At 37.3% G+C, this 115,343-nt stretch carries 94 protein-coding genes, 3 riboswitches and 1 other annotated feature (1 of these 98 running past the window's edge); of the genes, 26 read left to right on the forward strand and 68 right to left on the reverse strand.

The genetic code is table 11. The annotated features are described in order from the left end of the window. Together tsaD and AC6IWN_RS15100 are read right to left on the reverse strand one after the other, a co-directional pair. Nucleotides 1-113: the start of a tRNA (adenosine(37)-N6)-threonylcarbamoyltransferase complex transferase subunit TsaD gene (gene tsaD, locus AC6IWN_RS15095; protein WP_497988352.1), read on the reverse strand. Its footprint begins 910 nt before the window's first position; only the first 113 of its 1,023 coding nucleotides appear in the window; the start codon lies at nucleotides 111-113; its stop codon lies beyond the left edge, outside the window. 15 nt (nucleotides 114-128) lie between these two features. Next, entirely contained in the window at nucleotides 129-1,043 is a 915-nt protein-coding gene (locus AC6IWN_RS15100) for a ribonuclease Z (protein ID WP_497988354.1), read from the reverse strand. Nucleotides 1,044-1,277: 234 nt separating this feature from the next. Here AC6IWN_RS15100 and AC6IWN_RS15105 point away from each other — a divergent pair, with 234 nt between their 5' ends. Continuing rightward, nucleotides 1,278-2,303, forward strand: coding sequence for a threonine aldolase family protein (locus tag AC6IWN_RS15105; protein WP_497988356.1), 1,026 nt, complete (start codon nucleotides 1,278-1,280; stop codon nucleotides 2,301-2,303). A 98-nt stretch (nucleotides 2,304-2,401) separates the two neighbouring features. Here the strand turns inward: AC6IWN_RS15105 and AC6IWN_RS15110 are convergent, their stop codons facing one another. The 25 genes from AC6IWN_RS15110 to trxB all read right to left on the reverse strand — a co-directional run bounded on the left by AC6IWN_RS15110 (nucleotide 2,402) and on the right by trxB (nucleotide 30,851). Then, the gene (locus AC6IWN_RS15110; RefSeq protein WP_497988358.1) at nucleotides 2,402-2,650 is read right to left on the reverse strand and encodes a hypothetical protein; all 249 of its coding nucleotides are present in this window, start codon (nucleotides 2,648-2,650) and stop codon (nucleotides 2,402-2,404) included. Nucleotides 2,651-2,727: 77 nt separating this feature from the next. Continuing rightward, nucleotides 2,728-3,168, reverse strand: a complete 441-nt coding sequence (gene rimI / locus AC6IWN_RS15115; RefSeq protein WP_497988360.1) for a ribosomal protein S18-alanine N-acetyltransferase — start codon at nucleotides 3,166-3,168, stop codon at nucleotides 2,728-2,730. Next, nucleotides 3,155-3,868 (reverse strand): tRNA (adenosine(37)-N6)-threonylcarbamoyltransferase complex dimerization subunit type 1 TsaB, encoded by a 714-nt coding sequence (tsaB, locus tag AC6IWN_RS15120; RefSeq protein ID WP_497988362.1) that lies wholly within the window; start codon nucleotides 3,866-3,868, stop codon nucleotides 3,155-3,157. The genes rimI and tsaB overlap by 14 nt, the downstream gene beginning before the upstream one ends. 15 nt (nucleotides 3,869-3,883) lie before the next feature. Continuing rightward, nucleotides 3,884-4,321 (reverse strand): tRNA (adenosine(37)-N6)-threonylcarbamoyltransferase complex ATPase subunit type 1 TsaE, encoded by a 438-nt coding sequence (tsaE, locus tag AC6IWN_RS15125; RefSeq protein WP_497992214.1) that lies wholly within the window; start codon nucleotides 4,319-4,321, stop codon nucleotides 3,884-3,886. A gap of 168 nt (nucleotides 4,322-4,489) precedes the next feature. Then, the gene (locus AC6IWN_RS15130) at nucleotides 4,490-5,137 is read right to left on the reverse strand and encodes an ECF transporter S component (protein WP_497988364.1); all 648 of its coding nucleotides are present in this window, start codon (nucleotides 5,135-5,137) and stop codon (nucleotides 4,490-4,492) included. Nucleotides 5,138-5,243: 106 nt separating this feature from the next. Further along, nucleotides 5,244-5,377, reverse strand: a riboswitch (FMN riboswitch). Between the two features lie 73 nt (nucleotides 5,378-5,450). Next, the gene (locus AC6IWN_RS15135) at nucleotides 5,451-6,203 is read right to left on the reverse strand and encodes a YdcF family protein (protein WP_497988366.1); all 753 of its coding nucleotides are present in this window, start codon (nucleotides 6,201-6,203) and stop codon (nucleotides 5,451-5,453) included. Between the two features lie 247 nt (nucleotides 6,204-6,450). After that, nucleotides 6,451-8,811 (reverse strand): Tex family protein, encoded by a 2,361-nt coding sequence (locus tag AC6IWN_RS15140; protein WP_497988368.1) that lies wholly within the window; start codon nucleotides 8,809-8,811, stop codon nucleotides 6,451-6,453. A gap of 642 nt (nucleotides 8,812-9,453) precedes the next feature. Further along, nucleotides 9,454-10,233, reverse strand: a complete 780-nt coding sequence (thiD, locus tag AC6IWN_RS15145) for a bifunctional hydroxymethylpyrimidine kinase/phosphomethylpyrimidine kinase (RefSeq protein ID WP_497988369.1) — start codon at nucleotides 10,231-10,233, stop codon at nucleotides 9,454-9,456. A gap of 629 nt (nucleotides 10,234-10,862) precedes the next feature. Further along, entirely contained in the window at nucleotides 10,863-11,507 is a 645-nt protein-coding gene (gene thiE, locus AC6IWN_RS15150; protein WP_497988371.1) for a thiamine phosphate synthase, read from the reverse strand. Further along, nucleotides 11,494-12,318: a hydroxyethylthiazole kinase gene (gene thiM / locus AC6IWN_RS15155; RefSeq protein ID WP_497988373.1), complete on the reverse strand. Its 825-nt coding sequence runs from the start codon at nucleotides 12,316-12,318 to the stop codon at nucleotides 11,494-11,496. Before thiM ends, thiE begins: the two co-directional genes overlap by 14 nt. Before the next feature lie 4 nt (nucleotides 12,319-12,322). Continuing rightward, a complete protein-coding gene (gene cytX, locus AC6IWN_RS15160; protein WP_497988375.1) occupies nucleotides 12,323-13,522 on the reverse strand; it encodes a putative hydroxymethylpyrimidine transporter CytX in 1,200 nt (399 codons plus the stop codon). Nucleotides 13,523-13,681: 159 nt separating this feature from the next. Then, a riboswitch (TPP riboswitch) is annotated at nucleotides 13,682-13,789 on the reverse strand. Between the two features lie 133 nt (nucleotides 13,790-13,922). Continuing rightward, nucleotides 13,923-15,146 (reverse strand): cofactor-independent phosphoglycerate mutase, encoded by a 1,224-nt coding sequence (locus AC6IWN_RS15165; RefSeq protein WP_497988376.1) that lies wholly within the window; start codon nucleotides 15,144-15,146, stop codon nucleotides 13,923-13,925. 68 nt (nucleotides 15,147-15,214) lie between these two features. Beyond that, entirely contained in the window at nucleotides 15,215-16,432 is a 1,218-nt protein-coding gene (locus AC6IWN_RS15170) for a homoserine dehydrogenase (protein WP_497988378.1), read from the reverse strand. Between the two features lie 81 nt (nucleotides 16,433-16,513). Beyond that, complete coding sequence (locus tag AC6IWN_RS15175) at nucleotides 16,514-16,954, reverse strand: ACT domain-containing protein (RefSeq protein WP_497988380.1); 441 nt, start codon at nucleotides 16,952-16,954, stop codon at nucleotides 16,514-16,516. Nucleotides 16,955-17,162: 208 nt separating this feature from the next. Continuing rightward, nucleotides 17,163-17,885 carry an amino acid ABC transporter ATP-binding protein gene (locus AC6IWN_RS15180; protein ID WP_497988382.1) on the reverse strand — a complete coding sequence of 241 codons (723 nt, stop codon included), beginning with the start codon at nucleotides 17,883-17,885 and terminating at the stop codon, nucleotides 17,163-17,165. Continuing rightward, nucleotides 17,872-18,588, reverse strand: coding sequence for an amino acid ABC transporter permease (locus AC6IWN_RS15185; RefSeq protein ID WP_497988384.1), 717 nt, complete (start codon nucleotides 18,586-18,588; stop codon nucleotides 17,872-17,874). The genes AC6IWN_RS15180 and AC6IWN_RS15185 overlap by 14 nt, the downstream gene beginning before the upstream one ends. 214 nt (nucleotides 18,589-18,802) lie before the next feature. Continuing rightward, entirely contained in the window at nucleotides 18,803-19,585 is a 783-nt protein-coding gene (locus AC6IWN_RS15190; RefSeq protein WP_497988386.1) for a transporter substrate-binding domain-containing protein, read from the reverse strand. A 255-nt stretch (nucleotides 19,586-19,840) separates the two neighbouring features. Beyond that, nucleotides 19,841-20,305: a chemotaxis protein CheW gene (locus AC6IWN_RS15195; protein ID WP_497988388.1), complete on the reverse strand. Its 465-nt coding sequence runs from the start codon at nucleotides 20,303-20,305 to the stop codon at nucleotides 19,841-19,843. A gap of 30 nt (nucleotides 20,306-20,335) precedes the next feature. Next, a protein-coding gene (gene prfB / locus AC6IWN_RS15200) for a peptide chain release factor 2 (protein WP_497988390.1) occupies nucleotides 20,336-21,446 on the reverse strand; the annotation gives its coding sequence in 2 pieces (ribosomal slippage) (nucleotides 20,336-21,370 and nucleotides 21,372-21,446; 1,110 coding nt in all). Nucleotides 21,447-21,507: 61 nt separating this feature from the next. Beyond that, nucleotides 21,508-24,081, reverse strand: a complete 2,574-nt coding sequence (gene secA, locus AC6IWN_RS15205) for a preprotein translocase subunit SecA (protein WP_497988392.1) — start codon at nucleotides 24,079-24,081, stop codon at nucleotides 21,508-21,510. A gap of 276 nt (nucleotides 24,082-24,357) precedes the next feature. Next, nucleotides 24,358-24,888 (reverse strand): ribosome hibernation-promoting factor, HPF/YfiA family, encoded by a 531-nt coding sequence (gene hpf / locus AC6IWN_RS15210; RefSeq protein WP_497988393.1) that lies wholly within the window; start codon nucleotides 24,886-24,888, stop codon nucleotides 24,358-24,360. A gap of 785 nt (nucleotides 24,889-25,673) precedes the next feature. Then, a complete protein-coding gene (locus AC6IWN_RS15215) occupies nucleotides 25,674-26,807 on the reverse strand; it encodes a GDSL-type esterase/lipase family protein (protein WP_497988395.1) in 1,134 nt (377 codons plus the stop codon). Nucleotides 26,808-26,818: 11 nt separating this feature from the next. Continuing rightward, on the reverse strand, nucleotides 26,819-28,042 hold the full coding sequence (locus tag AC6IWN_RS15220; protein WP_497988397.1) for an MBOAT family O-acyltransferase: 1,224 nt from the start codon (nucleotides 28,040-28,042) through the stop codon (nucleotides 26,819-26,821). 465 nt (nucleotides 28,043-28,507) lie between these two features. Further along, on the reverse strand, nucleotides 28,508-29,731 hold the full coding sequence (locus AC6IWN_RS15225) for a C40 family peptidase (protein ID WP_497988399.1): 1,224 nt from the start codon (nucleotides 29,729-29,731) through the stop codon (nucleotides 28,508-28,510). A gap of 196 nt (nucleotides 29,732-29,927) precedes the next feature. Next, nucleotides 29,928-30,851 carry a thioredoxin-disulfide reductase gene (gene trxB, locus AC6IWN_RS15230; RefSeq protein WP_497988401.1) on the reverse strand — a complete coding sequence of 308 codons (924 nt, stop codon included), beginning with the start codon at nucleotides 30,849-30,851 and terminating at the stop codon, nucleotides 29,928-29,930. Between the two features lie 133 nt (nucleotides 30,852-30,984). Here trxB and AC6IWN_RS15235 point away from each other — a divergent pair, with 133 nt between their 5' ends. Beyond that, nucleotides 30,985-31,161 carry a YjfB family protein gene (locus AC6IWN_RS15235; protein WP_497988403.1) on the forward strand — a complete coding sequence of 59 codons (177 nt, stop codon included), beginning with the start codon at nucleotides 30,985-30,987 and terminating at the stop codon, nucleotides 31,159-31,161. A 62-nt stretch (nucleotides 31,162-31,223) separates the two neighbouring features. Here AC6IWN_RS15235 and AC6IWN_RS15240 read toward each other — a convergent pair whose 3' ends face one another. Continuing rightward, complete coding sequence (locus AC6IWN_RS15240; protein ID WP_497988405.1) at nucleotides 31,224-31,814, reverse strand: class I SAM-dependent methyltransferase; 591 nt, start codon at nucleotides 31,812-31,814, stop codon at nucleotides 31,224-31,226. A gap of 286 nt (nucleotides 31,815-32,100) precedes the next feature. On the opposite strand from AC6IWN_RS15240, the gene AC6IWN_RS15245 reads away from it, so the two are divergent. Together AC6IWN_RS15245 and AC6IWN_RS15250 are read left to right on the forward strand one after the other, a co-directional pair. Then, a complete protein-coding gene (locus AC6IWN_RS15245; RefSeq protein ID WP_497988407.1) occupies nucleotides 32,101-32,814 on the forward strand; it encodes an acyl-[acyl-carrier-protein] thioesterase in 714 nt (237 codons plus the stop codon). Between the two features lie 21 nt (nucleotides 32,815-32,835). Beyond that, entirely contained in the window at nucleotides 32,836-33,675 is an 840-nt protein-coding gene (locus AC6IWN_RS15250; RefSeq protein WP_497988409.1) for a CvfB family protein, read from the forward strand. Between the two features lie 16 nt (nucleotides 33,676-33,691). Here the strand turns inward: AC6IWN_RS15250 and AC6IWN_RS15255 are convergent, their stop codons facing one another. The 3 genes from AC6IWN_RS15255 to AC6IWN_RS15265 are packed head-to-tail and all read right to left on the reverse strand — an operon-like array spanning nucleotide 33,692 to nucleotide 35,787. Beyond that, nucleotides 33,692-34,117: a flagellar protein gene (locus tag AC6IWN_RS15255; protein WP_497988411.1), complete on the reverse strand. Its 426-nt coding sequence runs from the start codon at nucleotides 34,115-34,117 to the stop codon at nucleotides 33,692-33,694. Nucleotides 34,118-34,129: 12 nt separating this feature from the next. Then, a complete protein-coding gene (locus tag AC6IWN_RS15260) occupies nucleotides 34,130-34,852 on the reverse strand; it encodes a ComF family protein (RefSeq protein ID WP_497988413.1) in 723 nt (240 codons plus the stop codon). Nucleotides 34,853-34,875: 23 nt separating this feature from the next. Continuing rightward, nucleotides 34,876-35,787 (reverse strand): nucleotidyltransferase family protein, encoded by a 912-nt coding sequence (locus AC6IWN_RS15265; protein WP_497988415.1) that lies wholly within the window; start codon nucleotides 35,785-35,787, stop codon nucleotides 34,876-34,878. 238 nt (nucleotides 35,788-36,025) lie between these two features. On the opposite strand from AC6IWN_RS15265, the gene AC6IWN_RS15270 reads away from it, so the two are divergent. Beyond that, nucleotides 36,026-36,913, forward strand: coding sequence for a polysaccharide deacetylase family protein (locus tag AC6IWN_RS15270; RefSeq protein WP_497988417.1), 888 nt, complete (start codon nucleotides 36,026-36,028; stop codon nucleotides 36,911-36,913). Between the two features lie 6 nt (nucleotides 36,914-36,919). On the opposite strand, the gene recD2 is transcribed toward AC6IWN_RS15270, so the two are convergent. The 5 genes from recD2 to AC6IWN_RS15295 form a co-directional block, all read right to left on the reverse strand. Beyond that, complete coding sequence (gene recD2 / locus AC6IWN_RS15275) at nucleotides 36,920-39,166, reverse strand: SF1B family DNA helicase RecD2 (protein ID WP_497988419.1); 2,247 nt, start codon at nucleotides 39,164-39,166, stop codon at nucleotides 36,920-36,922. A gap of 75 nt (nucleotides 39,167-39,241) precedes the next feature. Then, entirely contained in the window at nucleotides 39,242-39,571 is a 330-nt protein-coding gene (locus tag AC6IWN_RS15280; RefSeq protein ID WP_497988421.1) for a rod-binding protein, read from the reverse strand. Between the two features lie 38 nt (nucleotides 39,572-39,609). Continuing rightward, the gene (gene flgG / locus AC6IWN_RS15285) at nucleotides 39,610-40,422 is read right to left on the reverse strand and encodes a flagellar basal-body rod protein FlgG (RefSeq protein ID WP_497988423.1); all 813 of its coding nucleotides are present in this window, start codon (nucleotides 40,420-40,422) and stop codon (nucleotides 39,610-39,612) included. Nucleotides 40,423-40,442: 20 nt separating this feature from the next. After that, entirely contained in the window at nucleotides 40,443-41,216 is a 774-nt protein-coding gene (locus AC6IWN_RS15290; protein WP_497988425.1) for a flagellar hook-basal body protein, read from the reverse strand. A gap of 71 nt (nucleotides 41,217-41,287) precedes the next feature. Then, a complete protein-coding gene (locus AC6IWN_RS15295; RefSeq protein WP_497988427.1) occupies nucleotides 41,288-42,277 on the reverse strand; it encodes a rod shape-determining protein in 990 nt (329 codons plus the stop codon). 739 nt (nucleotides 42,278-43,016) lie between these two features. On the opposite strand from AC6IWN_RS15295, the gene AC6IWN_RS15300 reads away from it, so the two are divergent. Continuing rightward, nucleotides 43,017-43,733 (forward strand): DUF4352 domain-containing protein, encoded by a 717-nt coding sequence (locus tag AC6IWN_RS15300; RefSeq protein ID WP_497988429.1) that lies wholly within the window; start codon nucleotides 43,017-43,019, stop codon nucleotides 43,731-43,733. Nucleotides 43,734-43,897: 164 nt separating this feature from the next. On the opposite strand, the gene AC6IWN_RS15305 is transcribed toward AC6IWN_RS15300, so the two are convergent. The 4 genes from AC6IWN_RS15305 to AC6IWN_RS15320 all read right to left on the reverse strand — a co-directional run bounded on the left by AC6IWN_RS15305 (nucleotide 43,898) and on the right by AC6IWN_RS15320 (nucleotide 48,784). Continuing rightward, nucleotides 43,898-44,344, reverse strand: coding sequence for an RDD family protein (locus AC6IWN_RS15305; RefSeq protein WP_497988431.1), 447 nt, complete (start codon nucleotides 44,342-44,344; stop codon nucleotides 43,898-43,900). 213 nt (nucleotides 44,345-44,557) lie between these two features. Next, entirely contained in the window at nucleotides 44,558-45,916 is a 1,359-nt protein-coding gene (locus tag AC6IWN_RS15310) for a DUF5050 domain-containing protein (RefSeq protein WP_497988433.1), read from the reverse strand. A 113-nt stretch (nucleotides 45,917-46,029) separates the two neighbouring features. Beyond that, nucleotides 46,030-46,959, reverse strand: a complete 930-nt coding sequence (locus AC6IWN_RS15315) for a DUF1444 domain-containing protein (RefSeq protein ID WP_497988435.1) — start codon at nucleotides 46,957-46,959, stop codon at nucleotides 46,030-46,032. A gap of 901 nt (nucleotides 46,960-47,860) precedes the next feature. Then, nucleotides 47,861-48,784 carry an Abi family protein gene (locus tag AC6IWN_RS15320; RefSeq protein ID WP_497988437.1) on the reverse strand — a complete coding sequence of 308 codons (924 nt, stop codon included), beginning with the start codon at nucleotides 48,782-48,784 and terminating at the stop codon, nucleotides 47,861-47,863. 373 nt (nucleotides 48,785-49,157) lie between these two features. Between AC6IWN_RS15320 and AC6IWN_RS15325 the strand changes: the two genes are divergently transcribed. Next, nucleotides 49,158-49,529 (forward strand): BlaI/MecI/CopY family transcriptional regulator, encoded by a 372-nt coding sequence (locus AC6IWN_RS15325; protein ID WP_497988439.1) that lies wholly within the window; start codon nucleotides 49,158-49,160, stop codon nucleotides 49,527-49,529. Next, on the forward strand, nucleotides 49,522-51,261 hold the full coding sequence (locus tag AC6IWN_RS15330) for a M56 family metallopeptidase (RefSeq protein ID WP_497988441.1): 1,740 nt from the start codon (nucleotides 49,522-49,524) through the stop codon (nucleotides 51,259-51,261). Before AC6IWN_RS15325 ends, AC6IWN_RS15330 begins: the two co-directional genes overlap by 8 nt. A 783-nt stretch (nucleotides 51,262-52,044) precedes the next feature. On the opposite strand, the gene AC6IWN_RS15335 is transcribed toward AC6IWN_RS15330, so the two are convergent. Both AC6IWN_RS15335 and AC6IWN_RS15340 read right to left on the reverse strand, forming a co-directional pair. Continuing rightward, nucleotides 52,045-53,160, reverse strand: a complete 1,116-nt coding sequence (locus tag AC6IWN_RS15335) for a site-specific integrase (protein WP_497988443.1) — start codon at nucleotides 53,158-53,160, stop codon at nucleotides 52,045-52,047. Nucleotides 53,161-53,262: 102 nt separating this feature from the next. Further along, nucleotides 53,263-53,457, reverse strand: coding sequence for a DNA-binding protein (locus AC6IWN_RS15340; protein ID WP_497988445.1), 195 nt, complete (start codon nucleotides 53,455-53,457; stop codon nucleotides 53,263-53,265). A gap of 331 nt (nucleotides 53,458-53,788) precedes the next feature. Between AC6IWN_RS15340 and AC6IWN_RS15345 the strand changes: the two genes are divergently transcribed. Beyond that, nucleotides 53,789-54,229 carry a helix-turn-helix domain-containing protein gene (locus AC6IWN_RS15345; protein ID WP_497988447.1) on the forward strand — a complete coding sequence of 147 codons (441 nt, stop codon included), beginning with the start codon at nucleotides 53,789-53,791 and terminating at the stop codon, nucleotides 54,227-54,229. 154 nt (nucleotides 54,230-54,383) lie between these two features. Here the strand turns inward: AC6IWN_RS15345 and tuf are convergent, their stop codons facing one another. From tuf to rpsL, 4 genes are all read right to left on the reverse strand, one after another. Continuing rightward, nucleotides 54,384-55,577: an elongation factor Tu gene (tuf, locus tag AC6IWN_RS15350; protein WP_497988449.1), complete on the reverse strand. Its 1,194-nt coding sequence runs from the start codon at nucleotides 55,575-55,577 to the stop codon at nucleotides 54,384-54,386. A gap of 190 nt (nucleotides 55,578-55,767) precedes the next feature. Continuing rightward, nucleotides 55,768-57,885, reverse strand: coding sequence for an elongation factor G (gene fusA / locus AC6IWN_RS15355; protein ID WP_497988451.1), 2,118 nt, complete (start codon nucleotides 57,883-57,885; stop codon nucleotides 55,768-55,770). 172 nt (nucleotides 57,886-58,057) lie between these two features. Further along, nucleotides 58,058-58,528, reverse strand: a complete 471-nt coding sequence (gene rpsG / locus AC6IWN_RS15360) for a 30S ribosomal protein S7 (RefSeq protein ID WP_497988453.1) — start codon at nucleotides 58,526-58,528, stop codon at nucleotides 58,058-58,060. A gap of 298 nt (nucleotides 58,529-58,826) precedes the next feature. Beyond that, nucleotides 58,827-59,249, reverse strand: a complete 423-nt coding sequence (gene rpsL, locus AC6IWN_RS15365) for a 30S ribosomal protein S12 (RefSeq protein WP_497988455.1) — start codon at nucleotides 59,247-59,249, stop codon at nucleotides 58,827-58,829. 285 nt (nucleotides 59,250-59,534) lie between these two features. On the opposite strand from rpsL, the gene AC6IWN_RS15370 reads away from it, so the two are divergent. From AC6IWN_RS15370 to AC6IWN_RS15385, 4 genes are all read left to right on the forward strand, one after another. Then, nucleotides 59,535-60,515, forward strand: a complete 981-nt coding sequence (locus AC6IWN_RS15370) for a helix-turn-helix transcriptional regulator (protein ID WP_497988457.1) — start codon at nucleotides 59,535-59,537, stop codon at nucleotides 60,513-60,515. Between the two features lie 178 nt (nucleotides 60,516-60,693). Further along, nucleotides 60,694-60,948 (forward strand) — a binding site (T-box leader). An 83-nt stretch (nucleotides 60,949-61,031) separates the two neighbouring features. Next, the gene (locus AC6IWN_RS15375; protein ID WP_497992215.1) at nucleotides 61,032-62,405 is read left to right on the forward strand and encodes a TrpB-like pyridoxal phosphate-dependent enzyme; all 1,374 of its coding nucleotides are present in this window, start codon (nucleotides 61,032-61,034) and stop codon (nucleotides 62,403-62,405) included. 340 nt (nucleotides 62,406-62,745) lie between these two features. Continuing rightward, nucleotides 62,746-63,870: an RNA polymerase sigma factor RpoD gene (rpoD, locus tag AC6IWN_RS15380; protein WP_497988459.1), complete on the forward strand. Its 1,125-nt coding sequence runs from the start codon at nucleotides 62,746-62,748 to the stop codon at nucleotides 63,868-63,870. Between the two features lie 66 nt (nucleotides 63,871-63,936). Further along, complete coding sequence (locus tag AC6IWN_RS15385) at nucleotides 63,937-64,653, forward strand: lysophospholipid acyltransferase family protein (protein WP_497988461.1); 717 nt, start codon at nucleotides 63,937-63,939, stop codon at nucleotides 64,651-64,653. Nucleotides 64,654-64,750: 97 nt separating this feature from the next. On the opposite strand, the gene AC6IWN_RS15390 is transcribed toward AC6IWN_RS15385, so the two are convergent. Beyond that, nucleotides 64,751-65,971: a 6-phosphofructokinase gene (locus AC6IWN_RS15390; RefSeq protein WP_497988462.1), complete on the reverse strand. Its 1,221-nt coding sequence runs from the start codon at nucleotides 65,969-65,971 to the stop codon at nucleotides 64,751-64,753. A 410-nt stretch (nucleotides 65,972-66,381) separates the two neighbouring features. Between AC6IWN_RS15390 and AC6IWN_RS15395 the strand changes: the two genes are divergently transcribed. The 8 genes from AC6IWN_RS15395 to AC6IWN_RS15430 all read left to right on the forward strand — a co-directional run bounded on the left by AC6IWN_RS15395 (nucleotide 66,382) and on the right by AC6IWN_RS15430 (nucleotide 83,815). After that, the gene (locus AC6IWN_RS15395; protein ID WP_497988464.1) at nucleotides 66,382-67,605 is read left to right on the forward strand and encodes an SH3 domain-containing protein; all 1,224 of its coding nucleotides are present in this window, start codon (nucleotides 66,382-66,384) and stop codon (nucleotides 67,603-67,605) included. A 122-nt stretch (nucleotides 67,606-67,727) separates the two neighbouring features. Beyond that, nucleotides 67,728-70,160, forward strand: coding sequence for a leucine-rich repeat domain-containing protein (locus AC6IWN_RS15400; protein ID WP_497988466.1), 2,433 nt, complete (start codon nucleotides 67,728-67,730; stop codon nucleotides 70,158-70,160). Nucleotides 70,161-70,280: 120 nt separating this feature from the next. Then, a complete protein-coding gene (locus AC6IWN_RS15405) occupies nucleotides 70,281-72,083 on the forward strand; it encodes a leucine-rich repeat domain-containing protein (RefSeq protein WP_497988467.1) in 1,803 nt (600 codons plus the stop codon). Nucleotides 72,084-72,141: 58 nt separating this feature from the next. Beyond that, nucleotides 72,142-74,559 carry a leucine-rich repeat domain-containing protein gene (locus tag AC6IWN_RS15410; protein WP_497988469.1) on the forward strand — a complete coding sequence of 806 codons (2,418 nt, stop codon included), beginning with the start codon at nucleotides 72,142-72,144 and terminating at the stop codon, nucleotides 74,557-74,559. Nucleotides 74,560-74,681: 122 nt separating this feature from the next. Continuing rightward, nucleotides 74,682-76,496 (forward strand): leucine-rich repeat domain-containing protein, encoded by a 1,815-nt coding sequence (locus AC6IWN_RS15415; protein WP_497988471.1) that lies wholly within the window; start codon nucleotides 74,682-74,684, stop codon nucleotides 76,494-76,496. Nucleotides 76,497-76,683: 187 nt separating this feature from the next. Beyond that, complete coding sequence (locus AC6IWN_RS15420) at nucleotides 76,684-77,583, forward strand: leucine-rich repeat domain-containing protein (RefSeq protein WP_497988473.1); 900 nt, start codon at nucleotides 76,684-76,686, stop codon at nucleotides 77,581-77,583. 108 nt (nucleotides 77,584-77,691) lie between these two features. Then, nucleotides 77,692-80,751 (forward strand): leucine-rich repeat domain-containing protein, encoded by a 3,060-nt coding sequence (locus tag AC6IWN_RS15425; RefSeq protein ID WP_497988475.1) that lies wholly within the window; start codon nucleotides 77,692-77,694, stop codon nucleotides 80,749-80,751. Nucleotides 80,752-80,767: 16 nt separating this feature from the next. Further along, on the forward strand, nucleotides 80,768-83,815 hold the full coding sequence (locus AC6IWN_RS15430; RefSeq protein WP_497988477.1) for a leucine-rich repeat domain-containing protein: 3,048 nt from the start codon (nucleotides 80,768-80,770) through the stop codon (nucleotides 83,813-83,815). Between the two features lie 146 nt (nucleotides 83,816-83,961). Here AC6IWN_RS15430 and AC6IWN_RS15435 read toward each other — a convergent pair whose 3' ends face one another. From AC6IWN_RS15435 to AC6IWN_RS15450, 4 genes are all read right to left on the reverse strand, one after another. Next, entirely contained in the window at nucleotides 83,962-84,528 is a 567-nt protein-coding gene (locus AC6IWN_RS15435) for a folate family ECF transporter S component (protein ID WP_497988478.1), read from the reverse strand. A gap of 78 nt (nucleotides 84,529-84,606) precedes the next feature. After that, nucleotides 84,607-84,703, reverse strand: a riboswitch (THF riboswitch). A gap of 354 nt (nucleotides 84,704-85,057) precedes the next feature. Continuing rightward, the gene (locus AC6IWN_RS15440; RefSeq protein WP_497988480.1) at nucleotides 85,058-85,666 is read right to left on the reverse strand and encodes a manganese catalase family protein; all 609 of its coding nucleotides are present in this window, start codon (nucleotides 85,664-85,666) and stop codon (nucleotides 85,058-85,060) included. Between the two features lie 3 nt (nucleotides 85,667-85,669). Further along, complete coding sequence (locus AC6IWN_RS15445) at nucleotides 85,670-85,930, reverse strand: spore coat protein CotJB (RefSeq protein ID WP_497988482.1); 261 nt, start codon at nucleotides 85,928-85,930, stop codon at nucleotides 85,670-85,672. Then, complete coding sequence (locus tag AC6IWN_RS15450) at nucleotides 85,927-86,208, reverse strand: spore coat associated protein CotJA (protein ID WP_497988484.1); 282 nt, start codon at nucleotides 86,206-86,208, stop codon at nucleotides 85,927-85,929. The genes AC6IWN_RS15445 and AC6IWN_RS15450 overlap by 4 nt, the downstream gene beginning before the upstream one ends. Nucleotides 86,209-86,450: 242 nt before the next feature. Here AC6IWN_RS15450 and AC6IWN_RS15455 point away from each other — a divergent pair, with 242 nt between their 5' ends. Both AC6IWN_RS15455 and AC6IWN_RS15460 read left to right on the forward strand, forming a co-directional pair. Beyond that, nucleotides 86,451-87,377 (forward strand): diacylglycerol/lipid kinase family protein, encoded by a 927-nt coding sequence (locus AC6IWN_RS15455; protein WP_497988486.1) that lies wholly within the window; start codon nucleotides 86,451-86,453, stop codon nucleotides 87,375-87,377. Between the two features lie 19 nt (nucleotides 87,378-87,396). Further along, nucleotides 87,397-88,278 (forward strand): VanZ family protein, encoded by an 882-nt coding sequence (locus tag AC6IWN_RS15460; protein WP_497988488.1) that lies wholly within the window; start codon nucleotides 87,397-87,399, stop codon nucleotides 88,276-88,278. 38 nt (nucleotides 88,279-88,316) lie between these two features. Here AC6IWN_RS15460 and AC6IWN_RS15465 read toward each other — a convergent pair whose 3' ends face one another. Then, on the reverse strand, nucleotides 88,317-90,722 hold the full coding sequence (locus tag AC6IWN_RS15465) for an ATP-dependent DNA helicase (RefSeq protein ID WP_497988490.1): 2,406 nt from the start codon (nucleotides 90,720-90,722) through the stop codon (nucleotides 88,317-88,319). Nucleotides 90,723-91,161: 439 nt separating this feature from the next. Here AC6IWN_RS15465 and AC6IWN_RS15470 point away from each other — a divergent pair, with 439 nt between their 5' ends. Further along, on the forward strand, nucleotides 91,162-91,503 hold the full coding sequence (locus AC6IWN_RS15470; protein WP_497988492.1) for a DUF1292 domain-containing protein: 342 nt from the start codon (nucleotides 91,162-91,164) through the stop codon (nucleotides 91,501-91,503). Between the two features lie 107 nt (nucleotides 91,504-91,610). Here the strand turns inward: AC6IWN_RS15470 and AC6IWN_RS15475 are convergent, their stop codons facing one another. The 7 genes from AC6IWN_RS15475 to AC6IWN_RS15505 all read right to left on the reverse strand — a co-directional run bounded on the left by AC6IWN_RS15475 (nucleotide 91,611) and on the right by AC6IWN_RS15505 (nucleotide 102,502). Then, nucleotides 91,611-93,443 (reverse strand): ATP-dependent helicase, encoded by a 1,833-nt coding sequence (locus AC6IWN_RS15475; RefSeq protein WP_497988494.1) that lies wholly within the window; start codon nucleotides 93,441-93,443, stop codon nucleotides 91,611-91,613. A gap of 506 nt (nucleotides 93,444-93,949) precedes the next feature. Continuing rightward, nucleotides 93,950-95,428: a glutamate--tRNA ligase gene (gene gltX / locus AC6IWN_RS15480; protein ID WP_497988496.1), complete on the reverse strand. Its 1,479-nt coding sequence runs from the start codon at nucleotides 95,426-95,428 to the stop codon at nucleotides 93,950-93,952. Nucleotides 95,429-95,727: 299 nt separating this feature from the next. Further along, nucleotides 95,728-96,936, reverse strand: coding sequence for an AI-2E family transporter (locus tag AC6IWN_RS15485; RefSeq protein WP_497988498.1), 1,209 nt, complete (start codon nucleotides 96,934-96,936; stop codon nucleotides 95,728-95,730). 7 nt (nucleotides 96,937-96,943) lie between these two features. Then, a complete protein-coding gene (locus AC6IWN_RS15490; protein ID WP_497988500.1) occupies nucleotides 96,944-97,567 on the reverse strand; it encodes a cytidylate kinase-like family protein in 624 nt (207 codons plus the stop codon). Nucleotides 97,568-97,732: 165 nt separating this feature from the next. Continuing rightward, on the reverse strand, nucleotides 97,733-100,297 hold the full coding sequence (locus AC6IWN_RS15495; protein ID WP_497988502.1) for a transglutaminase domain-containing protein: 2,565 nt from the start codon (nucleotides 100,295-100,297) through the stop codon (nucleotides 97,733-97,735). 13 nt (nucleotides 100,298-100,310) lie between these two features. After that, nucleotides 100,311-101,462 (reverse strand): DUF58 domain-containing protein, encoded by a 1,152-nt coding sequence (locus tag AC6IWN_RS15500; RefSeq protein ID WP_497988504.1) that lies wholly within the window; start codon nucleotides 101,460-101,462, stop codon nucleotides 100,311-100,313. 77 nt (nucleotides 101,463-101,539) lie between these two features. Next, the gene (locus tag AC6IWN_RS15505) at nucleotides 101,540-102,502 is read right to left on the reverse strand and encodes an AAA family ATPase (protein ID WP_497988506.1); all 963 of its coding nucleotides are present in this window, start codon (nucleotides 102,500-102,502) and stop codon (nucleotides 101,540-101,542) included. A 419-nt stretch (nucleotides 102,503-102,921) separates the two neighbouring features. On the opposite strand from AC6IWN_RS15505, the gene AC6IWN_RS15510 reads away from it, so the two are divergent. After that, nucleotides 102,922-104,046 (forward strand): peptidyl-prolyl cis-trans isomerase, encoded by a 1,125-nt coding sequence (locus tag AC6IWN_RS15510; RefSeq protein WP_497988508.1) that lies wholly within the window; start codon nucleotides 102,922-102,924, stop codon nucleotides 104,044-104,046. 97 nt (nucleotides 104,047-104,143) lie between these two features. Continuing rightward, complete coding sequence (locus AC6IWN_RS15515) at nucleotides 104,144-104,290, forward strand: hypothetical protein (protein WP_497988510.1); 147 nt, start codon at nucleotides 104,144-104,146, stop codon at nucleotides 104,288-104,290. A gap of 119 nt (nucleotides 104,291-104,409) precedes the next feature. On the opposite strand, the gene AC6IWN_RS15520 is transcribed toward AC6IWN_RS15515, so the two are convergent. From AC6IWN_RS15520 to AC6IWN_RS15560, 9 genes are all read right to left on the reverse strand, one after another. Beyond that, on the reverse strand, nucleotides 104,410-105,090 hold the full coding sequence (locus AC6IWN_RS15520) for a DUF3298 and DUF4163 domain-containing protein (RefSeq protein WP_497988511.1): 681 nt from the start codon (nucleotides 105,088-105,090) through the stop codon (nucleotides 104,410-104,412). Nucleotides 105,091-105,155: 65 nt separating this feature from the next. Then, complete coding sequence (locus AC6IWN_RS15525; RefSeq protein ID WP_497988513.1) at nucleotides 105,156-105,962, reverse strand: hydroxymethylglutaryl-CoA lyase-like TIM-barrel protein; 807 nt, start codon at nucleotides 105,960-105,962, stop codon at nucleotides 105,156-105,158. Beyond that, nucleotides 105,937-106,923: a homocitrate synthase/isopropylmalate synthase family protein gene (locus AC6IWN_RS15530; protein ID WP_497988515.1), complete on the reverse strand. Its 987-nt coding sequence runs from the start codon at nucleotides 106,921-106,923 to the stop codon at nucleotides 105,937-105,939. The genes AC6IWN_RS15525 and AC6IWN_RS15530 overlap by 26 nt, the downstream gene beginning before the upstream one ends. 90 nt (nucleotides 106,924-107,013) lie before the next feature. After that, the gene (locus tag AC6IWN_RS15535; RefSeq protein WP_497988517.1) at nucleotides 107,014-107,394 is read right to left on the reverse strand and encodes a 2Fe-2S ferredoxin; all 381 of its coding nucleotides are present in this window, start codon (nucleotides 107,392-107,394) and stop codon (nucleotides 107,014-107,016) included. Beyond that, nucleotides 107,355-110,063, reverse strand: a complete 2,709-nt coding sequence (gene nifB / locus AC6IWN_RS15540) for a nitrogenase cofactor biosynthesis protein NifB (protein ID WP_497988519.1) — start codon at nucleotides 110,061-110,063, stop codon at nucleotides 107,355-107,357. The genes AC6IWN_RS15535 and nifB overlap by 40 nt, the downstream gene beginning before the upstream one ends. Then, nucleotides 110,060-111,457 carry a nitrogenase iron-molybdenum cofactor biosynthesis protein NifE gene (gene nifE / locus AC6IWN_RS15545; RefSeq protein ID WP_497988520.1) on the reverse strand — a complete coding sequence of 466 codons (1,398 nt, stop codon included), beginning with the start codon at nucleotides 111,455-111,457 and terminating at the stop codon, nucleotides 110,060-110,062. The genes nifB and nifE overlap by 4 nt, the downstream gene beginning before the upstream one ends. Before the next feature lie 449 nt (nucleotides 111,458-111,906). Further along, nucleotides 111,907-113,271: a nitrogenase component 1 gene (locus AC6IWN_RS15550; RefSeq protein ID WP_497988522.1), complete on the reverse strand. Its 1,365-nt coding sequence runs from the start codon at nucleotides 113,269-113,271 to the stop codon at nucleotides 111,907-111,909. Next, the gene (gene nifD / locus AC6IWN_RS15555) at nucleotides 113,265-114,863 is read right to left on the reverse strand and encodes a nitrogenase molybdenum-iron protein alpha chain (RefSeq protein WP_497988524.1); all 1,599 of its coding nucleotides are present in this window, start codon (nucleotides 114,861-114,863) and stop codon (nucleotides 113,265-113,267) included. The genes AC6IWN_RS15550 and nifD overlap by 7 nt, the downstream gene beginning before the upstream one ends. Before the next feature lie 46 nt (nucleotides 114,864-114,909). After that, nucleotides 114,910-115,293: a P-II family nitrogen regulator gene (locus AC6IWN_RS15560; RefSeq protein WP_497988526.1), complete on the reverse strand. Its 384-nt coding sequence runs from the start codon at nucleotides 115,291-115,293 to the stop codon at nucleotides 114,910-114,912. Nucleotides 115,294-115,343: the final 50 nt, after the last annotated feature.

The raw sequence follows: 115,343 nt of genomic DNA on the forward strand, positions 1-115,343 counted from the left end.
TCAATCTGTGAGGATATTATATTAGACAACACCTCTCTACCGTTTTTCACCACTGCTGCTGCAGTCTCATCACAGGAGGTTTCTATCGCCAATATCAAAGTATCTTTATCCATAATACACGTGCCTTTCTATTCATCCTTATCAAATTCAAGGGTTATGCTTTTTTTATCCTTACCAACTTTGCTATGAGGGAATATCTTTCTTGCTTCTCCAATAAAATCCTCCGGTCGAATCAGGGACGGGCTATAATGTGTCAACCACATCTGCTTTACCTTCGCTGCCTTAGCCAACTTTGCCGCTTCACAAAATGTCATGTGTTTGTATTCCTTCGCCTTATTATCCTTCTCATTCTCTCCATACATTCCCTCGCAGATAAACAAATCTGATTCAAAGGCGTGATCAGAGATTGTACTGATTGGCCTGGTATCCGTACAATAGGTTAACTTAATTCCTCTGCGTTCTGCACCGATTACCATATCCGGAGTATATAATAGATCACCGTCCTGTATGGTATCTCCCTTTTGCAAACGGTTCCAATACTTCTGAGGTACATTATTCTCGACCGCTTTTTCTGTAAAGAATCTTCCCCCTCTTTTAATATAGACACTGTATCCGTAGCAGATGATATTATGCTTTACTTGAAATGCAGTGATTTGGTATCCATTTATCTCAATCACTTCTTCTGCTTCGGACAACTCAATAAACTTTAATGGAAACGGAAGTTCCGGTGCAATCACACGCAATGCATTCACCACTCGCTCTAAACCTCTTGGCCCAATTAAAGTTACAGGCTCAGTACGATCCGCATTTCCCATGGATAGCAAAAGTCCAGGTAACCCACTGATGTGATCCCCATGATAATGAGTAAAGCAAATCACATCGATGGAATGAAAGCTCCATCCCTTTTCTCTGATTGCAATCTGCGTTCCTTCTCCGCAATCTATTAATAAACTGCTGCCGTTGAATCTCGTCATCATTGAAGTTAACCATCTTCCCGGCAGCGGCATCATACCGCTGGTTCCCAGCAAACAAACATCTAACATTATTAAACCATGCCTTTCTTACTTCGTTCTTATCATTTTACCACATTTTACACCTTCATATAAGCATGCCAACCAATATTTTAGCAGTAATTTCTATTATTTGTCCAGATATATGTTAGAAAATGCGAAAATCCTGCTCTCAAGACAAAAGAAGTTTGATATTTTTCAATATATTGATATAATGAACATCAGCTTTTTATTAATAATGCGATAGGCGCAAGGAGGCAATATTAGATGTACAGTTTTAAAAATGATTATAGTGAAGGTGCTCATCCCAGATTATTAAACGCATTAATGGAATCTAATTTGGAGCAGGCAGCCGGATACGGCGAAGACTATGATACCTTAAAGGCAGTTAAGGTATTAAAAAATAAAATAGGACGTAATGATATCGATATCCATCTGCTTACGGGTGGTACCCAAACTAATCTGATCGCCATTTCTGCTTTTTTAAGACCTCATGAAGCAGTCATTGCTGCTGATACCGGTCATGTATTTACACATGAAACAGGTGCAATTGAAGCAACCGGTCATAAAGTTCTCACCACTCACGTGAATGATGGTAAGTTAACTTCGGAACATATCCTCTCCTTATTGAAAGCACATACGGATGAGCACATGGTAAAACCCAAATTGGTTTATATCTCAAATCCTACCGAGGTAGGAACCATCTATAACAAAACAGAACTTGAGGAGCTCTTCCATCTATGCAATGAGCATCACTTATACCTCTACGTAGACGGCGCACGTCTGTGTTCTGCTTTAACCTCAAAACAAAATGATCTGGAGCTTTCCGATTACGGTCGTTTCACTGATGCTTTCTATGTTGGAGGTACCAAAAACGGGGCACTTTTTGGCGAGGCACTTATTATATGTACTCCTGCTTTAAAGGAAGATTTCCGTTTTCATATGAAACAAAAAGGTGCATTGCTTGCCAAAGGTAGAGTATTAGGTATTCAGTTTTATGAATTATTTAAGGATACCTTGTACCTTGATCTTGCAGATCATGCAAATAAAATGGCTGATCGTTTGAGACTAGGAATATCTCAGGCTGAGCTTCCATTCTTTGTTGAATCACCTACCAATCAGTTATTTCCGATCCTCCCAATAACCGTAGTTGAGAAACTCGAAGAAAAATACTCCTTCCATCGCTGGGAGGAAATCGATGAGGATCACAGCGCAATCCGACTCGTAACTTCCTGGGCAACCAAGGAAGAGATGGTGGAAGAATTTATTAAGGATTTAAATGATTTGATTTAAATAATACTAAAACAAAGGGGTTGCAACCGGACGATATTAAACCGTCGGGTGGCAACCCCTTACTATTACTACATTCTATCGAAGTTCTTCTCTATACATTATAAAGCTTCTATCTTTTTCTTGATCTCGACAGGTATCTTAAATTGTGATATCAACTTATCATAACATTCCTCGCAAAGATTGAAATGATGCACCTCTAAGTCGCGCTCTGAAAAATATCCCCATTCCTTCGTTGCTTCAAATGCATCCTCCATCATTATTCCATTTTCAATCTTAAAGCTCTTCCCGCAGCAATTGCAATAATGCGGAGCATCGTTATTCATATTTACGCCATTTGTCTTGTTCACAACTTTACCCTCCATTGTGTAAATGCCTCGCTGATAGAACTATTATAATTCAAAACGACGAATTTTGACAATGGGAATTACTGTATGTCATGCAGCCACATAATTATTGCATCTTCTTTGGGCTTCGTATAGAAATCCTTACGAATGGCTGTTTGCTCAAAACCCAAGGAGCGGTACAATCGGATCGCCGACTCATTGGAGCTCCTCACCTCAAGAGTGAGCGAGGTAATCCCCCTACTTTTTGCAATATTTAAGAGCTCACTTAACATTAGGTGCCCGATTTTTTTTCCTCTATAATCCTGTTTGACCGCTACGTTATAGATATCACCTTCACCGGCAACTCCCCAATAACCGCAATAGCCAATTACATAACCTTCTGATAAAGCAACCAGATATTCATTATTCTTATCCTTTAGCACACTTTGAAAATCTTCTTTGCTCCAAGGATCAGAAAATGTATCTCGCTCTATTGCATACACTTCCTCCAGATCGGATTCATTCATACTACGAATCTGCATCCTTATTCCTTTCTGCACGCTCCCTCTCTGCCTGGGATAATCGCAGATAAACCGGCTCGTGCTCCGTCGCGGATACAACCTGATTATTAAAATAATACTTCATTCCAAGTGTGCCGATGGCACCTGCCCTTTGTCGATTCATATGTTGTGGGGCAAACTCATACTTCACCTTTGTTTGTTCCCTGATTATGTCCATATAAACCGGGACCCCATCTCCTAAGAATATCACATCCTTACCAAGCCTATTCACTTCCTCCAGTATCTCCTCCACACCAAGAGCGACTTGCTCCTTTACTACATGAAATTCTTCACCATCAAATTCATACAGACCAGTATAAACCTGATTTCTTCTGGCATCCATCATCGGACAGATTAACTTATTCGTACCGTACAGGTTATATGCGAGACCATCCAGAGTAGGAACACCGATAATCGGTTTATTTAATGCAAGTCCCAACCCCTTCGCGGTTGCTGAACCGATTCTAAGTCCCGTAAACGATCCTGGCCCCGCTGCAACTGCTATCGCATCCACCTCGGATAAATCCATCTCCACCATCTTCACAATCTCATCAAGCATCGGTAATAAGGTTTGAGAATGTGTCTTCTTATAATTTACTGTATATTCCGCGAGCATTGCCTCTTCCGACACAATTGCCACGGTTGCAACCAAGCCCGAGCTATCTATCGCCAATAACTTCATATCTGTACTTCCTCTCTATCCTTTAATCTCATTCTCTTCCACCGTAATAACACGATAATCAAAACCTTTCTCAAGTTCCTTCTTTATCGTAATTTCTGTTCTATTCTTTGGCAGGATTTCTTCAATTAACCCAGCCCATTCAATTAGACAAACCCCATCACCATAAAAATAATCCTCATAACCGATTTCATCCATCTCATCGATATCTGCGATTCGATACACATCAAAATGATAAAACGGCATTCGCTCCCCTTCATATTCCTGGACAATTGTAAAAGTAGGGCTATTTACCGCCTCTTCTATTCCAAGTCCCTTGGCAAATCCTTGGGTAAATACCGTCTTCCCTACGCCTAAATCTCCACTCAGGCAAAATACATCTCCCTGTTTAGCCTTAAGTCCTAATTGATATCCGATCTCAAATGTATCTTTTGCACTGAAGCTCTCTATTAACATCATATTTCCTCAACTTCTATTCTACTGTTTTACCAGTTATCTGCGTAACCTCTTGTCCCAATTTATAGCAACAAGATTAATCGCAACCATTATATCAGAAGTATATAAAAAAAGATAGAGCTTCTTTGATTTGCACCCTAAGAAGCTCTATCTCGATTCGTTCATCTATTAATTTCTATGAAATCCTTTTATGACCGGACTAACTCTTTTATACAATAACCCTGTCAGTACCGAAGCTATAACTCCCTTTAGTAAATTAAACGGTGCAACCGCAAACAGTATAAATGTATTCAAATTCGTGATGCTCGGATTTACTGCGGTTCCCATACCAACTAACTTATCTAACGGCATACCATAAATATTTGCGTAGGTTGGTAAAAGTACATAAGCATTCAGTAAACTTCCTACTATCACAAAGCAGATGGTTCCGACAACCATACCTACGATTGCCGACTTTATATTTTTACCTCTGTGGTAGATTACAGCACTTGGAATGACCAAGGAACACCCCAGTATAAAGTTAGCGATTTCACCCACAAATGCAGTATCCGTCCCCTTAAGAAACAGATTCAACAATATCTTGATAAATTCAATAACAATTCCTGCAATCGGCCCAAGTGTAAATGCTCCGATTAATATCGGCACTTCGCTTAAATCAATTTTATAAAAATTCGGTGCAAACCAAAGTGGTATAGAAAACATCATTAATACTACCGCGATTGCTGAAAGCACCGATATCACCGTTAACCCTCTTGGTGATAATAACTTTACCTTATCATTCTTTTGATCTTTTTGTGAATACGTTGTGTTGCTCATATGCTTCTCTCCTTTTCATTGCAAAGGGAAAACTTTGGGTCGTGGCAGAAAAAAATCCCCGATTTTAAATACTTAAAATCGGGGCATTGAATTTATCATTTATCTCTGCTTTCTTCTCTCATCCAGACTTTACTGTCGGTTTTGGAATTTCACCAAATCAATCATCAATGATTTATCAATCATATCTGAGTCGCGGACTATACCGCCGGTAGGGAATTACACCCTGCCCCGAAGAATTACCTTTATTCATTTTTACGAATTGATATTACAACAGAATCAATGTATTGTCAAGGTGTTCACAAAATAATTTTTCTTATATGTTCCCAATCATCTTGTCCTTAAGGACTCCAAGCACTTCTCTCATATAATAATTCACGGCAAGAATTTTATCCGTTGGTGCTGCTATTCCATATACTTCACCCAGCTCCTGCTTTTTCGCCAGTTTCATGGAGCGATATAAATGAAATCCATTTGTTACTATCCCGACAGAAGAATCCGGCTTTACAAGTGGTTTGCTATAAAGAATATTTTCAAAGGTATTGCGGGAACGTTCTTCTTTCAATATTCTATTTTTTAATATCCCATGCTCACACAAATATTCCATCATTGCCTCTGCTTCACATATCGCTTCATTTTTACCCTGTCCGCCTGATGCGATCACAACTGTATTTGGATTTTCTCGTAGATAGTTAAGTGCTGTATCCACTCTCCTTTTCAGTGATTTACTGATTTTGGTTCCTCGTACCTGTGCCCCCAATATGATAATGTAATCCAAATCTTTCTTCCCGGTATTTTTTGCATGAGAAAGCAGGATCATCTCTAACACAAAAATCACAACAAATCCAAGAGCAACCACCGCTATGACCAGTAAGCGGAATGCCCGTATTAAAGTGATCTCATGTTCTATCATAAATAATAAGCCGTCACTAATTGCTAGTCCAATCACTCCCATGATAAGCCAAAAGAGCGAAAAGGAGGTTCCTAAACCAGCATACACAATTATGATGCCATAATACAAGATACTTAATAAGCTCAACGTCACTACTAATAACAAAAGAAAGTTCATTATGTATCTTCCTTCCTTACCCATTTGAATAATTGCGATCCTGATATAACAACTTTAATATACAAAGAATAAATTAAGTTAATTCCCTTTATTTATATAATATCTTCATAGCAGTAATCGCTTATATATTCCGTTAACAATTGCCGCCCTGAAGATATTATACCAGTTTCCTGTTTTTAATTAAATTGCATTTATTAAACTAACTCACAGAGTCATTAATTACACAATAGAGCAAATGAGATTTTAGTTACAGCCTCATAGTAAGCTGGATTCTCTTTTTCGCTAAATCCACACTCATAACCTTTACTTCAACGATATCGCCAACGCTCACCACATCCAGCGGATGCTTTACGAACTTTTTATCAGAAAGTTGAGAGATATGAACCAAACCATCCTGGTGAACACCAATATCCACAAATGCACCAAAATCAATAACATTACGAACCGTTCCCTTAAGAATCATGCCCTCTGTTAAATCCTTCATATCAAGGACATCGGTACGTAAAATTGGCTTTGGCATCTCATCACGCGGATCTCGACCTGGCTTTTCTAGCTCCTTGATGATATCAGTCAATGTAATTTCACCAATTCCCAATTCAGAAGCCAGTTTATTCTTATCCTTAATATGCTTGCCGATCGTTATGATATCATCCCCGGTAGATACCGCTGTAGTTTGAGCACTCACCTGCTTTGGCTGTTCCTCTTGAGCTACAACCCCGCCTTGGCCTACTGCTGCTGCAAGAGCCTTTGCAAATGCAGTATTCTGATTCTTCACAGTAATCATCTTCTTGTCCGGCTTCTTCGGTGCTTTTGGTTCTGCCTTTTTCACCTCTTGCTGACCCTTTTGCTTTAACGCTTTTGCTTGAATCTCTTTTACATCCTCAAGGGATAGATCTAATTTTTGAAGGAGTGCCTGGGTTGCTTCATAGGATTCCGGATGAACGCCGGTTGCATCAAGCGGATTAACTCCACCTTGAATTCTCATAAAACCTGCGCACTGTTCAAATGCCTTGGGCCCAAGCTTTGGCACCTTCAACAATTCGTTACGTGTTTTAAATCTTCCATTTGCTTCTCGATATGCAACGATATTCTTTGCGATCACCTTACTTACACCGGATACATGTTCAAGCAGTGAGACAGATGCAGTGTTTAGATCCACTCCGACCTTATTTACACAATCTTCTACCACACCGGATAGAACTTCTCCAAGTTTCTTCTGATTCATATCATGCTGATATTGTCCCACACCAATTGACTGCGGATCAATTTTAACTAATTCTGCAAGAGGATCCTGAAGTCTTCTTGCTATAGAAGCGGCACTTCTTTGACCTACATCAAAATTAGGAAACTCTTCCGTTGCAAGTTTACTTGCAGAATAAACAGAGGCACCTGCTTCATTTACTATAATATATTTTAACGGACGATGCAGTTCCTTTAACATATCAACAATTATCTGCTCGGATTCTCTGGAGGCGGTACCGTTACCCACCGAAATCAAAGTGATATTATACTTGTCTATTAATTTCTTTAATACTGCCTTCGCTTCCTCCACTTTATTCTGAGGGGCAGTTGGATAAATCACTACCGTATCAAGTACTTTACCGGTACTATCTACAACTGCAAGCTTACAGCCAGTACGGAATGCCGGATCCCAACCAAGAACAACCTGGTCTGCAATTGGAGGCTGCATCAAAAGCTGTACCAAATTCTTACCAAACACTTTAATCGCGCCGTCCTCAGCCTTTTCCGTCAAATCATTACGGATTTCACGCTCGATTGCCGGTGCGATCAATCTCTTATAGCTATCCTCAATCGTTGATCTTAAGATATCGGCTGTAAATTCATTTTCCTTGGTTATAACCTTCTTTTCAAGATATCGTAGAACTCTTTCTTCGGGCGCAACAATCTTTATCGTAAGAATCTTCTCATTCTCACCACGATTGATTGCAAGAATTCTATGTCCTGCCACTTTTTCAATGCCTTCTTCATAGTTATAATACATCTCGTAAACAGACTCTAGTTTCTCATTCTTAGCAACAGAAGTAAGGACTCCCTCCTTCATTGTAACCTCACGAATATAGCTTCTATGATCTGCATTATCCGAAATATCTTCGGCTATGATATCCTTCGCTCCAGCGATGGCCTCTTCTACGGTTTGAACCTCTTTCTCCTCGGAGATATATGCCTGAGCAGCATGTTCCACTGGTTCATTAATCTCCTGTGCAAGAATAATAGAAGCAAGCCCTTCCAGGCCTTTTTCCTTCGCAATCGTTGCTCTTGTTCTTCTCTTTGGTCGATATGGACGATACAAATCCTCAACAACTACTAAAGTTGTCGCTGCTATAATCTGCGACTTTAATTCTTCTGTTAATTTTCCCTGTTCCTCTATGCTGTTTAATACTTGAGTTTTTTTGTCTTCGAGATTTCTTAAATACTGTAATCTTTCATGCAGATTTCTTAATTGCTCATCATCTAATGATCCCGTTACTTCTTTTCGGTATCTCGCAATAAATGGAATGGTATTACCCTCATCAATCAGCTTTACAGTTGCCTCAACCTGCTCTAAGCGAATCCCTAATTCTTCTTTAATCTGCTTTAAAATGTCCATCATACTCTCCTTAAATCTTTTATTACTATAAACAAAACGTTCATAATAGGATAACCTTGCATGACTTACTATAATCAAACACATTTACCGATTCTATCGGAAATTATTTTCATTATTACCAATTATAAGTGAAGGAATCCTTAAATATAATACCATTCAGGGAATTGAAAAGCAACTCGAACGTGAAAAGCCGACTGCATATGAATGTTGTAATAAAAACGGATTCAATAGGGATGGATTCAGGTGAGGTTTCGATAAAAATGAATAGCGCTCTCATAATCTTCATTAAGTTGAGAATATAGTTAAGGTTCAGGAAGAACATAATACGCTTCATATGTCATTGTAACTGCATCAGAGGAATTTCCAATCATTAAAAAGTCGTTTGAACACCTTAAGAATTGTTATTATCGCAGAATCAGACTATTTTTTCTCTGATTATAAATAGTTCGAAATCACAGATTCCTAATTCTTATACAAATTTAAAATAAAAAGTGAAACAACCTTATATCTGCAATCATTCTAGTTGTTATCCTTGTCACAAAATCATTACAATATTGTGCCTTTTACAACTATTTCTCAAATGAGATGACATTGCAGATAAAATTATGTTTCACTTTAAACACTTTCCGTAACTATTCGCTATTATATATTATAACAATGATTCAGTGGTCCGCTACCCTGACCAAGATCAAGACCATCCTTAAGTGCCCCTGTTATATATGCCTTTGCATTTTTAACGCTCTGTTCTACCGAGAAGCCATTTGCAAGGCTGCAAGCAATAGCAGAAGATAGTGTACATCCGGTTCCATGGGTATTCGGATTGTTAATTCGCTCCCCCTTCACCCAGTATGGCTGGCCATTCGTATATAATAAATCATCCGCGGTATCAGTAAGGTGACCACCCTTAATTAAGATGCTTCCTTTAAGCAATGATGAAATTTTCTCTGCTGCCACTAGCATATCCCGTGTTGTTTCAACTTTGATATCGGTAAGCGCTTCTGCCTCAGGGATATTCGGGGTGATGATATCCGCAATAGGAATCAGCTTGGTAATAACAGCATTCATAGCCTCATCATTCAGTAATTTACTTCCGCTTGTAGACACCATCACGGGATCTACTACGATATTCTTTGCATTATATTGCTTTAGCTTTTCAACAATTACTTCAATAATCTTACTGTTTGAAACCATGCCAATCTTCACTGCGTCCGGAAAAATATCAGTAAAAATACAATCAAGCTGCTGCGCTACAAATTCCGGCGATGCTTCAAAAACTCCGTATACACCAGTTGTGTTTTGAGCAGTAAGTGCTGTGATCGCACTCATTGCATAGATTCGATGTGCAGTCATCGTCTTTATATCTGCTTGAATTCCGGCTCCACCACTACAGTCTGAACCAGCTATTGTTAATACCTTTCTCATAGATACACCTCATATTCTTCGTAAACTACATATATTATATAATCCTCATGTTTCATTTCATCCATGCAAAAGTATGTATGTTGCAGATGACTCTTCAAACGTCCCACTCCCCAGGTAGGTTTTATCTTCCTAGGTATTTCGGCGGAGGCATTTGCTTATTCTATCTGTGTTTAGCTTTCTTGTCATACGAAACATATCATCATTTGCAACTGTATGAAGTCGTTGGTACTTAGGTCATGTCTTTTATGACCTTATGTACCACTACGTACTTCATTCAAGCGGAAGCGTGTTGCAGATGAGATATGTTTCGCATGGCAAGAAATACAACACACTTCACATAAGCAAATGACTCCTCAAATGTCCAGCTCCCAGATAGGTTTATCTTTATCGTAAAACTTGGCGGAGTTATTTGCTTATCACCTTGTAAATCTTTCTTGTCATGCCTAACATATCATCAGCTGCAACTGTATGAAGTCGTTGGTACTTAGGTCATGTCTTTTATGACCTTATGTACCACTACGTACTTCATTCAAGCGGAAGCGTGTTGCAGATGAGATATGTTTCGCATGGCAAGAAATACAACACACTTCACATAAGCAAATGACCCCACAACGTCTTATAAGCAAAACCTATCCCTGTGTAATCATTTGTGAAGAAAGTTCATGCAATTCATTTGTTGCCTTTTCGATATCAGGTTTGGCAAGTATTGCGGAGATAACCGCAACACCGTCAACGCCACAGCCCTTCAGCTGCAATATATTATGTTCATTGATGCCACCAATAGCAACAACCGGTATGGTAACAGCTTCACAAATCGCTTTAACTTCTTCAAAGCTTACATCATCTGCATCATTTTTGGTTGTAGTGGAGAACACAGCGCCGACACCAATATAATCTGCACCCTGACTTTGCGCTAGTATTGCTTGCTCCACAGTTCTTGCCGATACGCCAAGGATCTTATCTGGTCCGAGCAAGGAACGAACATCCTTGGCATTCATATCGCTTTGTCCAACATGAACACCATCCGCATCAATCGCCAAAGCCACTTCAATATTGTCATTGATGACAAAAGGAACCTGATAGCGATCAGTAATCTCTTTTATCTTAATTCCCTCATTCACAAAGTGATCAAAGTCTAGATCTTTTTCTCTTAATTGTACAAAAGTAGCGCCAGCTTTTACACTTTGTTCTACCTGATCTTTCAACTTATTATTTCCAAGCCAGGTACGATCAGTAACTAAATAAAGCAACATTGTACTCTTATCTAATTTCAACTTTTCCACCATCCTTTAATATCTCTGCATTCATTTTACTCATCATATCAATGATGTACATACGATAGGAATTTGTTCCGCCATCAACCTCAGTTACCTTCTGGTATGCAAGTTCTCCGCTTAGTCCCATTGCGGTTACGGCAGCTGCAGTTGCCTCTAAGATATTATCCGAGTTTGCTCCGATGTAACTTCCGATTACAGCAGTTAACATACAACCGGTACCGGTTACACGGCTCATCATACGGTTTCCGTTGTAAACCACATATGCTTTTTCACTATCAGCCACAATATCTGTAACACCGGTAATCGCTATCACTGATCCGGTTGATCCTGCAAGTGCCTTTGCAAAGTTGATTACACTGTCTAGATTATCGGTGGTCACAGCATCTGCTGCCGCTGCATCTACGCCCTGAGTATTAGCACTTCCGGTGGCAAGGAATTTTATTTCTGAAATATTACCACGAATCACTGAGAATTTTACTTCTTTCAAAAGTGTTAGCGCAGTTTCATTTCTTAGAGTGGAGGCACCGGCTCCAACCGGATCAAGCACAACCGGATGACCCAGTTCATTTGCTCTTTTACCTGCTGCAATCATCGAAGCGATGGTTCTCTCATTCAGTGTACCAATATTAATTACTAACGAAGAGCAGATGGAAGTGATTTCGCTTACTTCTGCGATATCGTCCGCCATGATTGGAGAACCTCCGCTTGCTAAGATTATGTTCGCACAATCATTTACCGTTACGTAATTTGTAATGGAATGCACCAGTGGAGTTTTTGAAAATACATTATCTAATACTGAAGAAAACATAGTTTTACCTGCCTTTTTTTAATTTTGTTAAGATAAATATAACTAAATTGATCACCATACTTAGTACAAAAACAATTACAATAACCGGTATCGTACTTCCGATCTCTAGTTCCTTATCAATAAACACTCGGTAAACTACAAAACCAATCACCCATAAAATAGCATTGATTATGCTTTGAGCCTTTGTATTTGTACGTCTGCGTAAGATGAAATAATCCGTAATTAATATTGTCGCCATCGGTACAAAGAAGGATCCAATTAGATATAAAAAGTTTTGATACTGTTCAATCGGCGTAAACATAGCAATCACTGTTCCTAATAGACATACTCCAATACCTATCATCTTTTTATTCCACTTTGAGTATATATTGTGAACACTCTCTGCTGCAGAATACACATCAAGATAACTTGTTGTAACGGTAGAAAGTAGTATGATTAACATCGCAGCAACACCGAGTCCTGCACTCTTAAGTATCTGCACCACATCAGAATTTCCCGCATAGAATGCTGCTCCTAAACCGATAGCATACATAAATGAACTTCCGATAAAATAACTTACCGTACTAATCAGCGTAAATCGAACCGGATTGTCCGTATTCTTCGTATAGTCTGATATCAAAGGAAGCCATGAGATTGGCATAGCAATCGATAACTCCAGTGCAAGACCAAAACTCATTATTTCACTACTCTTCACAGGTGCGCCACCATGGAATACGGTAAACCCAAGAACCACCGTTAAAATTAACAGAGCAGCAACTGCTATATTATTGATTTTACCGATGTTTTTTAAATCAACAATAATCCAAATCACATTCAGTGCTCCAATTAACAAGCACCACACAAGATTGTTTGATATATTCAACGGTCCATTTACTACCGTTCCAAAAGCATTGGCACCGCTGATAATCATCACGGCAGTCCATCCAACCAATTGTAGCACATTGATGACCGAGAAAAACACTGACCCGCGTCTACCAAAAGATATTCCCACGCTTTCCATGGCAGTCATTTTACTCTTTGCACCAATTAATCCAGCAAAATAAAATAGAACACATCCGATTAAATGTCCCAATATAATTGCCAACATACCTTTGCCGAATCCAAGCGGCGCCAAAAAGGTACCCGTGATAATCTCTGCAATCGAGATTGCCGCTCCGAACCACAACAATGATCCGCTTAAAAATGATAACTTATTTTCCTTCATGCCAATCCTCCAAGTTTTATTCTACTCATTATCTATGAGTTTCTCTTTACTCAACCTGCCCGTTTATGCTAATCGTACTTCATGCAATTGTAAGTTCCCATTGTTCTCTTTTCAAAACATTACAAAAATGGGATATGCTTACATAAAGCATATCCCACTTACAATCAAAAGTGTACATCCCTACGTTGGCATTATCCAAATCAGGTTTAAGGGTCGAATCTTTTGATTCCTCTCAGCCTGCGCACACAAGCTCCCCCGTATTTACAGATTGTAGTATATATTCTTTCATATCACTTGTCAACTGAAACAAGAAAGGACTGTTATCGACATGTATAATAATGGGTCACATCCATTATATAATTCGTTCGATAACAGTCTTTATTATATTAATAACAACTTATTATTTTATACTTTCCGCAAGGGATTTCTCAAACAACCTCTCTATTACCTTATATCCTTCTGTAACAACATGGCCGGTTAATGCCGCTTCTGCTTCATTATAATGCCAATCGTTATTCTGTTCAGAGGTGCTGTCATAAAGCAAGTATGGAACGGGATCACTGGTATGAGTTCTGCAACAGATTGGTGTCGGATGATCCGGCATAACAAGCATTCTGTATTCTGCTCCAGCTTTCTTCATCTCATCCATCACAATTTTGATTACTCTTTGATCCAGATATTCAATTGCCTGGATTTTATTCTTAATACTACCCTGATGTCCCATCTCATCCGGTGCCTCTACATGAATGTATACAAAATCATAATTCTCCTTTGTAAGCACATCCACAGCAGCCATTGCTTTCCCTTCATAATTCGTATGAAGCGTACCATTCGCTCCGGGAACCTCAATTACCTTCATATTAGCGCCAACTGCAATTCCCTTCAGCAAATCTACAGCAGAAATCATAGCACCTTTTACATGATTCTTCTCTTCAAAGGAAGATAAAGCAGGTCTTGTACCTGCTCCCCAGAACCAGATAGAGTTTGCTTTATTCAGACCCTTTGCTTTTCTCTCTTCATTTAACGGATGATGATTCAAGATATCATAGCTCTTTTTCATCATCTCTTTTAATACAACATCCTTTGGTAAATACTCACCGATTACTCTTTCTAGAATATCATGAGGCTGTGCCAAATCTACGACTTCACCCTTATCCCAGATAGTTAGATGTCGGTAGCTAGTGCCAACATAGAATTTATAGATATCGGTCTCCAATTCCTTGCGAACTGCTTCAATCAGCACCGCTGCATCCTCTGTTGAGATTTCACTGGAACTGTGATCGATGATTGTTAATTCTTCATACGGTTTATCTTCTTCCGTGAGTGTTACGATATTACAACGAAGTGCAATATCAGTAGCCTTCATATCTACTCCAATGCTTAACGCTTCCAGTGGAGAACGTCCAGAATAATAGACTTTAGGATTATATCCGAGGACAGCTAGATTAGCCGTGTCGCTACCGGGCTTCATTCCCTCCGGAATTGTATGTGCAAGTCCTAATTCGGACTTCTTTGCCAGCAGGTCCATCTGAGGTGTATCAGCTGCCATCAAAGGTGTCTTATTACTAAGTTCAGCCAACGGTTCGTCAGCCATACCGTCACCAAGAACGACGATGTATTTCATGTAATCAGGTCCTTTCTCTTTTAAGTATATAGCACAAGGACTTATCGAAATAAGCCCTCCTGTAACATTTAAAATCTTACTCTTATTTTATTCAAAACACCATCTAAACTTTCGATTTTGTTCTTTAATTCTTGTTCTTCTAAGCTTGAAGTAAGGAATGCATATTCTCCTGTTACGCCTTCAGCTGTTACCACTTCAACCTCACCGAATAGCTTTCTTACTTTCTCTTTTACCGCTTCCCCTTCTCCACTAACTCGAATAAAGAAGCGATTCTTAACCTGATTTACATCAGTAAGCTCTAATTTCTTGCTGCTCCAAATAGTCCAGATATTCGTTCCAAGATGCTTTGCTGCATCTACGATATCAGCAACAACAGCGCTTGCTGTCGGAAGTTTACCCGCACCGCTACCATAGAACATAACTTCTCCTATAACATTACCTTTTACATAGATTCCATTAAATACATCATTCACACTATATAACGGATGGCCTGAATTAATCATGACCGGTGCAACCATCGCATAAACATGATCATTCTCACGAATACTGGAAGCAAATAATTTAATTTTTGCGCATAAGGTTTTTGCATAGCGAATATCAACATCGGTAATCTTAGCGATTCCCTCTGTATGTATATCCTCATAATCTACCTGCATACCAAAGGCAAGTGAGGAAAGTATCGCAATCTTTCTGCAAGCATCATGACCTTCCACGTCCGCTGCAGGATTTCGTTCTGCGTAACCCAAATCTTGAGCCGTGGATAAAGCGGATTCAAAGGTAGAGCCTTCATCACTCATTTTTGATAAAATATAGTTGGTGGTACCATTAAGGATACCTGTGATTTCAACAATCTCATCCGCTGTCAAGGATTGATTTAACGGTCTGATGATCGGAATACCGCCACCAACACTTGCTTCAAACAAGAAGTTCAAATCATTCTCCTTAGCAATATCAAGTAGCTCCGCGCCATGCTTAGCGACTAACTCCTTGTTCGAACTTATGACACTTTTTCCTCTTAAAAGCGCAGTCTTAACAAACGTATAAGCAGGCTCAACGCCGCCCATCACTTCACATATTATCTTAACCTCAGGGTCATCCATGATGATATTTACATCGTGAACTAATTTGTCCATAATCGGATCCCCCGGGAATTCTCTTAGATCCAATACATATTTGATATTGATTTGATCTCCGGCTCTTTTTGCAATGCTGTCACCATTGGTATTTAGTACTTCAACTACACCGGAACCAATTGTGCCGTATCCTAAGACTGCGATATTAATCATTACTTATCCTCCATTCCTGCATTTACCATAAATCTAATGTCGTTTAAATCATATGTCATCACTTACATAAAAATTAATCGATTATTCTCTCGAAACCATTTTAACATAGTGAATACCGTCCATTGATTCAATTGTCTCAATAAATACCGATGTACTATCGGTTTGCGGCAATATCTCGATACTTAAAGTCAGTAAAGCAATTCCGTTAACAGGTATACTTTGGTGGATGGTAAGAATGTTGGCTTCACATTTTGCAACCTGGTTTAGTACTTTTGATAATAACCCCGGTTTATCATCCATTTGAAGCATAAATGTAATAGTCTTTCCTCTGGTGTTTTCGTAAAACGGAAATATGTCATCACGATATTTATAAAATGAACTTCTACTGATATCTACAGCGTCCGTGGCTTCCTGAACTGTCATTACACGCTCCGAATCCAAAAGTCTTTTGGCCTCAACAACCTTCAATAAGACCTCTGGAACGGCCTTTTTCTTTACAATAAAATACTTATCACTACTCATTATTAAGCACCTCCTGCATTTTTATGGCAAGTTTATGTACTCTATTTCGACCTTTGTATGTACAACAGATACAATTGTCTTTCTAAGAAAGATATACTAACATATATCTATTCAAATAGCAATACCAATTTGCCAACTTTAGGGCAAAAAAATAATATTTGTCACTTATGCTTTAAAGGCTTGTGATAAATATCATTTTTTTGTATATTTATAAAATTTTAGATAGGAATTCTTTCAATCTAGGGTGAGTTGGATTATCAAAAAACTCATCCGGTGTATTCTGTTCTACGATCTTTCCTTCATCGATGAACAGAACTCTGGTTGCAACCTTTCTTGCAAACCTCATCTCATGAGTTACCACAACCATCGTCATTCCTTCATCCGCAAGCTGCTCCATTAAATCAAGAACTTCACCAACCATCTCTGGATCTAGCGCAGAGGTAGGTTCATCGAACAACATCACATCAGGGTTCATCGCTAATGCACGGATAATAGCAATACGCTGCTTTTGTCCACCGGATAACTGATTTGGATAAGAAGTTGCCTTCTCAGTTAATCCGATACGTAGCAATAGTTCCATCGCTTTCTGCTCAGCTTCTTCCTTACTCATAATACCTAATTTAATCGGAGCAAGCGTGATATTTTCAAGAACAGATAAATGTGGAAACAAATTAAACTGTTGAAATACCATACCCATTTTACGACGTAATTTATTGATATCGTTTTTCTTGTCTGTGATATTATTTCCTTCAAACCAGATCTCTCCGCCTGTTGGAACTTCTAGCAAATTCAAGCATCTTAAAAAGGTTGACTTGCCGGAACCGGAGGGGCCGATTACTACCACCTTTTCTCCTTTATTAATTGTTTCATCGATTCCATTGAGAACAACATGATCTCCAAAAGCTTTTTGCAAATTCTTAGTGACGATCACCTTTAGCCAACCTCCTTTCAAATATGGATAATAATTTGGTTAAAACAATTGTCATGATTAAGTAACAGATTGCAGCAATAACGAGTGGCGGAAGAATAACCCATGTCCTTGACCCAATGTATTGTGCCGCTTTTAACAAATCTGTGACTGCAATAATACCAGCAACTGATGTTTCCTTCGTTAATACAATAAATTCATTACCAAGTGCAGGCAATATATTCTTAATAGCTTGTGGCAATACTATCAATCTCATTGTTGAGATATGGTTCAGACCCAAAGAGCGCCCTGCCTCCATTTGCCCCTTATCGATTGATTCAATACCAGCTCTGATAATCTCTGCCACATATGCACCGGAATTAATACCAAAACATACTGCTCCAACAATAATTCCGTTCGTATTTTTTGAAGTAAAAATCAGATTATAAATTATTAATAATTGAACCATTACCGGCGTTCCTCTGATAACGGTTATATAGAAATTACATATCCATCCAAGCCACTTCATCTTAGAGTTACTAGCAGATACTTTTACGGCTGCTACTAATACACCTATAACCGTACCTAGAAGAATTGCTAATAGCGATATTAAAATTGTAGTTTTTACACCATTTATATATGCCATATATCGGTGTTCAGGTATAAGAGCATCATAAAACATTTGCCCTACGTGCGTGAACCACGTTATGAGTTTATCCAATTTCATTCCTCCTATCTATAACGTCCCTCTAGGTACGTCATTCTCTCAAAAACCATTCTTATAGTGTTATATACAATAAAAGGCTCCAAATTATTTCTTCCGAACCAACGCTTACTCGAAGTATATAACCTCTCAATAATACTTGAACTATGTTCGCATTCACATAAATAGGAGCTGTAAGAACTACAGCCCCTTATATTAAAAGTAAAATAGTTCCTAACTATTTTCCGGTATGCTTAGCAGTAAATTCTTCGATTTTGCCTTTTGTTTTTAAATCTTTAATTACTTCATTAATTTTGTTCAATAATTCTGCATTACCCTTTTTTACGGCGATTGCGTATTTATCTTCAAATAATGTACCATCAAGAAGTTTTAAATCCGGATTAGCTGCAACCAAATCTTGTGCAGGATATTTATCCATAACTATACTGTCAATTTTACCATTCTTTAAATCTTCTGCAGCTTGTGCAAATTTTGTATAACGTTTAATCTCTTTCGCCTTAACACTATCCTCTATATAAAAATCGGCGATATTACCTTGTTGAACGCCCACAACTGTACCCTTTAACGCATCAACAGTAGCTTCAGAAACTGCTGGGTTGGACTTATTCACTACTACAACTTCTGTTGAGTTAACATATTCTTCAGAAAAATCCATTACTTTTTTACGCTCATCACTTACTGATACGCCTGCAGCAACTAAATCAACTGTGCCATTCTGAACTGCCATTAATGCTCCATCAAAATCCATATTTTTAATTACGAGTTTTTTACCCATACTATCAGCAATAGCCTGAGCAATATCCATGTCGATTCCGACAACTTTATCACCTTCCATATACTCATAGGGTGCAAAACCTGCTTCAGTACCGACGATTAATGATCCTCCCTCATTAGATTTTGTGTCACCATCTGACGGATTGCTCTCTTTTGTTCCACAACCTGCGAACATCGCTGTTACCATTGCAGTGATAACAAGCATACTTACTAATCTTTTCTTCATTTAAAAATCCTCCTTATTGTATTGTGGAGGATTACTCCTCCTGATTTCCGTATGAGAATTTATTCTCATACTATTATTAGAAAGAAAACGGTTTTTTAGTAGCATAATCCTTATCTCTCTCATATACAGGCTTCCTATACCTGTATTTTCATGCATACTCAACTTGCTAGTTTGCATATTTTTTGGGAGGCAACACTCGGTGTTTCTGAGGTTGTTCCTCCCATAATTTCAGGAATCTAAAATTCCTAATTATATTTATACTTCCTGGCTTAACATTGTTCTTACTTCTTCTTTTTCTTCCTCTGATAATATACCGTCATAATTCAAAAGAACAATCAAACGATTATCTACTTTCGTAATTGCTTTGATATATGATGTAGAAGCATTCTTGATTAAAGCAGGTGTTTCATAGACCTGATCTTCTTCCAATTGAAGTATCTCTTTCATTCGATCCACTTCATAAGCAACTAGAAATCCATTCGATTTTAATACGATGAATCTGGTATCATCGTCAGACGGTATCTCATCCATACCGAATTTTTTTCTCAAACTATATACCGGGACAATGGAGCCTCTTAAATTAATAATTCCCTTCAGACATTTTGTAAATCCTTCCATTGGTCTGATTGGTATTACTTTTTCAACAGTATTAATATCCATGATATCAAAACTGTACTCTTCTTCACCCAGCATAAAAACAGCCTGTTTCGTACCTTGCATACATATCCCTCCTATAGGATTGACGTTATGTTATTTGTTTTGTGTACTCCATTTTAAATATGCATTTATAAACGGATCAAGATTACCATCGAGGACGCTGGTACAATTACCAACCTCTTCATTGGTTCGATGATCTTTAACCAATGTATACGGTTGCATTACATAAGATCGTATCTGACTTCCCCAGCCGATTTCTTTCGTCTCACCACGTATACCGGATAATTTATCCATATTCTCTTGTTGCTTTAAAAGGTAAAGCTTTGCCTTCAGCATCTTCATAGCCTTGTCTTTATTCTGAAGCTGTGAGCGTTCATTCTGACATTGTACCACAGTATTCGTTGGAATATGCGTGATACGGATGGCGGAAGATGTTTTATTAACATGCTGCCCACCTGCTCCACTCGAGCGATAGGTATCAACACGAAGGTCTTCGTCATTAATCTCAATATCAACATCATCTTCAATATCCGGCATAACATCACAAGATACAAAGGAAGTCTGTCTCTTTCCTGCTGCATTAAATGGGGATATTCGTACCAAACGATGAACACCCTTTTCCGACTTTAAATAACCGTATGCATTTTCGCCGTTTATTTGTAGGGTTACTGACTTTAGCCCGGCTTCATCACCGTCCAGGAAATCAATCATCTCTGTGGTAAATCCTTTTTTATCTGCATAACGCTGATACATACGACATAGCATATTTGCCCAGTCGCAACTTTCTGTTCCGCCAGCACCTGCATGAAGTGTTAATATTGCATTATATTTATCATATTCACCGGATAACAATGTACTAAGCTTCAAGGTTTCCAAATCTTCGATAAACAGATTTAAAGCCTCCTCGATCTCCGGAATCAGACTATTATCATTCTCTTCATAACCCATTTGTATTAAGGTTTGAACATCCTCATAAAGTCCCTTCAGATGCTGATAATCCTCTAAAGTAGCTTTGAGATTCTTTAGCTCTCTCATTACAACCTGCGTTCTATCTGCGTCATCCCAAAATCCGGGTTCTTCCATTGTTTGTTCAAGTTCTGCTACTCGATCACTCTTCCTAGCAAGGTCAAAGTGAATCCCCCACTTCAACTAATGGTTTTTCATATGTGCTCAGAGTATATTTGAACTGATCTAATTCTACCACCTAATCACCTCTTTTTGTTATTATATATTACTATTTTTAAAAATACAATACTTTTTTATTTTTATGCATTTCTTCCACAACAGAATTTGTACTTCTTACCACTTCCGCATGGACATGGATCATTTGGCTGAATCTTCTTGTTTGCTCTCTTTATTGGAGCATTTGCTACGCTATCATCTCGATTTGTTCCAGTAACCTTAGCAACTTGCTCTCTTTCTACCTTTTGCTCAATGCGAACATGCATTAATGCTTTAACGGTATCCTCACGAATCGAATCAATCATCGCTTCAAACATGTCAAATCCTTGGAATTTATATTCAACTACAGGCTGACGTTGACCGTATGCCTGAAGACCAATTCCTTGGCGAAGTTGATCCATATCATCGATGTGATCCATCCACTTGTGATCGATAACTTTTAATAAAATAACACGTTCTACTTCACGAATTTGCTCTGTTTCTGTGAATTCAAGCTCTTTTTCTTCATAAAGCTTAACAGCATCTTCCTTTAACTGCTGGATCAAATCATTCTTCTTCATACCTCGAAGCTGATCTTTGTTAAAATCTAATTTCGGCAGAGGAATGATAGGAAGAAGCATATCCTCCAGTTCCTTCATATCCCATTGCTCCGGTGTTTGATCCTCACTGATGCTGGTATTTACGCAGTCCTCAACGGTATCGGTAATCATGCGGTAAATTGTATCTCTCATGCTTTCGCCCTCGAGTACTCTTTTTCTCTCCGCATAAATGATTTCTCTTTGCTCGTTGTTTACCTGGTCATATTCCAATAAGTTCTTTCTGATGCCATAGTTATTATTTTCAATTCTCTTCTGCGCTTTTTCAATTGCATTAGTAAGCATCTTATGTTCAATCTGCTCATCTTCTGCAATACCGAGAGAATTAAATATTCCCATCAATCGCTCAGAGCCGAACAAACGCATAACATCATCTTCTAAGGAGATGAAGAAACGAGATTCACCCGGATCACCTTGACGACCGGAACGTCCACGCAGCTGATTATCAATACGACGTGATTCATGACGCTCTGTACCGATGATCTTAAGACCGCCAGCTTCTTTTACCCCTTCTCCTAGCTTAATATCAGTACCACGGCCAGCCATATTTGTTGCAATTGTTACCACACCATATTGTCCTGCATCTGCTACGATTTCCGCTTCTAATTCATGGAACTTTGCATTCAATACTTTATGTGGGATATTCAATTTTTTCAACAAACTACTGATTTCCTCTGAGGATTCAATGGTAATTGTACCAACAAGTACCGGTTGTCCTTTTTTATATGAGGTAACAATTTCATTGATAATAGCACGAAGTTTCTCTTTTTTTGTTTTATATACAGCATCCTGTTGATCTATACGAGCTACCGTAAGATTTGTTGGAACCTCAATAACGTCCATTCCATAAATCTCTCTAAACTCTTTTTCTTCCGTAAGAGCGGTACCGGTCATACCGCATTTCTTCTTATACTTATTAAAGAAGTTCTGGAAGGTAATGGTTGCGAGTGTCTTGCTCTCTCTTTTTACCTTAACATTTTCTTTTGCTTCGATTGCTTGATGTAGACCATCGCTATAACGTCTACCCGGCATGATACGTCCTGTGAACTCATCAACGATCAGAACCTCATCATCCTTAACAACATAGTCCTGGTCACGGAACATTAAGTTGTGTGCTCTTAACGCTAAGATCGTATTATGTTGAATCTCCAGGTTCTCAGGATCGGAAAGATTCTCTATATTAAAGAAACGCTCCACCTTCTTAATACCATCCTCGGTAAGATGAATATTCTTTTCCTTCTCATTAACGATAAAGTCACCAGTCTCTTCGATATCTTCCTTCATTAATGCAGCCATCTTAGTAAGTTCTCCGCTAGATGTACCCTTGGTTAACTGTCTCGCCAAGATATCACACACACGATAAAGTTCAGTAGATTTACCACTTTGTCCGGATATGATAAGTGGAGTTCTAGCCTCATCGATTAATACAGAATCCACCTCATCGATGATTGCAAAATGCAAATCTCTCTGAACAAGCTGCTCTTTGTAGATAACCATATTATCTCTCAGATAATCAAATCCTAATTCATTATTTGTAGCATATGTGATATCACATGCATAAGCTTCTGTACGCTCTTCTTTCTCCATACTGTTTAAGATTACGCCAACAGTAAGACCTAAGAATTCATGAATTTGTCCCATCCATTCCGCATCACGTTTTGCAAGATAATCATTAACAGTTACTATATGAACACCTTTACCCTCTAACGCGTTCAAATATGCAGGTAATGTTGATGTTAATGTTTTACCTTCACCGGTTCTCATCTCTGTAATACGACCCTGATGAAGAATAATACCACCGATCAGCTGAACACGATAATGTCTTTGTCCTAAGACTCTTTTTGCAGCCTCTCTTACAGTAGCGTATGCTTCTATTAGAATATCATCCACTGTTTCCCCATTTTTCAGTCTATTTTTAAACTCTGCAGTTTTAGCTTTCAATTCATCGTCTGTCAACTGTATAAATTCAGGTTCCAAAGCGTCAATTTTATCAACCAATGGTATAATTCTTTTTACCTCACGCTCACTATGTGTACCAAAAACGCGTTCCACTAATCCCATAGTATGTTCACTCCTGTATCCATCCATTTTCTTGGAAATTATTCAAATAGTATTGTAACATTATGCTTGTTACTATTCAACTTATTTATCTTACAATATACTATTCCGGCATAAACTTCAATAAAGATACCGTTAACAAATAGTAAATTAAATATGAATATTCCCTGTTTGGTATAACTTTATATTATTTTACTACTTTTCAAACTATCCTTAGAGAAAAAAGCTGCCCCGGTCCAATGTCCGGGCGCAGCTCCACGTTCCTTGATTTAATAATGATTAGAATTCCGGTTCAATTAAACCGTATGTGTTGTTACCTTTTCTTTTATATACAACATTCACTTCATCAGTCTGTGAATTACGGAACACATAAAAATTATGTCCTAGTAACTCCATCTGTACACATGCTTCTTCCGCATCCATAGGCTTAATCGCAAATCGTTTGGTTTTAACAATTTTAACTGAATCATCTTCAAAGTAATCATCTTGAATAAAGGTTTGATTAAAGTTTGATGATGCCTGTTTATGATCTATTAATTTATTCTTATACTTACGCAACTGGCGTTCAATAATCTCTTCAACCAGGTCAATTGAAACATACATGTCATTACTTACTTGCTCTGCCCTGATAATATTACCTTTTACAGGGATGGTAATTTCGATCTTTTGTCTTTCTTTTTCAACACTGAGTGTTACATGAATCTCAGTATCAGAAGTAAAGTATCTCTCAAGTTTACCTATCTTTTCATATACAGCTGTTTTCAAACCTTCTGTCACATCAATATTCTTTCCGCTGATAATATAACGCATAATGTCCAACTCCTTTTTAGCTTTCTTGTTAGCATTAAGACTTCTTATGCTGACTTAATTATACCACACTGCCAGATGAGTGACAAGCTTCTTTGATTACATTTGCCATATATTGCAATTTCAGACAAGCCACTACCCATAATGCAACATATAATTACACATAAATTCAAAATTTCCACATAATTTACTTATTTTGTAACAATACCTGCTAGTTAACACTCAAATCCTTTTTCTCTTTTATTATTATCCGACAATAGCAATGTCAAGCAAAAAAATCAATATTTTTACCTTAAAACAACGATTTATCATAATCTACAAAACGAATATTCGATATTCACATAAAAAAACATGTGCGACACTAGTAGATTATTATTGTGGATAATGTGGATAAACCTGTGTATAACTTTAATATGTCCTAAATTAGGGGTTCCCGATTGTGGATAACTTTTTGATAACTTATACACATTTCCAATGCAATACCCATATATTCCCATCTACAAAGCCATGTTTGTGCAGAATCAACAAATCCTTGATTGTCAATAGGTCTTTCTTAGAATTTTTCAAAAAAATATTGTGTAGAAATAGTACCTCATTTTAAATCAATTTTACATCTATTTTATCCTTTATTTAATAATTTTATGCCGATTGTTTTACTGATTTAGGAAGCAGTTTACTATGATTACTAGCATACTAACAATATATCTTATACACAATTTAAAACACAGACCAATCTTTTGATTAGTCTGTGTTTTAAATTGATTTATTATTTCTAAATTCTACAAATATTATGGAGCTATTGCCACTCCATGCTCTTCTAAGTATTTCGTCCAAATCTTATAATATGCAGCCTTAAGATGAATACTGTCGAATGTATATTTCTGCGGAATGTTCCCATACTGATCTACTAAGGCTTCATTAACATCTATATAGAATACATTCATATTATCAGCAAGTTGCGCTATTCCATTGTTTCTATTTTTAATATTCTTATTATTAAATATCGGATCATTATCCGACTTATTCTTTGCCACATCCATAATCCCTTGTATAAATATGATTGCATTCGGTTGTAACTTTCTTATCTGAGATATCACTTCGCTATATTTATTAACAAATCTTTTTGTATTACCCGTTCCTAATTCATTAATCCCAAGCATAATATATATCTTTTTGAATTGTTTTACTTTTAATGCCTCCGGTATCGTAACATTTTTTCCGTTTACATTTGCAATCTTTCTGCTAAATGCATCATAGATGGTCATCCCTTCATCCGCATAGAAGGCCGGTTTTTTCCAACCTGAATATTCAGATAAACCCACTGTTCTGGAATCACCAATAAATAGTGCATCTCCAAAATAATCTTCATTCACCACTTCAAATTGAGCTTTCGGTTCATTTGATGGCTCCGGTGTTATCTCTTCACCATTCTCACTCTTCGGTATAGATGGCTTATCTACTATCCCGTCATCTTTGCCACCGTTTTCACTTCCCTCAGGGTCAAATTCATGGTCAGATTCCTGTTCAGATTCTGGCTCCGAATTAGGTGTTATCGGTTTTTTACCAACTTCGGGCTTATTCGGTTCTTTCTGCCCGCCATCCGATTTACCTCCATCCTTGATATGTGATGGCTTTTTTATATCATGAATCGCTTTCACAATCTGATTTGAACCACCGGTACTCGCGCTAATTGCACCATGTCCGTTCCCATTACCACTCAGACTTCCACCTAACATCCATGGGTACTTTCCCGCTACTGCTCCTTCAAAGACAGCAACCAGTTGTGGAGTACTAAGCGTTTTTACTTTATATTCTGAGTAAATATTATCCTTACCTGCATATCCGATTACAGTAAGAATAATGGTACTTATAACTAACATTATTAAATAAAGATATTTCCTTACGAACTTAATGAATGACATATCTGCTCCCCCTAAAATTTAAAATATAAGAACGGATTATTCAAACCATTTGCCAACTGGTATATCGCGTACCAAAAGATACAAAACAGTATCGCGGAACAAACAAAAGTTCTTTCATACTTTTTGTAACATCTCCATGCAAATGGCATGCAGAGAAAAATCCCCAAAAGAAGATATACTTTGTACAGGCTAATGTACTTTATAAAATCATGCGAATTTACTGCTACGCCAGGCACCAAAGCAAACATTCTTCCGAAATAAACTTGAATGTCTGTAAGCGAGGGGATTGCAAATAGCATCCAAGACATCGGCATAATCAGTAACATATATATTCGAGAGAGTACTTTAGATCGATCAAGATATTTTTTTAAAAACATCTTTTCTATATAAATAAGTAAAAACAATATAATTCCCCATAAAACAAAATTCCAGTTCGCTCCGTGCCATATGCCGGTAAACATCCATACTATCAAAAGATTCAGTGCCAGCCTTGCCTTACCCCTACGGTTACCCCCTAGCGGAATATATATGTAATCTTTAAACCATCTTCCCAATGAGATATGCCATCTGCGCCAGAATTCTGAAACAGATTTCGCTATGTAAGGATGATCGAAGTTATCAATAAGCTTGAACCCAAGCATCCTTCCCACCCCAATTGCCATAAGTGAATATCCAAAAAAGTCAAAATATAATTGAATACTGTATCCGACAGCACCCAGCCAGGCTAGAGGGGTGGATATACTTTCAAACCCGATAGTTTGTATATCACTCCACAAAATTCCGATGCGATTCGCCAAAAGTACCTTAACCCCAAGACCTATGGTAAATAACTTCAGACCCGTCTCTAGGTTTGTTAATGTGTTCTTTCGATGAAGAAGCTGACTCTTAATTTCAGAGTATTTCATAATTGGGCCAGATATCAACTGTGGAAACATTCCTATGTAAAGGCTAAAATGGAAGATTGATTTTTCCGCCTTAATATCTCTTCGATATACATCAATGATGTAAGAAGTAATCTGAAAAGTAAAAAAACTAATCCCCAAAGGTAACCCAACCGATATGGAAGAGATGGATTGCTTTATTCCCATTCCGCTCATAATATAATTTAAATTTTCAATTGTAAAGTTGATGTATTTAAAGAAAAATAAGATACCAAAATTATAGATTAATGCTGCAACGAACCAAACCTTCTTTTGAATTGGATGGGATGAACTAATCTCGATTAGCCAAGCCAATTTGAAGTTGATTCCTATAGATATCAGAATTAACAATAGATATCTAGGCTCCCCATATGCATAAAAGCAAAAACTACCCAACAATAACACGATATTTTTAAATCGGGGTGGGACAAGATAATAAATAAATAAAAATATAGGTAAAAATCGAAAAATAAAAATCAAACTACTAAAAACCATGTCATGTCCCCCTGCGCCGCATTATGCTTTTATATAAATCCCATAATTCAAATTATAGCGTAGAAATACATGGAAATGCTATTAATTAACCATTAAATAGTTTTACTTTTTAGTTGAGAATTCATTACGTAAGGTCACACAAAGTTAATTCTTAAGTAATAGTTATTACATAATTGTTATGCCCAAGCTTTCTCATCGATCACATTCTGCCATTGTCCTTTCCTATACAAAAAAAGAGCTTTTGTTATTTTCATAACAAAAGCTCCTATTATTATGTTTTATATGTTAGTCTACAATTCTTCTCACACAATATACATCACGGTATTTGTATTGGGAAACTATGATGCCCTGCCTTTTATTCGCAGCATGTACGATTTTTCCACCGCCTATGTACATGGCCACATGATTTACTCTGCCGTTATTCGCGTAGAAAATTAAATCTCCAGGCTGAAGATCACTTTCACTGACCTTTCTACCCGCACTCGCCGCTTGATCACGTGAGGTTCTCGGTAAGCTATACCCGAAATCTGCATATACTGCTCGAACAAAACCGGAACAATCCGCTCCATTTGTTAAGCTTGTTCCGCCCCATACATACGGATTTCCAACAAACTTTAATGCATAATTCACAACTTCAGAACCCTTAGCGGATCCATGACTTGTAGGCTTGTCCACCTTATCTTCATTCTTGTTGCCATTCTTAATATGGTGCTTACCAGTGTTTTTACCGGTATTATGCTTTGTATTATTTTTATCACGATCCGCTGCTAACTGTGCTTTTCTTTCCTGCTCTGCACGTTCTGCATCTGCCTGTGCTTTCTTAATCTTGTTCTCTTCTTCAATCGACACTGCATATTTGAATTCTACATCAATTTTAACATAATCCTTACTTACATATCCAGTATAATCATCGCCGGTATCATCATCACTACCCAGTAAAATCTGTACCCAATCCTTCGTTCTCTTGGTAACAACATACTTTTCACCTTTTGGTATCATGGTCAATTTACGTGAATCCAAAGAAGGCTTCTCTCGAACAAATAACGTCTGTGTATCTACTGTGGCATAAATGGTAGCGTAATCATCAACCATCTTCTCAGCATCCTCACCAATCGCAAGGAATTGAGAAGCAATATAACCTTCTACCTTACCGGATTTAATCTTTACCCATCCGTCATCTAACGATTGTAATATATCTGCTGCACAACCTTTATATAATTTTCCCACTACTTCACTGTCAGTGGTCGGTTTCTTTCTTATGTTAACAAATTCACTAGCAGTAGAAACGCCTAAATTAGCATAAGGTGATTTTTCAACTTCTTCTACCGAGGCATCATATGCATCCTGAATCTCTTTGTCTGTTTTATTATCAAGAATAGCTGAAATACCCGCAACACCTTGTTCTGCAGGAGTAAAGCTATCTGCGCGAGCAATCGATGTTGGTATTGAAAAAAACAACGCTGTTGACATAATCCCAATCGTCAACTTTAATGCTTTACCTTTAGTCATTTGTTAACCCCCCAAATATTAATTATTTCTAACATTATACAATTTAGCAGCGCTAAATTATTACGAAATTATTACATCTCTGGAAGTTATTATAACAAATACGTTACATTGTGTCAACAGAATCGTACTAATTCTGTAGAATTTTTTTGACATTAGTTGGCAATTTATTTTAGAATTCTACACACTATCTATGAGATTAATTTGTAAGTGTGTTTAAATATTTTTCAATTGATGTTATGGCATTTGCACCATCTGCTGCAGCCGTGATAATTTGTCTCAACTCCTTCGTTCTGACATCTCCTGCGGCATAGATTCCATTTACATTTGTTTCACAATTTTCAGTGGCAATAATATATCCACTATCATCCGTGGCAACCACATCCTTATATTTGTCCGAGTTAGGTAGGTATCCAACTGCAACAAAAACTCCGGCCACCTCATAAGAATTTTGTTCCCCATTCTTAATATTCTTTACATCAATAGTCTCAACCTTGTCTTCCCCATTGATCTTCTCTACAACACTATCCCACAGAATAGTTACATTCTCAAGGGCAAGCAATCTTGACGATATACTTTTGGATGCTCGAAATTGATCTCGTCGATGGATTACATATACCTGTTTACAGATTCTAGCTAAGAAGATTGCATCCTCCACAGCTACATCACCGCCGCCTACTACAGCAACTGTTTTATTTTTAAAGAAAGCACCGTCACAGGTAGCACAATAGGACACACCCATACCCGACAGCTTCTCTTCTCCCTCCACGCCAAGATGTCTGGGGGCACCGCCGGTTGCAATTACCACACTTTTCGCCTTATACTGATTTTCACCGTCCACTGTAACAATCTTTAAGTCTTCCTCAAGAACGAAATTAGTTACCTCTCCGTTTACAAAATCAGCACCAAGCTTATCAGCATGCTCTCTGAATTTTATACTTAATTCAAATCCGCCTACCCCTGGAATTCCCGGGTAATTATCAACCTCATAAGTATTGATAACCTGACCTCCACTGATTCCTGCTTTTTCTATTACCATTACACTCAGTTCTGCTCTTTTTGCATAAATTGCTGCTGACAGACCTGCAGGTCCGGAACCTATAATTATTACGTCGTAAATCATTGTTCATCCTCCAATGCTGTTATTTATATGAATGTTTCCGTTTGACATAATTATTTAAAATGATATAATCAAACTATAGTTACAAGCTGTTATTTAATTGTGTTTCAACTACGGATATATGAAAGGAGTCCTTATGATAATCTCTTCTTTACCTATTATACCAAATCCTACAATTGATAATACAGCAATTGGTATGGCTGTTCTTGCAAAAAGTTTGGACACCATTGATGTTACTGGTCAAAACATGATAAAGATGATGGAGCAATCCGTTAACCCGAATCTTGGAGCAAACATTGATACCAGAGTATAATATATAATATTTAAAAATATGACAATGATTATATTCAATCATTGTCATTTTTATTCTGTCATTTAGTTGTTTTCTATCTTTCGTGCAAGCACACAAATCCATGGATAATCATTGTCCGGTCTGGAATCGTCTTCCTTCCATATCTCAATCAGATCCAACTCATCATGTTTTGCAATTAACTCTTTTAATGCTTTGGTGCGATAATCTGTATAGTAACGACCGTTTCGCTCTCCCTCATAGTCCCCGTAACAGAACGACATGAATAAAACACCATGTTCTTTTAAGCTTTTTACCACTTTATTTAGAATGTCATCCATCTTCTTGCTCGGTACATGTAGTAAAGAGGCACATGCCCATATTCCGTCAAAAACTTCATCAAAGTCTATTTCATCAAATGTTAAATGTAAGATGTCTTGTCCTATATGTATGCTGGCTAAATCACACATTTCTTCAGATGCATCCATTGCAGTTACATCAAAACCACGGGATAAAAAAAACTCACTGTCCCTTCCCGAACCACAGCCCAGATCTAAGATGCTGCCTCCTTCAGGCAAAAGCTCAGTAAAGCGATTCCAATTATCCTGCATGTCAATATCCACCGTTTGTTCAAAATACTCCGATGCATTCTGACTATAATACTCTATCGAGTCCAATTAAGTATCCCTCCTCTTTTAATCAAGCCTATTATAACAAATCTATCTCAATAATTCCAGTATTTTTCGGTAAATACGTAAAATCATGAAATCTATAATATGACAAATTAATTATCTGCTTTCACAGACATATCATCCATGTGCAATGAGCATTACGATAATTTGTCTGCTCTTCATCAAAAAACACTATATAAAGTATCAAATAAATGATATACTTCATGTATACGTTAGGTAGAGCGATGAATTAATGCAAGGTACCTATCAAGAAAGAAAGGTCAGTGAAATTATGTTTAGCTTTAACACCAGAATTCGATACAGCGAGTTGGATCACCGCAGTGGAACACTCCCATGCTCTTCCATTATAAATTACTTTCAGGATTGCAGCACCTTCCAATCCGAGGATTTAAACAGAGGCATCGCTTACCTAGAAAAGCATCATCAGGTATGGTTGCTTAATGGATGGCAGATCGAACTTATGAAGCCCATTAAACTCGGAGATATCGTAACCGTTGGAACTTGGCCTTACGATTTTAAAGGTTTTTATGGATACCGTAATTTTATTATGAAGGATTTTGATGGCGCTGTCCTCGCAATTGCTAATTCAGTTTGGGTTCATCTGGATACACAGACCGGCCGACCTACCAAGGTACCAAAGGATAACGGATATACCCTTGAACCACCTTATCCGATGGAATATGTTGACAGAAAAGTGGACACTCCAAAGAAATGCATCCTTCACGATGCATTTCAGGTTAAAAAATCTAATATCGATTCGTATAACCATGTTAATAATGGGCAATACATTAAAATGGCTGAGGAATTTCTGCCGGATCAATTTTTACCAAAATCAATGCGGGTAGAATATAAGGCACAGGCTAAATTAGGTGATATGATTCTTCCATTTGTGTCAGAAGAGGAAGATTGCTTCACCATTATGCTTGCAAATGAATCCGAAAAGCCATTTGCTACAGTTGAATTTAAAGGTCAACTAATTAATTAGAGAACGGAAAGGAACAATACCATGATAGAATTAGGAAGATACCAAAGTCTTGAAGCAGTTAAGAAAACCGATTTTGGTTTTTATTTTGTTGATCCTAAGGGAGACAAAAACGATACCGTATTACTTCCCATCAGAGAAGTGCCCGAGGGAACAAGTACCGGAGATATATTAGAACTATTTATTTATAAAGATTCAGAGGATCGAATTATTGCTACTACTGCGAAAGTTCCTGTTACAATCGGAGAATTAGCTGTGCTGACTGTAAAAGAAGTAAGTCCCATCGGTGCTTTCCTAGATTGGGGATTGATGAAGGATCTGCTGCTACCTTATAAAGAACAGACCACTCAGGTCGAAGAGGGTGAACGCATCTTGATCACTCTGTACATTGACAAAAGCAGTCGCTTATGTGCAACGATGAAGGTTTATGACGCTCTCTCCACTGATTCAGCTTATAAGAAAGATGACACCGTATCCGGAATAGTATATGATGAAATCGAGGCATTCGGAGTGTTTGTCGCGGTAGATAATAAATATTCTGCTATGATACCAAAGAACGAGTTGTTTTCCTCCTTCAAAATCGGTGACACCGTGAATGCCCGTGTCATTAATGTTAGACCCGATGGAAAGTTAACTCTGAGTCTACGCGATAAATCTTATCTTCAGATGGATTCCGATACTGATATGATTATAAACAAACTAAAGGCTTGTGGTGGATTCTTACCGTATAACGATGGTTCTGATCCGGAATCCATAAAAAAAGAATTCAAGATTAGTAAGAATGCGTTTAAACGTGCAATCGGAAGATTATATAAGGCAGGTACCATTACAATCACCGATGATGGTATCCGGATCAAGCAATAACCCCTGCCTTAAAATACTATAATTCTTTTTTATATTCTTTACTTACAAAGTTAATTTTGGGACCCTGTTTTGGGTCCTTTTCTTTTTGTAAGGTCTGTGGAGACGCCTCATATAGATTATTAAACCCTTTCGCCAGCTTATCCTTACAGCTCTTGCAATAACGTCCGGTCTTGATTGTCACGCCACAGCCTTCACATTCCAATCCAATCATAGAATCCTCAGCAAACGCTAATCTCTCTTCCCTGATCCATTGTCTAATCTGCCCGACCGGAACTTCCATCTCCTCAGATACCTCCTGAATTCCTGCACCCGGATGATCGTATACATATTCCTTTACTTCGGCAAACTTCTTATCAAGAGCAGAAGCACAGGCTGGGCATATTGGAGGTCCTGATAAATAATTAAACAATCTGCCGCATCCTTTACAATTTCTAACTTCCATAGTCGCACCTCCTTAAAAGCCTTTTCCTATGCATAACACTATAAAAAATGTATGAGTTACATGATGAAGCCTTAAAACATTGGTACAGGCTTCAATAGTGCTTCCTGTTGTATAAATGTCATCTACCAGTAATACCCGGGTAATCTTCTTGCCATGCTTTGTTGCTGCTCGTTGATTATAGCTAAAAGCTTCCGCAAGATTTTTTAATCGCTCCTTATCACTAAGGTTTTTCTGTGGAATCGTCTTCTTATTACGTAACAACAAATGTGAAAGCACCGGAATACCGAGATGCTTTCCGATTCCTCTGGCAAGAATATCGGTTTGATTATACCCACGTTCCAAGTACTTTGATCGATGTATCGGCACCGGCACTAAGAGATCCGGATTCCATTGCTTTATTTGATCACCATAAAGTCGAACAACCTCTTGTGTATAAAACTTAGCATATTCTTTTTTACTATGATATTTAAAATCTACCAAAGATTTTCTCATCTCATCATTATAAATCCATGCCGATAAACCTTTTTCATAATGATAATGTTTTCTCTCACAGTCGCTACAGTACTCCTTCTCCTCAGACTCAATTGGCTTACTGCACCTTAAGCATCTGGGGCCGGTAATTACAGGTAGCTTCTCCTTACAGGAGGGGCATATCCACTCCCCCTTAGGGACAACGATATCTTTACAGATTGGACATCTAACCGGATATATAATATCAAGAATATGTTGTAACAAATCTTACTCCTATTCCGCTCTTATTAGCTAAATAGTCTAGATGGATATTCACCCTTATCAATTAATTCTTTAATGGAATTAACAACTGCTTCCTTATCTTCTTTGTAAGTTACTCCAAACCAACGATCCGATGTTTTTAATACATTCACTTCTACTTCATTCGCTTTCACCAAATCACCTACGATGGTTGGAAGAAGATATTCCTTCTTAAGCTCATTCGCATCCAAATCAGATAAGAAGGATACAAAGCCTGTTTCAAGATAATGGAATAATTCCGGTGTAAAGCCCCACATATTCATTGATGCAACACTGTTTAAATCTAATTCAAATTCATTACCCTGTGCATCCTGAGCCTTTGCATGATCACCGGCAGGAACGATACCTGAGGTTTCTGTAATATCGACCAATTTGCCCTCACCATTCACTTTACTGATACCACGAGTAACTGCTCCGTTTTCACTTAAGGTATTGCCAAGAATAAATCCTGCCATGCAGAATTGGTTTTTCTTATCGCTGTTAGCACTTAAATAGTCATTAACAATCTTGAATGCTTCCTTGCCATAGTAATCATCTGCGTTGATTACTGCAAATGGTTCCTTTACTACGTCTTTACAACATAATACCGCTTGTCCTGTACCCCAAGGCTTTGTTCTTTCCGCGGGCTTAGCAAAGCCGTTCGGTAATGCGTCAAGTTCCTGGAATACATATTCCACCTTTATCAGCTTCTCAATTCGATTACCGATTACTTCTTTAAAATCTTTCTCTAAATCCTTACGGATGATGAAAACCACTTTAGTAAAACCTGCTTTTATTGCATCAAAAATGGAATAATCCATTATTATCTCACCACTTGGTCCAACCGGCTCTAATTGTTTAATTCCTCCGAATCTACTTCCCATTCCTGCTGCCATAATGACTAAAGACATATCTGACATTTTACTTTCCTCCACTTACCTATATATTTTCCTATTTAATAGAAATCATTATACCTTATTTTCCAGAAAAATGCACCATATAATTCATAGAAATGATATTATCCGTGCCTAAAGGCCCTATGCTCACAACCATATTACTACCGTACTTGTACTTTTTCTCTAATAATATGAATTTTAAGTTAAATAATTATATTATACACATATATTTATAATACATAAACAGATAGGTGGACTGATCATGATTTCGTTAAAAATCCAAAAAAAACATGTTAAAAGCATTCTATTAGTAATTGCCTTCTCCATATTATCGCTCTCAATCACAAAGAATTTGTCTTACATATATGCCACATCCATCAAGCCTTCCACGGTAACCGTTCCAATCATCATGTATCACCAGGTGAAAAACGATAGTCTTGGAAAAGACGCAATCACCCCCTATGAATTTGAAAGTGATCTGAAATTTCTCTCAGAGAATAATTATCATACAATTACGATGACACAACTGATAGATTACGTATATAACGATGCAAAACTACCTGATAATCCTATTATTCTCTCTTTTGATGATGGATATTTATCAACCTATAAGAATGTGTATCCCTTATTGCAAGAATATAAAATGAAAATCGTATTATCAATCGTTGGTAAAAGTACAGATGATTTTTCCCGTGTTAACGATACAAATGTCAGTTATGCACATTTAACCTGGTCACATATCAATGAAATGCGAGAGTCCGGGCTGGTCGAAATACAAAATCACACCTATAATATGCATAAAATCGTTAACGGACGGTATGGATGCGGCCAAAAATACCATGAACCTCTCCCTGATTATGAGAAGGCGTTAAAAAATGATGTTCTGACCTTTCAGGATCGTTGTACAGAGATGACCGGCTGGTCTCCGACCACCTTTACATATCCATACGGAAAATATAATGATAACTCTGAAAACATATTACGGAGTCTTGGTTATAAAGCCACCTTATCCTGTCGTTATGGTGTTAATCAAATTAATAACGACCCTGCAAAATTATTCGGGTTAAAACGAATGTGTCGTGCCCATAACCATAACATAAGCAAGTTAATCAAGGAAGGTATGGAAACATTAAAATACAGTAAGGAATAATAAACCTTAGGATACCAGTTCCCGAATTCGATCGCAGAGTCCGGAATATCTGCTTTGTTCATTTTTATTATCTATCATGGATTGAAGCATAAAATCGCTGCCTACAATCGTAACGCAGTTTTTCGCTCTGGTTACGGCAGTATAAAGCAGATTTCGGTTAAAGAGAAGTCTAGGCCCATCCAGAATCGGAAGCACCACCGCCGGATACTCACTTCCCTGTGATTTATGGATGGTCACCGCATATGCCAGCTCCAATTCCTCAAGCTGGCTAAAGGAATATTCCACCAATCGGTTATCATCAAATTCCACCAATACCAGCTCGGCGAACAGATTAATCTCTTTTATCTTCCCCGCATCACCGTTAAAGACCCCCGTTCCATTCTGGATAACGAATCCGGTCTTGCTGCGTATCTCCCAGGTAATCTGGTAATTGTTTTTCACCTGCATTACCTTATCCCCTTCACGGAATACAATATCATGGAAGCTCTTCTCTTTCTTTTCCTTCGAAGGCGGATTCAGTGCCTGTTGTAATATTTGATTCAGACGCTCAACACCTAGCTCTCCCTTTCTCATCGGGGTAAGAACCTGTATATCAAATGGAGTTGCTTTCACATAGCCAGGTAATTTATTCTTGATCAGATTAATCATAACCGCCGCAATTACATTCGATTCCTCTCTTTTTAAGAAGAAAAAGTCTCTGCTTTTATTATCCAGACTGATATGCTCACCATCATTAATCTTATGAGCATTTACTATGATATCGCTATCTGCTGCCTGTCGAAATATCTTCGTTAACTTAACAATATTAAAGCTGCGTGAATCGATGATGTCCCTGAGTACATTACCGGGTCCTACGCTTGGAAGCTGATTAACATCCCCCACCAGTATCAACCTCGTTCCAACCGGAACAGCCTTTAAGAGGGCATTCATTAAGCTAATATCCACCATTGACATCTCATCTATGATTAATACATCTGTCTCCAGCGGATTTCCTTCATTACGCTCAAAGGAAAATTTATTCTCCTGATCGTCACTTAACTTTGATAATTCTAAAAGTCTGTGAATTGTTTTAGCCTCCACCCCCGTCGTCTCCGTCATTCGCTTTGCGGCGCGCCCGGTAGGAGCGGCTAATAAAATATCCATCCCTTCTGATTCAAACAACTTAATAATTGTATTAATGGTTGTGGTCTTACCCGTACCGGGTCCACCGGTTATAATTAACAGACCATTCCTTACCGCCTCCATAACGGCTGTTCTCTGTTGTTCCTCCAATTCAATTTTAAACTGTTTCTCAATCGCTTCCACACGCCTACGGATATTCTCAAAATCAGTATCGTATCCAATGCTCAAATCATGTAACATTCGCGCCACATTCAGTTCCATATAATAATAACTTGAAGAGTAGATCAGATTGCCCTGCTCACTCTCCCTAATCATGATTTTCTTCTCAAAGCTCAATGTAGTTATCTGCCTTAGTATGGATTCTTCATCGGCTAATAACAGTGTTTTTGTTTTTACTATCAGTTCCTTCTCCGGCAGATATACATGGCCGTCCGCATTTGCCTGAAGTAATATATAGAGAATTCCTGCTTTAATACGATAATCCGAGTCACTTCCGATACCAATTCTTTTTGCGATTTCATCTGCTGTCTTAAATCCAACACCGCTGATATCTTCCGCCATTCGATAAGGATTTACTTTCAGAATATCATACATTCTCTGTCCATATTCGGTGTATATCTTTACAGCAAGATTACCGGCTATATTATATTGCTGCAAAAACAACATTGCATTTCGCATGTCCCGTTTTTCATCAAACTGTACACTGATCTCCCTAGCCATGCGCTCACTGATTCCTTTGATCTCAGCCAAACGTTCCGGTTCATGCTCGATGATACGAAAGGTATCCTCTTTGAATTTCTTAACAATTCTTGACGCCAGTGCACCACCAATCCCTTTAATCGCACCTGATCCAAGATACCTTTCGATAGAATATATATCTTCTGGCTGTTTCACATCATAGCTTTCAATCAGAAATTGCTGTCCGTATACCGCATGCTCGGTATAGCTTCCCATCGCTTCGATCAGTTCACCCTCGCTTATAAACGGAAAACTTCCCACACATGTAATCTCTTCTTGATCTGCTTGAAGATTTAAAACAGTGTATCCATTTTCATCATTTCGATATATAATTCGTTCGATATACCCTTCCAGGATTTCAGACATTTCAACCTCCGTAATAAAAAATGTCATTCGGCTTATCCTTATCAAAACCGGACAATCACACCAAATGACATTATTTCGTCTTATAAATGACACAATATGTATCTAGGAATTTCTTTTCATAGAGTCATATAACATTTGAGCCAAGCCAATGCTATTCTGCTTTGTTGCTGCATCTGCATACTGTTCATATAACATATCTCCAAACTGAGACATGTAATCATTATTCTCTTCTTCTTCGCTCTTTGGCACGGTGCTTTCCATGCCCTTAAAAACCTGCTCCATCATATAGGATTCAAAGCTTTTGCAGGCATCCATAAGTTCTTTGTCGCTAGCTGACGCATTATTTAATGTATTCTTTATGCTGTCTGCTTTCTTATTACCATAATCCGATGTAGCAGTATATAAGGAATCCGCTCCTACTGATATGCCCATAGCAATCTCCTTTCCAGAGTATCACACTTATCGATATACTATCTTAAATTATTCGCCTGCTGCATCATTTCATCCGCTGCCTTGACGATTTTAGAGTTCATCTCATAAGCTCTCTGTGCCACAATAAGGTTAACCATTTCATCCACTGCTTGAACATTGGAGCCTTCTAGATAGCCTTGCTTAATCTTATATTGGCTACCGGTTGCTGCTGGTGTTAGTAATTGAGGAGTACCGGAAGCCTCCGTTTCTGACAACAAACTATCAGCAAATTTACTTAATCCACCCGGATTATTAAACTGTGCAATACCAATCTGAATTCCCATTGGTTTTGTATTATTATTTGCATCCGGATAACACAGATTACCCAATTCATCTATCGTAATATCAGATGTTTTAAGTGCTTTACTTACTACAATTGGCTGGCCATTGGTATCTAATACCGGATTACCTTCTGAAGTTGCCAGAACCATTCCATTTTCACCTACAGCCATTTGAAATGCACCACTACGGGTATATGCTGTACCTCCGTCCGCTGTCTGAACCATGAAGAAACCTTTTCCATCAATTGCAAGATCATATTGATTTCCTGTCTCTGCCAGCACACCTTCTGTATATTGTGAGGTGATTGCTGAATTTCTTACACCAAGACCCACCTGAATGCCGGACGGCTTAGGATTCCCTTTATTATCATAGGATTGATCTTGAATTGTTTGATATAGCAAGCTCTTAAACTGAGCTGTTTCTTTCTTAAAACCGGTTGTATTAATATTCGCTAAATTATTAGAGATAATATCAACATTGGTTTGCTGACTAGTCATACCGGACGCTGCTGTCCATAATGATCGCATCATATGCAATTCCTCCTATCGCTTTATACCTTACCAACAGAATTTGCCGCAAGTTCCAATGTTTGATCCACCGATTTAATGATTTTCTGATTTGCTTCATAAGCTCTGGTAACTGATATCATGTCTACCATTTCAGAGATGATGTTCACATTGGATTGCTCTGTAAAACCTTGCTGTAATAAAGCATTGGCAGGCTTTTCTACCGCACCGTCAATAGCTTTATACATCGTATCACCTGTTTTGGATAAGTAATTGTAATCTTCAAAGTCCGTTATTTTCACGTTATCGATATATGTCTTATCAGCATACACCGCACCTGTTTTATCGACTACAACCTCAGAAGCATTCGTCGGAACTACAATCGCACCGGCTTCTCCCATCAGGTAATTTCCGTTTTCATCCACGATATGACCATCCTTTGTCATGGTAAAAGAACCATTTCGTGTGTATTGTGTATTCTCATTCCCAGCCTTGTCTGTAACAGATAGGGTGAAGAATCCGTTTCCTTCAATCGCTAAGTCATAAGGATTATTCGTCTCTCTTAATGAGCCCTGTCCGTAGTTGGTATAGACCTCACCAAGCTTAACTCCCATGCTCATATTACCAATAACTCGATTGTTATTCCCTTCCGAATTATCTCTAATCTTTAGGGTCAACAAATGGTCAAAGGATTGGCTTGTGGAATTATCTTCTTTATAACCAACAGTAGCTGCGTTTGCAAGATTGTTGGAGATAATATCCAGCCTCTTTTGTTCATTGGCCATTCCGGTATATGCTGTATATAATCCTCTTACCATAGCTTCAACCTCTTTTCTACAATTAACAAGTTACCAGCGAAACATCCATACTTACAAATCAATTCTTATAATTAATCTCTTTTGCCTGCAAGGAACTCAATATATTTACCAGTTCCGATTGCTACTGCAGTCATCGGATCTTCTGCTGTCATAGTAGTAATACCTGTCTTCTCTTCAATCAATTCTTCCAATCCATATAACAGACATCCGCCACCGGTTAATACGATACCTCTGTCTGCGATATCCGCTGCAAGTTCCGGAGGAGTCTTCTCAAGTACGCTGTGAACTGCTTCTACGATTTGTGAAGTAGTTTCCTTAAGCGCTTCTTCTGTCTCCTCAGAGGTTACAGTAATCGTCTTTGGAAGTCCGGTTACAAGATTACGACCTCTAACTTCAAGTGATACAGATTCCGGTCTGCGATATGCTGAACCAATCTTAACCTTAATGTCTTCAGCAGTTCTCTCACCGATTAATAAATTGTGCTTTTTACGCATGAAACGAACGATAGCATCATCAAAGTCATCACCAGCTGTCTTCACGGATGCACTTACTACAGTTCCGCTTAAAGAGATAACCGCGATATCCGTTGTACCTCCACCGATGTCAACAATCATATTACCACATGGTCTGGAAATATCGATACCTGCACCAATTGCTGCTGCGATTGGCTCTTCGATAATCTCAACTTCTCTTGCTCCTGCTGCATAAGTAGCATCTTCAACTGCTTTCTTCTCAACTTCAGTAACCCCACTAGGAACACATACACTTACTCTAGGGGATCTGAATCTCTTCTTGCCAATTGCTTTTGCGATAAAATATTTCAACATCTTCTCTGTCACGGTGTAATCTGAGATAACACCTTGTCTTAAAGGACGAACTGCAACGATGTTACCTGGGGTTCTACCCAACATCAATCTTGCTTCCTCGCCAATTGCTTTAATCTTATTAGAGTCTCTATCAAAAGCCACAACCGAAGGCTCTTTTAAAACAACTCCCTTTCCCTTTATATAAACTAATACACTAGCAGTGCCTAAATCAATTCCGATATCGCTGCCTACCATAATTTATCTCCTTTCTTCTCACACTTCTGCATGATTTTGAATTTTCCGTTTTATTAATACGAAGTTTCCGATTATCCAATTTCTACCCGTCAATGAAACTCATTTTATTTTCAACCTAGCGTCGGTAACTTAAACATATTCGTTTATATTATAAACGCTATTACCGTTTTTTTCAAAGGAAATTTTATAAAATAACTATCTTATCATCATAATTATAAAAAATTCGCCTTTTCTCAACGATTCACCATGTATTTTTGTGTATAATCTTATTGTTGGTTACCTTCAAAAATACTATAATGATATTTTACACAGATTTCAAATAAATCATTGGCAGAGTATGCAGAATGAGGAAGAACACATGATCAGCTCTTTATAATTAATTTTATAATTTTAAATCAATCATGTCTATGGATGATTAATAACAATACTTCTAAATTTATGTATTGAAAATAGGCAATTCTTACCTCAGTATAAAACAATGTTATATTAACCCAGTTATTTATATATCGGAAACTTTCGGATTTTTCCTTAACCCTGCATAGATAAGTGTATTAAAGTAAATCAATATTATTCTTTTAGATTCAGAAATCCCCAAGCACAGGTGGGGGCTTGGGGATTTCTACGAACCAACTAAGACAAATTAACCACATTGAATGTTTTACATAATGTGGTAAAATATATTTAATATATAAATGGTTTAATATTGATGTACTAGGTGGATACACAGGAGGACTTACTTATGAGAAGATGGAAATTGGCGATTATAATTGTTATCACTCTTTCTTTAACTGGTTGTATTAAAAAATATGAAATTTCTGATGATAAAAGTGATGCTATAGCAGAGTATATGGCAGGCAAATTATTAGAGGATGATATTGGTTATAATCAAAACTTAATTCCTGATAGCGAATCAGAAAATACAGCGCCAACAAAGCAGCCAATTCCGACTACGGTGCCTATTTCAACTACGACGCCTATATCGACACCTACTGTATCACCTGGTAGCACTATAGGGCATAATAACGTCCCCACGCAGAGATATTCATTATCAAATATTCTTGGAGTTTCGGATTTTGAAGTGAATTATGTAAATTATAAGATAACCAATACGTATACTTATACGATTGGAAAAGTGGAAACAGCACAAACATCAAGAAATGGTTATGAATATCTTGCTGTAAAATTCACTATTAAAAATCCGGGCAAAAAAGCAAAGCCATTAACATTAATTAAAAAAGAAGTTCAATATATATTAACAGATGATAATGGTGTATCCTTTCCATCAATATTCACGCTTAAAGAGAATGACATACAATATATTAATCTACCAGTTGAAAAAGGTAGATCCACTGAGGCATTAGTTTTATTTGAAATTCCGAAGAATGACAAAGTAACACAAGCAAAACTTAAAATCATTAAGGGCGATAAAATGTCAACTATAGAATTGAACAAGTAAAAACGGAGTCCATACGTAATTAAAATTATAGTATATTAAAAGGCTTGTCCATTATAATGTAACCCTAATAAGTCGGATTTTTAGGTCAAACTTATTGGGGTCAGTTCATTATTGACAAGCCTTATATACAACAATTTATTGTTGAGTATTATAGAAATCATATTCTACTTTGTCATAACAAAGGTCTTTGCTATCATATCATGTAATCCTTGTTTCTTTTGAGTAAATGCAACCATTATGAAGCCTATTCCAATAATAGCGGATGATATAAATTTACCAAAATACCTTATTGTAGCAATACGAAATGAAATTTTCTTTTGATAGGCATCTGTTACAATCATACCTAACACCATTTTCCCTGGAGTTGCTTTTAATTTTGAACTTTCAAAAACTGCAAAGTAAATCCATGGCAGTAATATGATAAATAACCAAACATATATAGCCGTAGTGTTTGTAGAATTTCCATACAATTTATATGGATTTATCCCGCTATATATTAATGCTTCATTTGTAGGTATTTTGATAGTAAAACATATTAAGTATATTATAACCGATAAAATAATCCTATCTATCCAAAAAGCTGAAAATCTACGCCAAAACCCTGAATACATATGTAAATCCCCCTTATTTTATCTATAAACACTTACCAATATATGTATTATAGTGAATAATTACATGATTTACAAGTATAAGGGCACTATATTTAATATAGCTCGTATGTTCTTTGTATAAAAGGATTTAGCAAATTGCCTACCTATGCCATTAATTGTATCTTCCTTATAAATTTAGATAAACAAAAGTATATGCATCAAGGGTTTTTATAACTATTTACCATCAACCGGCGAATGTATTTGATATAGTGTTTTAAAATCAGATCCATCTAATTTAATACAGTTATATGAACTATTAATAAATTGATCCCTCCAGGAATATCCATCTCTATATCTCCAAACTTCTGCATTGAAATACAAATAATCACCGATTACATCTAGAGAATAATCATAATAATCATCCTGTGTTATATAATTGGGAAGCTTAGATGCTTTCACTATCAATGTATCTTTACATCCATCAATCGTGCTACGGTGGATATCCCCATTCTCGGTATTATAAAACAGCCAGCCGTCTGTTGTTACTGTAATAACATCATGGGATTTATTCATCTTAAGATTTTCTGATGAAGCAGGATGTTTCATGTAGTACCCTTCATTATCTATTTTATCCGAATAAAACAAAATCCAATTATTATATACAGAGAAAATATCTGTATCATCAATATTCATTGAAACTTTGTTAGAACCGTCTGGTTTAATTCGATACATATCTCCATTAAAAAAGGCAGCACTGCCGTCGTAAAAACCGACACTATAGACCAGCCAGTCACCACATGCAGACAATTGAGTTACTTCAAGAGAATATTCCTCTAGCACCATTTCATCATCTTTGGGTTTATATTTTTGTGTTGTAATAAGTGAGATTTGTTGCGTTTTTATATCATATGAGTAGATTGAAACCAAATTATCCTTTGTAGTTGTGTAATAATATAATTTGCTTTTGATTAATGATATAAACTCACACGCTAATGTGTTATCCGCAAATATTTTATCAATTTTAGACGTGTCCGTATTATATTTATATAGCCCTTTAAAATTATCTTCTTCCTTTGAAACGTGATTGTATGCTGAATAATATATTGATTTTCCATCTGGGCTTACACATTCAATATTACCATTAAAAGCTACTGTTGATTGTCCATCAACCGGGTTAATTTTATATGTATGATCAGAGGAATCTTGAGTAGAAACGTAGAAAAACTCACCTATCCTCCAGATTTGACTTCCACCGATATTCGATATTTTCCTACTGATACCCTGTGAATCCAAAGAATACAGCGCTCCTTTCGATTCATAGTCTTCATAGGATAAGTTGTCTGAAATGTAGTAAATTTTATTATTATATTTTATTGCGGTTCCGACGTCTGTTATCTTATCCGGAGTGTCAGATATAACCGGTTCAATTGTAGGAGTTACACTGATATTTTGAACTGCCCCCACTGTAACCGTTGGAGATACAATCTTCTCTTGATCGTTCCTTATATCATTACTTGATTTATCATGTTCCTTTGATCCACAACCTATAAAAAGAAGAGCTAATAAAAAAGGAATTATACATATTTTTTTCATCATTATCCTTTCGTGATTATCTATTTTAATTGTCCGTTATTGGCTTCTTTGCTGTCAGTGTCAGTTACATGGATTAAAACAGACATCTCATAACTTTTCAGAACTTTCAAATTCTAGTTTATACTATTTAGTAATTCGATGAACTCTTCCGGTGGTGTAAAACAGATTTTTTTATGGTCACTCGTGTAGGGTAATGATGTGATTTTTCCTTCATAATTCCAGTAAATTTCTTTCGTTAAGCTTCCAGGATTGTTTTCATACAAATTTGGAACAGTGACACATAAACCATTTATCACATTTACAACTTTTAAATCATTGATGGGATAAATAAGTGCTATATTGCGATTTGGAATTGCTACTAAGCATCCCCCTTTTCCAATTAACTCTTCATAAGATTTTAACTCGAATACTATATTAGGAGCAAAAAAGTGAGGTGTCTCGCATACATATAAGCTAGATTTGTCCGATCCGAATTCAACAATATCCATACTAAATTGATAATTTTTTCTGACATTAGCTATACCGACTTCAAACAATTCCTCTACCGATTTATTCCACTGTTCAATTTGTATAGGCTTGATATTTATTATTGTATCCGGAAAATCGAATACAAGAACTGCAGATAGCTCGCCAGCGAATTCTTTGCTTATAAAGTTATCTTTACTTGTTGCAGACAGATATTCCGCATCATAAAGGCGAACAGCAATATACTGTTGAATTTGCTCAAAATCCCCCTCTATTTTCTCGAACTCTAGATTAAATTCATACGATTTTCTAAGGACATCAAAATGCTCACTAATAATTCCTGCATAATTTGCTCTTTTATTCTGTTTGCACATTTTTGCTAAGTTGAAAAGCCCTAGTTGAGACATACCATAAACATCTTTTTGAAAAACAGCAACCCCATCATTAATTTCGTAAGGTAAATTTATAGTCTTTTGAAAATAAGAATCAAGTTCCGAAATAAAAGCAGAGTAATCTTTCTCTGCAAAAAAAGATGCCCAGGTTGGGATTTTAACTTTATTTTTACCAAACAAACTCATTATTTTTTTCTCTCCTAAATCAAATTTTCTACTTTATATTTCCTTATTAATATCAGTTCGTAATTAACTTTCGTTTTCCATTATATAGAACTAACCGAATTACTTCAATAAGATTTTGCCTGTTATATCCAGAAGTCCTCCTCACTCACAACACAGCCTCTCGTGCACGGGCGTCGCCCTCCGTAATATAGAAAGAGCCCCCACTTGAGAGTGAACTCTCATGGGGGCTCTTTCTATATTACGAATGGCTCATTGCCAACGTGACTATTCGATAATTGTAGCAACCTTACCGGAACCTACTGTTCTACCACCCTCACGGTCCGATAGAACGTAATTCGTAACATATTTGTTTCGGTTTTGTGCTATTTTATCCACTTATTCTATCTATTCTAGGCATTATTTCACTTTTTTCATCAAATCATGTATCAATTCCGTATCACGAATCTGGAGCACCATCAGATGAATTTTGGAGGAATTCGATCGAAAAACGCTCGATTTTTCGTCCACCTAAAATATATTCTAGTATATGCGAACAGATTTGTAAAGTGGGAAGTTTGTTGAGGTTGAAGGATTTTGGGTATGTGTAATCTGTTATATGATACGAGGTAGAATGTATCACGGAAGGATGTATACCATTCCTTTTATACACTATAATAGGCACCTTGTACAATATTTTAAAATCAGAAATGCATTCATTCCTTCACATCCCATAATTGCCTTTGTTAACACTCAGAAACCTGCAAAACCCTATAATATGACTATATTGTTGTGATTTCAAATAGTTCCCGTGTTTACTTCTAAAAAGGCACCCCGAAGGATGCCAATTAACGGCCTACAGTATTTCGCTTTACAAAGCTCGTAGGAACTGTCATTATATTTTACTCTATAGCTTTTAAAATTATTATATTATTTCGGCCCAATTATCAGGAAACCCATAATATTTCATATCTACAAAGCTATAATTTTGATTACATTCTAATAAATGAGTTTTTAATAGCTTAAAATCAGATGGAAGCGATAATGCCTTAAGTGTTAATATATAACTAAACAATTTATCATATACAATGTTTCCATCATTATCTATTCTTAATAATGATTTTTGCCTGCTAGAAAGTTTAGGCTTTCTAATAAACAGACGATTATAAAGCCTTCCCCCATGTGCACAAATATTCCTAAGAATAGTAACACTATGTAGCATATTATTTACAATTTCATTGGCTGTTTTGTGTGGATAGCCCAAGTCCTTTGCAATATTAATTTGAATATTTTCATCTAATAAGGAATACAATTTTGAAATATCCGAAATAGTCATCACTTCCACATATGCCCAGAATGGCAGTACACCTTTTTTATTTTTTTCATGGTGGCTAAGAAATGCTTCATATTCTGTCATATTTTTCTTCTGGAGATCAGCTTTATGTATAATATTCAAATAACCTTTAATGGAACTACTTATAACTTTTCCATCATCCATGCAGCGAAAACAGTTAATATCTTGATAGCCTAAAGCTCCATATATTTTTGTATGGTAATAAGATATTAATGACTTAATCCTGACTTCTATTTCTTCAGTTATTGACAATATAATGTGTCTAAACCTTCTGTCAAATTCATAGATTTGGATCACATTATCAATATTCGCTTTTGGATAAAATTTGTCATCTTTCCGCAACGTTAAAGTATATCCACTTATTCTATAATAATTGTTGTTTAAAAGGAAACTTTTAGTTAATTCCAACTTATCATCAGGAATAATTAAACCTCTACTTTTTAATAATTGTACTTGTTGATTAACTGTTAAAAAAGGCTTGACTCCCTCACTCATTTGTACTCTCCTGTATAAACAAAAAGCCCACATAGTTTGCATATCAGAGACAGAGGCCTGTGGGAGTTGTTAATAAAATATTAACATGTAAAGTAAGGTATGTCAACAAGTTATTGAACTTTTATTCGCATTTACTGAACTTTTATTGCATTTATTATCCATTGTTTCTTGGCCCTAACAAAATTATATTCACATTCTAAATGCACCAATCATTATCTAACATTAATTCTTCTTAAATAAACCTTATCCCGATCACCAGCCTTTATTTATCATAGTCATCATCACCAAAAATGTTAATTTTTGTATTGACAAGATTGGTCTAATAAGTTAGACTTTTATTAATAATCAATATAAAATATATAGATGTGAGTTCATGGAAATTCCGAAAATCTTTGAAAGTGAATATCGTTTTTGTTTGCTACTGTGGGAGTGTGAGCCAATTAAGAGTGGTGATTTAATAAAGTTGTGTTCCGAGAAACTGAAATGGAAAAAATCAACAACTTTCACAGTGATAAAACGATTGGCTGACCGAGGCGTACTTAAAAATGAAAATTCTATTGTTACTTCTTTAATTTCAAAAGATGAAGTACTATCAGCAGAAAGCCATAGTATTGTAGAGAGAACATTTGATGGATCATTGCCGCAGTTTATTGCAGCTTTCACAAAAGATAAAACGTTATCACCTGATGAAGTTGCTGATATCAAACGAATGATTGAAGAATACGAGGGAGATAATCATGATTAATATTTTAATTCAATTATTTAATATGAGCATTACAACAAGCTATTTAATAATAGCAATTATTTTAGTCCGTCTTTTATTTAAAAATATGCCTAGAAAATTTATTTGTTTACTATGGGGGTTAGTTGCGATACGTCTGATCTTTCCTTTCACTATAGAGAGCATTACCAGTTTAATCCCTAAAAAGTCAGCTTTAACAGAAGATATTATTTACAAAAATATAACCTCAATTAATCGGAATGTAACTCCCATTCATAATTCAACAAACCCACTTGGCAATCAATTAATTGATACAAATGTTAAAGATAGTTTTAATATTATGCATATTGTTTTAACTTTGGCAGTTATTGTTTGGATCATTGGTATGGCTATTTTAGTGATATATAGCTTAATCACTTTCATCAGGCTGAAAAGAATGGTTTCGACGTCAGTACCATTGAAAGAAAACATTTATTTATCTGATAGCATTCAAACACCCTTTATATTAGGGGTTTTAAAGCCACATATATATGTACCCTTCTCTTTGGATGAGCCTAGTTCAACCTATGTTATCACCCATGAAAAAGCCCATATAAAAAGATTGGATCATTGGATTAAGCCAATAGGTTTTTTGATTTTATCAGTATATTGGTTCAACCCCCTGCTTTGGATTGCTTATATTTTACTTTGTAGAGATATTGAAATAGCCTGTGATGAAAAAGTAATTGAACAACTCGGTTACTCGGAAAAAAAGGCATATTCTAGTACATTGCTTGCCTGCTCTTCAAAGCATTTAAGCATCTCTATGTGTCCATTAGCCTTTGGCGAAGTTGGTGTGAAACAAAGAATCAAAAACATTTTAAACTATAAGAAGCCAACTTTATGGGTAATAATAATGGCTTTCATTGTAGGTATAACTATAATCATCTGTTTTATGTTCAACCCGAAGGGTGAAACATCAATTGATGTTTCATTCCAAAATAATCAAGAAAAAGAAATCTCTACAACCAATATTCCAACCTCTTCGTTACAGTCCACACCTACACCTTCGATACATCCAACTCAGGCAATTCCTGTGGAACCTTCTCAAACTGTTAATGACGATGGATTTATTATTAATGATGCCAATAAAAAAGACATAAAAGTGGCAAGCGCAGATATAAACCATGATGGAATTGATGAGAAAATATCTATTGATTTATCTGTTTACGATTTAGCGCAGCCAGCATATATAAAGATTTATAATAGAAACAATAAGGTTATTTTTAAAGAGATGCTTTTCTCAGCGAATAGTGCACAAAATTCATTTTATTTGTATACTAAAAATGGTAAGACATATTTATTGACATATATTCCTTATTGTGAACAGGGAGGTTGTTCCTATAAATATGATCTGTTTTATCTTGATAAAAATAATAAAAAGGTGAATATTGCATCTAAGAACATTTTTTTTGATATCTATAATGTTGAAGATAAAAAACAATATAATATTACATCTCTAAAAAATTTTTATAATGATATTAATTCATATTTAAACAAAAGTATATTGCTAATATCAACTATTGATGGAAATTTAGAATATAGTACAGATAAAGAAAAATTATCCAAAACAGAAGAGTATAGGTTTTTATATTCAGAAGGATCTGATTTGGTTTATAACCTAGACGATAGTATCAAAGAAAAACTAGAAAAATATCGGCAATTTGTAATGAATATGAAGAAAAAGAAGGTAGGAGATACCCCAGGTGAAGAATAAATTCGTTTAGCATTTGATGAAATGAATTTATTATAAATGTATTAATGGAACTTAGCTAACTTTTTCTTTTTTAATTACTCTCAGCACTGAGGGGGTTAGTATTACCCCCATGGTATTATAATTCTAGGTAATTCTTAAATATCGGCCATGGTTCTTCATCGGGAATATTAATATGATAATATGTTACTGTAAATTGAGAAGGTTCCAAGAATACACTAGCATAACTATAATTTCTTTACAATTTAATACATGTGACACAATTTCCCGCTATTATACATAATAAAATACTGATAGAATACATTTATATAGTAATTTTCATTGTCGCTCATCTTACTTTATATTAGCTTTTTTCTACCCGACTATTTTAAAATAAGTACCCCCGTGTGGGGCAAGATACGCATTAGTGACGTCACCGTCCTAATGTCTCTTGTTAGGGAGCAACTCCCCCTAAAACCCCTGATTTACTGCGCCATGACTGTACATTATACCATCATTTCGAGCATGTGACGGTACGTTTTACCATCAAACCCTATGATTTGATGGTGCATTATACCATCACTAATTTTTCGAAAAATTTTCGTCATACTATACACCTTTAACTATGACTGTAAAAAATACCGTCATTTCCCCCATATGATGGTGCATTTCACCATCACGAACCTCATTTCATGGTTCTTTTTACCATCACGCATTTTATAATTTTAAAAAATGCCCCTATAGCCCATCTCTAAGGCAATAGAAGCATTTTAATCACAACCCATTTACAGTTATGTTTAGCATTCCTTATTCTAATACTATACCTTTGTCTACATTTATATCTCCCTTCTTATCAGCATCTTCTCCCATTGCCTCCGCATTCAACATATCTGCCAGTTGCCTCTGCTTGTTTGGATATAGATGACCATATACATTCATAGTCGTATTCACTGATTCATGTCCAACTCTTTGTGCTATTACCAGGGGTTGAACTCCTTTTTCAATCAAGAGGGCTACATGGGAATGTCTTAGGTCATGGACTCGAATCGCATCAATTTTTAGCTTTTCTGATTTTCTTTTTAGCTTCTGCTGTATCGCTCGATCTGTTACTGGAAAAATTCGATCTTTAGGAGCCACTTCATATAGTCTTGATACATACTCTTTCAATTCTTCTTGTAGAAATTTTGGAATAGTCACTTTACGATTTGAGCTTTCTGTCTTCGGTGGTGTAATTATATCTTTCTTCCCAATTCGGTAATAAGTCTTTGTGATTGAGATAGTTCCAGTTTTAAAATCGATGTCCTCGTAATAAAGAGCTAACAATTCACCAATTCGGCAGCCCATCCAGAAAAGCATTTCGAAGACTACCTTATACATTTCTTCGCTCCGTTCAAATTTTTGAATGAAGTACTCGAACTCACTCTTTGTCCAGAAGTTCAGCTCCTTAGCATTTGATCTTCCCATCTTTTCAATCTTCTTGCATGGATTATCTTTTAATCCATAATACCGATCTGCATGATTGAAAATTGCTGTAACCTGATTCTGTAACATTCTCAAGTAGGTTTCCTTATACCCCATAGCTATCATTTCGTTTTGCCACTTTAGAATGTCTGATGGTTTTACTTCATTCATCCGGAACTTGCTGAAAGCAGGGATCACCTTTGCCTCAATCATTGTTCGCTTTGTCATGACTGTTCTTTCTTTCAATCTTCCTCGCTTATCGTTAAAATAAACTTCTACGAAGGCTTTTATATTCATGTCCAGATTTGCTTGCTGTACTTGGAGAAATTCTCTCTCCCAATTCTGAGCCTCCTTCTTTGTTTTAAATCCACGCTTTAACTTTGTCTTACTATCATCCCTCCAATCCTTATAGTTAAATTTGCAATACCATGTGTTTCTTTCTTCATCCTTGTATGCTGGCACCTTTCCATCCTTCCTTTCCCTTGCTATCTATTTGTAGTGGTAGGAAGTTCAGCGAAGTCCCCAATTATGCACTGACTCCCTACCTTATGAAAGATCTCTCTTTTACCTACAGTTTTCATGTTCTTGATAGCCATAGCACTTCTTTGCAAAATACGCTTTTGGAATTCTACCTGCTTTTGTGAAATATCCCATCTCACTTAGCTCGCTATTCCATTCCCGTATAATTGCGTAGGCTGTTGATTCAGCGATCTGGAGTTCTCTTGAAACTTCCCTAGCCGATAAATACATCTGATTCATGTGTGCCTTCCCCTTTCATATGGTGAGTATCTTCGGTTTCAATCACTTTACTAACTTTACAACTCCCTTTTTTATTAGTAACTTATATGTTACTCCTTGTGAATTTGATTATATAGTAACATTATTGTTTCTGTCGATAAAGTTTTTGCAAAATTTATTTGCATTATAAAATTCTTCTTGTCATACAGTAACTTATATGTTATTGTACTTACAGAAGCATTTTAGTTACTATTGCAAAATAAAAAGGTCAGTGTGAAGAAAATGCATCTTCACACAGTAAATTTGTGCTATCGCCCAAATTTACAAGTTACGACTGAACGGAGGTTATGAAATGGCTATCGGTGAACGAATAAAACGAATCCGCATTTTTCGAAAAATGACTCAAACTCAACTTGGGGATGCAGTTGGTCTGTCTGATGTTCGTATACGACAATATGAAATAGGAAACCGTACTCCAAAGGACGACATGGTACAGGCGTTGTCAAAAGCACTTGGCTGCAACTATCGCTCCATTTATGAACCTACTCTCTATGCTGCAGAAGATGTGATGTACAATCTGTTTGAATTAGATGAGCATTATAATTTGCTGCTTCAAGAAGTGGATGACAAAGAGAATAAAGGTGAGAAGCATATTGCAGTAAGTTTCAATTATTCATTGTTGGATGATTTTCTATCCGAATGGATGAAGAAAAAAGAAGAATTAGCCTCTGGTTCAATTACCAAAGAAGAATATTTTGAATGGAAGATTAATTGGCCAGATAACAAAAAATAGCACAAATGTGTATCAAAAATGTATCACAGAGTCTTTTTCACAAGAATCCATCTTGTAGAAAGGCTTTTTTGTTCGCTATTCTTTTTTGACATTAAAAAACCGCAACCCCTCATAGAATAAGGGATTGCGGTGAATTTATGATACTAGGTATCAATTATTCAATAATTGTAGCAACCTTACCGGAACCTACTGTTCTACCACCCTCACGGATAGCGAAACCAAGACCCTGCTCCATAGCGATTGGATGAATTAATTCGATTCTCATCTCGATGTTATCGCCAGGCATGCACATTTCAACGCCATCAGGTAAGTTACAAACGCCTGTAACGTCAGTTGTTCTGAAATAGAACTGTGGTCTGTAGTTGTTGAAGAAAGGAGTATGACGTCCACCTTCTTCTTTAGTTAATACGTAAACCTGAGCTGTGAATTTCTTGTGGCATGTGATTGAAGCTGGTTTACAAAGAACCTGTCCTCTTTCGATTTCTGCTCTCTGAACACCACGAAGAAGTGCACCGATGTTATCACCAGCCTGAGCCTCATCAAGAAGCTTACGGAACATTTCGATACCAGTAACAACAACTTTACGTGTCTCTTCTTTAATACCAACAATTTCAACTTCCTCAGATACGTGAAGAACACCACGCTCAACACGGCCAGTAGCAACAGTACCACGACCTGTGATTGAGAATACGTCCTCGATAGGCATTAAGAAAGGCTTATCTGTTTCACGCTTAGGATCAGGAATCCAAGTATCAACTGCTTCAAATAATTCAACAATCTTGTCACCCCAAGAAGATGAAGGATCTTCAAGAGCTTTAAGAGCAGAACCTTGGATGATAGGTGTATCATCGCCAGGGAATTCATACTCGTTTAATAAGTCTCTGATTTCCATCTCAACTAACTCAAGAAGTTCAGGATCATCAACCATATCACACTTGTTCATGAATACTACTACGTAAGGTACACCAACCTGACGGGAAAGTAAGATATGCTCTTTAGTCTGAGCCATAACACCGTCAGTTGCAGCAACAACGAGGATAGCGCCGTCCATCTGAGCAGCACCAGTGATCATGTTCTTAACGTAGTCAGCATGTCCTGGGCAGTCAACGTGAGCGTAGTGACGAGCGTTTGACTCGTACTCAACGTGTGCTGTTGATATTGTGATACCTCTTGCCTTCTCCTCTGGAGCTTTATCGATCTGGTCGAAAGCGATAACCTCGCCAGTACCTAATCTCTCATGAAGAGTCTTTGTGATAGCTGCTGTAAGAGTTGTCTTACCATGGTCAACGTGACCGATTGTACCAATATTACAATGTGGTTTTGATCTGTTAAATTTAGCTTTAGCCATTTTATAACGTCCTCCTTTAAATAATTTATGCTTATAAGCAAATATTCTGTACTATTTTTTGCCTCATATGCCTAATTATATTTCAACTGTGAAATATTTTCAAGCAGAATCAGCGGATATAACAATTTTTTATTACTTATGCGATCCAAGTGAATCGTGTTACCGATTCACATTGCATCGCTTTCAGTTATTATTTACCTTTGTTCGCTAAAACCTTCTCTTGAACGCTCTTCGGAACTGCTTCATAGGAAGCGAAGAACATGGAGTAAGCACCACGACCCTGTGTCTTAGAACGAAGGGTTGTGGAATATCCGAACATTTCGGACAATGGAACAAATCCTCTGATTAACTTAATACCATTGATGTCTTCTGTACCTTCGATTCTACCACGACGGGAGCTGATATCACCGATAACATCACCCATGTAATCTTCAGGAACAGTAACTTCTACTCTCATGATAGGCTCGAGAAGTACGGAACCACCTTTGTTCATTGCATCCTTGAATGCCATAGAACCAGCAATCTTGAACGCCATTTCACTGGAGTCAACTTCATGGTAAGAACCGTCATAACATACAGCTCTGATACCAAGTACTTGATATCCACCAAGAACACCGGCTTTCGTAGCTTCTTGAATACCTGCATCAACTGCAGGAATATATTCCTTAGGAATAGAACCACCAGTAATAGCATTAACGAATTCGTAAGTCTTTTCAGCATTCGCATCCATAGGCTCAAAACGAACCTTACAATGACCGTACTGACCACGACCACCAGACTGTTTCGCATATTTACTATCGATTTCAACAGTCTTAGTAAAGCTTTCTTTGTATGCTACCTGAGGAGCACCAACGTTAGCTTCTACTTTATACTCACGAAGAAGTCTGTCAACGATAATCTCAAGGTGAAGCTCACCCATACCAGCGATAATCGTTTGGCCTGTTTCTTCATCGGTATAAGCCTTGAATGTAGGATCTTCTTCTGCAAGCTTTGATAAAGCTTCACCCATCTTATCCTGACCAGCTTTTGTCTTAGGCTCAATAGCTACATGGATAACAGGTTCAGGGAATACCATAGATTCAAGAATAACAGGGTGTTTTTCATCACAAATAGTATCACCAGTTGTAGTATTTTTAAATCCTACAGCCGCTGCGATGTCACCAGAGTAAACCTTATCAAGATCTTCTCTTTTATTCGCATGCATCTGAAGAATACGTCCAATACGCTCTTTTTTATTCTTTGTTGAGTTTAATACATAGGAACCAGAGTTAATGGTACCAGAATAAACTCTAAAGAATGCAAGCTTACCTACGAAAGGATCGGCCATAATCTTAAATGCTAATGCTGCGAAAGGTTCATCATCAGAAGACTTTCTGTGAACTTCATTACCATCCTCATCGACACCTTTAATATCAGGGATATCTGTAGGAGCTGGTAAAAATTCAAGAACGGCATCAAGTAATTTCTGAACACCTTTATTTCTATATGCAGAACCACAAAGAACAGGAATAATCTCAGTTCTGATTGTAGCTCTTCTTAAAGCTGCTTTTAATTCTTCTGTAGTAGGTTCTTCACCATCTAAGAATTTTTCAATTAATTCGTCATCTGTCTCGCAGATAGACTCGATCATAGCATTTCTGTATTCCTCTGCTTGATCTTTCATATCATCAGGGATCTCTTTGATCTCGATCTGCTCACCCTTATCATCGATATAATAGTAAGCTTTCATCTCGAATAAATCAATGACACCCTTGAAAGTATCTTCTTTACCGATAGGTAACTGCAATGGAACTGGATTCTTACCTAATCTGGATTTGATCATACTAACAACATTGAAGAAGTCAGCACCGGAAATGTCCATTTTATTAACAAATGCCATTCTCGGTACGTTGTATTTGTCAGCCTGACGCCATACAGTCTCGGACTGAGGCTCAACACCACCCTTTGCACAGAATACGCCGACAGCACTATCAAGTACACGTAAGGAACGTTCAACTTCTACAGTGAAGTCTACGTGTCCGGGAGTATCGATGATATTGACACGATGCTCTAAAGCGCCGGGAATCTTCTTATGCTCGAATTCTTGAGTCCAGTGACATGTTGTCGCCGCTGATGTGATTGTTATACCACGTTCTTGTTCCTGCTCCATCCAGTCCATGGTTGCAGTACCTTCGTGAGTATCACCAATCTTGTAGTTAACACCGGTATAGTACAGGATACGTTCGGTAAGTGTTGTCTTACCCGCATCGATGTGAGCCATAATACCGATATTTCTAGTTCTCTCTAACGGATATTCTCTTCCTGCCAAGGATAATTCCTCCTTAAATTATGACAAGTGAATTATCATTATTGATTATGCGAAGCAGCGAGCCGCTTCACATTCCTCATATTGTATGAAATTCCTCTTGTATGAAAGAATGATAAATATATTCTCAAGTATCATGTTTCCTTCAAAAAAGAATATGCTAAGGTAATTTATCTTACCATCTGTAATGTGCAAATGCCTTATTCGCGTCTGCCATTTTATGCATATCTTCTTTTCTTTTTACGGATGCGCCAGTATTGTTAGCAGCGTCCATAATTTCGTTTGCAAGTCTATCCTGCATTGTCTTCTCGCCTCTTTTACGAGAAAACATTGTCATCCAACGAAGTGCAAGTGTTTGTCTTCTCTCCGGTCTAACCTCGATCGGTACCTGGTATGTTGCACCACCAATACGTCTAGCTTTAACTTCAAGAACAGGCATAATGTTGTTCATAGCTTCTTCGAACACCTCAACAGCATCCTTACCTGTTTTAGCGGCTACCTTATCAAAAGCGCCGTATACGATCTTCTGGGCTGTACCCTTCTTACCGTCTAACATGATGTTGTTAACTAACTTTGTAACAACTTTATTGTTGTATAAAGGATCAACTAACACATCTCTTCTTTGTATATGTCCTTTTCTAGGCACGGTTCTTCCCTCCTTAACAAATCTTAACGAATTAAATTCGTTAGTCATTAATTCTACGGTACTCACAAATGAATAAACAAAACATTTATTCGATTGCTTGTGTTCGTGCTCAGAGTAACTTAATTCTCCATATTGTAATAACAATCGCTTTAACCCATACACCACAGATGATATAAATAAAGCGGATACAACAAATTTCACGCTTAGCGAAAAATTGTGTTGTCATGAATAAAAAATTAATCCGGCACTTAACAGTTTCGCAAGTGAATTATATTCTAATCACTTGTCAATTAGTAAATTATTTCTTTGCTTCCTTAGGTCTCTTAGCACCGTACTTAGAACGTGCCTGTCTTCTCTTAGCTACACCTGCTGTATCGAGTGTACCTCTGATGATATGGTAACGAGTACCAGGTAAATCCTTTACTCTACCACCTCTGATCAGAACAACGCTATGCTCCTGAAGGTTGTGACCTTCACCTGGGATATAGCTTGTTACTTCGATTCCGTTGGAAAGACGTACTCTGGCAATCTTACGAAGCGCTGAGTTAGGCTTCTTAGGAGTTGCTGTTCTAACTGCTGTACAAACACCTCTCTTCTGAGGAGCGGAGATGTCAGTCTGCTTTTTGTTTAAGGAGTTAAATCCTTTTTGTAAAGCAGGAGAAGTTGACTTAGTCTCAATAGTCTTTCTACCTTTTCTTACTAACTGGTTAAATGTGGGCATTAATTTTTCACCTCCTGAAATATTAGTAAATATGCATCTAGATTCTGTGGTTTTCAGTCTTTTTATCACACTATATAAGCATCAACAAAAAGCATACAAATAATACATAACATGCAGAAAATTGCATGCTTTATGATTATACGTTCATGCATTTAAATTGTCAAGGGCTTTTTTGGTTTTCACTTGAATCTATTTGTCTTTTATAGTAAAATATTGATAATTTGAAAAATTTTAAAAACCTTTCTTATTATATATGAAGAAACTATTCAGTTCAGGGGGATATCAATGAAGGATATGGCACAAACAGAGAGGCAGATTTTCATACTATTACTGCTTTCTGAAAACAAGCGAGGTTATACAATTAACGACATTCACGCATCACTTGAAAAATGGGATGTAATTGTGGACAAGAAAACAATTGGCAGGGATATCGATAGCTTATCCGGTATCTGTTTTATATCGGAAGAAGAACGTGGCGGTAAGACCTATTATACTGCGGACAAGTTTCGTCTTAGGGATATCACTTTCACATCACCAGAATTGGTTTCCCTTGCTTTCCTACTCGAATTATTAAAGCCCTATCAGAATATGGCTATGGGCAAATCCTCTCAGGAATTGATTCACAAACTGATCGATAATACAACGAATTTAAATCGGGAATTCATCAAGCATTTTAGTGGCTTTGTATCCATCAATACCAACGACTATATTACGGATGAGGTCAACCCGATTTTTGAAGAACAACTTCAAACAGCAATTCGCAACAAGAACAAGGTCAGGATTACCTATCATAGCTTTGGTCAGGACGAGGATACCACGCGCACCATCCGTCCTTATGAACTTCTAATCAATGACGGCGCTCTGAATGTAGTTGGACACTGCGAACTTCGTAATGATCTCAGGGATTTTCGTGTATCCCGTATTCAAGATATCTCCCTGCTTGAGGACTCCTTTGAGATTCCGGAAGAATATTATCTGCAGCGGGCACGCAATAAGTTCATTCATTTGTCTGGCAAAGAGAATGAGCCAATTGTTCTTGAATTCACCGGAAATACTGCCAAATACGTCAAGGAATATGAAGCTGATCTCGCAGATGAAATCCATCCTACTGAGAATGGGATATCCTTTCATCGCACTACTGCCATAACAGAAGAACTGCTTCGTTGGATTATGCAGTTCGGTTCCGGTGTAAAGGTTATAAACCCTCCTCATCTGAAGGACAAAATCAAAGCGGAATTTATTAGGGCATTTAATTTGTACAATTAAAGTCTTAATGATAATAACCTATAACCTTAGTTTAGGAATCCATCTTACAGTAATTATTTTTTCGTGAAAATTTACATATTTATCGTAAATTATGTGTTGAAAATGTCAGTTGACATTTTCTTACTACCCTTATATACTAGTGTTAATTTATTACTTTACTTGAATAAATTGTATATAACCAAAACCGATGAGTAAGAAGAGTAAACATCGCTGATTATTTCCAGAGAGCTGCGAACAGGTGGAATCGCGGTAATAACATGGTGTTGAATGGACTTACGAGGGCGGGAAGAACGACAGCTTTGCTGTTTAGTAATGCCTGACGGAAACTCCAACCGTTAACAAGGGAGCATATATGGATGTATATGAATGAAGTGGGTGCATTGCACCAAACCGGGTGGTACCGCAGAAGCGTATATTAGCTTTTGTCCCAGTAGTGATACTGAGACAAGAGCTTTTTTTATTTATCTGCTTATGGCAGAAAACGCTGTTATAAATTTAAACGAAAAGAGGAGAAGCATTATGGCAAAGAAAATTCCACACAGACTTTATCTAACAGAGGATCAGATGCCAAAGCAATGGTACAATCTGAGAGCAGACATGAAAGAATTACCTGACCCGCTTTTAAATCCAGGCACTCTAAAACCGGCGACGGTTGAGGAATTATACCCTGTATTCTGTGAAAAGCTTGCTCAGCAAGAGATGGATAACACGACTCGTTACATCGATATTCCGGAGGAAATTCAGGACTTTTACAAGATGTATCGTCCGTCTCCGCTTATCCGCGCTTATAATCTAGAGAAAGCACTGGGAACTCCGGCGAAAATCTATTACAAATTCGAAGGTAATAACACCTCCGGTAGCCATAAGCTCAACTCCGCTATCGCTCAGGCTTATTATGCAAAGGAGCAGGGTCTTACCGGCCTCACCACAGAAACCGGAGCCGGACAATGGGGAACCGCTCTTTCCGAGGCTTGTTCCTATTATAATTTACCGCTAACCGTATTCATGGTTAAGGTATCCTATGAGCAAAAGCCTTTCCGTAAATCCGTTATGCAGACCTTTGATGCAGAGATCATTCCAAGCCCAAGTGATACAACACAGGTAGGTAGGATGATTCTCGAAAAAGACCCGACCACTGGTGGCAGCCTTGGCTGCGCCATCTCCGAGGCAGTTGAAAAGGCAGTGTCCAACCCCGGTTATCGTTATGTACTTGGCTCCGTATTAAACCAGGTATTATTGCATCAATCAATTATCGGCTTAGAATCAAAGATTGCGATGGAGTTGCTTGATGAATACCCTGATATCGTAATCGGATGTGCAGGAGGCGGCTCCAATCTTGGCGGCTTAATCGCACCGTTTATGCAGGATAAGATCTTAGGTAAGGCAAACCCAAGAATCGTTGCGGTAGAACCTGCATCCTGTCCCTCCTTCACCAGAGGTAAATACGCATATGACTTCTGCGATACCGGCAGAGTTACTCCTCTTGCAAAAATGTATACCCTCGGAAGCAGCTTTATGCCCTCCGCGAACCACGCAGGCGGCTTAAGATATCATGGAATGTCACCAATCTTATCCAAGCTATATCATGATGGTTATATGGAAGCGATTGCGGTTGAGCAGACAAAGGTATTTGAATCCGCTGTATTCTTTGCAAAGCAGGAAACGATTCTTCCCGCACCGGAATCCTCCCATGCAATCCACGCTGCCATCCAAGAAGCATTAAAATGCAAGGAAACCGGCGAAGCAAAAACCATTCTCTTCGGTCTCACCGGAACCGGATATTTTGATATGACCGCTTATAACGCTTATATGAACGGAAGCATGAACGATTACATCCCAACTGACGCAGATCTGCAAAAGGGATTTGATGAGCTACCAAAGGTAGAATAGCACCTGGCGACGGGAAGGGGCTTTCAACTATACGTAAATCTATAGAAATGAGGTTATATTACCATAATGCACTGTTTGGAAGAGGCTTGTTTGATATTACAAAATCAAATAAGTGTCTTCCAACCTGTGTGTGAGGTAATATAACCTCATTTCCTTAACACCACCACCAAAAGCCCCTTGCCCTCGCCAGGTTAATTCTATTTACACCTCCCACAAATGATAAGATGCGACTCCAACTCCCATTTTCCAACAATTTTATTTTTTCATGTTTCCAACTTGTCCTTAATATGATATAATACTGGCTAGTGCTATTTTTTAGTCCGAGGATGGAGGAAGTGTAATGAACGATCAATCTAATCATGATGTATTAGAGGATAAATTCAGGGAACTGATTGAATATGCGAATAAGCAAAAAGGCGTAATAGAAGCCGATAAAATCAACGCCCTAATTGGCGAGTTAAATTTGGACAACAATCAAATTGATAAGATATATGAAAAGCTGGAAGCGAATAATATTGTAGTATTAAATATAGGTGATGAAGACGAACCTAGCAAAGACGTTCTTTTGGAACTAGAAGACGATATTGAGGAAGCACAATCCGAAATTGAAGCACTGACCCATACCTCCCATTCTATGTCAGACGACCCGGTTCATTTATACCTGAAAGAAATTGGTAATTATCCGCTGCTTACTATGGCTGATGAGATTGAACTAGCCAAAAAGATTGAAGTGGGTGATGAAGGAGCAAAGCAACTACTTGCCGAGTCCAATCTTCGTCTTGTTGTCAGCATAGCAAAGCGTTATGTCGGCAGAGGATTATCCTTCTTAGATTTAATTCAAGAGGGAAACTTAGGGTTAATTAAAGCCGTTGAAAAATTTGATTATACAAAGGGATATAAATTCAGTACTTATGCTACCTGGTGGATTCGACAGGCAATTACGCGTTCCATTGCTGATCAGTCTAGAACCATTCGTATTCCGGTACATATGTCAGAAGTTATTAATAAGACCTATCGTGTATCAAGAAATTTATTGCAGGAATTAGGAAGGGAACCCTCTGAACAGGAACTTGCCGATGCAATGAATATGCCGATAGAAAAAGTAAGGGATATCCTAAAGGTTTCTGCTGATCCTATCTCCTTAGATACGCCAATCGGTGAAGAGGATGACAGCCATCTTGGTGACTTCATACGCGATGATTCAGTGATGGGTCCTGAAGACGCTGCTTCTTATTCAATATTAAAGGATCAGATTACACGTTTGCTGGATACCTTAACCGACCGTGAACAAAGGGTACTCATTTTAAGATTTGGGTTAAAGGATGGACGCAGCCGAACTCTCGAGGAGGTAGGCAAGGAATTTAATGTTACCAGAGAACGAATTCGTCAAATTGAAGCGAAAGCATTAAGAAAGTTAAGACATCCGAGTCGTGCCAAGATGCTAAAGGGTTACGAAGTAATCTAGTTGGATTATTTTATTGTAAACTACATACCATAAGCATATATACAGTCCGCTTGAAAGGAAACACATATGAAACGTATTCTGTTAATGGTAATTCGCAGTATTTTCCAGTTACCATTTTACTTCATCCGTATTTCTCAATTAGGTAATATCGAAAAATATGATAGAGAAACCCGTTATGGTTACCTGCACAAACTAACTACTAAAGTCAACCGTCGTGGTAGAGTCACGATTGACTGTCATGGCTTGGAGAATTTACCAACGGAAAACGGTTATATCATGTTTCCCAACCATCAAGGATTATTTGATGTATTATCTATGCTCGAGACACATGAACGACCATTTACTACAGTCGTTAAAAAGGAAGTCAGTAATATCATCCTATTAAAACAGGTGTTCCGACTTATACAATCCGAAGTAATTAATCGCGAGGATATCCGACAATCGATGCAGGTCATTATGAATATGACCCGTCGGGTGAAGGAGGGCGAGAACTTCGTTATATTCGCGGAGGGGACACGCTCCAGAAAGGGCAATCAACTGCTTGAGTTTAAAGGTGGAACCTTTAAAAGCGCTATTAATGCAAAATGCCCAATCGTACCAGTAGCCTTAATTGATTCCTTCAAAGCCTTTGATACAAGTTCAATTAAGAAACTTACCGTTCATATTCATTATATGAAGCCAATATATTATGAAGAGTATAAGAATTTAAAATCAACTGAAATTGCTGAATTGGTTTCTGCAAGAATTCAAAAAACCATTCAGGAAAACACAGTTCAATCGTAAATAAAACAAGGATTACAAACAGTCACCCTGCGATTTAGAAGAGAAACTTCCAACCCGCCGGTGAAAACCTGTTTGTAATCCTTTTATTTTGTCTTTCTTAATAAAGTGCTCTTTTTACCGGTATCCCATTTTTATAGTTGATATTCACTTCTCCTTGAATGAGAGGCTTCAGATATGCAACAAATTCATCGGTAATATCATAACCATTTGGAGCTACCCATTCAAGCGGTACCTTTTTTTCTTTATTTGCCACTTCACTTACCGAAACCGAAACATATTCTACCTGATACGGATTGTCACTCACTCTTGTGATGGAGGACATTATTCCCGTTCTTCCTTCCACAGCACACATAAAAGCTTTCTGTCCAAGCATGAGTGATTCCTTAATATCTGTTTCACTGGCGATATGTGCTGCGGCACGTTGCATTAGGTTCAGTTCAATTGATCGAACCTTACAACCTATCTCTCTTTGTACTAATTGCTCTAATACGCGCGCAGCTCCTGCTATTTGTTTATGCCCAAAGCAATCGACTAAACTGCCTGTTTCTCCCTCTGAGATGTAACGCCCTTCACTGTCTTTAATCCCCTCACTTACTACTACAAGAATATCCGGTTTTACTTCGAGCTTATTACGTAAGTCATGAATAAATCTCTGTGGATCAAATTCTACTTCACACAGATAGATCATGTCTGCACCAGCTCCCCCATTTAGTTTTGCCAGCGCCGCACTGGCTGTGAGCCACCCTGCATTTCGACCCATTACTTCAACGATGGTTACCGCAGGAATATCATAGGCTCCAATATCACAAGCCAATTCACCTACGGTTGTCGCGATATATTTTGCTGCTGAACCAAACCCGGGGCAGTGATCCGTTAATGACAGATCATTATCTATCGTCTTTGGTGCTCCTGTGATAACGATATCATAATTTTTCATTCTACAATACTTAGAAAGCTTATCAACCGTATCCATTGAATCATTGCCACCTATGTAGATAAAATACTTTATTTTATATTTATTAAAAACTCGAACGATCTCTTCATACTGTTCTTCGTCTTCCTCATAGCTTTTCATTTTATATCGACAGGTTCCTAATGCTGATGATGGGGTATGTATTAATTCTTTTTGTGACGTCGTGTCTGTCATCACCGTTCCTAAATCAATCAGATGCTCACTTAAAACCCCTTCAATCCCATTTTTTGATCCATATACCCTATCAATCTTATCATTAAGGCTTGCTGCCCTTATTACTCCCACTAATGTTGCATTAATTGCTGTAGTTGGACCACCGGACTGAGCCACCAGTAAATTTGTCATAAACATCTCCCTTTTAATTATTTATACACTAATAAGAAACTTCGTTTTTCCACTTCTTAGATGAACTTGGGTTACCAATCATTATTTTCCTTTAAACCTCGTGCAGTATATCATATTGCTCAAAGCCTCGTCAATGCGTTGGAGCCCTTCAAACCGCCTGTGGCTTTTATTTTAGCGAGTAAACTAATTCTTATCATTTCGGTTCACTATTTATTCATTATGTACATCGCAAAATTTGTTTATTTCTGGTTGATTCTGTATCATTTATACAGATTATACATATTTCCTTTGATTCTTGATTCATCATTTGTATATTATTTCCTTTTTAACCTTAAAATAGTTGATTTCGCATATAATTTCCGATATAATAGCTTGTGCAATCCTATAACAACTGTAAGAAGGTGATTAGATTGAAAAATAAAAAATTATACCTTATATCGATGTTCGTATTTATGACCGTATTTAGCTTGACTGCAATTTTTGATATACAAGCCCCAATTCATAAAAACAAGAACAAAGCAACCGTATCCGATAAAGTTGTATCCGCGACAACAAGCAACACCTCAGACAGAACTCAAAGTATGAAAATTCAATCTTTTTCAAATGATAATGTTGCAACCACTATACCTTCGGTAACAACATCTCCGGCAGCTAATGTAACTGTAGCCCCAACCGCATCACCGACACCATCCCCTACTCCCAAAGCAACAGAAGCACCTAAGCCAAAATATGCGAATATCGGAATCTCTACCGCTAAGGATTACGTAAATATCCGCAAAAAGCCCTCTACAAATAGCGCAAGCCTTGGTAAACTATATCGCAACAGCGCGGCGAAAATCCTTAAAACCAAAGACGGTTGGTATTATGTAGAATCCGGCAGTGTAAAAGGATATGTAAAGTGTGAATTATTAAAAACAGGGTTGAGCGATGCCACCTTAATCAACAAATACGGAACACCGACCGCCCGTGTTAATGTAGACGGCTTAAATGTCAGAGCAGAAGCCGGAATGGATTCGAAGAAAATCACAACAATATATCAGGATGAAACCTACCCGGTATTAAGTATCAAAGGCGATTGGGTAAAGATTGATCTTCCGGATGAAAAGTCCAATGGATTTGTTAAAAAAGAATTTGTTGAACTTGAGGCAGAATTTAAAGATGCAGTATCAAATCAGGAAGAGGAAAAGATCAAACAGATCAAAGCAGAAAAGCGCCTGAAAAAGGAAACAGAGATTAAGCATGGCTCCGGAATAAATTATACAAACGATGATTTGAAATTACTTGCATGCTTAATTCAAGCAGAGGCCGGTCATCAAAGCTATGAATGCAAAATAGCAGTTGCTAATGTAGTATTGAATCGAGTAAAATCCTCTCACTCCTCTTTTAAAGCAATTATTTATTCACCGGGGCAGTTTTCCGTTGCAAAAAGTGGATCATTACAAAAACAGTTAGATCGCTATGGACAGTTTGATAGTCAAGCGGAACTTTTATCCATCAAGGCAGCAAAAGATGCTCTGAACGGTACCAATAACATTGGTAATCGCAGATACTTTCACTCCTATGGTGCAGCAGTACAAAAAGGTTATGATAAGAAACAAAGTGCTGTAAAACTGGGTGGCTTAATGTTCTGGTAAACGATACCCAAACAAATCCATTTGTATTGATTTTCCAGTTTAATAGGACTATAATAGGATTCGCATTACCATATCTAGGAATGTGAATCCTATTATTTTATTAAAGGAGATGAAAAGAAGATATGAAAAAGAAAGTTTTAGCAATAGCTGCTTCAATAATTCTTACCTTGAGTATCGTTGCCAACACGGTACCACCATACATCTCAAGCATAACAGCATCAAACACAACCATAGCGAAAGCTTCTACCTCCTCAGGAAGTTACCAATACGATATCAAAAATGGAGGCATTTACATTACTAAGTACACAGGCAAAGCCTCTTCACTAACTCTACCTAGCAAAATAAATGGCAAGCCTGTTGTAAGCATTGGTGGTTTTAGTGATTCATCAACATTAACTTCCGTTGTTATTCCAAACACTGTAAAAACAATTGATTATAATGCGTTTAATGGTTGTAAGAAATTAAAAAGCGTATCACTAGCGGAAGGGTTAACTACTATCCAAATTAACGGCTTTTCAGGATGTACCGCACTAACAAACATCACAATTCCAAGCACAGTAACCACCTTAAGCTCTGGATCATTTAATTATTGTGATGGATTAACAAATATTACAGTAAAAAGCAACAATACAAAGTTCAAAAGCGTGGATGGAGTCCTCTACAATAAAGCGATGACCGCGCTGATTCTCTACCCTTCTTCAAAACCGGGAAATAGCTATACCATGCCAAACAGTGTTACTTGCTATGTTGACAACATTTTTTTTGGATATAATGCATTTTACGGCAATAAATATCTTTCCACTCTAACATTATCTAGTGGTATTACCAGTATTGGTTATGGGGCTTTCCAACATACCAATATTGCTACATTAAATATTTCCTCCGGTGTCAAGTCAATAGATGATTACGAATCTATCGTCTCCGAGAAATGTTCCGCAATTAATGTAGATGCCAATAATAAATATTATAGTGGTGTTGATGGCGTGTTGTTTAACAAGAGTAAAACTACATTGTTAAGATATCCACCAAACAAAACAAACACTCACTATACTGTTCCTAATAGCGTAGCAACAATATCTGCTAGTGCATTTACGAATTCCAAAAAGCTATCAATTATATCGTTACCGAACAGCTTAAAAAGTCTTGAAGAGTATGCATTTTATAACTGTACCAAATTGACATCGATTAATATCCCTACCGGTTTAACCAAGATTAATTACAAAACATTTCAAAACTGTACCAGTTTAGCAGGCATAACTATTCCAACAAATATAACGTATATTGATATAGAAGCATTCTTGAATTGTACTAAGTTATCAAATATTAAATTACCTAATAATAATCTTACCATTCATACAACCGCTTTTGATAATACAGCTTGGTATAACAAACATCCTAACGGCGTGATCTATATTGGCACAATGGCTTACGCTTATAAAGGAAAAATTTTCTCTAATACAAAGGTAACGCTCAGTAACAATACAAAGACTATTAATAGCAGCCTATTTTATGATGCAGAAGATTTAACTTCCATCGTAATACCAAGTAGTGTAACTAAGATAGGTAATTATGCATTCTTTGACTGTTACGGATTAAAAACTATAACCATTCCAAGCAGTGTTACGTCAATTGGTACATGTGCACTTGGCAGGGTATCTGGTGATCCGGATGGGGGCGATCCATGGCATCTGCCATACTTCCGAATGATTTGCTCCAAGGGAAGTCAAGCAGAGAAGTATGCAAAGAATAATAAGGTGATATATTCCTATCCTGGAGCGAAATCAATAGCCACCTTAAAAGGAACCACCGTCAGTAAAACAGCGGAATATTTAGATCATACCGAAGTTCTCCCTAGTGTAACTATGAAAGACGGCACTAAGAAACTAGTAAAGGGAGTTGACTACACGGTCAGCTCAGAAGATAATTCTAGAATTGGTACTGCCACCGCCACAATTTCTGGTATGGGTAACTATACCGGCACCATCAATAAGAAATTTACCATTACGAAAAGGCCAATCTCAAAGGTAAATCTCTATCTAGGGCAAACATCTTATACCTACACAGGAAAGGCATGCTTACCTGACATCTATTCCAAAGGTGAATTATATATGAAGGAGCCCTACAAACATTATTTAAGAAAAAAACCCGACGGCACATATTCAGGTTATTTTATGATGGATGTTAAATATACAAATAACATCTTACCTGGTACTGCCACAGTCAAAATCTATGGCAAAGATGAATATAGCGGAAGCATAACCAAGACCTTTAAAATTAATCTGGGCTCTCCTGCCATGACACTAACAGGTTCTTCAAAGAAGGCCGATATAAAATGGACAAAGGTAACCGGAGCCTCCGGCTATGTAGTTGAGATGTCTACATCCAGTACAGGTAAGTATTCTGTTATTAAAAATGCCACTTCAAGCACCTTAAACTACACCAAGACCGGTTTAACCTCCGGAAAGACCTACTATTACCGTGTGAAAGCTTATATGTCGATTAAAGGCAAGAAAGTATATAGCAATTACACTAAGGTGTTTTCTGCAAAAGCATAGAGCAAAAATGACCCTAATTTGTATGTATTGATTTTCCAATTTTATAGTACTATAATAGGACGTGTATTACCAATTAATGTAATACACGTCCTTTTAATATTATAAGAGAATGGAGGAAAAATGAAAAAGAGAATTTTAGCAATAGCTACTACAATTGTTTTATCCTTAAGTTTATCCGTACTTACTCTACCGAATATAATATCAAATGTAATCAATACGAATACCCTCAATGCTAAGGCAGCAACAAAGCAGAATTATCTATTTATTGAAAACAAATCAGATATAACCATTACAAAATATATCGGCAGCGCAACGACTATCACTGTTCCCAGTAAAATTAATGGAAAACCGGTAAGAAGTATTAGGTATCTATCCACAAATATAAAAAAGGTAACCCTGCCAAATACCGTTACTACCATCCAAAATGATGCTTTTGTTGGCTGTACCAAATTATCCTCTGTAACGATGTCAAAAAACATTACCTCAATCGGTGACAGAGCATTCTTTGGCTGCAATAAATTAACCAGCATTACTCTTCCTGAAAAAATAGAAAGATTAGGTTACTATGCATTCAGCAACACCGGTCTGACTAGTTTTTACATCCCATCAAAGCTATACGGTGTAAACGGAGGAACCTTTATGGGAAGTATTCACATGAGTAAAATCAGCGTTTCTCGTAATAATTCCACATACACAACAGTCAATGGCGTATTATTTACCAAGGATAAAACTACTCTTTTCTATTATCCACCCGCTAAAACAGACAAAATATACTTGATACCCAAAAGTGTTGATACTATTTTATTCTATGCTTTTGCATACTGCAAGAACTTAAATAGTATCTCATCATCAAATAACATATCCCTTATGGATGGTGCATTTCTCAACTGTACGAAATTGGCAACATTAAAAATGCCTATTAATAATGTTCCTGCCGATCTCTTTTCTGGATGCAGTGCATTAACCAATGTTACGATAACTTCCAATGCAGTTGATATTAGGACAAATGCCTTTAAAAACTGCAAGAGTCTAAAAAACATTACCCTGTCCAAATACATAACAGATATCGATAGTAACGCTTTTGCAGGTTCAGGTATCACCAAAATTTATCTACCTGAAAATGTTACATACTTATCTGAAACTGCATTCGATAACTGTATGAACTTATCAGCTATAAATGTTTCAGCCGATAACTACATGTATAAAAGTATCGACGGAGTTCTTTTCAACAACTATAAGTCCATGCTTATTAAATATCCGGATGGAAAAACGAACTCCAGTTATACCATTCCTGTGGGTGTTAGCATAATATCGGAAAATGCCTTTCGTGCTTGCCCAAAATTAATCTCTTTAACACTATCAAACGGTGCAAATTATATAAGATCTTCCGCTCTTAAATGTACCAACTTATCAACCATAAACATTCCTGCGAATGCAACACAAATTGACAGCGATGACTTCATCTATTTGAATAAACTCAGTAACATTACTGTTGATAAGAACAACAAAGAGTATGCAAGTATCGGCGGCGTTCTATTCACCAAAGATTTAACAAAAATCTATCGATATCCACCTGCGAAAAATCTCACTACTTACAGTGTACCAAATAGTGTTGGAGTATTCGCAGATTATGCCTTTATTAACTGCAATAAACTAACATCGATACATTTACCTAATCTCTATTATATTGGAGAATATTCTTTTTTAAACTGTACAAAATTAAAGAATTTAACCCTTCAGAGTTCAATCTCTTATATTGGAGATTACGCACTGGGGTTTAGCGCCAAGGAAAGTGACAATTATAACAAAGCAAGCAAGACCCGTTTACCCTCATTTCGTATATATTGTAATTCACATAGTGAAGGTGAACTGTATGCAAAGAATTATAAAATTCCATATTCCTACATAAATTCTAAATCTTAATAAACTGAGTAGTAATGTAATCTTTTAGATTATATTTAAATCGAGAATGGAGAATTCTATGAAAAAGAAAATATTAGCTATATTTACATCCATCGTTCTTGCTCTTACCATGGTAGCATCACCTATACCAAATTATATATCAAGCATTACCAAATCAAATGTTACCGTTGCTAAGGCTGCTACTTCTGGAAGCTATCAGTACGGAATCCGTGATGGCGAAATCTATATTACCGGTTATACCGGCAGCGCATCATCTATAACCATTCCAAGTAAAATTGATGGTAAACCTGTTGTGAATATTAAAGGCTTCAATAGCTCACCAACACTAACTTCGGTTGTAATCCCAAAAGGAGTAAAAACCATAGAATCTTATGCTTTTGTTAATTGTAAGAAACTAAAAAGTGTATCGTTGCCGGAAGGGTTAAAAACGATAGACGAGGGTGCCTTCAATCGTTGTACTTCCCTAACCTCTGTTTCAATTCCTAGCAGTGTTTCATACTTGTCGGATGATTCATTTTCCGAATGTTCTTCCTTAACTAGTATTAATGTACAGCGCTACAACTCTAGCTATAAGAGTGTAAATGGTATTTTATATAATAAAACAATGACCAAGCTTATCACCTATCCACCATCAAAACCGGATAAAAGTTATTCTATGCCAAATAGTGTCACTTCCTATGTATATAATACATTCGACGGCAATAAATACCTTTCTACACTAACATTATCAAACGGGATAACCACTACCGGATATGATGATTTTATGAGTACCAATATTGCTACTTTAAATATATCGGCAAGTGTAGAACTCATGGGATACATTGAATACGGTTTCTTCGTTTCTGAGAAATGTACTACGATAAATGTTGATCCTAAAAATAAGTATTACAGCAGTCTTGATGGAGTATTATTTAATAAAAGCAAAACAAGATTAGTAAAATATCCACCTTGCAAAGCAATTACTCACTATTCTGTTCCTAATACTGTAACATCCTTTGCTCCTTCCTCATTCGACAACTCAAAGCATCTGACCACAGTGTCTTTACCAGCCGGCTTTAAGGATCTTGGCAACGCTACTTTTACGAAATGTACCAAATTAATTTCAATTAATCTACCAGCCAGTTTAACAAAGATAAACCCAAATGTTTTTGATAGTTGTATTAACTTAACAAATATCACCATCCCTGCTAATATAACTTATATTGATCGAGAGGCTTTTGCTAATTGCACTAAGTTAACAACCTTTAAATTACCAAGTAATAACCTCACCATCGATGGCTCTTCATTCAATAATACTGGGTGGTATAATAAGCAGCCTAAAGGAGTTGTCTATATAGGAACTATGGCTTATACCTATAAAGGTAACATGCCGGTTAATACAAAAATCACGCTAAGAAATAACACTAAGGTCATTAACGGTAAACTTTTCAATAGACAAAATAATCTATCCTCCGTTGTAATACCGAGTAGTGTTATCCAAATTGGTGAGCATGCCTTCTTTGCTTGTGAGAATTTAAAAAGTCTCACCATACCAAGCAGTGTAACAAAAATTGGTGAATATGCATTCGGCCTAGAGCTTGGTGATCCGGATGGAGATGATTCGTGGGTCGATAACATACCAAACTTTCGACTTTATTGCGCAAAAGGGAGTCAATCAGAGAAGTATGCAAAAGGAAATAAAGTTCCTTATTCCTATTCAGGAGCCAAGTCAATCACCACACTGAAAGACATAACCGTTAGTAAAACGGTGGAATTCAGTAATTATGGTTATATTGTACCTAACGTAGTTATTAAAAATGGCACAAAACAATTAGTAAAGGATGTTGATTACACTGTTCGTACAAGAGCTTATAACTTAGGGAATTACACTGCCACAATTACAGGTATCGGATACTACACCGGTTCCTTTCAAAGGAATTTTACTGTAATACCCAAACCACTCTCAAAGGTGAATGTAACACTCAGACAAACTAGCTATACCTATACTGGAAAACCATGTATTCCAAGCATATACACACAGATTGATATTCATAAGGGTACCCCTATCTTACATTATACCGACCCTGTTAATGACCACACTTATTCTGATTATAACATATGTGCAGTATACTCCAATAATATACTGCCGGGAACAGCTATTGTTAAAATCACCGGATCAAGCACATTTAGCGGAACCGTAACCAAGACCTTTAAGATTAATCTAGGCATTCCCAACCTGACTACTACATCCTCTTCAAACAAAGCCGATTTAAAATGGTCTAAGGTTACCGGAGCCTCAGGATATGTAGTTGAAATGTCTACATCCAGTACAGGTAAATACTCTGTTGTTAAAAATGCCACTTCAAGTACCATAAGCTACACCAAGACGGGATTAACCTCCGGAAAAACATATTATTACCGTGTAAAAGCTTATATGACAGTAAAAGGCAAGAAAGTATATAGCAGTTATTCCTCCGTGCGCTCTGCAAAAGCATAGAGCAAATATGACCCTAATTCGTATGTATTGATTTTCCAATTTGATAGTATTATAATAGGACATGGATTACCAATTAATGTAATCCATGTCCTATAAAATTTTATAAGTGGAATGGAGGAAAAATGAAAAAGAAAATTATAGTATTAGCAACCACATTAGTTCTATCATTAAGTTTATCAGTTCTACCTCTACCAAGTATGATTTCAAATGTAACCGGTACGAACATTGTTACAGCAAAGGCAGCAACCTATAAAGATTATCAGTATAGTGAAAGTAAATCGGATATTACCATTACAAAATATACAGGCAAAGCAACAACTGTCACAATCCCTAGTAAAATAAATGGAAAGTCGGTAAAAAAAATTCAAGGCTTTGCCTATAATAAAACTTTAAAAAAAGTGATTATTCCTAGCAGTGTCACAACAATTAAGAGTAATGCTTTCTCTGGATGCACCAAATTATCCTCTGTAACAATTTCAAAAAACGTAACTTCAATCGGTAACAATGCCTTTTACGGTTGCAGTAGCTTAACAAGCATTACGTTGCCCTCAAAAATAAAAACCGTGGGCACCTATGCATTCAGCAATACTGGTTTAAAAAGTTTTTATATCCCTTCCAAACTATACGGTATAAATGGAGAAACCTTTAAGGGCAGTCTTCACATAAGCAAGATAAGTGTATCCCGTAGCAATACAAGGTATACAACAGTCAATGGTATATTGTTCTCCAAGGATAAAAAAACTCTATTTTACTATCCTGCTGCAAAGACGGCCTCAAAGTATACCATTCCTAATAAGGTCTTTGAAATTTGCAATTATGCTTTTGCTTATAACAAATATCTCACCAAAGTAACAATACCAAATAGCGTTCATGCACTTGATAATGGCTTATTTGCTAACTGTACAAAATTAAAATCAGTAAAAATACCCAATGGCAATTATGTCATACCTAAAGAGATATTTTATGGATGTACCTCATTAACCAGCGTAACGCTTTCTTCCGATGCCTTTACAATTGGTCAAAGTGCTTTTGAAAATTGTAAAAATTTAAAATCAATAGTATTAACCAAAGAAATCGATTCCATTGATGCTCGCGCCTTTGCTGGTTCCGGTTTAACCAAGATTACTATTCCTGAGAATGTAAAGACTTTATCTCCTACTGCCTTTCGTAACTGTATGAAACTTACAGGCATTGGAGTATCCAGTAAAAATCTTTCTTACTCTAGTTTAGGTGGTGTAGTTTTCAGTAAAAAGAAAACGAAGCTTATTATATACCCAGACGCAAAAACAAATGCCACTTATACAATTCCCGCAGGAGTTGTTAATGTCATGAGTGATTCTTTTGGATCAGCTCCAAAATTACTCACCTTAAACTTACCCAATACATTAACCGAACTTTACCCCGAAGCCCTTAGATGTACTAACTTAGCAACGATCAATATACCTGCAAAAGCAAAAGGAATAGCTGGAGCTTCCTTCAGTCATTTATATAAACTGTCCAATATCACAGTTGATAAGAGTAATTTAGATTATGCAAGTATAGATGGTGTTTTATATTCCAAGGATTTTATAGGATTATATCGTTTCCCTCCTGCTAAAAATCTTACCTATTACAGAGTACCAGATGGTGTGCAAGTAGTAGCCGATTATGCATTTATCAATTGCAAAAAATTAACTAAGGTTGATTTACCTATGATGGATTTTATAGGGGAGTATGCATTTTTAAATTGTACTAATTTAAAAACTATCGATCTACCCAATTCTATTACGTTTATTGGTTATAATGCGCTAGGCTTTTGTGCAAAGGAGAGTGATAACTATACTATTGCTAAGATGACTCCATTACCATCCTTCCGACTTACATGTGGAATAGATACCGAAGGTGAACGTTATGCTATGAAGTATAAAATCGCGTATTCTTATCATGGCGCTAAGTAGATGTTTACATATGATATACACTATGAAGGTTCTATCCCATATCACAATATGAGATAGAACCTTTTCATCTTTTACAACCAGTTCATACATAAAGACTCCTTTCTTACCATGTATTGCTTTTTAAGACTAGCAGTATTATAATTGTTTTTAGTTACCAATTTATAACAAATACCAGCGGCAGACTGCATTGAATATTGGAGGATTATATGAAAAAGAAATCTATCATTTAAATCAGCTTATGTATCATAACTTTATGTTTTATATCTTTCAAGATTGCCCAAACCTGAAAGAACTTCATATATCAAGCGAAAATGCTACTTACATCTCGGTGAATGGTGTTATTTATGATAAAGCAAGAACTATACTCCTTATCTATCCGGATGGTAAGACTAATTCTAGTTTTACCATTCCTAACAGCGTAAAGGAAATCGAGAGTTATGCATTTGGTCATGCTCCCAACTTAATCACTTTAACTCTATCGAATAAATTAAAACACTTCCGTCCTAATGCGCTTAACTGTTCCAACTTACAGAGTTTAATAATACCAAGAAGTATTAAAGGTATCTCTGCTGCGACTTTTTCATCGCTTAATAATTTAGTTAATATAACCGTTGATAAACGCAACAAAGATTTTTGTGATATAGATGGCGTACTATTTTCAAAAGATAAGTCAAGCTTACTCAGTTATCCTGCTAATAAAAACAGAACTGATTACATAATACCAGAAAGTGTATCCGTCATTGCCAATTATGCTTTCCAAAACAGCAAATATTTATCAAAAATCACTTCCCTGTCTACCCTCTTCAATATTGGGGAATATGCATTTTACAACTGCGTTAATATGAAAAGCATAACAATTTCTGATGAAACAACTGATATAGGTGACTATGCATTCGGTTTCTATAATAACAGAAAGAGTCCTGCTTCTGACAGTAAAGCTCTGCTTCCAAACTTTATAATCTATTGTAATGCAAATAGTTCCGCTGAAAAATATGCAAAAAAATTCGGCATTATTTATTTAGCGCCACCTGAACCCACCAATACGCCGGAGGATTCTACACCAATTCCGAATACACCAGAGACATAGTACTTATGGTGATTTCGATATTACAGACATTCATAATGAATAAAAGAATGAATTATATTGCGAATCAATTCTATTATTAATTCATAAAAATAAAAAGTGGAGATAATCATGAAGAAGAAAATATTATTAATATCTATACTAATCATTATAATGTTAGGTATTGCAACTTCTTTGATATACCTAAGCTCAATCAAAAAAAGTAAAGAGGCCGGAGACAAAAGTACGACTACCAATACTGATACAGGGGTCGATAAAAAAACATACGGTGATTTTAAATATGTAGAGAACAAAGATGGAATCGTTATTACAGACTATGAAGGAAAAGCAGAAACCGTGGTAATACCAAGTGAAATTAATGGACGCCCCGTGAAAGAAATTGGTTGTTTCGGATCCTATACCCCATTAAAGAAAGTTATCATTCCAAATGGTGTCACCAAAATAGACGAATATACTTTTATAAATTGCAGTAATTTAACTGAGGTCACTCTCCCTGAAAGTTTAAAATATATTGGTGAAGTTGCGTTTAAGGGTTGCAGTAATTTAAAAAATATTACTCTTCCAGAAAAACTGACTACACTTGGTGATAGCGCTTTTCAAGATACAGGGTTAATATCCATTAATATTCCTAGTAATTTAATTCGATTCAGTTCAAATATATTGCAGGGTTGTAGAAACCTTAAAAGTATAACCGTATCTCAAAATAATTCAAGGTTAACTAGTATAGACGGCATCTTATATACGGAGAACAATACAATACTCCTCTGCTATCCAGCAAGCAAACCAGGTGAGACCTTCACAATTCCTGATAGTGTATTACAAATCTCTAATTATGCATTTAGTAACTCTGAATATCTAACTAATATAACCATCCCAAATAATGCAACAAATCTTGGGGACGGTATTTTTAAGGACGCAAAAAAATTAAGTGATGTTCAAATCTTAGGTAATATAAATATTATATCAAAAGAAACTTTTTCAGGATGTTCTTCATTAACCAATATCACCTTACCTTCCAGTGTATCTGTAATTGACGATGCAGCTTTTGCAGGTTGCCTAAGTTTAAAAAAAATCAATCTGCCAAATACTATTGATACCATTAATTCTTCTGCTTTTGGCGGTTGTGTCGAGTTAAGCCAGATAAAAATACCTGAAAATGTAGATACAATCGCTGTAGGTACCTTCAACGGGTGTAAAAGCTTAACCCATATTAATATTCCATCAAACGTTAAATCAATTCAAGATGAAGCATTTTCTGATTCCGGATTATTAAATATCTATATTCCAAGTACAGTTTCAGAAATTAGCGCAGTAGCATTCCAGAATGCACAAAAACTATCCGCAATAACCATCTCAAGGAACAATCCTAATTATACCAGCTCCCGCGGAGTTGTTTATGACAAGGCAATGAATAGCTTAATTATATACCCTAATGGTAAAACTAACGCCAATTATGTTATTCCAAGCAGCGTTCGTTCCGTTGATGCCAGAGCATTCGATAAAACTCCCTATCTACAAGACTTAACTTTGCCAGAAGGAATTACTAGTGCAGATGATTTCTTCTCAGCCTGTCAGGCACTGGAGAATTTACAGACTCTACATATTCCTAAAACTTTATCAGAAATCAACCCTAATACATTATATGCTTATAACCTAAGCCACCTTACAAGTGTGGAAGTTGATAATCGAAATATAAGTTTTTGTAGTATCGATGGTGTATTATATAACAAGGACAAAACGGAATTAATATTCTATCCTCCACAAAAAGCTGATACTGCTTACCTAGTTTCGGCTTCTGTAACATCGATTTTAGATGACGCTTTTCAAAGTTGCAATAATTTGACTACAATATCTATTCCAACCACTGTAAATAGTTTTGGATTTGGTGTGTTTTCAGGATGTAGTAAACTAACAGGTATCAACATTCCTAATGGACTTGCCACCATACCAGCTGGTATGTTTGCCGGATGTTCTGCTCTGACTAATATTACCATACCTGATTCAGTAACCTCCATTGACAACCGAGCCTTTTCTGACTGTACTTCATTGTCCGGTATCGCCATCCCTCATTCCGTAAATACCATTGGAGAAGAGGCTTTTTCAGGGTGCAACGCTTTATCTAGCCTATCAATTCCTGATAGTGTAAAGTACATTGAAGCAAAAGCATTTTCCGGTTGTCGTAATTTGACTACAATTGAATTAACGAATAATGATGTTCAAGTGAAGGGCGAGGCTTTCACAGACACTGCCTGGTTAAGCAATCAACCAGACGGGTTAGTTTATATTGGGAACACCGCTTATATTTATAAAGGATCTATGCCAAACAACACGAACTTAACGCTAAATGATAACACAGCTTTTATTAGTGATGGCGCTTTCACAGAACAAAAAAATTTAGTTAATATTACTCTTCCGAATACGATTACTTGGATTGGCAACTCCGCTTTTGCATTTTGCACCTCTTTAAAACGCATGACATTACCAGAGCATTTATCCACCATTGATGCATACGCAATCTATCACTGCACCAAACTCACTGATTTAACAGTTCCTGATACAGTAACAAGTATCGGTGAGTTTGCAATTGGATTTTATAAGAGTGATGAGGCTGATTATCCTGAGACCGTTATCCAACCATTCCGATTATACTGTAATCCGGGAAGTAATGCTGAGCAATATGCAAAAGACTCCAAAGTCAATTATTCTTATAAGAATGCAAAAACAATTAAAAAGAAAAATGTGCGCCTTACATCTACTAACATTCCTTTTAATTTTGACTGGATTGAACCGGAGGCAGTTGTAAAGGATGGTTCAAGCGTACTGAAAAAAGATCGTGATTATCGCATCTATTACGAAAATAATTATGATGCTGGCACCGCAACTGCTACTATTTATGGAATCAGCAAATATAGTGGCTCTGTGCAAAGGAAATTCCAGATTACAAAAAGGCCAATTTCAGACTTTAAGGCAAAAGTTATAAGTTACTTAGCCTACACAGGAGGAGACTTAAAACCTTCCGTAAAATTCACTGACGCTTCCATTCACGTAAAATATGATTTTACTCTTTCTTATAAAGACAATAATAAGCCAGGAACCGCTACGGTTATAATCACGGGAAAAGGAAACTTTACAGGTACAAAGAAATTGACGTTTAAAATTATAAAAAATTAAACTTTAGGAGATAACCATGATAAAGAAAATATTAATATCCTCTGTCATAGTCGTTATAATATTAGCCATTGCTACTTCTTTCATATACAAGAACTCTACCCAAAAAAGCAAAAAGACTACAGGTAAAAGCACAATTACTAATAATGACTCGGGTGATGAACTAAAAACATACGGTGACTTTAAATATGTAGAAGACAAAGATGGAATCTATCTTAGAGAATACGTAGGAAAAGCAGAAACTGTGGAAATACCAAGCACAATCAAAGGACGCCCTGTGAAACAAATTTGTTCCTTTGGATCCAATACCTCTTTAAATAAAGTTATCATTCCAAATGGTATCACCAAAATTAATGAATGTACTTTTATTAACTGTACCAATTTAACTGAAGTCACTCTCCCGAAAAGCATTAAATCTATTGGTCAAAGTGCATTTGAAGGATGCAGTAATTTAAAAAATATTACTCTTCCTGAAAAACTGACTACCATTGGTGATTGGGCTTTTCATAATGCGGGATTAATATCAATTAATATTCCTAGTAATTTAATGCAGATGGGATCGGATATATTTCAAGGTTGTAGAAAGCTTGAAAGTATAACTGTATCGAAAAACAACCAAAGGTTTACTAGTTTAGATGGCATCTTATATACGGAGGACAATACCATACTTGACTGCTATCCTGCTAACAAACCAGGTGAGAGCTATACTATACCCGATAGTGTAGTTTATATCTCTGCTTATGCGTTTAGTAACTCTGCCAATCTGACTCATATTACCATACCAAATAACGTTACGGATACTGGGTGGGGTATCTTTCAGGACGCAAAAAAACTAAGTACTGTTCAAATTCTAGCTAATATAGATATTTCAAAAGAGACTTTTTCAGGTTGTTCTTCGTTAACCAACATTACCTTACCTTCCAATGTATCTGTGATCGGCGAGGCAGCATTTGCGGGTTGCATAAGTTTAAAACAAATTGCTCTACCAAAGAATATAGAAACGATTGAATCATCTGCCTTTGGTGGTTGTGTCGAGCTAAGCCAGATACAAATACCCGAAAAACTAGAAACGATTGCACCAAGTACGTTCAGCGGATGTAATAGCTTAACCCATATCAATATACCTGAAAGCGTAAAATCAATTAATGATAACGCATTTGCTAATACAGGATTTTCAAATATCTATATTCCAAGTGCTGTTTCGGATATAAGTCCATTAGCATTCTTTAATGCAGAAAAACTTTCCGCCATCACTATCTCAAGAAATAATCCTAATTATACCAGCTACGATGGTGTAGTTTACACAAAGTCCATGAATAGTTTAATTTTATACCCCAATGGAAAAACCAATGAGAACTATGTTATACCAAACAGCATTCAGTCAATCGCTGTTAACGCCTTTGACAAAACTCCCTCTCTTCGTAGCCTAACTTTACCGGATGGAATTGCAAATGCAGATGATTTCTTTAATGCTTGTGAAAAACTGGAGAATTTACAAACCCTACATATTCCTAAAAGTTTGTCAGAAATCAAACATAATGCATTAAATTCTTCTAAACTAAGCCATCTAGCAAATGTTACAGTTGATAACCGGAATATGAGTTTTTGTAGCGTAGATGATGTATTATTTAACAAGGACAAAACCGAATTGATATTCTATCCTTCGCAAAAAGTTGATCCTACTTACACTGTTCCGACTACTGTGACATCGATTTTAGATAACGCATTTCAAAGCTGCTCTAACTTAACCACATTATCAATTCCTTCTACTGTAAATAGTTTTGGGGTTGAAGTATTTTCAGGCTGTAGTAAATTAACAGATATCAATATTCCTAATGGACTAGCCAAAATACCAACTGGTATGTTTGCTGGATGTTCTTCTCTGACGAATATCACCATACCTGATTCGGTAACTGCCATAGATAGCCGAGCTTTCTCTGACTGTACATCATTGTCGGGTATCGCCATCCCACACTCAGTAACCACCATCGGACAAGAGGCCTTTTCCATGTGTACCTCCTTTACTAGCCTGTCACTTCCTAATAGTGTTAAGTACATTGAAGCTAAAGCATTTTTAGGTTGTAGTAATTTGGCTACATATGAATTAGCAAATAATGATGTACAAGTGAAAGGGGAAGCTTTCACAGACACTGCCTGGTTGAGCAATCAGCCAGATGGGGTGATTTATATCGGGTTCACCGCCTATATTTATAAAGGAACTATGCCAAAAAATACGAACCTAACGCTAAAAGATAACACCACTTTTATCAGTGATGGTGCTTTCACTCATCAGAAAAATTTAGTCGAAATCAAATTACCGAATACCATTACTTGGATCGGCGCGTCAGCTTTTGCATTTTGTACTTCTTTAAAAAGCATGGAGTTACCAAAGAATTTATCCTCCATTGATGAATACGCAATCTATCACTGTACCAGCCTCACTGACTTAACAGTTCCTGATACTGTTACCAATATCGGTAATTTTGCAATCGGTTTTTATAAGAGTGATGAGCCTGATGATCCCGAGACCGTGATCCAGTCATTTCGATTATATTGCAGTCCTGGAAGTTATGCAGAGAAATATGCGAAAGGATGGTTTGTCAATTATTCTTTCAAGAATGCAAAAATAATTAAAAACAAAAAAGTGCGTCTTACATCAACTAAAATTCCTTTTAATTTGAAATTGATTGAACCGAAGGTAATTGTAAAAGCTGGTTCAAAAGTATTGAAGAAAGATCGTGATTATCGCATCTTTTATGAAAATAATTATAATGCCGGTACCGCAACTGCTACTATTTATGGAATCAGCAAATATGCTGGCTCTGTGCAAAAGGAATTCGAAATCACAAAAAGGCCTATTTCAGATTTCAAGTCAAAACTTCCAAAATCCTTAAGATACACCCCAGGGGGCCAGAAACCTACTGTAAAATTCATTAAAGCTCACCTCTATGAACATTATGATTTTACTGTAACTTATAAAGACGATAAAAAGTCCAGAATTGCTACAATCATAATCACGGGCAAGGGAAACTTTACCGGAACAATAAAATTAACTTTTAGAAATTAATAAAACCAAAGCAGGTTCTATTCACGATACAGTTATAAGTTTTCTTATATCTGCATCGTGATTAGAACCTGCTTTTATATATGCTGCTTATATATACTATTTATAAATCAAACTCTATAGTATTTTTAATTCACAATAACCACTGATTAAATCTTTAACTTTTTGGGTGTAAACATATCCATTACACCGGTTTTTTCAACTGCCTTAATTACCGTAAATAGAATTATTGTCTCTACCGGAAGCATAATCAGTATCTTTGCAATTCGAGCTACAAAGAGGGCAGAAAAAGCATTTCCCACTAAGATGGATAACCAATAGGTATTTAATAAAGCATCAATGAATACAGAACGAATTACATTCGCGATAATAACACGTTTTAAACTAATTGATCTCTTATACAACATGAAACCATAGAGAAGTCCGGTTAAAATCGCACTAATAGTAAATCCGGGAAAGAATGCTCCCTGTGGCTTTACTATGTAATTCAGGACGTCCATGGCAGCACCATATACCACACCAAAGACAGGACCAAGCGCATAGTTGACGAACTCATTTGGCAGAAACACAAAATTAATCTTGATGATTTCACCAATCATAATACTCATACTACTTAGAATCATTGAGATCGCGCCAAACATAGCTGCTAAAACGATACTTCTTGGATTTTTGAATTCCTTAGCGGAAGACAGAATTAAATCCTTAATTTTGCTCATAAAAAAATTACCTCCTTTGCAGACCTTTACTACAATAGAAGATAATACCAAATATATAATATTCGATTATCTAACTGTAGCAGCGGGATGCGAACCATGCACCGCAAGTTTCCTTTTCGTCCGATTGACAACTCCCTGTTCAACCAGCACTTAACGCGCACAATCCTACTCTGCTTCTTTTTAATTTTGTAAACCAAGTATAACATAGGAACTAATATTTGCAAGAAAAATTTTATTCATATCTTATTAATAAATATAATCAATTATATAATTATAGTTAATATTTAATTATTCCATGTCTTAATTATTCCATATCTTCCAGCTACGATCTTCTTGCTATAAATCAAGAACAAACAATAACAAACAATTAATCACAAGTATGTCTAATGCTCCTCCCAATAAATTAAGGTATGATAGATTCATAAGTTTAACAATACCTACCTCAAACGCTACCTCCTCTCCTTTCCCCTATATGCGTTTGAGGCTTTTTTATGTATGGGGCAATAGAGCCCCAATATTACTAGTATTACTATTTAAACAAGTCAGGTGTATAAGCAAGGTTGAATGCATAGAAGTTCCTGGAATCCAATTCGTCCTGGATAATTCTTAAACCTTCACCAAATCTTTGGAAATGAACGATTTCTCTCGCTCTTAAGAATTTAATCGGATCACATACGTCATGATCACAAACTAAGCGAAGAATATTATCGTAAGTCGTTCTTGCCTTCTGCTCTGCTGCCATATCTTCCACTAAATCCGTTATCGGATCGCCCTTACTCTGGAAAGTAGTGGAGGAGAACGGTATACCACCTGCTGCCATGGGCCATACTCCTAACGTATGATCTACATAATAATTCTGGAATCCGCCTTCTACGATCTGTTCCGGGGTAAGATTTCTGGTAAGCTGATGAACTATTGCACCGACTATCTCCATATGCGCTAATTCTTCTGTACCGATATCGTTTAATATACCTACAACTTTACGGTTTGGCATAACGAAACGTTGGGATAAATAGCGCAATGATGCACCGATTTCACCGTCAGGTCCACCATATTGACTCATGATAACCTGAGCAAGTTTCGGATTTGTTTCACTAATATTAACCGGGTGTTGTAATCGTCTCTCATAACTCCACATAGCTTAGCACCATCCTTCCCAAGGCCACGGATCCTCTACCCATGCCCAAGTATTATCATTTACTACACGATAAGATTCGATTGGTCCGAAACATCTAGTATATTCCGTAACTGCTTCATTTCTTACCGTTGATACTTTATCCCAGTAATCCAGCGCTTCTCTGTCTGTTGGGTGGGTATCTAAGAACAGTCTTAATTCATCACAAACAAAGCTTGTAGCTTGTATACAAGCAAATAACTTTTCTCTACTTATACCATCCATCATTTACAGCCCCTTCCATACCATTTTAAATCCAGTTCTTTGAATAAAGTACCGTTGGCAAGCGCTTCATATTCACTTTCATACAAATCTCTAAAACACTGCCAGGGAACATAACACATTGCTATAGGGAAAAGATCAAAGTCCTGTTTTCTGCTCTCTCTTTCGCAATCGTCATACTTCACTTGTTCTCTGCACATATCCCTGCGACTGGGCTCCATGCGCTTATATCTACTGTTCGCGCAATTACTGCCGGAATTATTGCGATATACTCGTCTTTCCATTCTTCAGTCTCCTTTCAATATCCTTGTTTATAAAATCCCTTTTATAACCAAAACGAACTGGCAACCTAACAATATATGAATGCCTTTTACGTTCTATACATAGTATGAAATTTTTTATTTTATAGTGCTTGTACGCTCCGCAGGTTATGACACTTTCCCTCATATTCATTGACAAGAAAAGGAATATCATATAATATTGAAATGTATTAGGTTATTTTAAACCTTTTAAAGGAGACTACTAAATGTATCATTTTATTATCAATCCGAAATCCAGCTCCGGAAGGGGTATTAAATATTGGTGGACTGTTAAAAATGAATTAGATAAAAAACAAATTCCTTACACGGAATTATTTACGAAACATACCGGACATGCCAGCCAGCTTGTTCACCAGCTATGCACGGAGAATGAAGGAATAAAGAATATAATTATACTGGGTGGAGACGGAACAATTAACGAAGTTTTGAATGGAATTGATAATTTTAATGAGGTTTTGCTTGGATATATTCCCTCCGGCTCAAGTAATGATCTTGCTAGAAGTTTGAAGATAGCAAGGGATCCGATTATTGCACTAGATAATATCTTAAAGCCTGTTAAGTTTAAATATTTAGATCACGGTGAGATGACCTTCCCCGGAAGCGAATTTCCTACCAGAAGGTTCGCCTGTTCCAGTGGAATTGGCTACGATGCCAATGTCTGTAATGAGGTGCAAGCTTCTCCCTTAAAGAAGCGACTCAATCGCTTTGGAGCGGGGAAGTTCATCTATATCGCTATAGCAATCAAACAGCTGCTTACCGCAAAGCACATCGATGCAACGGTAATCGTTGACGGCAATAAAAAAAACACATACAAGAATGTGTTATTGATCTCCAGCATGATTCATAAATATGAAGGCGGAGGATTAAAGATGGCTCCTGCTGCTGATCCCTGCGATGGCAAATTAAGCGTATGCCTGGTTCATGGCTTATCCACCTTAAGAGCATTTATCTTATTACCCACCATCTTCTCCGGTAGCCATGTGAAGCATAAGGGAGTGGAATCCTTTCAATGCAAGGAAATTGAGGTGTTCACCAATCAAGAAACCTCTGTTCATACGGATGGAGAAGTTCCGGCCGTATGCTCACATATAAAGGTAACATGTATTCAAGAACAAATACGAATGATACTATAAGAAAGTAGGCGAATTTCCTATGCAAAGACGAGCAAATATGCAAGCTTCCACACTCGTAATTTTACTTAGCATCCTTACTATCCTTGTACAGTTTATAGGTTATTATTTCATAGAATCCGTCTTTGTTATATGGACGTTATCCTGTGTTATTACCCTGCTGTGCTGCCACATTCTTCATGAACGGACAATCACGTTTAATGCATGCTTTAATTATTCCTTACTAAATATCTTTATGAGTTTGATTTTTATTGTGCTGACCTATGGTAATGATCAATCTATTCTTACCTTTTCAAGCACTATGATCGGAATCGTAGTGATTAACTGGCTTGCACCCGCTTTCATTGGACTAATTCGACACACCTTTGATTATGGCATCCGTTTGGATGATTACAATGAATACTTTCGTAATACCAGTATTGTATTTATCTTCTTTTATACGATTATCTTAATTTACGGTAGCTTTGCCACGAATGCCTTCCCTTGGTTGTATCGTGACATTAGTGCGAATGCTAATTTTATTCCCTTTCAGATAATCACCACTCAGATTGAGAATAACTATCTGGACGGTTCCGTCACATTGGGTGCAATCTTTGCTTATCTTCTGCCAAGAATCCTATATTTTTTGCCTTATGGTTTTTATCTAGGTTTATTACTTCGTAAGCGTCCGCTTCTATATAAGCTGGCTGCATTGACTGCTTTACCGCTGATTATTGAGATATTACAATATTTCATCATCAATAGACGTTGTGATGTAGATGACTTGATTTACGGAATGCTTGGAGGGTTTTTTGGAATTTTATTCTTCCTGTTAACAAACCAGCTATTTCGTGTAAAAACCGGTAAGGATTTTCTAAAAAAAGAATACGGGTTCCGTTACATAGGTGATTTGCTGCATTTTTAAACCGAGATTCTTAAATACACATAATACTCATTGTGTACTTACTCTGTCTCATTCCAGAATCCTTTTAGTGTTTCCTTCATGTTATGTTCATTCACAAGGACATTCGGAAACCACTCACGGGGGAACAAATTATAATATTGCTTTTGAGTAAATCGTTCATCCAGCAGGAGGATGGCACCCCTGTCCTCCTTGGTTCGAATGACTCTGCCGCCAGACTGCAGTACCTTATTCATACCGGAATAAAGATAGGCATAATCAAAGCCGGCACCATTTCTCTCATCAAAATATCCTCGAAACAGCTCTCTCTCATTACATACCATTGGTAACCCTGTGCCGACGATCACCGCGCCGATCAATCGGTTACTCTTTAGATCAATCCCCTCACTGAATATACCACCCATGACACAAAATCCAATCCTACTTGTCTTAGGATTCTCTATAAACTCTTCGAGAAACAGTTCTCTTTCCCCCTCCGTCATTGTGGTACTCTGAACTACAAGCCCTTCCAATTCCCCTTCCGCTAAAGTAGCGATTTCCTGTAGCATCTGATAGGATGGAAAAAACACCATGTAGTTTCCTGTCCTTGCCTCCGTAAAATCCTTGATGTAGCGAAGTATTTTACGATATTCCCGTTCATTTCTTCTGGAATACTTTGTACTGACATCATTTCCTATCATAACGATTCGATTGTCCGGCATGAAGGAAGATGGGGCATATACCGCATAATCTTCCTTGTCTCCACCAAGCTGCTCCATATAATAATTAATCGGCAACAGGGTCGCAGAAAATAGAACCGCACTTCGTCCTCTGCCCATGCACTCCTGAAGATTCTTTGAAGGATCCATACACTGGAGCTTTATACGAAAAACATTATCCTCATAATCGGCATAAATCGTGTAGCGGTCATCATGAATTTCATACATATTAAGAAAATGTCTAACATCCATATAGAGTCGCAGAATCTCATCCTTCCCTTCCGGAATAAAGCCCTCCTGGAGAAAGGTATCATATTCACTCATCAAACTCATCAGATGAATCACAAATCCATCCACATTCTCTATCACTTCAAATTCATCGCATTCTCTCTTTAATTTAAGCAAATCATTATTACAATGATCTAAATATTTCACTAACTTCATGCTCTTATCTTTAATCAAACGCTTAACATTTAAAAAATCATCTTTATATAATACAGCACTATACATCTCTCTGGCACGATCCACAAGATTATGAGCTTCATCCACCAAAAAAATATAGTCATTTTGCTTCTCATTTGCAAAAAATCTTCTCAGATACACATTCGGATCAAAGACATAATTATAATCACAGACGATGGCATCCGCCCATAATGTCACATCCAGCCCCATCTCAAAGGGACATACACTGTGTTTTTCTGCATAAGCACTGATATGCTCTCTGGTGATGTCATTTTCATGCATTAACAAATCATATACCGCATCATTGACACGGTCAAAATATCCATTTGCACGAGGACATGCTCCCGGATTACAATCCGGTTTATCAAGGATGCACACCTTCTCCTTTGCAGTGATTGTGACCACCTTAAGGGGAACACCGCTTCCGCCAAGTAGCTTAAAGGTATCCTCTGCGACCGTTCTTGTAATCGTCTTTGCCGTAAGATAAAATATCTTATCCGCAATTCCTTCTCCCATCGCCTTCACGGAAGGAAACACCGTGGATATCGTCTTACCGACACCGGTCGGTGCTTCGATAAAGAGCTTCTTCTTCCTTAATAGCGTCTTATATACACCGGTAACCAGTTCCTTCTGACCATCTCTATACGGAAACGGAAAGTCAGTATCTTTAATTGCTTGGTTACGTCTCTGAATCCACTTGATTTGCCAAGCAGCCCACTTCGCGTACTCCGATATCAGGTGTTCAAACCAGACACGAAGCTCCTCATAGGTCAATGTCTCTTCAAAATACCGTAGATTCTCCGTCTCAAGATTACAATAGGTCATGCGAACTCCTATCCTGCTTAAATCTTCTTTCGTAGCATAGATATACGCATAACACATCGCCTGCGCTCTGTGCACACCCACTGGGGCGGTCATATGGGACAGTTCTCGGTACACTCCCTTGATCTCATCGATAACTACCTCCGGAGGATTCGCTTCCTCTTCCTCAAAGATCAATACCGAGAAGTCCTCCCGAATACTACTGTTCTCTATAATACCGTCTGCTCTTCCCTCTATTGTCAGTTCAAAATCAATGCCATCCCTGCTAACCGGTACTGTTATGGTAAGCGGAACCTCTGCTGTGTAATTCGATCCCATCTGTTTTTGTAGCTTACGGTGGATTTTACTACCAGCCTGCATGGCATCTGCATCACTTTTACCGCGGGTATTATCAAGATCACCGGAGCACAAGATAAACTCTACAAGATTACGTACTGATATTTTAATATTTTTTGAATCCTGCATAAGTATCTTCCTCCTAAATTTATCTAAGTAAGGATGCTTCCACCCTCATAATATCTGCTCCATATATGTTCCATATATTTATCAACAAAACCTCTGGGATTTTATACTTTTATCAACATTACGGCTGTATTATCCCCAGAAAACTATGTTTATTTCCACACAACATATCGCCTATCTCATCAATACGTGCCAGCCAATTATAGCACATAAGTTCGATATTGCCAACTTCGTCGGAGTCAAAAAAGTGGTTATGGATAATCATTCTTCTATCTCTAAGCAGAAAGAAATTTATGAACTATAAAATAATTTTTGTTTTATATTGCATTTTTTTCCTCAATCTGATACATTCTACTTATATTCCAATATTATATTTTAGGAATTGGCAGGCAGATTATATTCTCTTTTTGCATGCTATAAATTAGAAAAGCGAGGTAGTATTATGGGCGAACACAATCACGATTCCGGCTGCGATTGCGGACATGATCATGATCATGATTTTATCACATTGTCATTAGATGACGGTACAGAGCTCAATTGTATCGTATTAGGAATTTTTGATGTAAATGACAAGGAGTATATTGCACTTCAGCCAGAAGAAGGCGAAGAAGAGGATGACAACGTATTCTTATATCGTTATGTTGAAGAAGACGGAGAGCCTCAGCTTCTTAACATCGATGATGATGATGAATTCGAAGCAGTTGCTGATGCATTCGAAGAGATTCTTGATTCTGAAGAATACGATGAGATGTTCGATGATGAGGAAGAAGAAGACAACAAATAATAATCATTAACAAAGATTTTTATTGTAAAGGGATGTTGATATATTACACATACAGTACATGGGTTAATCTCCATACACTGAGCGTATTATATTTCACATCCCTCTTTTTATTTCTTTGACTCCAGAATTTCATCAATAAATCTAGAGCGATCGGAAACCTTATTAAATCGATCCTTTGCACAATAGATAAACAATTCTTCTTTTGCACGTGTCATCGCCACATAAAACAGCCTACGCTCTTCTTCAATATCCTCCGGAAGTACCGCCTTCTTATGTGGTGTTATTCCTTCATTCGCATCGGCAATAAATACCGTATGATACTCAAGCCCCTTCGAACTATGCATTGTTGCAATCATGACGCTCTGCGTGTTGTTCTTCTTCACTTCTGTTGCCTGGCGCTTAAGTTCTTCCTTATATTCTTCCATATGGGTAAACCATTCTCCATACGTTTTAAACTCACGTGCGCTTTCCTGCAGCTCATCCAGTATCTCAAGTAACTCATCTGCCTTTATCCTTCTCTGCGTCGCATACTCTTTAAGATAGTCCTCATAACCGATGCCTTTCTTGATATAGTTTACCGCTGCATAGGGTGCCATGCCATTCAGTAACGCAAGATCATATTCCAATTGGTCAATACGTTCAAGCATCCAGTTCTTATCCTCATAGTAATCCTTTATGGCTTCAAAATCCACCACTGAGTTATCAAAACAATCTCTTGTGATATAGCGCTTTGGCCGATTAATAATCTGAAGATAATGGCTGCGCTCCGTACTTCCCATTGCAATCATAATATAAGTAATAATATCTCTAGATATCCAGTGGTCAAATAAGTTCGGGAGATTATCCTTCATCTGAAATGGAATATTATATTCCATCAGCTTATGGATCAATGACCCGGAACCATGGCTGGTCCGTACAAGGATTGCCATGTCCGATAGCGCAACTCCCATCTTACTATGATCAATAATTTCCTCACAGATACTTTGGTTTTCCTTGGCCAGGGTTTCAAACTGTCGTATTGTAACTTTCTTCCCCTCATCCTTTACCGCAGTAATTACTTTTTCAAAACGGTTCTGATTATTACCGATTAAATTATTGGCGGATTTTATAATATTGGAGGTGGATCGATAATTTTTGTCCAAAATCAGTTTCTTACACGTTGGATAATCCTTTGGGAAGTTTAGCATAATCTCCGGCTTCGCCCCACGAAAGCGATAGATGGATTGATCATCATCTCCCACAACAAACAGATTATTCTCCGGTAAGGCTAGCATGCGGATTATATCATATTGCACCATATTAATATCTTGAAATTCATCAATTAAAATATATTGGTATTTTTTCTGCCATAGTGCAAGTATATCGGAACGCTGGGTGAGAAGCTGATAGCAATACAGAAGCATATCATCAAAATCGATAAGATTTGATTTCTTCAATTTTCGATTATACTCCTTGTATATGTCACGGAACACCTCATCCGCACAATGCAGAGAATAATAATTCTCCACATTCATCCGGTTTCCTTTTACTAGACTGATTTCAGAGGATAGGTCGGAGATAAACTCCTTCTCATCCTCATACTCCAGTTCAAATTGATGGATAATTTCCTTCATATATTGAAATCGTACTTCCTCACGAACAATATTACTTGCATTTAACCGATATGCATGCTTAAGTATCGTAAAAAACACTGCATGAAATGTACCGAAGTTCACCCGGGTTCCACTTGATTTTGATTGAACAACAAAGCGTTCCTTCATCTCATTCGCAGCAGCCTTTGTGAAGGTTATAACTAGGATTTTATCCTGTGGGACATGACATTTTTCGATTAAATACCTGGTTCTTTCCGTGATTACGAGTGTTTTCCCCGATCCGGGCCCTGCAAGAACCAACATCGGCCCATCCTTATGACAAACAGCCTGCTGTTGTGCCTGATTCATAGAGTCTTAACCTCCTTCTTCACCCTATTAGAGCGATTCAATTTGCCAATCAATTTCTGTCACAAACATATAAAAACCATACTCATATATGTGCTTCACATGGAGTATACATTCTGAGTGGTTTGCTTTAATTCTATAGGATTCTCAAACTTAATCTCTTATATTAATAAGGTTTTTCCAATAGAATAAATACATTGGATAATGAAAATGATTTATATTCAAAACATTAGAAATGAATAGATAGAATTAGATGTTGTGATACTAGCAATCTTACTTTTAAAGGGATGGTGAAAATTAAGTAATTCTTTTAAGGAACAATGTTATTTTCCTCACTCACAGGTTGGAAGGACAAATACATAGTTTGTATTTCGCAGTCGTACAGAAAAGTACGCCTTCGACAATACAAAATTATAAATATTGTCTTACAAACAGTGCATTATGGTAATATAACATTGTTCCTACAAATTACTTGTTTTGTAACATTCCCGTTAATATTTAATCTATAATTATTCGCTTAATTTCTCAATTGCAACCTGGATACGGCGTAAGCTTTCCTCTTTGCCGAGAATACTCATAATCTCATAAGCGCCTCCTGGTGTGGACTGTTTTCCACTGACAGCAGTACGTATCGGCCATAAGCCCTGACCGTTCTTAATACCTTGTTCCCCGATGTATGCCATAATCAAGGCTTCAATGTTTGCTTCGGAATACTCCTCAAGAGCTTCAAACTTTGGAAGTAAATCCTTAAGAACCTGAAGTGAATTTTCTGAATTTGTCTTCATCTTCTTATGAGTATACATTGCAATATCATAATCCGGAAGTTCTTCAAAGAAGTCGATTATTCCAACGATATCCACGAGGGTCTCTATACGAGTTTTTACCAGCGCGGCGATTCTTTGTAAGTCCATATCCTTTTTGATTACTTGATTTAGATATGGAAGTGCCAACTCATAATATCTCTCAAAATCCATGTTCTTTAAATACTCACCGTTCATCCAACGAAGCTTAACCATATCAAATACTGCCGGTGCTTTGTTAACATGTTTATAATCAAATTCACGGATCAGTTCTTCCATAGACATGATTTCTGTATTATTTGGAGAACTCCAGCCTAATAATGCTACAAAATTGATGATAGCTTCTGACACAAAACCCTGATCCAACAAATCCTCATAGGAGGAATGTCCACTTCGCTTGCTAAGCTTTTTATGCTCCTCATTCGTAATCAAGGGCAGATGCACATACTCTGGCTCTTCCCATCCAAAGTCCTGATATAACCGGGTATACTTCGGAGTGGAGGATAGATACTCATTACCTCTGACAACATGTGTTATCTTCATCATATAATCATCAATTACATTCGCAAAGTTATAGGTAGGGTACCCGTCCGATTTAATCAGAATCATATCATCTAACTCTTCATTATCAACTGTGATGTCACCGAAGATAGCATCATGGAAGGTAGTTGAACCCTCTGTCGGATTATTTTGACGAATAACATAAGGGATTCCTGCTGCAAGGTTAGCTTCAATCTCTTCTTTGGATAGATGCAAACAATGTTTGTCATACTTAATAATTTCTTTTACATCTTCGTCCTCACCCGGCTGGCTATCACCCACTGCGGTTTTTAATGAAGCAAGACGATCCTTGGTACAGAAGCAATAATACGCTGAACCTTTCTCAATGAGTTGTTTTGCATAATCAAGATAGATTCCGCTTGCAACACGTTCGCTCTGTACATACGGACCATATCCTCCATCCTTATCCGGTCCTTCATCATGAATTAATCCGGTTCCTTTGATGGTACGATAAATAATATCAACCGCACCTTCCACCAGACGTTCTTGATCTGTATCTTCTATTCTAAGGATGAAGGTACCATCCTCATGTTTTGCAATCAAATATTCATACAATGCTGTTCTTAAATTTCCGACATGCATTCTACCTGTCGGGCTCGGCGCAAATCTGGTTCTAATTTCGCTCATGTTAAACACCTCTCTAATATATTGTTACATTCCGTTCGTTGTGCGTATTATAATGGTTCTTCGCGTGGTAATGTCTGTCGCCATTATACCATAACTGTTTTAAAAATCAAACCTAAGTTTCAAGTGAATCAGGCAATTTGAGGCGCTTTGCATACAATAGAAAAAGGATGTCACAAAATTAATAATTCTATTAAGGAACAATGTTATTTGCCTTATCAATATAACATTGTTCTTACAAATTATTAATTTGCAACATCCCCATATATTTCTTTATTATCACCTAATGAGATGTTCTGTATTTATTTCTTGGTAATTATATTGCTATGCTCCAAAGCCTGCTTGTGCTCCAATTGTCGATTGATAAAACGCACTAATACCATCTTGCAATATGCACCAATCGGAACCGCAACCAGCATGCCCAAAAATCCACCGATAGAACCACCGATAATGATTGATATCATAACGATAAGCGGATGAACTTTTACCGCATTACTAAGCAGCTTTGGTCCGATGAAATTACCATCAAGTGCTTGAATGACAAATAGTACAATCAATGCAACAATCAATTTTCTAAAATCCCCATTCACCAGACACACTATCGTAGTACTTACATAAGCTACAATCGGTCCAAAGTAAGGAATCAAGTTACCAATGCCTGCAAATACGCCAATGAGAATCGCATAATCTACTCCAACAATGTATAAGGATATACTAATCAGAAGCATCATTACGAATGCATCTGTCATCTGTCCTCGGATATAACCGGAAAACACCTCATCCAGATCACGTGCTACATTAAATAATCTTTTGTTAGCCTTGTCATTTAATAAAGCTCTGCAAATCTTAACAAAGAAATTAGCAAACATTCTACCATCAATCATAAAGTAAATACCAATGATAAAACTGAATATAAATGTAGTCATGTAACCGGAGATATTGGTTATAGAATCCAATACACCATTCGCAAAGGATTGTATCGTCTTTAATGCAATACTAGAGGCATTCTGAATATAATTATCCAGCTCCTGGGATTGAATATTTAGATCACTCAGCTTTGCTGTTATTGTATTATATAGATTATTAACATTCTTCATAGAATCCTGAGTAAACTTAATAAGATCCTCAAAATTGGCTACCTTTAGCTGGTTTGTAACGGTATATGCTAGTAGTGATATCAAACCAACAATTGCGATCACAAAGATTAATACAGCTGTAATAGCTGCCAGTGTTCTGGTAGAACGTATTCTACGAAATGGTTTTACATTCTTTAGCTTTCGGTATTTATCTTCGAAGAAGTTAACCAACGGATCCATTAAATAGGCGAACACAAAACCTAATATAATCGGCTTCAGTACATCTATGACCCAGCTTAACTTTATCCCTACATAATCGATTACATCACTAAAGTTTTTTAATACTAAACTCAAGGAATATATAACCAGTACCGTGATAATAACATACAATGAAATTTGCATGTATTTCTTATTAATTCTATCTCTCCATTTCATTCGTCCGTTATTTTTCCCCTTTCTTATATTCCAAGAACCGTAGAATGCTATCTACTACATTATCTATTCCCACATAATCACTGCGAATGGATAAATGGTAGTTTTCTGCCTTACCCCACTTTTCATCAGTGTGATAATTATAATAGTTTGCTCTTCTCTTATCGCTCTTTATGATCTCATCCTCAATCTTATTTTTCTTTAGACCATATTGTTCCACTGCTCTGTTTTTGCGAAACTCCATACCTGCCCATATATAAACATTTACTACATCAGGATGATCTCTCAAGATATAATCAGCACAGCGACCCACTATAACACAGGATCCTTCCTGCGCAACTTTACGTATCACATTAGACTGCGCAATGTAAAGCTGGTCATCTAAAGATAACTGGGTATATCCCATCTCTTGATTTCCAAATACGTTCATCCCCATGGCGATGGAATATAATAAACTGTTCGTGGCCCTTTTTTCCGCATTTTCAAAGGATTTCTCTGAAAAACCTGTCTCTTTTGATGCTCTGGATATTATCTCATTATCGTAAAAGGGAACTGCTAATTTTTGTGCAAGCTTTGCACCGATTTCTCTGCCACCGCTACCAAATTGTCTGCTAATCGTTACAATCTGAGTCATATATATGGCCCCCTCTCATGAAATTAGATGTATTGATAATTGAGAAGGTATTATCTTCTCTCTATCAAACGTCTGTTTACATCGTTTCCAAAATAATAAATCTTCTTTTCCTTATATTCAGTATAACATAATCCTGAATGTGGTAGAAGTATTTTAAGATTATAATTACATTAAAAGTATAAATTTCCAGTAAAGCTTTTTATAAAACGGCAAACTGGTATATATCTTGTGGGATAAGCTCTTATGAAAGTGCTCAAGTTTCTGTAATTCCTCTACACTGATATCGACCGGTCCAAAACGAGCTTTTCGGGCAATATCCATACACGTGCTAAATTCTATTGGATTAATATATTCCGCTTGCCCTTTCAAATATTCCTCACTGTCCTCCAGAGACTTTTTCTGACCGACAAGCAATTGATGGAAAGATAAAATCATTTCGGACTCTGACAATAGATAGAGTGCTTTTTTATTACGGTTATTCGTATTCAATAGTCGATTACGTCTACTTGTTTTTAATATAAACCACGCGCTTACCGCTCCACATATCAATACAAAGCCTAGTATCATAACCATGATCTTTGGATCTATCTTTATACCACCCTTATCCGAATGAGGTTTGTTCTGGTTATTCATCGGGTTGTTCGGCTTAAATGTATTTGGTGTTGTAGGCTTTGGTGTAACTGACGCAGGTGTTGGTGTAGGTGTTGTATCCTCCTGCTTAACAGTATGATCTTTCAATGCGGAGAGACGATCCAAGGTACCGATATCAGTATAATTCGAGGATGGCGTAAATTCTACAGGAAACCAGCCGCAGCCATCCACGTAAACCTCCACCCATGCATGGGCTTCCCTGTCCGTTACCTTAACCCGGGTAGACATCTCATTCCACTTTTCTTTATAATTCGTACCGTATATTGTCACCGATTGATTTGGCTTAACATAATCAGCCTTATCCTGCTTCACCACATAACCTTCCACATATCTGGCGGGTACCCCCATGGAACGAAGCATCAGAGTAGCTGCAGATGCATAGTGGGCACAGTAGCCCTTCTTATTCTCATACACGAAATACTCCACATAATCCTTCCCCTTAGGAAGAACTCCCGGAGTGAGACTGTACCTTGTATATTTATTCAGATAATCCTTCACATAATTGACTTTCTGTGAAATCGTCATACTATCAGACTTTAATTCAGGTTTTGAAAACTCCTGTACCAGACGATCTACCCCTTTATTCGGTAACTTCGTGTATACGCTATTAACATAATTCCGATAAACCTTTTCGTACTTTGTATAATCAGGAAAATCTCCTACCTTACTCGCAAAGAAATCATATCCTTGATTATCCATATAAAAATTAAAAAAATAATTAAAAGTATAATGATCACGCAAAACCAAAGGACCAGTATATGCATCTGTTTCTTCATAGGTTTGACTTACTTTATTAAAATTCGTAAAGTAGGGTGCATAAATATAATTTTTATTGGCACCTTTATATACCACCTTCATATTACCTTGCATAATGTTATAAGTACTGTCTTCAACATTATAATTCTCACCCTGCTTAGCTCCTTGTAACCCGAATATCATTTGGAGCCATTGATTCGTTTGATTCAAAGGCTGGAACTTCTTTTTCGGCATCAGTGCCTGAATTTCCCGGTATCTCTTTTTATCCTCAGCCGAGTTCTGCGCCCACTTATTGCCAGCGTATACACTTCCCACATACCCTTTCAGATAAATACTGGATACAGTACTGGCCATCGCATCATTGGGCATCGTCACCTCTAACTGTTCCTCTCCAGTAAACTCCACCTTGCCGGTCTTTCCTAACTTACCACCGCCAAGGCCTCCTACCGTTTTGCCGCCCCCAAACAAGCTAAAATCTTGAAGCGAAGTAACAAAATCGGCATAAGAAAAGTTCGTCATTGCTGTCTGCAAATCTGACTTGGCTGTTTTAATAGTTGTAACTTTATTATAATTTTCATTATTAATAAAACCCTTCAGAACAATAAGAATTAAAAGGGCAAATAAACTAATCCAGAATGCTGCTCTGCTGTTTATCCTATGTATTAGATTGCGCTGCTCTTTAGAGATTACTCGGTGTAAGGAAAAGCCGGATTTGATCATATAAAGAAGCACCACAATATATGCAAATAATAAATTCTCAGAAGGAATCATACCAAACAAAAATATCGTTACCATAGGAAGGCAAAATACCAATCCGGATAAAACCAAAAATCGGCTTTTTGCAATCGCCACGGATAATAGAGCTATCACCGGAATCATAATTACGATCATCAATATCGTAGTATCTTTTTCTTCCAAGTTATAATCTGCAAGAAAATGCATCAGGTTATATCCATAATAAGTAGATATCTTGTCCATTATTAAATTTTCCATTATAAAGAATGCATTCATAAGCGAGGGTAGTACACTATATAATATAAAACCGTAAAAATAGATTCCGAAAAACAATTTCAATATATGAAATGCCGGTATTAGGCAAAGAGTATACATAACTAGGGTGCATAGAATAATAGCGGTGATAACTTCAGGCATATTATAAGAAAGTCCCAATCCTTCCTTAAGGCCATATGCAAAACATAGCGCTGCACTAAGGATAAAAATGAATTGAATTATCATTGGAATATACTGATGATCCTTCTTTCTGTCATCAGATAAATACACTGTTTTATTGATTTTAAGTCCGTCCTGTAATAACTTATTCATGTTTCACCCCACTTTAACCTAATGATAAGTATTCCATATTCTGTTTAATGCTTCCAATATCTATGGGCCAGGTCTCCACCCCAATTTCTTCAAACTGATGAAGCGCCTCCTGCTTCACAGGGTCAGTAATTTTCTCTTCCTTACCCCGGATATAAATCAATTTTCTAGATTGCGTTTTCAATGCACCAATAGAAGGTGTCCACGAATCGGATACTACACCCGTTATGAGATAGGTGTCCGCATATTGTTCGTGAGGATATTGCGATAGATAGGAAGCAAACATGTCAAACATATTCTGATGAGGATTGGCGTGTAATAAACCGTTTACTGCCTCAAACAAATCCTCTTCCTGAGTAATCCTGTTTCTCGTACAGATGCCACTCTTCTCATCCGTCCAACAGATATAATGAACCTGTTGTTTCATAACCAAGGTATAGGACAGTGATAAAGCGCACTCTAATATGGCATCCATATAATATAGCTTATATTCTCCCTTAGGAATACATAGATTTACGAATAACAGAATTGAGCTATTCAACGGATAGCTAAACTCCTTGATCATCAATTGATCAACCTTCCTACTCAGTTTCCAATGAATTCGCTGAGGACGGTCACCCTCTCTATATTCGCGAATCTCAAAAACCTCTGACGGGTCATCGCCTTTTTTTGTAGGATGATAGCTATCACTTTCCACAATCAATGCATTCTTGTTTGCATTAAATTCCGAAAGCTCATAATAATTAGGCAGTACTGCTATTTTAATCTCTTTATTACATTTTTTCTTTAAGGAAAATATCTTAAAATAATCGTAGATACGTATTGACTCTAGTGATACGGTAAGATTACCTGCACATTCGGAATACAAGGTGCATATTACGGATGTATTTGCACTGGAATCAATGGGCACCAAGAAGTTCTTCTTAAACTTTTTATCGGAATATTCATTTTTATAGGTTAGAAAAATCTTTACCGAGGATACAGGGAACACTGTTGTATTATTCAAATGTATGGAAACCGGTATCTTATCTCCCTTATTGACCGTGTGTACCACACCGGACAATTCTACAGTGATTTTTATTTTACAGTAGAATAGAATAGCTAATAACACGATTGGAAGTATGCATAGAGTAAGGAATATAATGCCTGTATAATAAATGTTATACAAAACGGCAATTCCCCCCACGAGAATTAAAAGCAGCAGGTACTTTAATTTATTTTTGAGCATGATACACCGGTACCTTTCTAAATATTAGCATATGCTTCCTTTGTAACAATTCTAGGTGCCTTCACGGAGCGAAGAATGTCATCTAAAATATCATAAACGGTTACATTGTTTACCCTTGCCTTAGGCTTTAGAATAATTCTATGCGCTGCGACATCCTTGAATATAAACTGAACATCGGAGGGCAAAACATAATCTCTCATATTTAAGAAAGCCGTCGCTTTCACCATATTCATAACAGCCAAAGATCCTCTAGGACTTACTCCTAAGTCTATAAGTGGGTTTTCTCTTGTCTGTTGTACCAATAATGTAATATATTCATAGATAGAATCATGAAGATAGACCTCCTCTACGATACTTTGAATCGCCTGGATGTCCTCTTTTTCAATAATTCGTGTTACATAATCTAATGGATTTATACTTTGGCGTTCCTTAAGAAGTCCAATCTCACTTTTTAAATCAGGATAACCCATACTTAGCCTTACCATGAAACGATCCAGCTGTGATTCCGGAAGCATCTGTGTTCCGATGGAACCAATCGGGTTCTGGGTTGCAATAACGGTAAAAGGTCTAGGCACCTCTCTGGTATGCCCGTCTACGGTAACCTTACCCTCTTCCATAACCTCTAATAACGCGGATTGTGTTTTGGAGGAGGTTCTGTTTATCTCATCTGCCAAAAAGAGATTACACATAATTGCTCCGGGTTTATATTGAAAGCCTTCCCCATCCCTGTTCAGCAAATGAAAGCCCACCACGTCTGTCGGGAGAACGTCCGGCGTGAACTGCAACCTTCGATAATCCAGTTCCATCGCTTTCGAAAAGGCAAGTGCCATTGTTGTTTTTCCAACACCAGGGTTGTCCTCTAATAATATATGACCCTTAGCTATCATCGCACATAGTACTTTGCTGATTACCAATCTTTTTCCGACTACAACCTTACTTACTTCATCAATAATTTCTACTGCTTTATTATAATATTGCACGGCACTTTCTCCTCTTGATAGCATTTTTTTACATTATATCACGAAAAACAGAGAAAACCAATATATGTATTTTCTCACTTCTTGAATAATTTTACTAATGAAAAACACTATACGTATTTTATCTCCAAGCTGTGAAATACCTGTAAACTTTTTAACGACAACCGTTTTTTCATTAAATAATTATTACTTTCCACATTCTATCTAGATATTTAAAATATAACCGTTATTATATCTCATAATCAATATCAGTAAAATTTTACCAATATTCAACTAGCAGTGACGAAAAATGCATTTTGAAGGAATCTTTAGGCATAATCATCATTATTTTTAAGTATATTTTGTGAATAAAAGACCTTTGTATTGACTTATACCATAAAATTGATAAAATTAGAAATGAGAATATTATGGAGGTAGCAAAAGTGAATAATTCGAAAAAAATAACACCTAAAAAAGAGAAGGAAGTAAAGATGAGCGAAAAGCCCATCACTAGTATATCAAAACCTTGGATCGTAACATCCTTGGTATTCGTTGTAATACTGATCGGAGCTCTTTTATTTGATCAACTCTATTCGCCTACTTTAATGACTGTAGATGGTAAGAAGTACAATGAAAAGGATCTCTCCTATTATTTATACTTAGTAGAATCCAAATACGATTCTTACAACTCTATGTTTGGCGGTAACTACTGGGATTCACCCATTAAAGAAGACGGCACCACTTTAAGACAGGAAGCAAGAAAGGACGCAATTGCGGAAGCCTTAAGAGCAACCATTCTATACAATGAAGCAGTGGATAAGGATTATAAATTAACCGACAAAGAGAAGAAAACTGTTAAATCAACCGTGGACAACCTTTTATCAAAACAGTTACCTAAGGACGTTATTAAGAAGAATCATTTTACAAGATCCTACTTAACAAAGATGGTTGAAGAAACAACCCTGGTATCTCGCTTCCGTGAAGACAAATTAAAAGAAGCAAAGATTGATAAAGAAGGTATAAAATCCAAAATATTCTATGATAAATTCAGACAATACGATATAGAATATTTATATGCTGCTACTGAAACAACTGATGCAAAAGGAAAAACCACTCAATTCAGTGATAAGCAAAAACAAGAAGCTCTGGAAAAGATCACTTCTTATTATGATAAGGCTAAAACCGCTAAGGATTGGACAAAGGTTGTACCGACTGAAGTAACTTCAATCATCTACAAGGAATCCAAATTCACAAAAGCAGACGAAGACAGCTCCTCCTTCTCTGATGAATTTAAAGCAGAACTTATGAAAATGAAAAACGGTGAAGTAAGTAAAGTCACAAAAGGTACCAATGGTTATTACATTGTGCGTATGGTTAATCATAATTCCTCTGAACGTTACGATAGCGAAGTTAATACTGCGATTACCACCGCAGAAAACCTGGCTTTTGATAAAATCTATGAAGGAATTAAAGCAAATCATCCGAATAAGCTTAACAACAAAGCCATCAATCGTTTAAAAATGGGTGAACTGACCGTTGTACCTAGCACTCAAAATGTTCAACAATAACTAGTACCTAATAAATTTTATAATTTTATCGATTTTATGAATAAACTTTCCTATACTTGCCATAATAAACGTGACTAAATTTTGAAAGGAGTTTATTATGGCAAAGAACAAGGACAATCGTATGAAAAATAGTAACAAGAATTCTTCCTCTGCTAAAAATACTAACTCAGGAAGCTCCGCAAAAGATTCTGTTGCTCAGTTCCCTGATAACCGACCATCCCGTAGCGGCCCAGGCGGCGAATAAGTGTATCAGAGTGAAAAGATCCTTTAAAAGCAAACAATCGACTAAGAGAGATGTACTCCAGCATGTACGGATTACACCATCTTCCGATCGTCGATTGTTTGTTTTTTAATATGACTTGGTCAACAGGCAGGTTGAACCGGCCCTTGTGAACTGTAAGGAATAATGAAAACCGGTATCCCTGATGCATAGGGTGCAATATCATATTGTTGAAAATAGATTGCCACTCCCTCCGGTGTCAGGTAAAAGTTTCCCGGCTTAAATGTATCCTGAACCAGTTGCTTATAATTTTCAAAATACATTCCATTTCCCGATGCAATCTGCTCTTCAATCTGTCCGATGATATCTGCTATAATCATCTCTTTATAATTACTATCCTCCGGATAAAAGTCTGACAGATCCATTCTTCTGCTCCTACGCAAATCCCAAGTATCAGAGCTACGTACCGTAAGGCCGTGAGCTCCTCCAGAATATTCGTACTGATCAATATACAAGCTCAATACACAATCTTGATTATAGGTAACTTCATAATTAACATAGGCTTCGAACTTGCGTAACGGGTAATCATGATTCATAGAATACTCATAATCAGCCATTGCCATCTGATATAGGTTCATTACGTTGTTTTTCTGATACATTAATGCTTGTGTTCTGTACAGGGCATTCAGCTTACTCATCATATTATAGTAAGTCCCCGATATAAAGGAGGGATATTTAATGGTATATTCTAATATAATGTGATTTTTATAATTCATGTCCTGTTGTATCTGTTTTTCTCTGACAAGTACTTGATAACTATCCAATTATCAGAACTCCTAACATACTTTTCTTATCACATCATATGCCGAGTTGTCCAAGGATATTCTTTCTACATTGCACCGGACAATTCCGGATATACTTCATTCTCTACCCTTCGTATTTGTTTGTTATTCATGTTAAATAGAAACACGGATTCACAGGCGTGGACAAAATCATAGAAATTACAGTTACCGGCACGTTCCCCGATTCCAAATAAGGTACAGTCAATTAATTCAGCTCCCGCTCTGGCACCCACGATAGAATTTGCCACTGCCATACCTAAGTCATTATGAACGTGCATCTCCAGACGAATCTCAGAATTTTGCTTAATGGTATCAATGAGCTCTTTGGTCCGTCCAGGCGTAAGCACCCCGACCGTATCTGCAATACGAATTGTTGTAACTCCTGCATTCTTTAGCTCTTTGATGATACTTAACATAAAACCAATATCTGATCTGGAGGCATCCTCAAATCCTACCGTCACTTCAACATTATCACTCATGGCTACCTCTACACATTCCAGAATGTTTTTGAGTACCCAACTTTTATTCTTCCTTAATTTACTATAAATCTGTATATAGGATACCGGCATACCGATATGGATAATATCCGGTTTACAACGTATGGATCCCTTCACATCCTCTAGATTCATACGACTCCATACAGAAATTTTTGCTCGTTGCGTATTCCTAATTATCCTTGTAATTCCCTCTTCCTCGATTTCACTAAGCACTGGTATTCCGGCCTCAATCTCATAGACCCCCAGTTCATCTAAAAGTTTTGCTATCTTAACTTTATCCTCAATCCCAAGAGCAATTCCGGGGCTTTGCTCCCCATCTCTTAAGGTGGTATCAACGATGTATTTGCTTTCTTTCATTCCTGATTACCTCCCTTACAATACCTACGAATTCCGTATCGCTTAAGCTACAGCGCCTGATCGTGCAATCCTCTTTTACCAAATCCAGTATCTTTTCTATGATATGATCACTCGGTACAGGAAGATTTAATTCCTCCAGCTTAAGCTTTACTGCCTTCGTTCCGGAGTGTTTTCCGATTACCAGTTCCGTTTTACAACCTACAATTCTTGGTTCGAACGCTTCATAAGTAGCAGGGTTTTTATTAATACCATCCGCATGAATTCCCGCCTCTACCTTAAATATTCCTGAACCTATGACCGGTTTTTTATTCCCAATCGGTTTATTTATGAACTTCTCATAAAGCTTCTTTAGTTCCGGAAGCATAGATAAATCACGACTAATCTTATATCTCACCGCGAGTCGCAGTGCTACCAAAACCTCTTCGGTGGCTGCATTGTTCTTGCTCCCTGCAAAACTAGTGGTAATATTACTTCCAAACTCAGTAGCCCATTGCAATGCTAATGCACTGGCACAGCCGTAGGTGTTTTCCGGACACAGAATAACGGAGCTCCTTGGTAAAAAATCTATTATCTCCTGCAGAATTTTTTCGTATGAATCACAACACATAAGATCATCTAAACCTACAATACGAATCTCCTTGCAGCTCTTTATTGTTTTTAACTTTACGATTTCTCTTACATCATTCATCTGTAGCTCACATATAAAACAATCCTCAGTTGACGGCTGTCGACTTACATATCGATAAAATCCGGGATAGTACTCCTTCTCTTCCAGTAAATCAATATTCAGTATGAACTTTTGGTTCTGCGGCAGATACTCCATTCTTTCGTATGCTTTTTTGGATAGTTCAATTGCATCTACTCCCAAGGAAAATAATAGTTGGCAAAAGATATGCAGATCTTCTTTCGATGGCAATTCCCGATCCAGACTTGTCAATGTATTGTCAATAAGCTTTATCAAACTACCACCTCTCCTTTCATCATTAAATCAATGTAGTGTTATGCATACACTACATTGAATCAATCATGCCTATTGAGCTCCTTCGTTCTTTCATATCCTCAAAGAATTAACCGGAGTTCCTCCAATGAGATGCTCTTCAACAATAGTATCCACATCATCCTCAGTTAGGTTTCCGTACCATACGCCCTCAGGATATACCACTGCGATTGGTCCCCTATCACAAATGCCAAAGCAACCTGTATTCGTGATCATCACATCACCGGATAAGTCATTTTCTTCAACAAGTTCCATAAAACGTTGAACGATGGGTACTGCCTCTTTCGAAAAACAAAATCCTTTTTGCTGGCCATTAATTCTGCAGCTGGTACAGACAAATATGTGGTGCTTTACTTCTACCATACTAATTCCTCCAATCTTACATTCAAAATTATTTAATGTTCTGATTTGAACATCATCTCTTTCCCAGCCCATTTAACAGAATCCTCAATCCTGTCATAGGTTGTAAACACTCTGATTCCTTTATTTTTCAACTTCTCTTTTGGTGATTCACCGATTCTCATTGCAATAACTGCATTACAGTCTGAGATAGTTTGAATAATAGAATCCATACGATTCTCATTGTCATCACATTCTTCGGTACCGTTACAGTATTTTTTCACCGCTCTTTTTTCTTTAAAGAGTACGTTCTCTCCGTTGTATTCATACACGTAAAATTCAGTAACATGACCAAAATGCTGATCTACGATCATACCACTCTTCGTTGCTACAGCAAGATGGATACTCTTCTCAGGAACCACTTCGCTCTTTAGTGCCTCCTTCTCTTTGGTAATAACATCCTCTGAGGAAGGCTTATGACAGGCATTAAACTCAATCGATTGGTCATTATCAAGTGTTCCGATTGCATCTGCTCTGCATTGTCTGCAATGATACATCTGTTGCATCGTCTCTCCGCACTTCTTACGCATCTCCATAATCTCAATATTGCTCACAAGAGGAAGATTTTCAAATACACTACCCTGTACCGGGATCAGCTGCATAATGTTTGTGATTGTGCCACCAAGTGCTTTTACCTTCTCTACTACTTCCGGGATATGATGATCGTTGATGCCTTTTAACATTACGATATTAACCTTACAGATAATACCCTTTGAGGTTAGCATTTTGATGCCGGCAAGCTGGTTTGACATAAGGATGGCTGCTCCGGCTTCGCCAAAGTATTTCCTTCCCATATAATCTACATATTTGTAAATCTGTCCCCCGATGGTCGGGTCAATCGAATTCATTGTTACCGTCACATGGGATACACCCAGTGCAACTAAATCATTCGCGTATTGCGGAAGCATCAATCCGTTTGTAGAGAGGCAGAAGGTAACGTCTTTATCATATTCTCTGATTAATTCAAGAGTCCTCTTCGTCTCTTCGAAGTTAGCAAGTGCATCTCCGGGGCCTGCAATCCCTACCACCGACAGGTTCGGAACCTTCTTTTTTACCTCTACGTACTTCTTAAAAGCTTCTTCCGGTTTCAAAACTTCGGTTGTTACACCCGGTCTACTTTCATTCGGACAGTCAAATTTTCGTAAGCAGTAATTACAGCTGATATTACATTTTGGTGCAATCGGAAGATGCATTCTGGCATATTTATGAGCCCCGCAGTTATAGCACGGGTGTGTTGCGGTCTTTTCTTCAATCGTCTTTCCCTGTTCGGATTGTTCCTTTAATATATCCTCACTCATATGATTTGATTCCTCCTTTTCCACCTTTACGTTGTCCTTGTAGTATTTTTCATAAAGTTCTTCTCTGAAGTTTGTTTCTTTGCGACTTAATATCTCATTGGCGATGTCATCTAAGTAAGTTAGTCCGCCCTCAAACCCCATTGTTTTCAGGCGTTGCCCGCCCATTCGGTCATGAATTGGAAATGCTCTTCTTACCAGGGGAATACTAAGCTTCTCGGAGATTCTTCTTCCGTCCGAGTTGCCGATAAACAGATTCACCTTCATTTCTCTCGCGTACTCTTCAATTGTTTGAAAATCCACTTCATCTATAATCTCAAACTTCTCAATGCAATAATTATCCGCTAAAGGCTGAAGTTCTTCCTCTACCAACTTCTTCAAAGAGGGGCACTTGGTTCCGGTTGCCACAATCAGAGGCATTGCTCCGTTTTCCACGCACATTCTGACCGTACTATATACAAAATCAGGTTCACCGAAGATGGCCGCTCTCACTTCTCCGTTATATTTATGTGCGTCTATCATCCCATCCACAAACCGTGCCCGTTCCTTCTTCCACCTATCCGGTATCGGCTTACCGGATAGGGAGGATAATAATTGAATCAAGGTATCATTGTCTCTTAGCCCCATCGGTATGTTGCATGTTCTATAGGGGACACCGTAATTACTAAGAAGATATTCTCCAACCGAAAGTGTAGCATCTGTAAATGTAGATAACTCAATGGTGAACCTTGCACCGGCCATCTTTTTAATATCTTCAATATCTGTCCCCCCCTGTGGAAGTCTTTGATAGCTATCCTCATGTCCGCCATCCAGATTCTCCGACAAATCAGGTAATAAGATATACTCCAGTTCAAAACTTTCTAACAACTCTTTCAGATAGCGGGTATCGGCAGGAGATATATGGCTTGTTATGATATTTATTTTTTTATTCTTTTTTAAATCCATTGGCACGGATTTCACGATATAATATAATGCCGTCATAAATCCTTCATACTGTGAACCGGCATACCCTGCCGAGGGAACTCCTATAATGGTAACATCTTGATATTGCGGATATTCTTCATAAAATTTGTGAATAATTCGGTTGATATCTTCACCGATGGTTTCCGCAAGACAAGTGGTGGCAACACCGATAACCTCCGGATCATAAACCTTAATCAGATTAATTAGACCCTGAATTAAGTTTTTTTCTCCTCCGTAAACCGTGCCCTCTTCCGTAAGTGAGGAAGATGCGATATCCACAGGCTCATTGTAATGCGTTGCCATGTGCCTACGAATATAGGTAGCACAGCCTTGAGATCCGTGAAGAATGGAGATACATTTTTTTATGCCATATAAGGCAGTCATTGTTCCCATCGGCTTGCACATTTTACAGGGATTTACATTCAAATTAACTAAAGTTCCTCTCATGCTAACCTCCATTCTGCTGCCTGGCAACTAACATAATTCCATATCGGGTTATTGATACTTCGGTTAATCTCTTCCGTAAAGTTTACAACTCCATCAAAGCCACACAGGGGTAATTTACGTTCATGATTATGGTCACAAAATGCGATTCCAAGCTTATAAGCCAGGGGTCTTTCTTTCACTCCACCAACAAGGATATCAGCACCTTTCTCTTTCATGAACCGCTCCAGTTCTGCCGGATTCGTATCATCCAGAATTACCGTATCGGGTTTAACCATACTCTCAATTATTTCATAATCTTCCTTCTTCCCGGTCTGGGTTCCAACAACCACGGTGTCGATTCCTAGTGATTGAAATTGACGGATTAATGAAATTGCTTTAAATCCGCCTCCCACGTAAATCGCTGCTTTTTTACCCTCCAGCTTCTTACGATATATTTTTAAAAAGTTTTCTACTTTGGCAGTTTCTTTTTCTCCAAAAAGGATTGCTTTCTGTCTTGCATCCTCATTTTTCAACGCTTCAGCAATACGTATCAGAGAATTTATGGTATCTTCAATCCCATAAAAACTGACCTTAATAAATGGAATTCCCAACTCCTCTTCCATCCGATTCGCCAAGTATGTGCTTGAACCCGCACATTGAACTACATTGAGCATCGCCGCGGGTGCTTGGAGCAGTGTCTCATAATCGGAATCACCGGTTATAGTAGCAATCACCGGAATACCCATCTGCTTTAGATATTCCTTCACAATCCACAACTCTCCTGCTAGATTAAAATCTCCGAGTATATTAATTCCTTCTCTTTTTTCCGGTTTATGTGGAAGTATCAATTCCATAATTGCATTACAGGCCATTCGATATCCAACGGACTTATTACCGGAAAAGCCCGGGGATTTTACAGGAATCACTCGAATGTTATGCTTAGCGGACATTGCCTTACAGACTGCATCTACATCATCTCCAATTACTCCTACAATACAGGTAGCGTAGACAAAAATCAGTTTCGGTTGATGTTTTTCAACTACCTCTTCAATCGCTGCGGTCAATTTTTTTTCACCGCCGAAGATAATATCCTTCTCTTGTAAATCAGTGGAAAAACTGTTCCTGTATAGATCACTTCCACTACTTAAGCTGCCGCGAATATCCCAGGTATAGCTGGCACATCCGATCGGTCCATGCACGATATGAAATGCATCCGTAATTGGATTCAAAACCACTCTGGCTCCGCAATATACGCAGGCTCTCTGGCTCACCGCACCGGATACACTATTGCTATCACAATGCATTCCGTCGCCTGAGCATCCAACCTGTTTTCTAAGGATGGAACCTTTTCTGGCTTCTAAAACATCTTCTTTCTCTGTATGTTCCTCCATTAAAAGTAAATCTGAACGACCCATACAATCACTTCCTTTCATTTCCGTTTTCCGTAGACCTTCATTTCCATCGTAAATCTCATTCCAAACTATAATTTATATATACATTGCAGACATAGTCCGCTTATGTGCAATTTCAATATTTCTATTAATATTGACTCATAAAGAATCTCAGTTATGAAATTCTATTATTATCATGGTTGTTATAATGCTTCAGGGTGATTATCCTCAATCCTCTTGTATTCGTATATGCTGAAATTTGCCACATTGCAATGCATAATCAATGGGTTTCGCGCCTGGTGGCAATGCCATGCTCGTGCATGGCATGCCGGGCGCTACGGAAATCAGGAATTCGAATAAGAGAAGCAAGGATAATCACCCTGAATCAATCTAATTATTTTAAAAGGAACATGAACAAACAAAATTTTGTAACATTTGTAATAACTCAACACAATTTTTATATCATAAAACGCTTACATCACCATCTCAAAGTCTTCTTCGGTAGAATCTCTGTCCTGACGATCCATAATAGCATTTGTAATCAGCTCTGCTAATCTCAAACCACCTTTGTAGCCAACTAACGGCATATAGGAATGAATATAACGATCAATGATCGGGAATCCTGCTCGAACAAACGGAACATCCTCTGCACGTGCGATATATTTACCATGCGTGCCACCGATTAATAAATCTACTCCCTCTGCCTTAATCCACTGATGTAGCTCATATAAATCTCCGGATGCCTTTGCTTTACAATCTTCTACGCCAAACTTTGCAAATAATGCTTCTGCATCACGCTCAAAATCATTGCCCGGTGTGCCAGTGACCAGATACTTTGGAATCATACCCATCTCGAGTACAAATTCTGCTAAGCTGAGAACTGTATCAGGATCTCCGAAGATAGCAACTTTCTTATTGTAAGTGTAAGGATGGATATCAATTAATACATCAACTAACTGACCACGCTCCTCTTCGATGGAATAAGGAACTTCCTCTTTTGTGAAGCTTTGTAATGCCATAATATATTCATCTGTTCTTCCGATACCGATTGGTAATGGAAGTACTTTATTCGGAACACCGCATTTCTTTGTCAATACTTCGGCAGGAGCTTCACTTGCTGCTTTACCCAATGCTAATGTAAGAGAGGAATCTCCTAATGTTTCAATCTCAGCTACTGTAGTACCACCCTTAGGATAAAGCTCAAATTTTCCGGTCATCGGAGAGTCCATAACGCCGCTGGTGTCAGGAAGCATCGTGTAGCTTATTCCCATCTCCTTTGCCAGACGCTTCATCTCTCTCATGTCTCCCGGATTTACAAAGCCTGGAAGAAGTGCTACTTTTCCGTTCTTTGTGCCCGAAGACTTTGATAAATAGCGAATAAAACCAGATACCATATTACTGAATCCGGTAATATGTGATCCATAGTAACTAGGGGTATTGCAATGAACCATATACTTACCTTCGGGAATATCAATTCCTTGGATTAAAGCATTTAAATCATCACCAATTGTCTCAGATAGACAGGTTGTATGAACGGCAATGATTTTTGGATTATAAATATCAAAGATATTCTTTGCAGCAGTCTTTAAGTTACTTCCACCACCGAATACGGAAGCACCTTCTGTAAAAGAGCTGGTGGAGGCCATTGCAGGATCCTTAAAATGACGGGTTAAGAACATTCTGTGGAATGCACAACACCCCTGAGAACCATGGCTGTGTGGCATACACTCATTCACACCAAGTGCTGCATACATTGCTCCTACCGGCTGGCAAGTCTTAGCAGGGTTAACTCTTAAAGCACTTCTTTCATAGGTTTCCTTTGTCGTATAATCTAGCATGCTTCAACACCTCCTACTTCTCCTTCTAAAATCGGAGTTGCTTTCCAAGGTGCCTTAACATAACTCCAAGCCGGTGTATAGATACCCATTGCAATATCTCTTGCAAAGTTAACTGCACCGCGGAAACAGGAATATGGTCCGCTGTAATCATAGGAGTGCAGCTGTCTGGATAAGGTTCCGCCCTTTTGAGCAACATATTTATCCTTAATACCGGAGAAAAAGATATCCGGTTTTAAAAGCTTTAAGAATTCTTCTGTTTCAAAATGATTCAAATCATCCACCATGTAAGTACCGTTTTGCATATCTTTTACCATACCGCCATAATAATCGATTAATTTTTCTTCTCTTAACTTAGCCATATCCTCTTCTGACAAATATACATGATATTTCTCCGGATCCGGCTCCACCGTGATGGATTCAATGTTCTTACTATCTGCATCCGTTTTGATAAACGGAATAACCTCAGAACCTTCGTATTCTTCTCTATGAGCAAATTCATAACCCGCAAGTACGGTATGAACACCAAGATCATTTAATAAGAACTGATAATGATGAGCTCTGGATCCACCTACATAGATTGCTGCAGTCTTACCTTTTAGCTTACTCTTGTAATATTCCATATCCTGCTCGATATTGTCTAACTCATCTGCGATTACTTCTTCGGTTCTTGCGGTTAATTCCGGATCATTGAAAAACCTTGCGATATTTCTTAAAGATTCAATGGTAGCTTCCACACCTACGAAGTTAATCTTCATCCAAGGTGTACCGTATTTCGTCTCTATCAATTCTGCGATATAGTTAATGGAACGATGACATTGCACTACACTTAAATTCGCCTGATGTGCATTTGCAATATCATCCATGCTTGCACCACCGGTAAAGGTGGATACAATCTCATAGCCACAACGCTTTAGTAATCTCTCTGTCTCCCAACCATCACCACCGATGTTATACTCACCGAGAAGATTGATTGAGAATTTATTAGTGATTTTACGATCGCCTTCACCAATTACATATTTAATTAACTGATTATTTGCGATATGATGACCTGCTGACTGGCTAACACCCTTATAACCTTCACAGCTGAAGGCGATACATTTGATTCCGTATTCCTTCTCTGCCCATTTTGCAACTGCGTGGATATCATCGCCGATCAGACCTACGGGACATGTGGAACAAATCATGATGGTCTTTGGTTTGAATAAATCCATTGCCTCTGTAATAGCCTTTTTTAATTTCTTCTCTCCACCGAATACGATGTCAGGCTCCTGAAGGTCGGTTGAGAAGCAGTACTGTAAGTAATTGTCCTCACCTTCCCCTTTTTTTGCTTTATGTCTTCTGGTTCCCCAGGAATAATATGCACATCCAATCGGTCCGTGTGTGATAACAAATGCATCCTTAATCGGTCCAACAACAACGCCCTTACATCCGGCATAGCAGCAACCTCTCTGTGTAATGATACCAGGTATGGTACGAACATTTGCTGCAATTACATTATTGTTTTCATTATTATCAACATCTACCATGTGCTCTTTACGGTTTTTATAAACTCTGGAGCTATATTGATCCAGAACTTTATTCATTGTATCCATAGCAACCTCCTTACTCGCTTACCTGCGAAATTTTTGAATTCTGCATCTAATAAGCATCCGTTGTTGATTCACCGTTACGAACTCGATAACTTTCATTAATAGGAAGGATAAATATCTTACCGTCTCCGGGATTACCGCTGCTATTCACATCCATGATGGCATCCACTACAGTATCAACATTATCATCCTCTACAATCATCGTGAAAACACGCTTTGAAATCAGTCTCTGTGATTCTGACAAATACTCGCCGGTCGGAGAAGCCGGAATCTCTCCGGAATCAACGATAGTTCTGAGCAAGGTCATATCTATAAGCTTTTTACCTCTTCCAAGTACCTTTCTACAGGTAAAAGCAGGAACGCCGGCCTGAGCTAACGCTTCTTTTGTTACGTTAACCTTATTCTGCCTGATAATTGCCATTACTTCCTTCATGCCAATCCTCCATTCTTTTCGAAGGAATTCTCCTTCATTTTTAGAACTAT

It is taken from the genome of Variimorphobacter sp. HTMS_6, assembly GCF_059717775.1.

Excerpts from the sequence above, each read along its gene's own strand:
- AC6IWN_RS15100 (WP_497988354.1), bottom strand. The coding sequence starts at position 1,043 with ATGTTAGATGTTTGTTTGCTGGGAACCAGCGGTATGATGCCGCTGCCG.
- AC6IWN_RS15105 (WP_497988356.1), top strand. The coding sequence starts at position 1,278 with ATGTACAGTTTTAAAAATGATTATAGTGAAGGTGCTCATCCCAGATTA.
- rimI (WP_497988360.1), bottom strand. The coding sequence starts at position 3,168 with ATGCAGATTCGTAGTATGAATGAATCCGATCTGGAGGAAGTGTATGCA.
- tsaB (WP_497988362.1), bottom strand. The coding sequence starts at position 3,868 with ATGAAGTTATTGGCGATAGATAGCTCGGGCTTGGTTGCAACCGTGGCA.
- tsaE (WP_497992214.1), bottom strand. The coding sequence starts at position 4,321 with ATGTTAATAGAGAGCTTCAGTGCAAAAGATACATTTGAGATCGGATAT.
- AC6IWN_RS15130 (WP_497988364.1), bottom strand. The coding sequence starts at position 5,137 with ATGAGCAACACAACGTATTCACAAAAAGATCAAAAGAATGATAAGGTA.
- AC6IWN_RS15135 (WP_497988366.1), bottom strand. The coding sequence starts at position 6,203 with ATGAACTTTCTTTTGTTATTAGTAGTGACGTTGAGCTTATTAAGTATC.
- AC6IWN_RS15140 (WP_497988368.1), bottom strand. The coding sequence starts at position 8,811 with ATGGACATTTTAAAGCAGATTAAAGAAGAATTAGGGATTCGCTTAGAG.
- thiD (WP_497988369.1), bottom strand. The coding sequence starts at position 10,233 with ATGAGAAAGGTATTAACAATAGCTGGTTCAGACTGTAGTGGTGGAGCC.
- thiM (WP_497988373.1), bottom strand. The coding sequence starts at position 12,318 with ATGTTTTCTTCAGTATTAGATAATGTATTTTCAAAAACTCCACTGGTG.
- cytX (WP_497988375.1), bottom strand. The coding sequence starts at position 13,522 with ATGAAGGAAAATAAGTTATCATTTTTAAGCGGATCATTGTTGTGGTTC.
- AC6IWN_RS15165 (WP_497988376.1), bottom strand. The coding sequence starts at position 15,146 with ATGAAATACATCGTCGTTCTTGGTGACGGTATGGCTGACGAACCGTTG.
- AC6IWN_RS15170 (WP_497988378.1), bottom strand. The coding sequence starts at position 16,432 with ATGATTAATATCGCAGTCTTAGGATACGGCACAATTGGTTCCGGTGTA.
- AC6IWN_RS15175 (WP_497988380.1), bottom strand. The coding sequence starts at position 16,954 with ATGAGTAGTGATAAGTATTTTATTGTAAAGAAAAAGGCCGTTCCAGAG.
- AC6IWN_RS15185 (WP_497988384.1), bottom strand. The coding sequence starts at position 18,588 with ATGAAATTGGATAAACTCATAACGTGGTTCACGCACGTAGGGCAAATG.
- AC6IWN_RS15190 (WP_497988386.1), bottom strand. The coding sequence starts at position 19,585 with ATGAAGAAAAGATTAGTAAGTATGCTTGTTATCACTGCAATGGTAACA.
- AC6IWN_RS15195 (WP_497988388.1), bottom strand. The coding sequence starts at position 20,305 with ATGCAAGGTACGAAACAGGCTGTTTTTATGCTGGGTGAAGAAGAGTAC.
- secA (WP_497988392.1), bottom strand. The coding sequence starts at position 24,081 with ATGGGATTAGTGGAACGCGTTTTTGGTACACATAGTGAGCGTGAGGTA.
- hpf (WP_497988393.1), bottom strand. The coding sequence starts at position 24,888 with ATGCGTTATATTATCAGCGGAAAGAATATTGATGTGACAGAAGGTTTG.
- AC6IWN_RS15215 (WP_497988395.1), bottom strand. The coding sequence starts at position 26,807 with ATGTCATTCATTAAGTTCGTAAGGAAATATCTTTATTTAATAATGTTA.
- AC6IWN_RS15225 (WP_497988399.1), bottom strand. The coding sequence starts at position 29,731 with ATGACTAAAGGTAAAGCATTAAAGTTGACGATTGGGATTATGTCAACA.
- trxB (WP_497988401.1), bottom strand. The coding sequence starts at position 30,851 with ATGATTTACGACGTAATAATTATAGGTTCCGGACCTGCAGGTCTGTCA.
- AC6IWN_RS15235 (WP_497988403.1), top strand. The coding sequence starts at position 30,985 with ATGATAATCTCTTCTTTACCTATTATACCAAATCCTACAATTGATAAT.
- AC6IWN_RS15245 (WP_497988407.1), top strand. The coding sequence starts at position 32,101 with ATGTTTAGCTTTAACACCAGAATTCGATACAGCGAGTTGGATCACCGC.
- AC6IWN_RS15250 (WP_497988409.1), top strand. The coding sequence starts at position 32,836 with ATGATAGAATTAGGAAGATACCAAAGTCTTGAAGCAGTTAAGAAAACC.
- AC6IWN_RS15255 (WP_497988411.1), bottom strand. The coding sequence starts at position 34,117 with ATGGAAGTTAGAAATTGTAAAGGATGCGGCAGATTGTTTAATTATTTA.
- AC6IWN_RS15265 (WP_497988415.1), bottom strand. The coding sequence starts at position 35,787 with ATGTCAGATATGTCTTTAGTCATTATGGCAGCAGGAATGGGAAGTAGA.
- AC6IWN_RS15270 (WP_497988417.1), top strand. The coding sequence starts at position 36,026 with ATGATTTCGTTAAAAATCCAAAAAAAACATGTTAAAAGCATTCTATTA.
- recD2 (WP_497988419.1), bottom strand. The coding sequence starts at position 39,166 with ATGACATTTTTTATTACGGAGGTTGAAATGTCTGAAATCCTGGAAGGG.
- AC6IWN_RS15280 (WP_497988421.1), bottom strand. The coding sequence starts at position 39,571 with ATGGGCATATCAGTAGGAGCGGATTCCTTATATACTGCTACATCGGAT.
- flgG (WP_497988423.1), bottom strand. The coding sequence starts at position 40,422 with ATGATGCGATCATTATGGACAGCAGCGTCCGGTATGACTAGTCAGCAA.
- AC6IWN_RS15290 (WP_497988425.1), bottom strand. The coding sequence starts at position 41,216 with ATGGTAAGAGGATTATATACAGCATATACCGGAATGGCCAATGAACAA.
- AC6IWN_RS15295 (WP_497988427.1), bottom strand. The coding sequence starts at position 42,277 with ATGGTAGGCAGCGATATCGGAATTGATTTAGGCACTGCTAGTGTATTA.
- AC6IWN_RS15300 (WP_497988429.1), top strand. The coding sequence starts at position 43,017 with ATGAGAAGATGGAAATTGGCGATTATAATTGTTATCACTCTTTCTTTA.
- AC6IWN_RS15305 (WP_497988431.1), bottom strand. The coding sequence starts at position 44,344 with ATGTATTCAGGGTTTTGGCGTAGATTTTCAGCTTTTTGGATAGATAGG.
- AC6IWN_RS15310 (WP_497988433.1), bottom strand. The coding sequence starts at position 45,916 with ATGAAAAAAATATGTATAATTCCTTTTTTATTAGCTCTTCTTTTTATA.
- AC6IWN_RS15315 (WP_497988435.1), bottom strand. The coding sequence starts at position 46,959 with ATGAGTTTGTTTGGTAAAAATAAAGTTAAAATCCCAACCTGGGCATCT.
- AC6IWN_RS15320 (WP_497988437.1), bottom strand. The coding sequence starts at position 48,784 with ATGAGTGAGGGAGTCAAGCCTTTTTTAACAGTTAATCAACAAGTACAA.
- AC6IWN_RS15325 (WP_497988439.1), top strand. The coding sequence starts at position 49,158 with ATGGAAATTCCGAAAATCTTTGAAAGTGAATATCGTTTTTGTTTGCTA.
- AC6IWN_RS15330 (WP_497988441.1), top strand. The coding sequence starts at position 49,522 with ATGATTAATATTTTAATTCAATTATTTAATATGAGCATTACAACAAGC.
- AC6IWN_RS15340 (WP_497988445.1), bottom strand. The coding sequence starts at position 53,457 with ATGAATCAGATGTATTTATCGGCTAGGGAAGTTTCAAGAGAACTCCAG.
- AC6IWN_RS15345 (WP_497988447.1), top strand. The coding sequence starts at position 53,789 with ATGGCTATCGGTGAACGAATAAAACGAATCCGCATTTTTCGAAAAATG.
- tuf (WP_497988449.1), bottom strand. The coding sequence starts at position 55,577 with ATGGCTAAAGCTAAATTTAACAGATCAAAACCACATTGTAATATTGGT.
- rpsL (WP_497988455.1), bottom strand. The coding sequence starts at position 59,249 with ATGCCCACATTTAACCAGTTAGTAAGAAAAGGTAGAAAGACTATTGAG.
- AC6IWN_RS15370 (WP_497988457.1), top strand. The coding sequence starts at position 59,535 with ATGAAGGATATGGCACAAACAGAGAGGCAGATTTTCATACTATTACTG.
- rpoD (WP_497988459.1), top strand. The coding sequence starts at position 62,746 with ATGAACGATCAATCTAATCATGATGTATTAGAGGATAAATTCAGGGAA.
- AC6IWN_RS15385 (WP_497988461.1), top strand. The coding sequence starts at position 63,937 with ATGAAACGTATTCTGTTAATGGTAATTCGCAGTATTTTCCAGTTACCA.
- AC6IWN_RS15390 (WP_497988462.1), bottom strand. The coding sequence starts at position 65,971 with ATGACAAATTTACTGGTGGCTCAGTCCGGTGGTCCAACTACAGCAATT.
- AC6IWN_RS15400 (WP_497988466.1), top strand. The coding sequence starts at position 67,728 with ATGAAAAAGAAAGTTTTAGCAATAGCTGCTTCAATAATTCTTACCTTG.
- AC6IWN_RS15405 (WP_497988467.1), top strand. The coding sequence starts at position 70,281 with ATGAAAAAGAGAATTTTAGCAATAGCTACTACAATTGTTTTATCCTTA.
- AC6IWN_RS15410 (WP_497988469.1), top strand. The coding sequence starts at position 72,142 with ATGAAAAAGAAAATATTAGCTATATTTACATCCATCGTTCTTGCTCTT.
- AC6IWN_RS15415 (WP_497988471.1), top strand. The coding sequence starts at position 74,682 with ATGAAAAAGAAAATTATAGTATTAGCAACCACATTAGTTCTATCATTA.
- AC6IWN_RS15425 (WP_497988475.1), top strand. The coding sequence starts at position 77,692 with ATGAAGAAGAAAATATTATTAATATCTATACTAATCATTATAATGTTA.
- AC6IWN_RS15430 (WP_497988477.1), top strand. The coding sequence starts at position 80,768 with ATGATAAAGAAAATATTAATATCCTCTGTCATAGTCGTTATAATATTA.
- AC6IWN_RS15435 (WP_497988478.1), bottom strand. The coding sequence starts at position 84,528 with ATGAGCAAAATTAAGGATTTAATTCTGTCTTCCGCTAAGGAATTCAAA.
- AC6IWN_RS15440 (WP_497988480.1), bottom strand. The coding sequence starts at position 85,666 with ATGTGGAGTTATGAGAGACGATTACAACACCCGGTTAATATTAGTGAA.
- AC6IWN_RS15445 (WP_497988482.1), bottom strand. The coding sequence starts at position 85,930 with ATGATGGATGGTATAAGTAGAGAAAAGTTATTTGCTTGTATACAAGCT.
- AC6IWN_RS15450 (WP_497988484.1), bottom strand. The coding sequence starts at position 86,208 with ATGGAAAGACGAGTATATCGCAATAATTCCGGCAGTAATTGCGCGAAC.
- AC6IWN_RS15455 (WP_497988486.1), top strand. The coding sequence starts at position 86,451 with ATGTATCATTTTATTATCAATCCGAAATCCAGCTCCGGAAGGGGTATT.
- AC6IWN_RS15460 (WP_497988488.1), top strand. The coding sequence starts at position 87,397 with ATGCAAAGACGAGCAAATATGCAAGCTTCCACACTCGTAATTTTACTT.
- AC6IWN_RS15465 (WP_497988490.1), bottom strand. The coding sequence starts at position 90,722 with ATGCAGGATTCAAAAAATATTAAAATATCAGTACGTAATCTTGTAGAG.
- AC6IWN_RS15470 (WP_497988492.1), top strand. The coding sequence starts at position 91,162 with ATGGGCGAACACAATCACGATTCCGGCTGCGATTGCGGACATGATCAT.
- AC6IWN_RS15475 (WP_497988494.1), bottom strand. The coding sequence starts at position 93,443 with ATGAATCAGGCACAACAGCAGGCTGTTTGTCATAAGGATGGGCCGATG.
- gltX (WP_497988496.1), bottom strand. The coding sequence starts at position 95,428 with ATGAGCGAAATTAGAACCAGATTTGCGCCGAGCCCGACAGGTAGAATG.
- AC6IWN_RS15485 (WP_497988498.1), bottom strand. The coding sequence starts at position 96,936 with ATGAAATGGAGAGATAGAATTAATAAGAAATACATGCAAATTTCATTG.
- AC6IWN_RS15490 (WP_497988500.1), bottom strand. The coding sequence starts at position 97,567 with ATGACTCAGATTGTAACGATTAGCAGACAATTTGGTAGCGGTGGCAGA.
- AC6IWN_RS15495 (WP_497988502.1), bottom strand. The coding sequence starts at position 100,297 with ATGAATAAGTTATTACAGGACGGACTTAAAATCAATAAAACAGTGTAT.
- AC6IWN_RS15515 (WP_497988510.1), top strand. The coding sequence starts at position 104,144 with ATGGCAAAGAACAAGGACAATCGTATGAAAAATAGTAACAAGAATTCT.
- AC6IWN_RS15525 (WP_497988513.1), bottom strand. The coding sequence starts at position 105,962 with ATGAAAGAAAGCAAATACATCGTTGATACCACCTTAAGAGATGGGGAG.
- AC6IWN_RS15535 (WP_497988517.1), bottom strand. The coding sequence starts at position 107,394 with ATGGGCTGGGAAAGAGATGATGTTCAAATCAGAACATTAAATAATTTT.
- nifB (WP_497988519.1), bottom strand. The coding sequence starts at position 110,063 with ATGAGAGGAACTTTAGTTAATTTGAATGTAAATCCCTGTAAAATGTGC.
- nifE (WP_497988520.1), bottom strand. The coding sequence starts at position 111,457 with ATGGGTCGTTCAGATTTACTTTTAATGGAGGAACATACAGAGAAAGAA.
- AC6IWN_RS15550 (WP_497988522.1), bottom strand. The coding sequence starts at position 113,271 with ATGCTAGATTATACGACAAAGGAAACCTATGAAAGAAGTGCTTTAAGA.
- nifD (WP_497988524.1), bottom strand. The coding sequence starts at position 114,863 with ATGGATACAATGAATAAAGTTCTGGATCAATATAGCTCCAGAGTTTAT.
- AC6IWN_RS15560 (WP_497988526.1), bottom strand. The coding sequence starts at position 115,293 with ATGAAGGAAGTAATGGCAATTATCAGGCAGAATAAGGTTAACGTAACA.